We start from the raw sequence: 115,343 nt of genomic DNA, 5'->3' as shown, positions 1-115,343 counted from the left end.
ATCATTTCATCAGATACTTTATCGGGAGTCGTTGCTGTAGAAAGACCTATTCGCCTTGTTATCCTAAAAACATGCGTATCCACAGGAAAGGCGGGAATTTTAAATGCCTCTACCAATACGACAGAAGCAGTCTTTCTGCCGACGCCTGAAAGTGACATTAAATCTTCCATGTCCTTCGGTACTTCACCATTATGTCTTTCTTTAAGCTCTCTTAGCATTTTGTATATGTTTTTAGATTTACTTTTATAAAGACCGATTCTTTTTATTCTGTCTTCTATTTCTTCCTGTGTTAATTCTAAAAAACTGTCCAAATCAGGATATTGTTTGTACAAATCTTCAGTAACCTGATTAACGCTTTTATCTGTTGCTTGTGCGCTTAACATCGTAGAAACCAACAATTGAAATGGAGTTTCATAATCAAGTCCGCATTTTGCATGCGGGTATGCTTCTTTTAATAATTCATACACTTTATCTGCCTTAGTCATCACATAACCTCCATTATATGATTAATTATTTCAACTCTTTCATCATTATCTATAAAATCAATTATTTTAATTATCATTGATTCACATAACGCCTTTTTGTTTGAAACAACTGCAACACCAATAATGGACCTGTTCCACAAATCATTGTAGTCCACTTCTGCCGCAGATGCATTGAATCGTGCTTTAATTCTTTCTATTATACTTTTTATAACGTGTCTTTTTTCCTTCAAAGAATTTGCTTCATATATAATAAGTTCAATTTCACATGTTCCGACAATCATAATCTAAGCTCCATTAACTTCATATATTCTTGTTTAATTTTATCATCTTCATATTTAAGCTTGTTATTCAATACATCACGTGCATTTTCTTTTTTTAATTTTATCAGGGACCATGCAGCATATATTTTTATTAATTCAGAAGGGTTGTCTAATTCTTCCTTTACGGTATCATACATCGATAATAACTGCAAATTACCGATTGTAACAAGTCCGTTTCTTTTCCAAACATTTTTACCCCTCCAGCTGCCGGACAATGCTCCATACTTTTTTACAAAATCTTTATTGCTGATATGCATTAATTCCTTTAAATTTATTAAAAGGTCAGTATATTCATTTTTTGTTACTTTTTCTGAATTTAATCTGTTTTTTGGACATACAATCTGGCAAACATCACAGCCATAAATTTGATTGTACATATTCTTCCTATAATCAACAGGAATATAATTTTTCGTCTGTGTTAAATAAGATACACATTTTTTTGAATTTAAACCACCCTCTTTAAAGATTGCATTATTAGGGCAGCTTTTAATACATATATCGCATTCTCCGCAAATATCTGTGTTAATTGCTTTCGGGTTCTCAATATCCAAATCAGTCAGGAGATATCCAAGATTTATAAAAGAACCGTAGCTGTCATTTATCAGTAAAGTATTCTTACCGTAGCTTCCTAACTGAGCATTTTTACAAATTTCTTTGTCAATTAACGGTGATGTATCAACACATATAACATACTCAAAGCGTTTATACTTTTTAATTTCTTCAGCCAAATGATATAAAATACCGTTTAATTCTTTATGATAGTCTGTTCCGTATGAAGACACACTTAATAATCCCATATCCTTCGTTACAGGTTTTTTATAACCTAAAGCATAGGGTATACCTATTGCAATAATACTTTTACACTCAGGAAATACATTTCTTACATCTAATCTTTTGTTAATTTCCTTCTCTTCATATTCACTATTATATTCTTTATCTATTCTGTTAAGCAGCAAATCCTTTAAATATCCATAGTCCAACACCGATGTAAAGCCAATAATATCTATTCCCATGGAATTTGCTGTTTCAGTTATTTTTTGTTTCATATCTTTTTCTTTCTAATTAAAGTAGTTTTATATATTATACCATATACAAATAAAAATTAAAATACGCAGATGACCCAAATCTTTGATTTGGCGTCAGTCGCTTATGCTGTAAGTGCAATAAAAAGCCCCTTTCAGGTAATCCTGAAAGGGGCTTTTTATTATACAGTAGTCTTTACTGCTTCTGAACCTTTTAACAATGCTTCTTTATTAAGTGGTACTAAGTGAGATTTTTCTTCACCGAATACTTTAACAAATGCTTTAAGCACTGACTCTGTTTCTATCATTTTAGCTAATTCAAGATACGCACCAAGCATAACCATGTTAGCTACCTTGGCATTTCCTAATTCCATTGCTAATTCATTAGCATTTACATAGTATACATCTATGTCTGTTCTTGTTGGTTTCATGTCTATTAATGATTTGTTTATAATTAATTTTCCGCCGGGAACCAATTCCTTTTCAAATTTTGTCATTGAAGGCAGGTTCATAACTATAGCGGCAGTACCGTCCTTTGATATAAGTGGTGAACCAACTTCCTCATCAGATACAACCACTGCACAGTTAGCGGTACCTCCTCTCATTTCAGGACCATAAGAAGGCATCCAAGTTACATTTCTATTTTCAAGCATTCCTGCATATGCCAATAATTTACCGATAGCCATTATACCTTGACCACCGAATCCGGCCATTATTATTTTTTGCTCCATACTACTTACCCTCCTCAAAATTTCTGAAGTTTCCTAACGGATAATATGGAATCATATTATCTTTCAACCAATCCAACGCTTTAACAGGAGTTAATCCCCAGTTTGTAGGACATGTTGACAATACTTCAACTATTGCAAAGCCTTCTCCTTTAATTTGACATTCGAAAGCTCTTTTTATTGCTTTTTTGGCCTTTCTGATATTTGCTGGAGTATCTACGGATACTCTTTCTACAAATTTAGCTCCGTCTATAGTTGCCAACATTTCTGCTATTCTTATTGGTTTACCGCTTAGAGCTTCATCTCTTCCTAAAGGTGATGTAGTAGTTTTTTGTCCGACTAACGTTGTTGGAGCCATTTGTCCGCCTGTCATACCATATATAGCGTTATTAACGAAAATTGTCGTAATTTTTTCACCTCTGTGAGCTACATGTACTATTTCACCGGCACCGATTGATGCTAAGTCTCCGTCTCCTTGATACGAGAATACAACTTTGTCCGGATGAACTCTTTTAATACCTGTTGCTACAGCCGGAGCTCTACCGTGAGCAGCTTCCTGCATATCACAATTGAAATATTTATAAGCCAATACTGAACATCCAACAGGAGCAACTCCGATTGCATCGTCTAATACTCCTAATTCAACCAAAGATTCTGCAACTAATTTATGAATAACTCCATGAGTACATCCCGGGCAGTAGTGAAAAGGAACATCTGTTAAGCCCTTTGATTTTTCATATACCATTGTCATTATTTTGTACCTCCTGCTATTTTTTCAATATCCGCCAATATATTAGCCGGCGTAGGAACCATACCGCCTTGTGTTCCATTGAAATAAACAGGTAATCTTCCGGCAATAGCGATTTTAACGTCATCTATCATTTGTCCCGCACTCATTTCAACAGTAAGTATACCCTTAGCGTTATTTCCTATAGTTTTAAAAGCATCATTCGGAAATGGCCATAATGTTATTGGTCTTATTATTCCGACTTTTATACCTTTTGCTTCGGCTTGTTTCATAGCTGTTTTAACTATTCTTGATGTAGTACCGTATGCAACTAAAACAACTTCAGCTTCTTCCAAACCATAAGCTTCGTATAATACTTCATTTTCTTCCATTAATTTATATTTAGTTTCTAATCTTTTATTATGTGCCTGTAATTCTTCGGCTTGTAAGAATAATGAGTTAACGACATTAGGTTGTCTTTTTCCGCCTGTACCTACAGTTGCCCAATCTTTCTCAGGTAAATCAATTGGTGCCGGATCTTTAAATTCAACAGCTTCCATCATTTGTCCAATCATACCGTCTGCAACTATTAAAACAGGATTTCTGTAATAATCAGCTTTATCAAATCCCAACATAACTAAATCAACTATTTCCTGTATACTTGAAGGTGCATAGCAAAGTGTTCTGTAGTCACCGTTTCCGCCGCCTCTTGTTGATTGGAAATAATCTGCCTGTCCAGGTTGAATACTACCGAGTCCCGGACCCCCTCTCATCATATTAACTATAACACATGGAACTTCTGCTCCTGCAATATACGTAATACCTTCTTGTTTTAAAGAAAGTCCGGGGCTTGATGAAGCAGTCATTACTCTTGCTCCTGCTCCGCCTGCTCCATAAACCATATTTATTGCTGCTACTTCGCTTTCTGCCTGTAAAAATACTCCGCCAGCTTCAGGCAATGCTTTTGACATATATTCCGGAATTTCACTTGATGGAGTTATAGGATAACCAAAAAAATATTTGCAGCCGGCTTTTATAGCTGCAGCTCCAACAGCTTCATTACCTTTCATTAATACCTTAGACATATTTTAACCTCCAATATTATAATCTTTATTATAATCTTTCTACTGTAATTACAGAATCTGGACACATAATTGCACAGTTTCCGCATGCAATGCATTTTTCTTGATCAATTACATAAGCGGGACTGTATCCTTTGTTGTTTATTTTTTCTTTATTAAGCTTGATTATTTTTGTAGGACATACAGTCACACAAAGCTCACAACCCTTGCATGCATCATCAATAAATGTAACCTTACCTTTAGCCATTATAATACCTCCATTCTTAACTCATCCATTCTTCCCTCATATAAAGATTTATGGGGAATAATTTTTCTAAAATTTCTTTATTTGTTATTTGTAAAGCTGTATCTTTGATACAAGCTTCATACCTAATTGGAATATCAGTTTCCCAAGAAACCTTCTTGGTCAGTTCATGACCAAATTCAACATCTTCTACAGTTGTATCCTTCAATAAATGTGTATTATTTATTAAACCGGAAATTTTTAATTTAGATGTTGCTTCAATTAATTTCAAATATTTAAGAACGCCTTCAACCGTACTGGTTTCAGGTCTTCTGCCGTTAATTACGAAAAACATATCGTATTCAACATTTTTGATTTGTTCCGCATACCTTGCAAGCACTCTTGCACCTACAGGATCTCCTCCTACATCAAGAACCGATTTACTGTTCGGATTTAATATAACACCCATCATCTCAGCAGGAAGTGCCGGTATATCTACAGCCGTGTTTCTTATGCTGGAGTCATATACTTTAACACCTATACTTTCAAAAAATTCTCTTTTTTCTCTTGATCTGAAATAAGGATTCACTATATCTAAATCGGCAATATTTACATTATCAAATTGTTCTTTCATTTTTACTGCATAATTAACTGCAAATTCTGACTTACCGCTTCCATAGTGCCCTATAATTATTACTAACCTTTTATCATGCATATTAACCCTCCTTCCGAAGCCATATGCTATTTATATTGCTTTGCTGCTTCTTCCTTATTCAGAACTCTTAAGCCGCCCTGAGCCAATGCCAACAACTCATCTTCTCCGGGGTAAGCAATAACTTCAGCAATGAATTTAACTTTATTTTCTATCATTTTAACAAAATTATTATCATAAGCGATACCGCCCGTAACCAATATTGCATCAACTTCTCCGTCAAGAACTACTGCATATTCTCCGATTGCCTTTGCAATCTGATATGCCATTGCTTTGTATACCAATTTAGCTTTTTCATCTCCCGCTTCTGCTCTGTCACTTACTTCCTTAGCATTGTTAGTTCCTAAAAGTGCGCTTAAGCCGCCTTTGCCAACAATCATTTTTTTGATTTCAGGCTCAGTATATTGACCGCTAAAGCACGTTTTCACCAATTGATCAACCGGTAGCGATCCGGATCTTTCAGGAGAAAACGGACCTTCTCCGTTTAAAGCATTGTTTACATCAATTACTCTGCCCTTTTTATGAGCGCCTACGGAAATTCCGCCTCCTAAGTGAGCTACTACGAAATTCATATCTTCATATTTCTTGTTGAATTTTTCTGCTGCTGCTCTTCGTGCAACTGCCTTTTGATTTAAAGCATGCCATATGCTTAATCTTTCGAAATTCGGATGTCCGCTTATTCTTGCAACATCATCCATTTCATCAACGACAACAGGGTCAACTATAAATGCCGGGATATTTACTTCTTCTGCTATGGAACGGGCAATCAATCCACCTAAATTTGAAGCATGCTCGCCCATTTTACTTATTTTTAAATCTTCAGCCAATTTATCATTAACTAAATAGGTACCGCCTTCGATTGGCTTTAACAAGCCGCCTCTTCCTACAACAGCATCTAATGATTCAGCTGCAATATTATTTTCCTTCAATGCTTCTAAAATCAAATTTTTTCTGAATTCAAACTGATCTGCAACCTTAGCGTATACACCTAACTCTTCATTAGAATGTCTTAATGTTTTTTCAAATACTGATTTTTCATCTTCAAAAACGGCTATTTTTGTAGATGTTGAACCGGGATTAATAATTAATTGTTTCATTTTATTCTCCTTTAAATGATGAACATAATACTGACAATGCAATTGAATTTAATTTTGCTTTGTCTGAATCCGCTCTTGATGTTAATACAATCGGTGCCTTAGCTCCAAGAATAATTCCTGCATTTTCTGCATTAGCAAGATAAGTCAGTGCTTTATACAATACATTTCCTGCTTCTATATCCGGCATCAATAAGATATCCGCATCTCCGGCAGCTTCTCCCTTTATACCTTTAATTTCTGCAGCTTCTTTTGAAATAGCATTATCCAGTGCATAAGGTCCTTCAATTATGCATCCTGTAATTTTTCCATCCTTTTGCATCTGAACAAGTTCCTCGGCATCTAATGTTGCCGTCATTTTAGGATTGACTTTTTCCTTAGCGCAAATCACCGCAACTTTAGGCAGTTTTGCTCCTAATGCACGACTTAATGTCAAGGTGTTTTCAATAATCTGACGTTTTTCTTCAACACTTGGCGCAATACTCATTGCAGCATCTGTCACTATAAAAAATTTATGATAAGTATCAACTGAAAATACGGCTGCATGACTAAGTACATTTCCTGTTCTCAGACCTATTTCCTTGTCAAGAACAGCTTTTAATATTATAGAAGTATCAATTAACCCTTTCATAACTATATCTGCTTTACCGCTGCTTACTAATTCCACTGCTTTTCTACAAGCTTTATTTCCGTCCTTTTCATCTATTATGTCAATATTATTTAATTCTAAATCTACTGTTTTGGCTAACTCGGTTATTTTATCCGTATCGCCGACTAAAATAGGTTTACAAATATTTTCGTTTACCGCTTCCTTTATAGCCTTTAATACATCTTCATCCTGAGCATTGGCTACGGCTATTTTTTTCGGACCTATTGCATTAGCATAGTCCTGAGCATATTTTATAATTTCATTAAATTTTATCATAATTTCACCTCAACTTTTATAATAAGCAATAACTATGCCAACATAATATTTTTTATAAAAAAAGTCAAACCTTGTAAAATCGTAGGTTTGACTTTCTATTTATTAATTATTCATATAATCGTAATTCTTATTTGCAAATAAATGCGTGCAACATTTTGCACACATCCATATTATGCAATATTTTGCATTATTTTATACCATACTTCTCCATCTTATAATATAAAGATCTTAAAGAAATGCCTAAGACTTTCGCAGTATCAGTTTTGTTTTTATTTAACCTTACATAAATATCTTTTATGTAATCCGATTCAGCTTTATCTAATACATTGCTTAGTTTTATCATTGTTTCATTATCCGAAACAACATAATTTTTGACAGGTAACTTTTTATTCAAATATAATTGAGGCAGGTGCTCTGACTCAATTATTCTCTCATTTAAATTCATATTTATTATTGAACGGCCGGTAACATTTTCTAATTCTCTTACATTACCCGGCCATTGATAATTCATTAAAAGATTTAATGCCTCATCTGATATACCTACAATATTTCTTCCATATTCATCATTAAATTTAACGATAAAACTTTTAATTAAAAGTGGTATATCTTCTTTTCTTTCCCTCAGAGCAGGAAGTACAATCGGCAATATGTTTAATCTGTAGAATAAATCCTCTCTGAATTTTCCTTCTCTTACAAGTTTAGCTAAATCGGCATTTGTAGCAGCTATAACTCTTACATCAATATTGATGGTATAGTTGCCGCCAACCCTCATTATCTCTTTTTCCTGTAATACTCTAAGAAGTTTTGCCTGAGTATTCATGCTAATTTCAGATATTTCATCCAAAAATATAGTCCCTTTATCGGCTTCCTCGAAAAGACCCTTTTTACCTCCCTTTAAGGCACCTGTAAAAGATCCTTCTTCATAACCGAAAAGCTCACTTTCCAGCAATGAATCGGTTAAAGCGGCACAGTTAACTCGTACAAAGCTGTTGTTTCTCCTGCTGCTGAGTGCATGAATAGAATTAGCGAACAATTCTTTACCGGTTCCGCTTTCTCCTCTTAATAAAACTGTTGCAGGTACTTCTGCTGCCTTTTCTATCATTTTTTTTACTTCATTTATTGCGACAGATTCGCCTATTATATCTTCCGGTCTGTATTTATACGTTAACTCTCTTAACTTCTTTTCTGCTTTATTTAACTTATCTGTCAGATCCTTTATACCTGACATATCATGCAGAACAGCTACGCTGCCCTTCAAAATTCCGTTTACAATAATAGGGGCTGCCTGCGCTACAACTGTTTTTCCGCTTGGTTTTATTTTAAGCTTAGTGTTTCCGACAGGTTTTTTTGTACTAAGAACCTTCATATGCAAGCTTTCGCCTTCTTCGATATCATATAATGAATTTTTGCCTATGATATCATCATTTTTTATTCCTGTCAGCTTTTCATATGCAGGATTTACAAGAATATGCTCTCCATTTTCATTAACAACGCTTATTGCATCTTGCGTTGCAAGAAATACGGCTTCAAGCATCCCTTGATAATCCATGTTATTTATTTCAATATTTACCTTGTTCATTTTTTCTCCGATTACTCTTCGTCATTTTCCGTTGACCCAATAACTTCCACATTAAGCATTTCTTGATCTAAAGAAATACTGTCAACCTCTTTTTCCGTAGTACATACTATCAAAATATCGTGAAGACCAATCTCTTTACCTTCCATATCGGCAGTTATTGTCAATTCCTCTTTCTTTAATTGATTTACAATGCTTGAAGGTCCTGTTACGGTTACTGTTATTTCTGTTTGGGTATCTGATAACATAACCTCATAGCCTTCCTTAACGTTTATAAAATTAATTTCTGACGGTTCAAATACTAACTCTTTATCAACAGTCTTATCAACAGTGGCATTTACAACAGGTGTTGTTGTTAAATCCAATAATATCAACCCATCCGTATTTAAAATATCTCTTGATGAAAGTATATTCTTAGAAGCTCCCGTTATATCTAAATCTGCTAATTCCAGCTCGTTTATGGTATCCAAGATATCCTGTCTTGCTGCTATTTTAATCCTTTCAGGTTTTACCGTTACATCTACAAGCTGATATCCTTCCTCGGGAGTTCCAGTAACGTTTGGGGTTAAGCTTACATACTTAGTAGGATAGATAGGTACAATTACCTCAACATTTTCAACAGGTGCCGACATGAAAATCTCAGTATCGGTACCGTCATATATTCTTACAGGTACTGTCTTTACCACATTGTCTGTGGCATTAGCTATATTAACTGTTGCAACAGCCATATCAGCAGCGTTTACAACACTTCTCGGTCCGGTAATTTTAACTGATGAAGGATTGGAAAGAGATAATGCTTTATAATAATTTTCCGCTAGCATTCCTTCATACTGTATTGTAACATCCATAACCTTGGATATTACACCTTCAATATTACATGCTATCTGAGCAGGATATGTGCTCAATATTTCAACACCGCTCGGTCCAGTAATTTCAACCTTTGCATTTGTTATTCCTTCAGGAAATCCTAAAACATCAATGTAGGCAGAAAAATCGCCTCTCTTGAGTTTACTGACTTGATCCGGTGATCCCTCAACATTAACATTTATCGTCAGATTATCCTTATCGGAATTCATCATAATTAAATTTGAATTTTCCAAGGCGCTTAAATTTCTGATTGTTACAGGAACACTGTTTATTGTTTCCTTCATGGGAGGTTTAGTATCAATCATAATAATAGCCCATAAAACTACAGAAACCACCAGGCACGTTATTTGTATTATTATTTTATCGTTTTTTATCTTCATTTCTGTTTCTCCACTTTTCAATAATATTCACCTTGTCATTATCCGTATAAATACCTGACAATAAGGTTTCAAGCTCACTTATCTGAATATTTCTGTACAGTCTTCCTTCCATGGCATAAGAAATGTAGCCGGTTTCCTCTGAAACTATTAAAGCAATTGAATCCGATTTTTCAGTCATTCCGATTGCTGCCCTGTGTCTTGTCCCTATATCCTTGCTCAGCAAATTATTATCCGTTAAAGGTAAAAAGCATCCTGCAGCTCTTATATTGTAATCCTTGATAATTACTGCACCGTCATGCAGCGGGGTGTTGGGTATAAAAATATTGATTAACAGCCCGCTTGAAATATTGGCATTTAGCTTTGTACCACTTTCAACTATATCCGTCAGTCCGATTTTTTGTTCAAAAATCATCAGTGCCCCTATTTTTTGTCTTGCAAGTGAAGAAGTTGCTGACACAATTTCCTTTATAACCTGTTCTGATGTTTGAGAATTCTTTTCTATATTAGTAAGAGTAAATGATGTCCTGCCGATATACTCCAATGCTTTTCTTATTTCCGGCTGAAACACTACGACTAAAGCTATAATTCCCACCTGAAACGTATGGTTCAATATATATTGAACCATATACAGTTCGAATATTTGAGATATCGGAATTAAAGAAACCAATAAAACTATACCTTTTACAAGCTGCTTTGCTCTCATATCACGAATCAGCAGGTAACCGTGATACAAAACATAATAAACTATAGCTATATCAACTATACTGTTTAATCTAATATTAGCAAAAATTAATCTTAACTGTTCCATGCCACCACTTCCCCAATTATTTTATCGTTTTAATCAACCTGCATCTGAGCTGTCGTATCATTTAATGACCTTTGCATTCTTATTTTTGAATTGTCATCTACGTCCCTGCTCTCAATATATTCCATTATAGGATATACTACATGCTCTACTCCCCCGTCAGACGTGTTTCCTTTATATACCCAAAGAGGTATATATCTTATATTTTTAATGCTTATTTCTCCTGTCTCACCGTTCTTAACAATTTCTATATCAACAATTACACCATCTTCAGTATATTTTGAAATCTCTTTGGATATACCATACGGTGCCAAAGTTTCTTCTCTTTGATTAGATAAAAAGTTACCCATTGAATATGCAACATACTTGGTTTTACCGTCTATTTCATATAATTTAGCCGGTTGTATTACGTGAGGATGGCTCCCTAAAATTATATCCACTCCTTCATTCAACAGCATATCAGCAAGAATTTCCTGTTTTTGGTTCTGAACCCTTGCGTATTCATTACCCCAATGAAGATAAGCAATTATAACATCTGCCTTTTGCTCCTTGGCATAAGCGATATCTTCCTTCATTTTTGCTTCATCTATTATATTAATCATTACATCCAAATCCTGAGGTGATAAAACTGATTCAAGACCGTTAACCATTTCCGTATAGGACATAATCGCTATTTTTATACCCTTTACATCTTTTATAAGAACTCTTGTTTCGGGCTTTTCCTTATATGTACCTACAGTATCCATACCTCTTGCGTGAATTTGTTCAATAGTTCTTATAATTCCTGCTTTTCTCGTATCTAACGAGTGGTTGTTTGCGGTTGATAAAACGTCGAATCCGGCTTCTTTTATTGCATCTAACACCTCATCGGGAGCATTAAACAACGGATAACCCTGGTATGCATATACCGAATTACCTGCGGTAGTTCCTTCAAAATTAGCGATTGCTAAATCTGCATATTTAAAAATATTTTTAACAGCTTTAAAGCTGTTATGAAAATCATATGTGCCTGTATTAGGATTATAAGCGCCATCTATTTGAGACGGATGGAACATTATATCTCCCGTTGCCTTTATATTTATTTCAATATCAGGTTTTACCTGCGGTTCTGAGGTCGACGGTTTTTCATTCGGATTTGATGTTACTGCATCCGCCGGTTCACCGGGGTCGTTATTTTTGTCTTTATTTCCGCCTATTCCCTCAACAGCCATATATGCCGCTGCAATACCTAATATAATTACTAAACCTATAGATAATAATCTGATTCTTTTTTTTCTGCGTCTGATTTTTCTGTTCATGCGATACCTCATTTTCTTACTTCATATTTAATATTAACTTACTGTGAAAGATTTTGCAATAAATTAATTATTAAAAAACGCTTAAGAATAACCGATAATTTTTAATTTTTTCTTTGCTCCCGTTCATTTTCGCGGTGGTTTTATCAAGCATTTTTCATCATAACCTATTAAGTCATACCTGTTGTCTTTCTTCAACGCCTTCAACACTAAATCATAATTTTCTTTTTTATTGTATTGAAGAAGTGCCCTTTGCATTTTTCTTTCTTCCTTTTCTTTTGGAACATAAACATCTTCTCCGGTTAATGGATTAAATCCGGTATAATACATACATGTGGACATCGTTCCCGGTGTCGGATAAAAATCCTGAACCTGTTCGGGAATGTGCCCCATATCTCTTATATACTCGGCAAGTTCTATTGCATCTTTTAGACGTGAGCCGGGATGTGAAGAAATAAAATACGGCACTATATATTGTTCCTTATTTAATTTTTTACTCTTATCATAGAATTTTTTTACAAATTGATTGTATATTTTTATTGATGGTTTTCCCATAAGATTAAGTACAGATTCAGAAACATGTTCCGGAGCAGTTCTAAGCTGTCCGCTCACATGATGCTTGACAAGCTCTGTAATAAATTCATCACTACTATCATATATTGCATAATCATATCTTATGCCGGACCTGATAAAAACTTTTTTGATACCGCTTACATTTCTTATTTTTCTCAGAAGTTCCAAATAATCCTTATGATCAATCTGCAAATTTTTACATTTTTCAGGGGTCAGACATTCTCTGTCCTTACATACCCCATGCTTCTCCTGCTTATTGCATGCTCTTATCCGAAAATTCGCCGTAGGTCCTCCTACATCATGGATATAACCTTTAAATTCCTTATCTTTAGTCATTTTTTCAACTTCTTTTATGATTGATTCATGACTCCTGCCTTGAACTACCCTGCCTTGATGAAAATTCAAAGAGCAAAAATTACATCCTCCAAAACATCCACGAACACTTGTTACACTGAACTTAATTTCCTTTAATGCAGGTATTCCTCCGGAATTTTTATATATGGGATGATAATCCATCATATAATCCAAATCATAGATATCGTCAAGCTCCTGCATGTTAAGTGTATCCATCGGAGTATTTTGTACAACATATACCGTGTCATACTGCTCAACTAAGGTTTTTGCTGTTTTAGCATCAGTGTTTTCATATTGTATTTTAAAGCTTTTGCCATATTTTTTCTTAGATGAAACAACATCATCATAAGTTGGCAAAAAAATCGGCTCAAAAGGTCTTTCTTTATCCTTTGTTTTATAAACAGTTCCGTTTATATAGGTGATTTCTTCTATAGGTATGCCTGCATTTAAAGCCTCTGCAATTTCTATTATTGCTTTTTCTCCCATTCCGTAAACTAATAAATCGGCACCTGAATCTATCAAGACGGACCTTTTAACACTGTCGCTCCAATAGTCATAATGACTGAAACGCCTTAAACTTGCTTCAATACCGCCGATTATAACAGGAACATGCTTATAAGCTTCTCTTAACCTGTTAGAATAAACAGTAACTGCTCTGTCGGGTCTTAAATTTGCCTTTCCTCCGGGAGAATATGCATCCGTGCTTCTTTTTTTCTTGAAAGTGGTGTAATGATTTACCATAGAATCTATATTGCCTGAGTTAACCAAAAAACCAAGCTTTGGCTCACCTAATCTTTTGAAGGAATTTAAATCCTTCCAATCAGGTTGGGCGATAATACCAACCTTATATCCGTATCTTTCAAGTAATCTTGATATAACAGCTGCTCCAAAAGAAGAATGATCAACGTAAGCATCACCTGTAACAAATACAAAATCACATTGTTCCCATCCTCTTTTTTTCATATCATCTATGTTAATCGGTAAAAAATCCATTATTCCTCCATTATAAATTAGGGACATTTCTTCTATCCACAAAGACTTTCTCAGACATAAAGAGATGTGTCCCTTTTCCTCTGACGACATTCCTCCTATCCCACAGAGACTCACTCTGTGAAAAAGAGGTGTGTCGCCCTTCCTTTACAAGCGAAAGATACCCTAATCCTATTTATTATACATTAACACTCACTGCAAAACAATACATTAATATTATCGTCCAAAAATACAAAATAAACAGGAATAACCTGTTTATTTTGTATTTGTATTTTTCAATAAGACTATTGCTCGTCATTCTACGATTACTTCAACTTCATCACAGTTAGAAAGTCCTGCTGCGTTTCCTTCTTCCACATCTAAGTGCATATCCAAAGCATATGTATCATGAACCCTAATGAGTACATTATCAAATGTTAATCCTCTTGGTCCGCCTACCTTTACTTTAACTGTATCCTTATCCTTTAAGCCATATTTTTCAGCATCAGTAGTATGCATATGTATATGTCTTGCAGCTGCTATAACTCCTCTGTCTAATTCGACCTCTCCTTTTGGTCCCACTAATTTAACTCCCGGAGTTCCTTCAAGTTTTCCGGAATCTCTTACCGGAACATCTTTTAAACCAAGAGTGAATCCGTCAGAAAAAGATATTTCAACCTGAGACTCCTTACGAGCCGGTCCAAGAATTCTAACTCCCTTTATAGTTCTTTTAGGACCTACTAAATCAACCTTTTCCTCACATGCAAATTGTCCCGGCTGGCTTAAATCTTTCATTGGTGTCAATTCATGCCCTTCTCCGAATAATATGTCAATATGCTCCTTACTTAGGTGAACATGTTTGTTAGATAATCCAACAGTAACTTTAAAATTCATCTTATCCTCCGCATAATCATAATCTATAAAAATTATAATACACCGAGATTTTAATTTCAACTAATAAATTAATTTTTTAACGCTATATATTTTATCCAAACTAAGTAAGCTATATTTATAGTAGTTAATACAATGAAATAATAAGATATGTATCTTGATATATTATTTTCCGGCATAATCATTGAAGCTACATAAAAAAATACAGCAGAAAAAATATATATTACAATTTTTTTATTTTCAAATACATTCTTTTTAATATCTATATCTTTAGTCTTTTCTCTTTCTTCCTCATAAATTTTGTTATAAAAATAATCATTTACCGGAAGAATTTCATAATCCTCCATCATAGTAAACAAGCAGTCAAAATCTATAACTGTTATATTTAGCCTGTCTTTGAAGTCCTCAAGAAGCTCTTTCGCACCTTCACTTAATGATCCTGTAGTAATTAAATAACCTATTCTTATATTGTTTTGGCACATATAAGTTACTAAATTTCTTACATCTATACGTTCAAGCTCGATATTTTCATACAATCTGTATATTTTAATACAATTTATGAGACCTTCTTTTTCAGCTAAGTACGTATGCCTTCCTTTTTTAACAAAGTTTTTGCAGCCCTTTTTTTCAAACAAAAAACCAATCAAGAGCTCAAAATCGTTAATATTTATTTCTTCAAGTTTCTTTTTGAAATGTTCCTTTTTTCTCTTTAGTATCAATTGATTCTCGCCTTCATTTCTTTTTCTGTCCATATTCAATTTATTTATTAAAGTGAATATTAAAAATACTTCTCCTGATATTAAAAGAGATAAGCTTATATCATCTGAAATCAATAATATAGTTAAAAAAATTAATATACTTAGTAAAACTTTATATAAAATTAAATCAGATCTATAACTGAAATAATTTCTGGAACCAATTGATTCCTTTATGAAGATTTTTTTGAATTTTCTGTTATCAATCATAAAATCACCTCATAGAAATTATTACCAAATATCATAATTTTATACAAAAAAAGAAACCTTACGGTTTCAGATTATATACCATTTACTGCTTCTTCCAGCCTATCTAAATGCTTTATAGGAAAGTAAGCCAGCAGTTCTTTAAACTGTTCTACTGTTAATCCTTGTGTCGTAGTGTAAATTCTAATTTTTTCATCTAAACTTGCATTAATGAATTCTTCTTTTATTTCTTCAAAGTTTTTTTCCATGGTTCACCTCGTTTGTTTTATGATGGCGTTATGATACAAATCATTTCTGCTCTTTCGTCTGAAGGATTAAATAATTTGTGTGGTACATATGAGCTTATGTATACACTGTCACCTTCATCTAAAATTTCATTGTAATCGGAAAAAGTCACAATCAATTTACCTTTTACTATTATTACACATTTATCAGAATCTATTATAGAAAAATTATCATTATCCCATTTGCCTGAATTTAAAGCAAATTTATAAACTTTCAATTTTACTTTGTTATTTTCATTTTCAATAGGTAATAAATACTCTAATTCCATACCTTTTTCTGTTACATATAATACTTGTCTTTCTTCCTTTCGAGTTACAATCACACTGCTGCCGTCATCTAAAAAATAGTACGGGGAAACATTTAAAACCTTGCAGATTTTTCCTAATGCAGTTAAAGATGGCTCTATTAAATTTCTTTCAACCTGTGAAATATAGCTTGCTGTAAAACCTGTTTTTTCTGAAAGCTTCTCAATAGTCATATCATTAATTTTTCTTAATTTTCTAACCTTTCTGCCATCCATTGACACTTGTCTCCCTTCTATGAATAGTAAGAAAATATTACTCTAAAATGCTAAATTAGTCAATATAGTACAATGAATAAAAAAATCAAAATTGCCTTATTATATACATAAGAAATAATTTATTTAAGGAGTATTACAATGAACGGCATGGAAAAATACGGTTTAGACAGCAAAAACATCAATATATCAAACAACCAAACGATCGGCAGAATAATTTCAAGAAACCATAACACATATAAAGCTATTACCGAATCAGGAGAAATAAACGCAGAAATATCAGACAGTTTTAAATATAAGCTTGGAACAATGTCTGATTATCCGGTTGTCGGTGATTTTGTTATAATTGAAACACAAAAAGGATTTAATTATATATCTAAGATAATAAACCGAAAAAATCAGCTTGTTAGAAAAGGAGAATGGTACGCAAACTCAGATTATCTCATTGCTGCCAATATTGACACGATATTTATTTTAATGTCTTTAGATTCTCACATTGAAAAATTAAAAGCATATATTAGCATATCAAGCAATATAAATGTTGAAATAATTGTAATATTAAACAAATATGAATCTATACCGGAAAAAATACTTGATGAAGTCAAAGATATAACAAAAGGCATGAATGTTATAATTTCTTCAGATATATCAAAAGAAAAAGCTAAAATAAAAAGTTTTATGCACGAAGGTAAAACCACTGTGTTCCTCGGACCGGAACATGATAAAGCGAAAATGGTAAATAAACTATTTGATAATATTAATCTTGAAAACCAGCTAACCTTGCTCTCTGGTGGATGTATATTAATAAACACTCCGGAAATGCGTGAGCTTGGTATAGAAAGTTTTCACATAACCGAAAAATTTGCAGATATACGTTAATTCAGAATATACATTTTCCTCCTCCTATTTAAAAGGGTCTGCCTCAAAATAGAAAATAAAAATTTCTAAGAGAGGCAGCTCTTTTTTTTAGACCGCAGCCAAACAACTCACTCCGTTCCCGCTTTCAGCGCCTCGCTCATGGATATTTTCGCGAACTTCCTTCCGCACAGCCCCTTGGTTATCTCGTACACCGCAAAGATTAACACGAAGCTTATCAGGACATACAGCGGGTTCACAATCATGGGTATCATCATATTGATAATCTCTGCGACGTAGACATACAAGTAATTCCCGAAGACCAGCATAAACGGCAGTCCCAGCCAGAAGCCGATAAACACCGCCGGAGTAGAGCTGTTCAGAATCAGCTTCACTATCTCTTTCCCGCGATAGCCCAATACCTTGAGCAGAGAGATGGTGTTCCGGCTCTCGTCAATCGTCAGCGACGTCACCAGGAAGATAATAATGACCGCAATAAGTACGGCCAAGGTCGTTACAGACACAACGATCAGTGTCGTTGGCGCGGAGATGTCTTCAAATGCCTCGGGATCACGTGCATCCATCACGCCGGCAAGCAGGCTTTCGTCAAAATCTATCTCATGGCTGCTGAGCACGGTACGGTAGCTTCCGAGAGGTTGACCGGTCATGCGGTTAAACTCGTCAAATGGCATAAAAACATATTGCTCTCCATAGGCTTCTATTATCCCATCGATTGTCAGGCTGTATGATTTTCCGTCCAGCTTGTTTACAAAATGAATCGTGTCTCCTTCCTTGAGCTTCAGACGGCTGGCCAGGGGATAAGTGATATTTACCTGATCCCTGGACAGCTTAGTACCCCCTATGCCGTTCATCTTTATGCCAACGGAATCCGGCTCCATGCCTAACAGGTAAAATTCAACCGTTTCCCTGCCTTCGGGGTAGGCACGAAACGAATTGTACGGCTCCGCGCCTTCGGGAATAGCTTTATCCTGTAAATTCTGTACTTCCTTGAAGTTATATTCTATGGCATAATTGTATCTCTCCAACGCGCCTCTGTTCACCACCAGATCCATCGAGTAGTTGAAGTTAAAACCATACAGCAGTACCATCGACGCGGTGCTCACCCCCAGCACTAAGAACAACAGACGCGGTATGCTCCGCACTTGCTCGCGTATCTGAAATTTGGTATTGAAACTATACCGTTCCAGACGGAGTGCGCGTTCAATAAAATTCACCTTTGCTTTTTGCTCGTCACCTTTCATCAGCTCGACAGCGGTTTTTTTGAGTATCTTGCGTATAATAAGAAAACTTGACAGACCGATAAAAGCCACCGGTATCAGCACGGCAAGCGTTAAGTTTAATGGAGAGAAGGTAATGCTTTTATCAGGCAGGATGTAATAAACCAGCATAGAATCAACAACTGGTCTTACACACGGCAGTGCAAGCAGTGTGCCGGCAAGACCTCCCGCCGCGGACAGCAACACAGGGATCGCCATGTAGTGCCGGGTTATTTCACGGCGGCGGTAGCCCTGTGCGTACAGTGTGCCTATGACCACGCCGTCGGATCTGACCATGCGCAGAATCATCACGCCTACTATAAGACAGCTAAGCAGAAAAAAAGCTATCGATACAGGAAGGCTCATACTCTGTATACTGTTAATGTTCGACCAAGGCATACTGACGCGCTTGTTGTTTTTGGCGTCCAGCCATTCGGAAAGGCTGTACCCTTTTTCATTTAAAAGATCGTGCAGCTTCGCGTTTTGAGCGTTTATATTACCTCTGTCCGTAAAGCGCGCCCCATAGACCGTGACCGTCTCGTCTGCCGCCTCAGGGAACGATTCCAGATCATCGCCGGAAACAAGGCCAATGCCAAAACCGGCGGTCGGCAGCACATCATAAATGTTTTTGATTATAAAAACGTAATTCGGTAAAGCCATTGTGCCTGCTATATTGAATATCTTGCCGTTAAGCTCGATTTGCCCGCCAACATCCAGACCCTGCGTCTGCAAAAAAAAGGGGTCGAGTAAAATATCCCCCGGATTTTCAAGCCCTTGCCCTGATAATATCGCCGGGATATTGATTTTGGAAGCAGGCGTGAGCAGCCGCAGCTCGCTATTTCCGTCCGGCAGTTTGACGTCTAATTGCCGGTAAGCCTCAATAAGCTCGCCGGATTCGCTTTCCAGCGCCGGAATATCCTCAATGGTCTTGTCTGTGGAAAACGTCAGGTCTTCCTGCATGTTTGTTTCGGCAAATTCCACCACCAGTTTCTCCAGATTGCCGGCCACGCCTGTAGCCGCGATGAAATAGAAGCTCCCTATAAGAATTAAAATCACAATGCCGATATACTGCCCTTTGTTTTCCTTTATAATACGCCATACGCGTTTTCGCAGTGCCATTTACCATTCAATCCTTTCTGCCGGGATAAGTTCGGAATTATGCGTAACTTCCGCCACCTCGCCGCTTCTCAGCCTGAATACGGCGTGCGCCATACCGGCGATGGCGCTGTTGTGGGTGATCATCAAAATGGTGGTTCCGTATTTTTTGTTGACCTTCTGCAGAAGTTTCAAAATGCTGCGAGAGGTCTGAAAATCCAGCGCTCCGGTGGGCTCATCGCAAAGCAGGAGCTTTGGATTTTTGACGATGGCTCGTGCGATTGACACGCGCTGCTGTTCGCCGCCGGAGAGTTCCCGGGGGAAACGGTTCTTTTTGTCGGAAAGTCCGACAGCAGAAAGCACCTCATCTGTTTTAAGCGGGCTTTTACTGATGTTCGACACAACCTCGATGTTTTCGGCTACCGTGAGGTTCGGCACAAGGTTGTAGAACTGGAAGACGAAGCCCACGCTCTCCCGACGGTATTCAACCAGTTGATTATCATTTAAATCCGTAATACGCTCGCCGTCCACTTCGACTGCGCCGCCGTCAGCTCTGTCCACACCGCCTATAATGTTCATCAGCGTAGATTTACCTGAACCGGAGGGACCTAATATTACTCCGATTTGCCCTCTTTCCATTTCCAGGCCAACACCTTTGAGTACATTTGTAATAATTCCTGTGTTATAGCTTTTCGTAAGATTTGATACTGATAAAAACACATTTAACACTCCATTCCGTTTTTTATTAGTTCCAACATTTGATTAAGTTCATATTTTATAATCTTCTCTATGTCCGCAGTCATTTTTGCAGTAAAATCAATATAAATTCATTCAGAGCACCATAAAAGAAAGAGCCGATAACTGTAAGTAATCTCACATGTTATCGGCTCTGCATCTTAGCGTCTGGCTCTTTGATAATTGATATATTCAGTTGTTTTACATTGATTAGCGTTTCCTGTTTACACTTTGGACAAAATAGCGGGAAGTTTTCAAGCACTGTATCATCACGCATCTTGAGACGAGTTTTGTTGCCGCAGACCGGGCATAAAATCCACTCGTATTTACACACTATACCACTCCTTACTTGATGTTTTTGTTGCTGCTATCATTTTAATGCCTGCAAACATTAAGCTGCTTTCCGTTTGTACGCTCGCATCGCAAACAGATATGCGACTATCAGTATCCCCAAGCACCATGCAAGCGCAACCCAAATATCATTTCCGACAGGTTGCCCCGACAGGAGTGCGCGGATGGCTTCCACTATTGAGGTCACCGGTTGGTTTTCGGCAAAAACACGGACAACTGCCGGCATCGATTCTGTCGGTACAAAGGCCGAACTGATAAAAGGAAGGAAGATGAGCGGGTAGGAAAACGCACTTGCACCCTCCATTGTTTGTGCGGATAATCCGGCAATTGCCGCAATCCATGTCAAGGCCAGCGTAAACAGCGCGAGTATACCGGCCACAGCAAGCCATGAAAGTATTCCTGCCGACGAGCGAAAACCCATCATGAGCGCTACGAGAATGATTACGACAACCGAAATCGCATTGGATACTAGCGAGGTCAGCACATGCCCCCACAGCACGGTGGAACGTGCAATCGGCATAGAGTGAAATCGTTCGAAGATGCCTCTTTGCATATCCATAAACAGACGGTAAGCCGTATAGGCTATGCCGCTCGCGATCGCAATCAGCAGAATGCCGGGCAGCAGGTAATTCACATAGTTGTCAGTGCCGGTTTGAATCGCGCCGCCGAACACATAGACAAACAGCAGCATCATCGCAACCGGAGTGATGCAGACCGTGATGATCGTATCCATGCTGCGGAAAATATGGCGCATAGAACGTCCAAGCATGACGCCCATATCGCTGAAAAAGTGTTTCTTTACGTCTTCCATTTATTTTTCCTCCTTCTTGCCGATAATTGCGAGGAATATCTCTTCCAAGCTCGGCTGTTTTTCAACGTACTCTACTTTCGCAGGCGGGAACAGCTTTTTCAGTTCCGCAAGCGTACCGTTGGCAATAATCCTGCCCTCATGCAGAATGGCAATCCGGTCTGCAAGCTGCTCGGCTTCCTCCAGATACTGCGTGGTCAAAAATACCGTTGTGCCATTATTAGCAAGCTCTTTGACCGTATTCCAAACCTCGATGCGTCCTTCTGGGTCAAGTCCGGTGGTCGGCTCATCGAGAAAAATAATCTGCGGTTTTCCTATAAGGCTCATGGCAATGTCGAGTCTGCGGCGCATACCGCCCGAATAGGTGGAAACCCTGCGGTCGCCGGCGTCAGTCAGACCGAAGCGTTTAAGTAAATCGTCAGCCACTTGACGCGGATTGGCAAGGTGCCGCAGTTTTGTGATCATAATGAGATTTTCCCGCCCGGTCAATATCTCGTCCACGGCGGCAAACTGCCCTGTCAGGCTGATCGCCTGACGTACATGGTCGGGCTTTGACGCGACGTCAAATCCGTTTACGACGACGGTGCCTCCGTCCTGTTTAAGCAGCGTGGTGAGGATTTTAACAATCGTCGTCTTGCCCGCTCCGTTGGAGCCGAGCAGAGCGAAAATCTCACCTCGCTTCACTTCAAAATCGACGCCCTTTAGGACTTCTGTGTCCTTGAAAGACTTTCTCAGACCTTTCACTTCAATTGCTTTTTCTGTCATTTTAAATCCAGCCCCTTTCCGAATTTTTTCAGTATATCGCGGTTGAGCGCCTCACGCCAGTCTTCCGTATATGTTCTGGCGTTGCGCAGAAGCTCGTCGCAGAATGCGGCCACATCCTCGCCGGTAATCTCCAAAACATGCTTGCCTTCCGCCGCGCCCGCCTCGAACAGTTCTATAAGGTCATAATGGATCTTCATCATGTCATAGCCAGATCCCGCCGCGAACCTCCACATGTGTCCTTGGATTTTCTTAAATACGTATTGATAGTCTTTCGGCAGAGCTTCCACCCTATCCATCTGCTGCTTGTACTCACGCTTGCTCTCAATCATTTTTTTGATATTGAAGTAATTATCGAAAAATTCAGACATTTGATTGCTCCCCCTTTTACTTTGTTTTATCCGTAATCTTTTTCATGGTCTTTTTAACTTCCTGGTCAACAGATTCTTGATAGATATCAGCGTAAGTTTTTGAATCTTTGATTAGATCGTCGCAGAAAGCCGCTACGTCACTGCCCGTCACTTCGAGCACGCCTTTACCCAAGACCGCGCCCTCTTCAAAAAGATTGATGATACCCGAGAGCAAACCCGTCCCCTCGGTTAGCTCAACAGGACCGACCTTAAAGAGATATTTTTGAATTTCTTTATAAACAATCTGATAATCTTGCGGGAGCGCTTTGACACGCGCCATGTGCGCTCGCCACTCTTTTTTGCCCTCAATGATATCTTGTATTCTCATTTTATCCTCCTATTTACCTAATTTTTTAGCTATATTATTGTTGAGCTGCTCGCGCCACTTGTCGCGAAAAGACTTTGCACCTTCTTCGCCTGCAAGCGCTGAACAGAAGCCTTTGATATCGTCACCCAAAACCTCTTGGACACTCTGACCGTCCGCCGCCGTTTCTTCGAGCAGACCAAGCACACCGTCAAGAATTGGCATGAGATTACGACCGGTGAAATCCGAGTGCGGCCAAAGATTAGCATTAATTTTTTCCCATGCCGCTTGATAATCAGCCGGCAGCTTTTTGGCTCGCGATTCAAAAGCTTTCAATTCTTTAGTCATGTCGCTGCCTGTAATTTTTTCCCAAAAATTCATTATTTTTTCTCCTTTAACTCGTTAATTTTTGATGATACAAACTCCCATTTTTCCCAGAACTTTTGTAGTTCCTTGCGCCCCGCGTCGTTGAGTACGAAAAACTTGCGCGGCGGTCCCATATCGGATGGTTTTTTTTCTATGTCCACGAGTTTATTCTTCTCAAGCCGCACCAAAATGGTGTAGACAGTTCCTTCCACAACATCTGTGAAACCGAGAGCATTCAACCGCCGCGTGATTTCGTAGCCATAGGTTTCTCCGCGGTTTATAATTTCAAGGACACAGCCTTCAAGCACGCCTTTGAGCATTTCCGTTAGATTTTCCAACACAATCCTCCTCGCTATTCTGTATGACTTGTATTCAGTATTGCTTACTACTGCTATATAGTAACACATAATAGCTGACTTGTCAATAGTAATAAACGTAAATCCTGCAGTTATGTAAAACATAATACGGGATTTTTAGATTAAGCATTATCCTTATAGATTAAGTTTTATGGCACTGCTGCTTGTATACTGGCCATTTCATTGTTCTTACAAAATATCGCCATCAGAGATGGCGATATTGGTCCATAAAAATTTAAATAATATTTTTATTCTTTAATTCTATTATTGCATTTTTTACAGCTAATTTAATAACAAAATACAATATAACAATCGGTATACCTACTATAACCGGTAATAAAATCAATCCTATAAAGCTAACCCTTTCAGCCATAAATGAATCTCCTTTTAATTATAAAATTTCTTTTAAATATTGTTTTCTAAATCGTCGTCTTCATTAATCGGCTTCAGAAGTTCTTTTGCCACGTCAAGCATATCTGAAGGAACATAAATATCTATCCCGTACAAATTCACTCCTGTATATATTTCCATAATTTCACCTGTACCCTTTGATTTTTTTAATACAGGTATTCCGTATGATTTTAATTTTGCTATAATTATTTCCGCTTCTATACCGTTCAAATTAGAAAGAAGCAGTTCCTCACTATACATAATAATAACCTCCTTTGATAATATCACCTAAATTACAAATCTATATTATTATATCACCTACAGTTAATTATTGCCATAAAAAAACAGCTTAACCGTATCAATAACCTGATGTTTTAATGATTTTATCATTAACATGACACGACTTAGCCGTTCTATATAGGAGAAATTTAATGTGCATTAACTTCTTTTTGGATTTTAACCGCCTTTGTCACGGGCTTCCATATTGCTTGTGCAAGATAGAAATCAACCATACTGTGTACTACAGTTCCTGCTCCCACTAATAATACAACTGAAATAAAAAATCCTTTTGAGTAATATCCCGAACTCATATTGTTTCCAAAATAAAATACCGATACTATTGCTACTTCACATATTGCGTGTATTAATCCGATTATGAACGAATATAACTGCGAATGTTTAAATGAATTCAGTGTGTTAGGATACATCTTTAAAAATAATGAACCTAAAAATGCGAAAACTATATGAGATGCAGCTCTTAGTACTACTACTAACGGAAATCCTGCTATCAAGAAGCCGGCTGATGTACCAAGTGATACAAAAATAGCTGTTAAAGGAGATATAAACATAGCAATAAATATTGCTACATGACTTGCTAATGTAAATGACGCCGGCTCCATAGTTATTTTAATAGGCGAAATTATTGGAATCACTATTCCTATTGAACAAAGAAGTGCCGAAATTAACATTGAATTTAATTTACTGTTTCTTGCCATTTTTCTGTCCTTTCTTTACTTATTGTCTTGTCAAGTGTCTTGACATCTCTTTGTACAATTATAGTAAATAAAAAACAGATTGTCAACCGATAATTTCTATTCAAGAATTATTTGTTCATGTTTCAATGTTTCAATAATTCTTTTCTTTTCATTTTCACTATTGCATTTAATTTTATGAAGATGTATACCGCCTGTTAATTTCATCAATGGTTGGGCCTTATTGCTTTTAATCTTTTCCAAAAACATATCTGCCTCATATCTTGAAGATATTCGAAGTTCTCCTGATATTTCACCGTATACGGGATGTTCTACGGTTACATCAAATACAATTCCGCCGTTATCAACGATTGTATAAAGTTCTTTTGCCATATTTTCATTGTCATGCTGACATGCAATAGTAAAGCATATTTGATTTTCTTTATCAGAATCAAATATATACCCTCGAGGAGTAGCAGAAATCCTTAATCCTGCTGCTCGCATTAAAGCGATGTCTCCTACAATTACCTGCCGGCTTACGGAGAATTTCTTTGCTAAAGTCGTAGCGGTTATGGGTTCATTGCTTTTTTTTAATATTGATTCAATATTTTCCCTTCGTTTTTCTGAAGTCATACTATCTCCATATATTTTTAAATATAAAAATATCGGAGTGAAAGGATTTGAATTGTTAGTTTTGCCCTTCACCGATATGCATTATAATATTTAAAATTCGTTATATTATTTCTTTTAATTTATTTCTTAATTCTATTACTGAATATGTTTGACCGTTTTTTATTCTTAATGTATTTAAATTTACTGATTTATAAAGTTCGTTTATGAAGTTATCTCTTTCAATCCTTTTATCATGGCTTTTATCATCCAATTCAATAGCTATTAAAGGTTTTAATCTATTATTGCATATTAAAAAATCTACGTGTTTACTTTTAATTCTATTTAAATCACTTGTGAAATTTTTATTAGATTTAACATTTATGAAATCTGCAATTCTTACTTTAGGGCAAATTATAAAATTGCTATTTTGCAATGCTAAATTTAATACATTATAAAAATTAAATTCAGCTTCTGACAATATAGAATCTAACTTTATGAAATTATCATAACTTATATTTTTATCTGATTTATCGCTCTTTGATATTATTGCTATAATTGCAACTGCAAGCATAAAAATAACTATTATAAATACTATAATTATTATTAAATTTGTCAATTTTTCTTTCCGCCTTTAATTATTCTTAAATTTACCCTATATCCTTTAAATTCTTATTATTTTCTGTTTCCTGTTCTTTTATCAATTCTTTAATTTTATATTTTGCTACTATTTTGTATTCATCATTAAGTTGATTATATAATTCTTCAATTTCGCTATTGTTATTTTTTTCTATGTATTTGCCAGATATTAAATATATTGTTTCATCTATTCCAAAATATTTATAAAAGTTTTCTATTGTTTCACTTGTTGTATTTGCGCCATTTTTTTCAATATTTGAAACTTGGCTCTGTGCTAATTTTAATATATTTGACATTTCTTTTTGACTTATTTTGTACTTTAATCTTATTTCTCTTAATCTTTCATTCATGTTATTCCTTTCTGTAACATTTGTTACGAATATCATTTTATAGAAAAATATGCATTGACTTTATCTGTATATTGATATATAATCTATATATAGATATAAAGTATTTAATATCTGTTTTAAAAATCATTATATCAATACTTTAATCAAAAAACAATAAAAACCTCGGGAGGGTGAAAATGAAAAAAAGATTATATGTAACAATAAAAACAGGACAAGCTGAATTAAATTTATATTTAACGAACATACGTTATCGTTGTGAGGTAAAGTATACAATAAGTTTTGATTATTCAGAGGGTTATTCAGCAATGTGTATGAGTTCAAAAGATTTTTGGCATAAATTAAGATATAAATTTGAATCTGATTGCGTTAAATATTATGAATTAGATTTAAGATAAAAAAAGTTAATTCAGCCCTGCGGAATCTCTCCCAAGGGTTTCCAAGGGGCTTGAATATAAAAATCAAAGGGAGAGATAAAAAAATATGAATAAAAAAGAAATAGATTTCGAATATAATATGCTTCAAGGCAATATCAATCGCATGTTTTTAACAGATGATTATAAGGAACTTAATACAATGTATCTATTTGCTAAAAGAAGATTAGATGAAATTCATACGTATAATTACAACAGAATTGTATTTGATAAAGCTAATAAAAAGGGAGAGTGAAGAAATGCCACGAATATTTACAGATTTATCACAAGAAGTAAAAGAAGAATATCAAAATACATTAGCCTTAGACGCTAAAAATTTGTATGAAGATTGGAAAGTAGCTTTTGAGTTTTCAAACGGTCAACTACTTTCAATAATATTTGAATGAATTTAGGGGGGTATGGGGGCACACCCCCATAGAAAGCGGGTAGTTTGAAGGGGTTTCCCCTTCATTAAATAAGTTAAACCGTTCTATTTCAAGCGGTTAGCAAAAATAAAATTAGAAAAACCGTAAGAAAAACCTATACCGTAAATATAAAAACAATATTTCTCTGCGGTGATGTATTTCAGCAAAAAATTACCTTGTTACGCACCCTAAAAAGCCAAAGGGGGGTTTGGGGGTTCTCCCCCATTATAAACAGAACAGGAGTAAATAATATGTCAAATTGTGAAAATTATCGAAAAAACGGATGTTTAAAATGTCCTAAACGTAGTTATTGTTACAATAGCTTATTTTCAATCAATAAGAAAAATTGAACCAATTCTTTATACCATCTAATGGACAAGCGTAAAACTTAAATTAATGAAATTGTCTTAGGCGGTCATAGCCACGTAAATATACTTATTATAATAACCTGAAATACCGTTACAATATTCGTAAAATTGATAAGAAAATAAAGCTATAAGCTTTAAATAAAAAATTAAAAGGAGAAAAATAATGCATATTAAATTAAGCGGTCTATTAATAGACAAATACGAACAGGAAAATATTGATAAACAAACAAATCAGGTTAGAAAGTCTTTAAAGGTAGTTGTTTATCAAAAAGAATCACATCAAGCTATAACTGTTACTGTTGAGCCTGAAACATATGGAAAGCTTGAAGAAATGAAACAGATAACAATAAATTGTCAACTTGGTACATTTGTAAGTAATGGAAAGGCAATACAGTACTTTAAAGAAGTAGCTTAATAAAATGGAAGAGTTAATATTAATTGACTATACGAGTAGTTTAAATCAAATCATAGATATTATATCAAATCAACAATCGGTAATAGAAGAATTAAGTAATAATATAAATATATTCAATTTCTTGATTCTTAGTTCAATAGCTATAATATTAGGTCTTTTATTAGTAAAGGATTAAGATGTTACTATTGTACATATGGTTAATATTGATTTTATATAATATCTACTTAATGAAGAAAATGGGGCGATAAAATGGAATTACAATATATTGAAAACTTAATAGATTTTCTTACTCCTTTTATCGTTTCATATGTTTTAATCAATTTGTTCAAGTCATGGTTCAGGAGTATATAAATGTTTGAGATTTATGTATATGGTTTACTTGTAGGTTTATGCATTCAGTTGTTTAAAAATTTTTTTAAGTAGGTTTGTTATGAAAAAGAAAATATTAATTATAGCTTTGTTGTTTTTTATAATAATTCAATATCAATTTATAGCATATGGTTTAGATTTTCCAATTAAAATTACTATTCCTCAAGGAGTTGCTAATTATGTATATACATTTGATTATCCTGTTGATATAAAAACAGTAATAAATACTAACTCAAGTGTTACTTTAAATGATACAAATATTACATTTTATAATTCATCAGAACAAAAAATAGGAACTACAGTAATAAGAAATAACGTTAGACAAACTAAACGAGTTGTTGATTATAAAGATGTAACAAAGGTAATATTTAATGTACCTCAATCTTATGTGATAACAATAGAATTATTTGATTCTATAATTACAGAGTTAGAATTAAATGAGATATTCTTTAATACTTCAAAACAAGAAATCAAGTATATTTTTAATAAAAATTTTGATATTAATGAAGATGATATTTTATTTAAAGACAATAAAAACAATGACATTCCTTTTAATTTTTCAATTGTAGGTAAAGATTTAATTATAAAACCAAAGAATATATTATTAACTGGTGATTACAGTACAACCTTATTAAGTGTTACTGCTTATGATGATTATTTCGGATATCAGCAGTTAGAAAATTTGAATTTTACATTTACTATAGATGAACCATTAAAATTGATTGAATACAAATATAATGCTTTTGATTCAAAATTAGAATGTATTTTCAACAATAAAATAATTGCTAATATATCAGATATAAGCATTGTAAATAAATCAGGAGATAACCAACTGTTAGATTATCAAGTATTAGATAATAAGATTGTATTTAATACATCAAATTATTTAAGTGGTGATTATACACTAAAAATAAATAAGGTTACAAATTATAACGATTCAGAAGATATATTGTCAGATTTAGCAGATTATAAATTCAATATTTCAGGAATCAAATTAATATACAAGAATTTTGGTAATTTCATTTCATCAAGTTTGCAGAATTTAATATTAACTTTTGACAGAAAAATAGAATCAGCAAACATTATATTAAAAAATGAAACTGATGATTTGATAGTAAATACTAATTTAATAATATCAAACGATAAATTCATTATTGATTATGATCCATTTAAGCCCGGGACAAGCTACACATTAACAATAGAATCGTTAAATGCTGTAGACGGTAACGTGATAGAAAGTCCAATGATATTTGAATTTAAAACAATAAAATCAACAGGTGATGTCGGAACAGATATTATAATATCAGAGTTCTTAAATATATTTACTGAAGCACAAAACAGAGGTATTAAAATTGTTATTCTCGCCATTTTATTAGGAATTATATTTATAATTGCTAAATGGCTTTGGAATAAAACCAAAATGTGGTTAAAAAAATTATAAGAAAAGGAAGGAATAAAAAATGTCAGGATTAGCAGAAATTCAAGCTCCAATGGAAGGATTGTTCGCAACAGCGCAAACATCAGGTATTGCAATAGTAGTTGCTGCTATCGGAATAGGTGTTATATTCATAGTAGCTAAATGGTTGTGGGGCAAAACAAAACAATGGCTTAAGTCAGTATAATAGAAAGAGGGAATTAATTTCCCTTTTTTTATTAAAAAATGGGGTGATATTATTAAACGAATATTAATATTTATCATAATTATATCAAATGTACTAACAGTTAAAATATTTGCTTTAAGCATTGAAAGTACACAACATTCCCCCGGTGAGATAAAATTTGCCATTAATGGAGAATCACCATTTCAAATATATAAAAGTATTGATTATATAAACTATACTTTTATAAAGCAAATAGATGATAGATATTTTATTGATAGAGGTTTGCAGGCAGGAGAAACAATATATTATAAAATTATTGATTCAACAGGAGATGAATTAGTTGTAAAACAAACAGTGCCAATAACAAATTTAAATGTACTTCCTTTAACACTTGAACAGCTTGGTGATACATATATTCATGTAAATTGGAATAGTTTTATTCATTCGGTAGATATATATTTGAACGATTCATTATATGAAAGTAATATAACAGATAGTTCTATGACTATTACAAGCCTTAGACCAAATACAGAATATACTATATATTATATTGATTCATATGGTACACAATCAAATACAATACGATTTACTACATTAAATGAATTAAATACTGTTATGGCACGTCTTGATGATTTACTGCGAAAATTATTTGTAACAGATGATTATTACTATGATTCAAATAATGATGGTGTATCTGATGGCTTCCAACCGATAAAAAATAAATTTGATGAATTTACTGAAACATCACCTTTTCAATATCCAAAAGATATAAAAGATAGCATTATAGATACATCTGACAAGGTAATATCTTCAGATTTAGACGATTTGCCATTGATGGAAATAACTTATTTGCCGGGTTTTACTATTAATGTATTTGATTTCACAGGCTTAGAAAATATTATAGAAATTATTCGGTCTATATTGGTTGCAATATTGTATGTATCATTGTTTATCTATTTTGCAAAAAAATTAATACCTGCGTTGAGGGCTTAATTATGGTAATGAAATTTTTAACAGGAATTTTAACAGATTTTCTTGATATAGTGATTAATTTATTAAATGATCTGTTTGGCAGATTTGACATAAGTCCATTTACACAACACTTTGATTTTTTAGTACAAACTGCAGAAAAAGCAAACGTCATATTTCCAATTAAAGAGATATTAGAAGTATTAACAATATTAATGACATTTGCATTTTATAGCTTAGTATTTTGGGCTATACAAAAAATATATGAAATGGTGAGAGGTTAATATGATTTATTTAGTAATAACAGTTATATCGTTTATCATGGGCTTCAAGATAGGTAATTTATATCAAGTATTAAAAATCACATCAATTAGACATCAGATTAATAAAGAAAATATAGAAGAATCAATAAAAAAATCTTATGACAAAAAGATTGCAAATTATCAAAAGAAAATAGATGTATTAGAAGAAAAATTAATTGATTTAACATCAGAATATGGGGAGAGTGAAAATATATGATAGAAGCATTTACAGGATTGCCGGGTCAAGGAAAAACTTATAATATGGTAAGACGTTCATATATAGAACACAAAAAAGGTCGCAAGGTATATGCTAATTTCAAAACTACATTCGCAACCTATTACAAAGAACTATACGAAATATATGAAGTTAAAGACGCTTTAATATTAATGGATGAAGCAGGGATATATTTACCCGCACAAGCATGGCAAAAGATTCCCTTTGAGTTTATGAGAGCAATCAGGCAACACCGTCATAACGGTTTAGATTTATGGTACACAGCACAGGATATGCAAGATGTAAGTACCGCTTTAAGACGTGTAACACAGTTTGAACATAACTTTAATAAGATGGCTAAATTATGTATGTCAAGAACATTTAACCCCAAAACAAAAGAAAAATACGGTTTTGATATACATATATTAAATAAAAAAATATTTGAATTATATGATACAACCTTTGATGTAGAACTCGGAGAATATCTTAAAAATTCAAATAGCAATATATAGTTTTTCCATGCTTAAGCATGGGAAACTATATATTGCTGATTGAATAAAACTATGAATAAATTATCAAAAAGATTATAAAATCTTTTCCCCCCGTCCTTACTATCAGGGGGGGTCAGAAATTCAAAATAACATTTGGGAGATTATAAAAATGCAAATATCTAACATTGATAGTTTGTTTTTTTCTATAGATATTAATGACTATGAGAAAAACAATCAAGAATTAATTCAATTATTAGAGTTATACAAGCTTCAGGCTAAAGCCGATACACTCCAAGATACATACTTAGATTATAAAACATATAGATTTAAAATAATGCCTAATGGTCTTAGATTCCATTCTTTTATATTACATAATGAAATAATGTCTATTTCAATTTCAGCACATAGAAGTAACAATAAAAATAATTATCCTGTAGCGGTTCGTCTTAAGAGTTTGTTTTTATGGCAAAAAGGATATTTACAAGCTTATGAAGATAGCATAAATATTTTAAAGGATATATTCAAAGGTGAATTTATAGCTGAGAAAATTTCAAGGGCTGATATATGTTGTCATACTGATTCTTTACAATTAAATCTTGAGGATGTTAATAATTTTAGGGGTACATTTAAGAAAAATGAAATATTTATGACTAATCGAAAATTAAGCGGTTTGACATTTGGTACATTTTCAGAAAAAAATGTCATGCTTAGAATTTATAACAAATCACTTGAAATTAAGCAAAGCGGAAAGACTTGGTTTAATTCAATTTGGGAAACTCAAAAGATGGATATAGAGAAAGTATGGAACGTTGAGTTCCAAATAGGACGTAATTTTTTTAAAGAACATAATATAGAATCGGTTGCAGATTTTGCGGTAAAATCTCGTTCTATATGGGAATTGCTAACTGCTTCATACTGTAGCTATATAAATTTGGATAATGATAATATAAGCAGATGTACAGTAAAAACAGAATGGGAAGAAATAAGACAAGCCTATAATGGATACATAAAGCAAGACTTAATAAAACGTGACAAGCAAATGCGTTGTACTGCTGATGAATTACTTCCACTTTTAACGGGTGTTCTTATTTCATATGGTGCATGCAAATACAATTTTTCATTACAAGACGTTTTACAAGATTTTAATAATGATTTATCTGAATATTTGAAAACAAAAAAAGGCAATGCCGATATAAGCGAATTATTATTAAAAAGAAGTCAATATATACACTCTTAGGGGGTCAAAATGAAACTTAGTCAATTAAAAAATATGTTTATAATAGATAATGAAATTAAAGGAAACAGTAAAAAAACTATTGCACAATATACGAGGGTTTTAAGTTATTTCATAGAGTTTGCAGGTGATATTGATTCAAATTCCTTAACTGTTGATTTATTGAAATCGTATCAAAAAAATTTGCTTGAACGTGATTTTATAGGAAATTCATTTTATTCAGGTAAGGAAGGGCAAAAATTATCTCGAATTACTGTTAATACATATATGACACATTTAAGGACTTTTATTATATATCTCCATGATAACGGATATATTGAAACTAATTTATTTGAAAAGATAAAAATAGTTAAGAAGCCTAAGAAAATTAAAGAAATATTGTCAGAGTATCAAATCGAAAAAGTCTTAATGTCATTTACAAACTGTGAAATGTCACTTCGTAATCAATGTATATTTTTATCAATGGTTGATGCAGGTTTAAGATTATCTGAAATATGTAAGCTTGATGTACCGGATGTTATGTTTAATAGTAATATGATAAAAATAAATGAAGCTAAAGGCTTCAAAGATAGGTATGTACCTATGAGTTTAACATTAAAGAAGTCATTATATAAATATATTACTATGTATCGCGTACCTGATTCTATAGATAATCAAGCATTATTTTTAAGCAAGGATAAAATGCGTATGAGCGAAAAAGCTGTAACTATGGTTATTGTTAGATTACGTAAAAAAATGAAATTTGAAAAGTTTAACCCTCATATGCTTAGACATACATTCGCTACAAATTACATCATCAACGGTGGTGATATGTTTAACTTACAACTGATATTAGGACATGAAGATTTACAGACGGTTAGAAAATATGTACATTTGGCAAGATATTATCTACAAGGAGATTATACAAAAATTTCTACGTGTGATAGGTTATCAAAAAATAACTCAAAAATAAAAATATAAAGAGCCTGAAAATGGCTCTTTTTCACTGTTTTTATACTGAAATCGGAGTGAAAGGATTTGAACCTTCGGCCTCATGGTCCCGAACCATGCGCGATACCAAGCTTCGCTACACCCCGACAACAATATAATTATAGCACTTTTTAAATGTTTGTCAATAATTTTAGACGGCAAAATATGCAGCTTTAAATGCCGGGACATGAAGAAAAACAGGGGATTATAATTATAATCCCCTAAGTTATGTTGTAATTAAGTTCCGCAAAAAGTCCTATACGGGCAGGTTGTAGGCGGAGGAAGCTTTTTATATTCTTCATATTCATTATTATCCGAATATGGATCCGACAGAGCACTAAGCAGATTATTCATAACACTGTAATCTTCATTATTTATTGCTTCTTTTAGTGCATCCTCCACAAGGTAGTTGCGGGGTATAACTGACGGATTGGAGCTTCTCATAAGATTTTTTATTTCTTCTTTTGTTTTTTGCTGCTTTAACACTCTTGACTGCCACATATTATACCAATTCATAAATTCATAATTGCCACGCAGTACCGTGTCTTCTAATTTATTTTCTGTCAAAGCGTTAAAGGTATAAGTATAATCGGCTTCATATCTATGCATTAAACCAAGTAGATCATCTATAAGAGATACATCCTCCTGTTCTTCATTAAACAGCCCGATTTTTGACCTCATGCCTTCATAATAATTGTTAGTGAACAGCATATTAAATTTTGAAACAGCATCCTGAGCCATTTTAACAGCTGTTTCTTCATCATCGTGAAGTATAGGAATCAGTGCTTCGGCTAATCTCAAAAGATTCCATTCGCCTATTTCGGGTTGATTCTTATATGCGTATCTGCCCGCAGTATCTATTGAACTGAAAACAGTTTCGGGATTATAGGTATCCATAAATGCACATGGTCCATAGTCTATGGTTTCACCGCTTACAGCCATGTTGTCAGTATTCATAACACCGTGTATAAAACCAATCAATTGCCATTTTGAAATAAGTGATGCCTGTTTCTTTACTATTTCTTCTAATAGGAGTACATATTTATCTTTATCATTGCTAATGTATGGGAAATGCCTGTTTATTGTATAATCTGCCAATGATTTTAAATCTTCTGTGGTTCCCCAATTTGCTGCGTATTGAAATGTTCCGACTCTTATATGGCTTGAGGCAACCCGAGTTAATACAGCCCCTTTTAATACCGTTTCACGATAAACCGGCTCCCCTGTTTCAACAACTGATAGGGACCTTGTAGTTGGAATTTTTAAGAAATTCATTGCTTCGCTTATAATGTATTCTCTAAGCATTGGACCCAGCGCTGCTCTGCCGTCCCCTCGTCTTGAAAACGGTGTTTCACCTGATCCTTTTAATTGTATATCGAAACGCTCATTGTCCGGCGTGATTTGTTCACCCAACAAGATTGCTCTTCCATCACCTAACATTGTAAAATACGCAAACTGATGACCTGCATATGCTTGAGCAATCGGTATAGATCCTTCTAAAACAGAATTACCGGCAAGTGCAAAAACTCCATCTTGACTATTAAGTTCTTCTATGTTTAATCCTAATAATTTGGCTAAATCATTGTTTAATATTATCATATATGGTGAGCGAACAGGTGTGGGATAAACCTTTCTGTAAAAAATTTCAGGTAAGCGGGCATAGCTGTTATCTAAATTCCAACCTGTTTTAATCTTTAATTCTCTATTTGACATTTTGTCTCCTTTCCTTGATTGTAAGCAGATGACCCAAATTTTAATTTGGTGTCAGTCGCTTATGCTGTAAGTACAAAAATTAAAAAAGCAGTCACATTAGTTTCTGCTTTTTTATTAAAATTATTTACCTATTCCATTTTCGCGCGCATAATAAAACAAATATTGCTGTGCATACCCTGAAAGCTTCCCGAATTTGTTTTCAGCAAATTTTTGTATATCAGCATCTTTTGTGCTTTTGTCAACATAAAGTGTTTGCATCACTCTTCTTACCCACACATCTACAGGAAATGTATCAAATTGTTTCATAGAAAACAACAATATGCAATTAGCCACCTTGTCCCCTATTCCGTTATAAGTTTTTAAATAATTCAGCCCTTCATTGTAGGAAGTGTTTTTAATATTGTAAATAATGTCTTTTTCTTTTAAAAATCTTTGAGCGGCTTCTTTTATCCTCGGAGCTCTGAAGCCTGCCTTGCATTCTAAAATTTTATCAACCGGTGCTGCTGACAATTTTTCTGCCGTTGGGAAGCTAAAATAATCTTTGCCGTTATAGTTACATATATGATTACCGAAAGTTATGCTTAAATTTTCTATAACCTTTTTAATCATCGGGATTCGGTTATTTGCCGATATCATAAATGATATCATTGTTTCCCATTCATCTTGATTTAAGATTCTGATACCATAACCGAATTTAATAGCCGTATTCATTATTTCGTCTGTATTGACTATTTTTTTGATTTCAGTATAATCGGTATTGAAATCAAAATAATCTTTTATTATATCTTCGTAATCATCCATTGATATATTATTGAATATCACTGAAGATTCATTTTGTTTTACATTTATAACCTTATTTTTAACAACACCGATGTAAGAACCGTCTTCTTCTTTATTCCATCTGAATGCCTGTCCGCAATCAAAAATGTGAGTTATGTTAAAATTTTTTATATTCTCTATAATAATTTTATTATCTTTTTGTATTATATTCATATTCACCTCTAAAAATTTTCCATAAAACTTCCTTGCCCGTAGACTTTAGCTTTTTCAAAATATTCTTCTGCTTCATCATGTTTATTTTCAAACTCAAGAATTTTTCCCGTAAAATAACAACCAAAAGCAACTCTGTAATCATTTTTGGAAATATCAATCAAATCCTTAAAAAATTCTTTACACTCCAGCAAATTGTTGTTATAAAAATCTGATACTGCATATGTCAATTTTATTGTTACTCTGTTATAATCCTTTTTGCTGTATAAATCCAACGTTTCTCTTGCTTGTTCCATCACTTGGTTTGCCTTTTCAATCTCGCCGTTAAAATACATGGATAACACTAAATTATGATAATAAATAACCTGCCAATTCGACGGTATTTTTTTAACCTTGTTGACTAATATATCTATAGCTTCAGCAAATTTTCCTACATACAGTAATCCCGTTGTTTTTTGAATATAATTGATGGTTACTTCTCTGTCTGATTGAATTTTCAATAACAGTTTATCAATTTCATCAATATATTTTTCAGGACTCTTTTCTTTATATAAAAGCTTATTAAACAATTCTACCTGCTTTTCTAAGTTTTTTCTTCTATTAGCTGAATATATAAATAAAACAATTAATATACCTAATATGATATACATTATTTTTCTCCTTATTTGCTGACTTAATGTGAATATTGATTTAGTTTATATTTTAAAGCTTTAATTTAGCTAAGGCATCTGCTAAAGCTGTATTTAAATTTTCATCTTGTTTTCTATTTTGTTTCGACAGATATTTTGAAGCTTCCTTGTTAGATATTGATGATTTTTCACTTCCTTTTCTTTTGTTGAAAGCTGATAATTTTTCCCTAAAACCACATTTGCAAACAAATAATTTGCCTTCCCCTTCACCTTTAAGCTCTAACTTTTTATGACAATTCGGACATCTTGCATTTGTTATTTGAGAAATACCTTTTCTATAGCCGCACTCTCTGTTTTGGCATACAAGCATTGTACCTTTTTTACCGTTTACTTCAAGTAAGTAACTTCCGCATTCAGGGCATTTTGATTTTGTTTCATTGTCATGGATATATTTTTTGTCGCTTACTTTTATTTCTTTAATTATTGATTTTGTATAGTCAATCATATCATTTAGAAATTTAGTTTTGTCTAATTTCCCTTTTGCTATGTCATTTAACTGTTGCTCCCACTTTGCTGTAAGCGCAGGTGACTTTAAATCAACCGGAGCTAAATCCAATAATTGTTTCCCTTTAGATGTTATATAAATGTATTTTTCTTTTTTCTCTATAACAAAGCTGTTAAACAACTTGTCGATTATATCAGCTCTTGTTGCAACAGTACCGAGGCCTCCGGTTTCACCAATTGTTTTTTTCAAATTATTATCAGCATTTTTCATAAATTTAACGGGATTTTCCATGGCTGACAAAAGAGTTGCTTCAGTAAATCTTGCCGGAGGCTTAGTTTCACCTACTGTTTTCCTAATTGAAGAAATTTGTACTTCACTGCCCTTTTTCAGCTTATTTAATTCATTCACGGGATAATCATCAAGTATTTCTTCATCTTCATAATTACCATATACCTCTTTCCATCCCATGGATAAAGTAATTCTTCCTTTAGATGAAAATATTTCGTTATCTGCTTTTCCCGTTATAACTATTTTTTCAAATTCAAAAGGCTTAGATAGCACTGCTAAAAACCTTTTAACAACTAAATCATATATTTTTCTTTCTTTATCAGATAAATCCCCCAAGAAAACTGTTTGCTCCGTAGGGATTATTGCATGATGATCAGAAACTTTTAAGTTATTAACAAAGTTCTTATTGCTTTTAATAGGTTGTGAACTAATTTTAAATCCTATTTTTGCATAAGGCCCTACACTGCATGATTTAACTCTGTCCTTTAATGTATCAACTATGTCTTCAGTTAAGTATCTGGAATCAGTCCTCGGGTATGTTAACACTTTATGACGTTCATAAAGTTGTTGCATAACAGACAATGTTTCCTTTGCAGAATATCCGTACATATTGTTTGCGTCTCTTTGAAGCTCAGTTAAATCATATAACCGGGGAGCAGATGTTGAAGCTCTGTTTCTTGAAATATCAATAATTTCCAATTTTTTTGATTTCATGTTGTTTAATATGTTGTCACACTTTTCCATATTGAAAGTTCTGTTTTCATTATTTTTATCATACCATGTGAATTTAAAGCTGCCGGCTGATGCCTCAATGCCATAATATTCTGAAGGCTTAAAGCTTCTTATTTCATCTTCTAATGCTGCAATCATGGCTATTGTAGGTGTCTGTACTCTGCCACAGGAAAGCTGAGCATTGAATTTTGATGTCAATGCTCTTGTAGCATTAATTCCGACAATCCAATCTGCTTCTGATCGCGCTAAAGCTGATGCGTAGAGGTTATTGTAAGACATACCGTCTTTTAAACTATTAAAACCGTCCTTGATGGCTTTGTCAGTAACAGATGATATCCATAATCTTTTAATAGATTTTTTTACTTCTGCTTTTTCTATAATCCATCTGGCAACAAGTTCTCCTTCCCTGCCCGCATCTGTAGCTATTACAATTTCTGTCACATCTTTTCTTAACAGGAGGTTTTTAACAACTTCAAATTGCTTTCTTGTTTGTTTAATAACTTCTGTCTTCATTGATTTTGGTATTATAGGTAAATCCTCTAACACCCACTTACTGTATTTTTTATCATAGCTTTCAGGGTCAGCCAATGTAACAAGGTGTCCAAGTGCCCAGGTAACTATATATTCTTTACCTTCTACATATCCGTTTCCATTTTTATTGCATTTTAAAACTTTTCCTATATCCTTCCCAACTGAAGGTTTTTCCGCCAATACTAAAATCATTTTACTGTTCCTTTACTTTGTTTGTTATATTGTATCATATTATATAAAAATTTAAAACAAAAATTAGGCTGCTTAAAAGTCCCCCTGAACTTTTTCAACAGCCTGCCATCTTTATGCTTTATCGTAATATAGTAGGTTTGAATAAGTATTTAGTATTATTCCTCAAATTCTTCTTCATCTTCTCTTTTTCGGTTATTTTCGGTTTTAATATGTTCTAACTTTGTTACGGATACTTCATATGCAGTCTTTGTCTCATAGTTTTCGTTTTCATTTTTTTTCTGATACTTTCTGCTTTGAATCCTACCCCAAATCTTAATATGATCTCCCACTTCTAATTTTTCACAGTACCTTGCGTTTCTACCCCATGCAATACAAGGGATATAATCTGACTTATTATAGGATCTGTTTACGGCAATAAGCATGTCTGTGATTTCTCTGCCAAAAGGTGTTGTTCTGAATTTTGTTTCTTTGCATAAATATCCGTTAAGAAAAACTTCATTGGGGTGTCTTATAAGTTCCTCTAATTCATTATCTTCCGGTATTATAATATCTCTTACAAATACTCTCAGAAGCAATTTGTTGCTTGTGTCCTCATATCTATTATAAGATCTGAATTGACCATCAATAACTATATATTTCCCAATACTCATATCAATATCGTTTATTAATCTTTCGGATATTATTACAGGCAGCAGATCCCTGGCGTCGCTTAATCTTGGTACTTCCATAATAAATTCGTAAAACTTTTCTCCAAATACTTCATGACTAAAATCCAATTTACTGTTTATTTTACCAACAATCCTTATATAGTTTGACTGCATCTGTTTATCATTCATATTTATTTCTTCCCCCCATAATTTGTCTTATATATACCATGTTATTCAAGGGTTTTCATTATATTCATTATTTTTATTAAAAAATATACAAGCTTTTACCTTTAATTTTGTTGAAGTTTATTTTTTTATGTTATATAATAATTTGACATAATTTTGGAATAAATGTAGTAAATGAAAGGACGATAAAATGAAATTAGGTATAGTTGGGCTTCCGAATGTAGGAAAAAGTACATTGTTTAATGCTATAACTTCAGCAGGAGCTGAATCGGCAAATTATCCGTTTTGCACAATAGAACCAAATGTAGGAGTTGTGGAGGTTCCCGATAAGAGATTAGATTTTTTAACTAAAATGAGTAATTCAGGAAAAACAGTTCCTGCAGTAATAGAATTTTTTGATATTGCCGGCTTGGTAAAGGGTGCAAGCAAGGGAGAGGGTCTTGGTAATAAATTTTTATCACATATTAGAGAAGTTGAAGCGGTAGTACACGTTGTCCGATGCTTTGAAGATGAAAATGTCATACATGTAGAAAGCAGCGTAAATCCTAAAAGAGATATAGAAATTATCGAACTTGAACTTGTTCTTGCGGATTTGGAGGTAATGACCAAAAGATTAGAAAAATTAACTAAGATGGTTAAAAATGATAAATCCCTGCAATCTGAATTAGAATTAGTTCAAAAGCTTGTATATGCTTTAGAAAGCGAAAAACAGGCAAGATTTTTAGATTACACCGAAGAAGAATTAAAGCTTCTCAAAACATTCAATTTGATTACAGCAAAGCCGGTTTTATATGTTGCAAATGTTGATGAAGAATATATTACTGATCCAAGTTCAAACAAGTACGTGGATGAAGTTAAAAAACATGCTGCTCAGGATAATTCAGAGGTAATTGTAATTTGCGGAAAAATTGAAGAAGAAATATCAACCCTTGAAGATGATGAAAAAATCGAATTTCTGCATGAAATGGGACTTGAAGAATCGGGGCTTGATAAACTTATAAGGGTAAGCTATCATCTGTTGGGATTAATAAGCTTTTTTACAACCGGGCCTATGGAATCAAAGGCATGGACCATTGTAAAGGGTACAAAAGCTCCTCAGGCAGCAGGAAAAATACACTCTGATATTGAAAGAGGTTTCATCAGAGCCGAGGTTACAAGCTATAATGATGTTATTGAATGTGGTTCAATGCTTGCTGCAAAAGAAAAAGGACTTATGCGGCTTGAGGGTAAAGAATATGTAATGGAAGACGGAGATATAGTTCTGTTCAGATTCAATGTATAGCAAATAATTATATTTGAGTTTGTGTAGTAATATACATGAACTCTTTTTTTAACGTTTCTATTTACTGGTTTGTACTATTTTATCCTATTCTGTGTTATTTTTTAGGAGTTCGGTTGCACACTGTTACCTTTCTATTACATTATTAGAACTTTAAACGGAAAACGTTAGTTGTGCTGTCAAAAAAATTATCTCATATAAAAACACACAAAACGGCTGAAATTTTTGTGTGTTTTTGAAATCTGGAAAGAGATTATGTCATATCTCATTTGTATGATTTATAATTATTGTTTCATGTTATATTAATACCTTTACACATACATTTATTCAAAAATAAATTTCATATCAGGGAAGAAAAATGGATATCCCATAAGGTATGCATAGGATTCTCCGACTTTAGAAGCTGTTGCTGCCGGCCACTCAATATAAGTAGACCTGTAAGCTACCCTTTCCGCTAAATCCGAAATCCATGCTTCCGGGACTATTTCATCAACTATTTTATTCTGTATTACAGCATAATTTTCAAAACGTTCTTCTTTGTCAATTGTAGCCAAAGCATCTTCTATTTCTCTGTCTATCTCATCAGATATAGCCCAGTGACAATTTTCATATGTTCCGGCTGTTTTGCTATGAAAACCAGATTCTAACGTAGCTCCGGCATCATTGTATTGAGGAGCAGAATTTATAGAAACTAAATTCGGAGTAGTTTCAGGTCTGGACACTCTATCCTGTAAGGTAACCCAAGGTACTTTTTTTATTTCAACAGTTATTCCCACCTGTCTTGCAGCAGACTGAAAAGCCAAAGCGACTTTTTCGAGATCTGCAACATCTGAGTTTACTAAAAATTCTAAAGTGTAATCTCCGTAATTTTGAGCATATTTTGATTTAGACAGATATTCCTCAGCCTTTTCTATATTATAATTATATTGAGTTGTTTTCACATTGCCCGCAGTGTATGAAGATACCGGACCATAGTTTAGCTTTGATCCTACAAAAATATTATTAGCTATCATATTGTAATCAAACAGATGGCTCAGAGCTTTTCTGTAGTTAACGTCATCGGTAGGTGCAATTGTCGTATTATAAAATACATTTTGAACTAATCTGGTAGAATACACCACAAGATCAACTCCATCCAGCTTATCTAATGCCTCAAGACTTTCCTTGCTCTGCCACATATCACTGATCTCCAGCTGCCCGTTTGCCAGCATAGTGCGAACGGTTGCCGATTCAGTTCCATCAATCATTTTAAATGCATCCGGAGAATTTTCTTCCCATCCTTTATGCCAGTCATCGAATCTTGCGGCATAAAAGTAATCTTGCTGGACTAATTCCTTTGCCATATAGGGACCTGAACCTGCATCATTAGTTATTAAATAATCCTTTCCATAATCACCAAACTCACCGTAAGGTCCTTCCTGTTTATTGTTCATTACCATATCCTCATTTAAAATATACAATCTGCACAAAGAATCAACAAATGTACCAGAAGAGCTGTTCAAAATAAATTTTACGGTATAGTTATCAGTAGCCTCTACATCCTTTATAATATCACTATAAATGTAGGCAAATCCTTCGCCTATATCTAATAGCCTCCTGGCAGAAAATACCACATCAGAAGCTAACAATTCCGAGCCGTCATGAAATTTGACACCTTTTTTTAAATAAAATTTGTATTCCTTGCCGTCCTCACTTACATCCCACCTTTCGGCTAACCATGGAATGACACCTTCCTGGGTCGGAAAAACCAAAGTATCATACAGATTAACAAATGCAACAGCACTTGAATTGCTTATGCCTATTGCAGGGTCAATTACCGGTGTTCCCGAAACCGTGATCCTGATAACTTTTTCACCTCCAGAGCTGTTTTCCAAATTACCTTTGCTGCTGTTATTAGCTCCTGAACATCCTGTAAAGAGAGTCATAATAACTGACGCAATTAAAATAATTGATACTGATTTTTTCATTTTAAAGCTCCTTTCAAAAATTTAGTTTTAAATCAATTTGTTGCAAGCATTGCTACAACTGTTTCTGCAAAACTTCAGATATCATTTATACTCTAATATCTAATATTTTAATTTCTCATTTTTATTTTTAATGCAAATGGCATCTTACAAAATGACCCGCAGATATTTCTTTAATTTTCGGATCTTCCTGCATGCATATTTGCATTCTTGAACTGCACCTTGTATTAAAGCTACAGCCTTTCGGAATATTTACAGGTGAAGGTATCTCTCCTGTGGAAGCAATTTTTTTAGGTTTAAGAGCTTCCTCCTCGTCAGAAATAACAGGTATGGATGAAAGCAACATATTTGTATACGGGTGTAAGGGTGAAGAATAAAAAATTTCAGTCGGAGCTATCTCGCAGATTTTTCCCAGATACATAATTGCTACTCTGGTCGAAATATTGCGCATAACACCCATATCGTGGGTAATAAACATATATGTCAGCTTTCTTTGCCTGTGCAGCTTAATCAGCATATTAATTATCTTGGCCTGAATTGAAACATCCAGCGAAGATGTGGGTTCGTCAAGTATAATAAATTTGGGATCACAGCATAAAGCTCTGGCAATTGACACCAGTTGCTTTTCACCTCCGCCTATGTTATTCGGTGATTTATACATGAAGTCGGAGGGTAATTCAACCATATCCAATATCTCTAATATCTTATCTTCAATTTCATTTTTAGGAACTATTTTGTGAACCTTCAATGGTAAGCTTAATATTTGTCTCACATCCTGATATGGATTTAATGATGAACCCGGATCCTGAAAAACTATTTGAGCGTTTTTCCTGAAACATTTACTTCTCACCTTATCCTTGCTCCCAATCTTTTCTCCGTCAAAAACAATTTCTCCGGATGTTTGATGATACATGCCCATAAAGGTATACGCAATTGTACTCTTTCCTGAACCTGATTCTCCGACTAATCCCAGCACCTCTCCCGGCTCTATGGAAAAGCTTACACCGTCAACGGCACGTACAAAACTGTTTTTACCTATCGGAAAATGCATTTTTAAATCATTAATTTCAAGAAGCTTTTTATTGTTCATAAGATGCACCTCCCCTATACATATGACATGATACGAAGTGTCCGTCTTCTATTTCTACAGCCGAAGGCATTTCAGATTTGCAAATTTCTTCAGATTTTTTGCACCTCGGATAAAAACGACATCCGGGTACGGGATTATGGTAATCCGGAATATATCCGTATATACCCTCAGAAAGCCCCCCTCCCGAAAGCCGTGGTACACAATTTAACAATCCCTGAGTATAAGGGTGAAGTGGTTTTTTAAATAAGTCCTTAGTTTTGCAGGTCTCTACAATATTTCCGGCATACATTATATAAATTCTGTCTACCAGCTCACGGGCCACCCCCAAGGAATGGGTTATCATAATCAAAGAACAACTTTTATTATCAACCAAATCTCTCAATAACCTATGAACCTGATCCTGTATAGTTACATCCAGGGCTGTACCTGGCTCATCAGCAATTATCAGTTCTCTCGGTGTGACTAAAGACATAGCAATGCATATGCGCTGGCGCATTCCTCCTGAAAGCTGATGTGGATATGAATTCATTATGCGATCAGTGTCAGAAATCATTACATTACTAATGGCTGAACGGGCAATAGCTGTCATATCCTTTTTATTTTTTGCCACAGAATGGTTTGAATATTTGATTATATCCAACATCTGTTCTCCTATAGTAAAAACAGGATTCAGAGCTGCTGTAGGAGATTGTGAAATCATAGCGATCTTTTCCCTTCTTATACTCTGGATGTCTCTTTCCGGCAGTCTAAATATATCTTTTCCTCTATATAAAATTTCACCGCCTTCCGGTACATACGACACTTCCTCATCCAATACGCGCAGAATTGTTTTCATTGTGGTAGTCTTGCCACATCCGGATTCCCCAACCAGCCCGATTTTTTCGCCCTGATTTACATAAAGATTAACCCCGTTTACAACTTTTGAATATCCTCTGTAAGTCTTATACCATACATGAAGATTTTTTATATCTAATATTCTGCTGTCCGACATATTATTGCCTCCCTTTATCAAACATGTCACGGATGCCGTCGCCCAGGAAATTAAACCCAACAATCATAAAAGCAACCGCTAATGACGGATATATCGTCATCCACCATAAATCCGGCATATACTTTGTGCCGTCTGATATCATCTGTCCAAAAGCAGGTACCGGCGGCTGTTCTCCAAGCCCTACAAAGCTCAGGGAAGCTCCCTGTAAAATAACCCAGCCCACATCAAGAGCAATTTTCGTAAATACCGGTGACAAGCAATTCGGCAGAATTTCTTTAATCAGAATATGCAGCTTTGAAGCTCCTATAAGCTCAGCATTTTTCACAAAGTATTCGTTTCTTAGCGAAACAGCCATTCCATAGACGAGCCTGGTATACCATGGCCACCAGCTGATTGTTATCGCTATCATTGAATTAGTCATATTCGGCTCCATCAGAGACGCAACTGATAAAGCCAAAATCAGGGGAGGTACTGACAAGAAGATATCCGTTATACGCATAATAAGTGTGGAAAACCACTTACCGTTATAATATCCGGCTACCAGCCCTGTTAATACTCCGACGGGAACAGATATGCACAGCACTATTATAGACATCTTCAGGGCTCCCCTGAAGGAAAAAACAACTCTCGAAAAAATATCCCTTCCAAATATGTCAGTGCCGAACCAAAATGTTGAATTTGGTGCCAGACTTGCGTTTGCATAATCAACATATTCTCTCGAATGCCCCGGAAACGGAGTAATGTACTCGGCAAAAATCGCCATAAGTATGCAGACTGATACAATTATCAGACCTGTAATAGATAATTTGTTTCTGGAAAACTTATACCAATAAATTTTTATGTTTTCCATCATTTTCGGGGATAAAAAAGGTTTTTTAGCCGGAATGTTTATGCCATTTGCTCTATTGCTCAAATTTATTCGCCTCCTAATCTGATCCTTGGGTCAAGAAATGCAGAAATCAAATCAACCACAAAATTTACAATCAAAAATATTACGCCAATTATAACTATTACGGCAACAATAGAATTCAGATCCTTGCTAAGCATTGAATTTATACCATATCTGGAAAGTCCCGGCCAGTTGAAAATTTTTTCAACAAGGAAGGCATTACCAAACATTGCGGCAAAATCCAGACCTATAACTGTAACAACAGGTATGGATGATGGCTTAAGCAAATACTTACCCATTAATAGATTTTTTGGCAGCCCATAACTTTTTGATACCGTCACATATTCTTTGCTTGAATTATCTATAAGTGATGACCTGAGTATTCTCGCATCCTGAAAAATCGGACCTAAAGCCAAGGCTATCCCAGGCAGCAGCAAATGCAGCAGAGCATCAAATGCAATTGCCGGATTTCCTGTTAAAATTCCGTCTATTACATACATCCCCGTTATATGCTGCGGCGGATTAACCCCCGGGCTGAGACGTCCCAAAACAGGTATAACCTGCCATACAAATCCAAACAGCAATAGCAAAAGAACAGCCACTACAAAAGAAGGAAGAGCTATCCCAATGTAAGAAAAAACCCTTATCAGTCCGTCTGCAAGCTTGTCCTTGTGTTTAACAGAAATTACACCAAGTACAAAAGCAGAAAGTATCATTATCATGCCTGAGAATAATATCAGTTCCAGTGTAGCAGGCAAAAACTGTTCAATATCCATAACTACTGGACGTTTTGACACTAAAGATCTTCCGAAATCTCCCTGCAAAACGTTTTTAATCCATAGAATATATTGTGCCGGTAAGGGTTTATCAAGATTCATTTCTTGCCTTAATGCTTCAACCGCTTCACTGGTAGCCTTTGACCCAAGCGCCAGCCTGGCAGGATCTCCGGGAATTATCCGCGAAATTATAAATATTAACAATGACAGACCAAATATAACCAAAATACTTGTAAATAGTCTTTTTATAATATAACGACCCATATATACTACCTTTCTCTCTGATTTTTTTTAATTTAAAAGCAATATAATTTTCACACACATCCAACATATTGCTATATAAAAATTATTATTCCCATATCCCTTTTACATTGTACTGTTCTTCTATATTCCATTTTTTTATTTCTGCTATCGGCGGAGACTCAAAGCAGCATTTCTTACTATGAATCCAGTTGAATCTGTTTTTGAGTTCAGCCAGATATTCCGCATATTTAAGTGAAGCAGCCACAGCATCGATTACCGGAACTCCAAGATATCTCTGAAGCTTTTCATAAAATCCAAACTGTATAGTGCATCCAAGTACAATAACTTCCGCACCATCCTGCTCTATGGCTTCTCCAGCCTTCCTTTTCATTATTTCAAAGGTATTTTGTTCATTAGTGTGAAGTTCATTTACTCCTAATCCCAAAGATTTAAATGAAGCAAGTTTTTCTTTCATTCCATAAGATATCATCCTGTCTGTCATTTGAGGAATACATTTGTCCCTTGTTACAATCACAGAAAATTTATGACCCAGCATTGCGGCAATATATGAACTCGCCTGTGCAGGCGCAATTATTACCATTTTGTCAACTAATTCCTTCGCCTCAAAAAGTGCCAAATCATAAAAACAACCTATTATTGCAGCATCATAGCCATCTTTCTCAGCCTGCTTAATTATGTGGAGTATATCCGGTGTTACAAGTGCCTCATAATACATATACTCTAAGTGCTCCGGTCCTTTTTTAAGTGATATCACATCGACCAGATTCATAGGCTGTTTAATTTCTGCCAACACTCTATTAATTTTTTCATCATATATATTTGTTCCAATAGGATTAATCCATAGAATTTTTGACATGCAATTGTTCCTCCCTATACAACGTTTTCCATGCGTTGAAAAATACAAAACACCATCAGTCCACAGTACTTCTTTCTGCATTCACTAATCATTTAATTGATACAGCTTCTTAAAGTTTTCCGTGACTTTAACCAATTCATCAATCATACTGAAATCATCTTCAGGAAGTCCAGTATTTTTTACTACAACAAATTCTGATTCAGGCAATAATTTATGAAGCTCCCATGCTGCATATATAGGACATGCCAGATCATATCTGCCATTTATTATTACTGCGGGGATACCAAAAATTTTATGTATATTATCCAATGCGCTATTTTCTGCCTTAACAAACATATTATTTACAAAATAATGGCACTTTAACTTTGCTGCAGAAATTGCGTCATAGGAATCGTCAAATGAATTGACAGAATCGATTAAAAAGTTTAATTTCAATATATTTGACTCCCAAATATTCCAAGCGGATATAGCTTCAACTTGTTCTGAATCTTCTCCGTTTGTAAATATTTCATAATAGGCTTTTACTATATCATTTCTTTTATGTACGGGAATAGGTTTCAGATATTCCTGCCATTCCTCAGGATAAAACATTGATAACCCTTCTTGGTACAACCAATTTATTTCCTCCCTTCCCAAAAACCATACACTTCTTAATATCAGCCCTAAAACATGCTCGTGAAACTGTATGGCATAAATAAGAGATAAAGCAGCTCCCCAGCTTCCTCCAAAAACTACCCATTTATCTATTTTTAGGTGTTTTCTTATTTTTTCTATATCTTCAATAAGATTCATGGTATTATTATCTTTTATTTCGGCACGAGGTTCGCTTTTTCCTACCCCACGCTTATCAAATAAGATTATTCTGTAGTATTCAGGGTCAAGGAATCGTATGCTAATCGTGTTAATACCGACTCCAAAGCATTCATCCATAAGTAAAATGGGTTTTCCTTCAGGATTTCCAGACTCTTCATAATATACAGTATGCAAGTCAGATACATTTAAATAACCTCTTAGATATGGATCTGTCTCCGGAAACAAGTTAAATCTCTCACTCAATTATGCCAACTCCTTTACTCATTAGTTCAATCTGCTTCCAGCTAAATTAAGCGAAAGAGGCTATCTTACTTTAAGACAACCCCGCTTATCGTCTATTTGCCAAGTGCTCTCGCCATTTGCACTACTTCAGGAGTAGGTCCTACAACAACTCCTTTATCCAGCACCTGCACACCGTCAAGCCAAACACTGCAATTCAAGCAGATACCGTCTGAATGGCTGGCTCCCGGAATACCTTGTTCTCCCGGAATATCTGAAACCAACATGCCTCCAACATTGCCGAAGCCCCACTCCGTGCAGCCCCAAACGCGTTCATCTTCAACAATATAGCCTGATAGTTTTGCATATGGGGCAAAACCATAAGCAAGATGTGCCACCTTGAACATCTGAGGGTCATTGAACGATTTCAGCCATGCCTCAAATTCAACAGCATCTATGCCTCCCTCTATTTTTACTATTTCTCCTTTTTTAACAGTAAACTTTACTGGTCCTTTTACAGCACCTAACGGCGGAGAAAGTGTGCCGTCCACAATTATGGTACCATTTATGCTTTCAAAATTCGGAGCCCACGAAATTTGACCCGGAAACATTTCAATTTCGTTCTTCTCTACAATACCGTCAGCAACAAGGAACTCACGTCCCGGTTCGTTGTCAAATTCAATATCCATCCCTCTTTCTGATGTAACACGTATGTGTTTAGCATTCTTTGTACAATCGGCCATGGCTGTGATAAATTTATTCAAAAGGTTATTGTCAAGCTTAGAAATATTTCTAACCAGGACTTCCGGAGTAACTCCGTTTTGATTCATGTAGCGCGGTCTGTTATTGGGATCTTCAATAATTTTATCGTACACTGTGGAATAGAATATTAGCTTTGTATTAAATTCCACCCATGCATCACATGATTTAATACCTTGAATAAGCGGTTCCATAGGCATATCCTTATCTCCTGCTTTTCCTCCGGCCGGTGCAGCTATTTTAAAAATAACAGGTTTTGCTCCGAGAATAACAGCTGCCTGAGCAGTTGCTTCCACCGCTTCCATACTGGATTCAGTATCACATGTTATAGCGATACTTTCACCCTCTTGAAGCCGGAACATATCTCTCAATAATATGAGACAAGCATTTACTGTTTCAAATTCGTACATTTTTTATCCTCCTGATAATTATTGATAATTATGAATCTATTTATTTTACTGCCGCAATCAGCAGTATTTAACTATTGTCGACAAAAATATCTTAGTATCATTTATCACATTTGAAACTAACACATACTCGTTTGGCTGATGAGCCATTTCGTCCAATGTAGACCATACGACTGTCGGAATATTGTGTTTACGTAGTATTGCAGCACATGTACCGCCCCCTATTCCTCCCAAATAAGCACTCCTTCCTGTTTCAGAAATAGAAGAAACAAGTTTTTTGACAATCTCCGCGTCTGGATTAGTCGGCTCAGGTGCTTCAACCCTTGTTAAAAGCTCATATGAAGCTTTTATACCTTCATTAACTTCATCAAAGGATTCAATAATATCATCTATAGTTGAGAGAACCTGTGCAACATCATATTTTGGCAGGACTCTGAGATCCATTACAAACTGATCCATTCCTGGTAAAATATTAGGACTGTCAACATTTGCAAATTTTTGCGTCAGTTCAATTGTTGAATATGGAGGGTTAAACAATTCGTCTATGTAATTGTATTTTTCTTTTAAAGTATCTTCAAGCACGACACCGAGATGCATACCGGCCGAGCAAGCATTTACTCCCAATTGAGGCATAGACGCATGAGATTGTTTTCCTTTCACGGTAAATTTAATCCATAGCTGAGATTTTTCGGCAATTTCTACAAAGCAACCATCCGAACTGCCTCCATCAGGTACAACTGCTTCGTCACTCGGAGAAAAAATGTTTTCCTTAAATAAAGCATGAAGTCCATACCGGCTTCCTGTTTCTTCATCGCTGGCAAATATGAAACCTATATTACATTTAGCGATAATGCATTTTTGTTTCATAATTTTACATATGTACAGCATTTCTATCACAGCCTGACTGTTATCTTCTGTTCCAAGTCCATAAATTCTGTCACCATCATCATATGGCTTAAAAGGATCTGTATTCCATAAACTGATGTCTCCGTAATTGACCGTATCCACATGAGCAATAAACCAGAGTGTTTTTCTTGTGTCTTCGGAGCCTTTAAAAGACACCGTAATATTTCTTCTTATTCCTTGGGGCACCACCTCATCTTTGATTTCAAATACCTTGTATCCAATATTATAGCTTCTAAGTTTCTTTTCAATCCATTCAAATCTTTCAAATTCACCCTGTCCGCCCATTCTCGGGTTAATTGAAGGTATGCTGTTCATTTTAATAATGTCATCAATCATTTCCTGCCTGCAGGAATCTACAATATTATTTAATTCTTTTATATTTATAATAAAAACACCTCCAAGCTGAAGTTTTTTACATTATATTATTTATACACCCTCAACTCAATATTTGTAATGAATAACATGAATACTTTTTTTTATTCACAGCGCACAAAGAAAGTATCAGATGCATTCATATCAACACATTAAATAAAAACAGTTCTTTACAAAACTGATTTAATTGTTTGAAAAGAACTGTTTTTATAAATTCACTATAATTTTGAAAAATCTTTTTAATCTTCAATATTCAGCATCTCCAGAGGAATCAATAAATCCAGATTCCAAATATCTGTAGTAATATTAGTCGTATAAAACATATCCGGATTAATGGCTTTCAGGATTCTGTACTTTACAGTATTGGTATGTACGTCCAACAGTTCAGATACATTGTTTATACTTTTCAGTACAATAAAAAGCCTTAGGGTTTCTAAAAAGAGAGGATCCCTTTCATCACTGAGAAGCTGTGAATAATGCTTGCAAATTGAGCTTCTGTACGTATATGGGGTTGTTGTGAGCATATAAATTATTGATATTTCGCTAAATGTGAAAATACCTTTCAGGAAAAACAAGTCATTAATAAGTAAATTTATAGTATCAGTAAAAGTACCTATGCTGTTAAGATTAAATGCCAAATCACTGAAAACAAAGCATTCTGGCTTAGTAGCATCAATAATTCTGGAATATTCGCTATAAATATTGCCGCGATTCAAACTTTCAGAATTAATCAAACAGACTACATAATTTTTGTCTTCATTGATCCTGTATATGGCATATTTATTTTTCAATGGGGAGACAACCTTATGAATAGATTCCTTTCTTATGAAAAAAAAGTAATATCTATCATTGTTGTCTATATGTTTAGCAGGATATTTTCTTTGACTTTCTTCCTGCAATTTATCTATCTGAGCAACAATGAACGGAGCAATTCCATAATACATGTTTTCTTTTAAACCATCTACTTGGTCCTTATCTATAATAGTGGCAAAAACAGAATTTGTTCCGTAAAATGCAAGTATATACTGAAACTTGTCATAATATATGACTATCCCGGTATTATATGGGTAATTTCCGGATGATCTCACTATATTAATTTTACTGATAACCTTTTCTGTTACGTATTCACTACTCCTGAATTCAGAAAAATAAAAATTATTTTTAATCATAATGATTGTGGGCATTTGCAGCAATAATGCAAGTTCATCGGTCAATATTTTTATATCTTTATAATTATTGAATTTTTCTATGTAAAATAGCAGTTTTGAAAATTCTGAAGTACTGAATTTATTATCTATGTTTGAAATATCATAAAATTCTTTTATTATATCGCTCCATCTCACACTGCTGTCTATATATATAACAGGAAATGAATGCTCGTTTCCAAGTCGCAAAATTTCATCATCAATTAAGCCGTTTAAATTTGTTCCGGGCATTATTCCAATACCTGCGCATTTATTCAATATCATAGATTCCACAAGTTTTATTCTTGCTTCCTTATCATTTTTAGAATTCCAAAACGAAGTAAATATAAATTCGTTAGGCTCTAAAAATTTTTCTACTTCCGGATATGGTGTCTCTAAAATATCAATTCTTGTAATTTCTCTTGACATGCCTTTTCCGCCGGCTGCAAAATAGCTATTTGACATAGAGGGTAATTTGAATAAAGATTCAATTGTTTTTTTCATAATAATATTATTTACACTCTCCTTAAAATAAAATAGCAATAATAATGTGTATTTTTATAATAAACGGCAAACTATAGTTTATATTATATCATGCATACAAGTAAATTAAAAGATAATATAATATTTTTATTTTGACTAAACCTTTTGCACTAAAAAATAATTGTTTATTCACATTAAAACTATACATAAAAAATTTAAAATACACAAAATTGAATAAAAATAAATAAAAGAATGTAAACATAAAAAGCTGTAATATATAAATATAAAACATGAGATAAAAGATAAGAAGTAGAATATCAATATACATATTTGCCAAAATATAACGGTCGAAATACAGCTTGTGAAAAAACTTATAATAAGCTCAAAGAAAACGTTGACACTATTATTTTAATAGTATATAATAGTTGGTAATAATTAAATAATATCCGGTCAAAGCCATAATAGTGAAAACTTTATGCGCAGAGTAAGTCATCTACGTCATTTGGATATGATGGTCTTATGTGAGAAATTAGGTTGTCAGGGTGGATAGCCGTTGGTTATCCTTTTTGTTATGTAACTATATATTCAATATATGGGTAACCATTGTGGTTGCCCTTTTTTAATGCTGCAATTTTTTAATTTTCTTTGGGATAGCCACATATTGGCTGTCCTTTTTATATCGTTATTTTTCACATTAAGAATTATCTCAAATGAAAGGAGGTGACTGTAATGATAAAATTATTTATACTTCCTGTTGTTTTAATGGTAGTAGCTTACTTTACAGCACCATTGTTAGGACCTGAGGCAGAAGGAACTGCAACGTTCTTCTTAGTAGCCATAGGAGCAGGTATTGGTGTACTATTAAATCAATTTATATTCCCGAAAAAAAGCAAAACAAAAAACGATAATAAGTAAATCAAACAAAGACAGGGTGCGATTAGATTCATCAATAAGATGTCCCCGCAAGCTATAGAGCTTGCGGGGACATCTTAATTTAGTTATTATGAATATGCTTTAGCATTTTATAAAAATTTTTATCTCTTCTTTCCATGGCTGCCTCGCCCTTGCCGTCAGAATAATCATACCAGCCCTTTCCTGTTTTAACTCCCAAGTTATTGTTATCAATTAATTCCTGCTGTAATTTAGTTGGCTGTTTTGCATCACTTAATTCATCAAACAAATATGCAGAAATATAGTAAAATGTATCAAGTCCGCCTAAGTCTGATGTTTCAAACGGTCCTAAAACAGGATATCTGAATCCCGGTCCGAACTTCATTGCTTTATCTACATCTTCAACAGTTGCAATTCCCTCTTCAACAATTTTCAGTGCTTCTCTGTAAACCGCAAATTGAATTCTGTTTCCTATAAAGCCATTTACATCCTTTAATACCACTACTGATTTCTTTCCTATTTTTTCAACTAATTCTGTTAATAGCTGCACAGTTTCTTCTGTTGTTTCGGTGGATTTGATTAATTCTATCAAAGGAATAATATGTGGAGGATTCCACCAGTGCATTCCTATAAATCTTTTCTTGTTAGTCAGCTTACTGCACACATCATTTATGCTGAGTCCCGAAGTATTAGTCGCAAAAATACAATCCTCTCTTGCTATTTCCTCTACTTCCTTCCAGTAATCCTGTTTTATGTCCAGTTTCTCTATTATTGCCTCAATAATTATGTCAGCATCCCTGAATACACTTTTATCGGTTGTAAACGAAATGTTTTTCAATTCCTCATGTGCTTGTTTTTCCGTTAAAAGACCTTCACTTATTAAGGTTTTTTGGTTCAATAATATTATTCGTTTTGTATTTTCCAAATACTTCTCAGCAATATCAGTTACTATTATTTTAAAACCGTGTTGTGCAAGGATTTGAGCAATGCCGGAACCCATGGTTCCCCCGCCTGCTACACCTATGATTTTTATATTATTCATTTAAACTTCCATTTGTTTTAAATCTTCAGCTATTATCAATGTTGCCCCTGTTGCGGCTTGAACTTCATCAACTGAAAATTCAGGATTTATTTCTTTTAAAACAATACCTTTATCTGTTACTTCCATAACGCCCATTTCGGTTATTATTAAGTCAACTGCATTGACAGCCGTCAGAGGAAGTGTACAGTCCTTTAATATTTTGTGACTTCCTTTTGCCGTGTGGGTCATAGCAACGATAACCTTTTTAGCACCGGTAACAAGGTCCATTGCACCACCCATTCCGGGAACCATTTTGCCGGGTACCATCCAGTTTGCAAGGTTTCCCTTTTCATCAACTTCTAATGCTCCAAGAACTGTAGCATCTACATGACCGCCTCGTATAATCAAAAAGGATTCGGCACTGTCAAAGAACGCACCTCCCGGATTTATAGTTACATGAATTCCGCCTGCATTTACTAAATAGCAGTCTTCTTCTCCCTCCGCAGGCGCAGGTCCCATTCCTAAAAATCCATTTTCAGACTGTAAAGTTATTTCTATTCCTTCAGGTATATAGTTTGATACTAATGTAGGCAGACCAATTCCTAAATTTACAACATCACCGTCTTTTAATTCCTTTGCAACTCTTCTTGCTATTAATTGTTTGTCGTCCATTAATTATTACCTCCTACATTTACTATATAATCAACAAAAATTCCAGGAGTCATAACGTCATCCGCATCGATTTCGCCAACTTCAACTACTTCATCCGCCTCAACTATAACAACATCAGCGGCAGTTGCCATTAAAGGATTAAAGTTTCTTGTGGCTTTTGCATATCTCACATTACCTTTTTTATCCACTTTAGCTCCAACTATGATTGCTAAATCCGCTTTTAACGGCTTTTCTAACAAATAATCCTTACCATCAACATTTAATATATCCTTGCATTCCGCCACAACAGTTCCTAATCCCGTTGGAGTTAAAATACCGCCAAGTCCGGCTCCCGCAGCTCTAATTCTTTCTGCCAGCGTACCCTGAGGAACTAACTCCACCTGTATTTCTCCTGAATTCATTTGATTGCCGGTTTCCTTATTTGTACCTATATGTGAAGCAATCAATTTTCTAACTTGCTTGTTCACAATCAATTTGCCTATTCCTATTTCAGGAAATGAAGTATCATTTGCAATTAATGTAAGATTTTTTACACCCTTTTCAATTATTGCATCAACTATTTGAAACGGATTTCGGCATCCCAAGAAGCCACCGATCATAATAGTCATACCATCATGTACCATATCTGCTGCCTGTTCTACGGTAATTATTTTATTTTTCAATATAAACTCCTCCTGTCTCTTAATAATTAATTCAAGTTCCTCTGTCTGACGCCAATACAAAGCAGGCACATCCTTGAAACTACTCTATTATATACAAAGCAATTACTATGCCAATTTTATAATATTCTGCACAATCTCAAAAATCAGCATTTTTCAATAGTATTAGTTATCAATATAATATATATGCAAAATAAAATAACAAGAAAGTGTAGAAAATTTTATACACTTTCTTGTCAGTAAATTAATATTTTCCTAATTATGTTCATAATATGCGAAATTTATTAATGTAGAAATTTTTCTACATTAAAACTTGGTGTAGAAAATCTTCTACATTATATTTTTTATATCGATTCCGTAATTTGCAAGCTTTTTATATAATGCGGTTCTGTGTATACCTAATATTTTAGCAGCATCAGTTCTATTTCCCTTTGATTCCTTTAAAGCTGACATTATTGCTTTTATCTCTGTCTTTGCGATACTTTCCTTTAAATATTTGTTCTCCTTTTCAGTTTCATCGAAAATTAATTTTTCGCTGATATAATCCGGCAAATCCTGCAAAGTTATTAAATTGCCTGTTGAAATATTGGCTGCCCGTTCTAAAACATTTCTTAATTCTCTTACGTTTCCGGGCCAGTCATATAATTTCAAGGCTAATATCGCCTTTTCTGTAACCTTTTTTGAATTAAATCCGATATCCAATTGTTTGTTCAATATGTCTTCACACAGTGACTCTATATCATCATTTCGTTCTCTTAAAGCAGGAATTTTTATTTCTACAACATTCAACCTATAATATAAATCCTGTCTGAATTTATTCTGCTCAACCAGTTTGTTTAAATCTTCGTTTGTGCAGGCAATAACCTTTATATCAATTTTTATTGAGGTATTTCCGCCTATTCTTTCAAATTCTCTTTCTTCAAGAACTCTTAAAAGCTTTGCCTGCATACTGAGGGGCAGAGAGCTTATCTCATCAAGAAGCACCGTTCCTCCGTTTGCAAGCTCTAATTTTCCTATTTTACCTTCTTTTTTTGCACCGGTAAAAGCACCTGATTCATAACCAAATAATTCTGATTCTAAAAGCTCATGTGGTATTGCTGCGCAGTTTATTCTGATAAAAGGAGAGTTTTTTCTTATGCTTGCATAATGAATGGCATGAGCAAAATATTCCTTACCTGTACCGCTCTCACCTTCTATTAATATTGTAGAAGATGAATTAGCCGCTTTTAAAGCAATGTTTTTCAGCTCAATCATTTTCTGATTTTGTGTGATTATATCGTCAAATGTATAATTAGCACAATACATTTTGCCTAATTCTTTTTTATATATATTGACAGTATCCTCAAGTGTCTTTATTTTACTTGCTAATTCTTTAACCTCTTTGATATCCTTAAACAATACGGTTCCCACTGCACCGATTATCCTGCCGTTTTTAATTATAGGCGTCCTGCTTGCAATCATATCATGTCCCTGAATTCTTTGGATGTCATAAAGCTCTTTCTGTCCTGTCTTTACAACTATATGAAGTCGTGTGTTTTCTATTATTTCCTCCACCGGCTTACCCAAGACATCCTCTTCCTTGATGCCGAACAGCTGTTCATAATTCCATTTTACTATTTTCCCTTCACTGTCAACAAGTACGATTCCTTGATAAGCATTGTCAAAAATATCTTTCATGCTTCTGAGCCCTTCTCTAAGCTCTTCAATTTCTGATTCTGTTTCATCCTTTTTTATTTTTTCTTTAAACTCATCCATAGAATCCCCCTTTGTTTTTCAATACTGCTTAGAAATGACAATAAGAATCCCTATATTAATTGTCGTAATCGTCTAAGAAGCTGTGTTTTTCTTCTCCCTTCCTATAGCCGATTATAGTATCTAAGTTTACGCTGTGAATACTTCTGAAAATATTTGTATCTATATGTGGATTTGTCTGTCTTAATCTTTTAATCAACGCTTTCATCTCCTGTCTTTTAGAACCGATTCCGTCATCTCCAAGCACGCAATTTTCAGTCAGACGACAGGCACAACGTATAAAATCAAGCTCATTGTACCTCTTCCATGCGATAATGTCCTCTTCACGTACCTTGTACATAGGTCTTATAAGCTCCATACCTTCATGGTTTGTACTTTTCAGCTTCGGCATCATAGTTTTAATTTCAGCTGCATAAAGCATGCTCATAAGTACCGTTTCAATCACATCATCAAAATGGTGTCCCAATGATATTTTATTGCATCCCGATTCTTTGGCGTATCTATACAGGTATCCCCTTCTCATTCTGGCACACAGGTAACAAGGTGTTTCTTCCACATTTGCGACTATATCATATATCTGAGTGTTAAATATCTTAACAGGAACATTTAATACTTCTGCATTTTCTATAATCCTTTGCCTGTTTATTTCATTATAACCCGGGTCCATAACTATATATTCTGCTTCAAAATTTATTTCTGAATATTTTTGCAGCTGCTGCATGCATTTTGCCATCAGCATTGAGTCCTTTCCTCCCGAGATGCAAACTGCAATTCTATCTCCGTCTTTAATAAGCTCATATTCTTTTATAGCTGATATAAATCTTGACCATATAGATTTTCTGAATCTCTTTACAATACTTCTTTCTACTTCTTCAAACTTTTCCATGATTAACCTACTTTATAAAATTCGTGTAACATTCATCAAACTTTTCTAAAAATACCTCTATATCCTTTTCACCGGTTAAATGACTCAAGCTTATTCTCAAGGTTGAAAGTGCCCTTTTTCTGTCCTTTGTCAGTGCATATACAGGCCGTGAAACGGTATTAGGAGCACAGCATGCAGATTTTGTGGAGACAAAAATATCAAACTCCTCCAAAGCTGCTTTAAACTGCTCCGTATTTACCTTGCTAATGCTTATGTTCAATATATATGGAACTGAATATTCAGTGCTGTTTATTTTTACATTTTTATATTTATTAAGTTCATTTCTGACTTTCAAATTAATGCTTTTAACATAGTTGTATCTGTCTTCTAAGCTTTCATACGCCAAAGACAGTGCCTTTTCCGTGGCCGCAATCATATTTAAGCTCGGTGTACCGCTTCGGAATTCTGTAGTTGAAATACCGCCGTGAATGAGAGGTTCCAGCAATACATTTTCTTTTTTAATCAACACGCCGCATCCGTTTAATCCATAAAATTTATGAGGTGCGAAAGTTACTAAGTCTACATTTTCAAAAGATACGGGTATTTTACCTACCGCCTGTGTAGCGTCTACGTGAAAACAGCAATTGGGATAAGCCGCCGCTAAACGGGCTATTTCATTTATTGGTTGCGTAATTCCAACCTCTCCGTCAACGTAGCATATGGAAACCAAAATTGTATCTTTTCTTATTAAATCCTTTAAGCTTTGCAAATCAATTAATCCGTTATTATCTATATCTGCATAATCAACTTCGTATCCGTTATTTTTTAAATATTCGACTGCTCCGTTAACGGAAGAATGCTCTAAATAAGTTGTTATTATGTGCTTGCCGTATTTTTTATATTGTCCTGCAACTCCTTTTATTGCTAAGTTGTTTGATTCACTTGCTCCTGAAGTATAAATTATTTCATTTTCCTGTACATTTAACAGCTTTGCAATTTTAACCGTAGATTCTTTTAATCTCTCAGCCGCCAAAAAACCAAGCTTGTGTGATGAATTAGGGTTAGCAATAAAATTCTTTGAAACCTCACTGAAAATATTTATAACCTGCTCATCTGCAGGTGTATTTGCCGCATAATCTAAATAAATCATATTCCACCTCTTTAACTAACTTATTATATAAATATTATCAGTTTTTTACAAGGGGTATTTTAGCTTGGAATTATTCTTAGAGTTTATACTAAATTATTTTGAAAACATTCCCATAAATATATTGCATACAGTTATATTTTTTGCTATTCTTAGTGTGATATATTGTAATAAATTTACATATTACAAGGGGAAATTAATTTACAAGGAGGGATTTAGCAAAATGAGAAGAGCACATGAAGTAGACTACCAAATATTTGGCGATGATATTCAATTTGTAGAAATCAAATTGGATTACGGCGAAACAATTGTTGCCGAGCCGGGTGCCATGATGTACATGGATTCAAGCATTGAAATGGATACTGTATTTGGTGATGGTTCCGGTAAGGAATCAGGAAAAGGATTAAAGGGTATGTTAGCTACTGCCGGTAAAAGAGTATTGACGGGCGAAAATTTATTTACATCTACTTTTACCAACAAAGCTCCGGACAGTAAGGTGTTGGCTTTTGCAGCTCCTTATCCGGGAAAAATAATTCCCGTAGACCTGATGGATTTCGGAGGACAATTAGTTTGTCAGAGAGATTCGTATCTTTGTTCTGCCAAAGGAATAGAAATCAGCATCGCATTCCAAAAGAAAATAGGTGCAGGTTTATTCGGCGGTGAAGGTTTTATAATGCAAAGATTAGTGGGTGACGGTTTGGCATTTTTACATGCAGGCGGAACTATAATCAAGAAAGAACTTGCTCCAGGTGAAATGCTTAAATTAGATACAGGATGTTTAGTTGCTTTTACAAACGGAGTTGATTATGATGTTCAATTTGTAGGCAACGTAAAAAGTGCTTTGTTCGGAGGAGAAGGATTATTCCTTGCAACATTGAGAGGACCGGGAACTGTATGGTTACAATCACTTCCGTTCAGCAGAATGGCAGACAGAATTTTCTCTGCAAGCAAAAAAGCCGGCGGCGGCAGTAATAAAGGTGAAAGCAGCTTACTTGGCGGCATTGCACTGGGCAATTTGTTTGGAAACGATTAAAAGTTAATATCATTAACCTTAAAGGTTGTTGAAAAAGTTCGTCCTGCAAGGCGCCGGAAGCCGGGCAACCGCAGCGTATTCAGTAATACGTGAGGATTGACCGGCTGAACGGCAACGAAGCAGGCGGGCGTTTTCAGCAACCTTCTAATCTTCACAGTGAATTGCGTTAGTAGGGCAGCTGTCTTCCGATTCCCTTGCACAATCTTCATTTTCCGGAGCAACCGGATCTTGAATAACAACCGATATATTTTCATCATCGAATTCAAAAACTTCCGGACATAGCGATACACAAAGTCCACAGCTTATACACGCATCTCTGTCTACAATAGTTTTCATAAATAATCCTCCCGATTAAATAAATTATTTAAAATCATCATACCACAAAATTCATAAATGTCCATAATTAGTTATTTTAATTCTTTATGATGGATTGCATTTATTATGATTTGTTTTGCCTTTTCGTGGCCATATTTTGCTTTACCTTGTATTTCCGGAACCGGCAGCTGTTCATTTTTTGTGAAATGTTGTTTTTTATTGCTTTCAGTTCCATGTGGTTCTCTCGGATCAGGTCTTCTCATTCCCTTTTTAGCCATATAAATCACCTCTTGCTTATTGTGATTTATTTCGATTAATTTATTCAAAGTTTTATGTCATTATAAACCAATAATCTTAAATCATAACGATTTCGTCTCCTGCTTTAATCCATCCGGCCTTCAAAACCTTCGTAAAAATACCTTCTCTCGGCATTACACAATCACCGACTATATTTCTGATTGAGCATCCTAAATGGCATTCCTTTCCTATTTGAGTTACTTCCATTTCTGTTTCGCCGATTTTTAATTTTGTTCCTATTGGAAGTTCATAAAGAATAATTCCCTCTGTTGTCAGATTTTCTGCAAATACACCGTTACAGCTTCCCTCGATTTTCTCCATATCAAGCTTATCAATACTTTCCTGTCCTAACAAGCTTACCTGCCTATGCCATTTGCCTGCATGAGCATCTCCGACCAAACCGTGATCTGCTTCAAAATATCCCTTTTCTATAGGTTTTTTAGGAACTCCCTTTGTTTCGCTTATATTTACAGCTAATACTTTTGCCATATATTTTTCTCCGATAATTTATTTTCTTTCAAATAATCCCGTCTTACCACCTGATTTTTTAAGTAACATAACTTCTGATATTATCATTTCTTTATCTATTGCTTTACACATGTCATAAATTGTTAATCCTGCTGCGGTTACTGCAGTAAGTGCTTCCATTTCAACACCGGTTTGACCTGTACATTTGACTGTTGATATTATTTCAATTTTGTTTTCCTCAAAATTTAAATTGAAACTTATATCGCAGCCGGAAAGCATTATAGGATGGCACATTGGAATTATATCCGATGTTTTCTTCGCCGCCATAATTCCTGCAACCTGTGCAACGGACAAAACATCTCCTTTTTTTATGGTTCCTTCCTTTATTCTTTCCAATGTCTCTTTTTTCATATATACATTTCCGCAAGCCACGGCTTCCCTTATGGTTTCCTGTTTTTCGCTCACATCAACCATTCTTGCTCTGCCTTGTTCATTTATATGAGTTAATTCCATATTAACCTCCGATTTGAAACATCATTTTGTCTGTATCGCTTTTATTTTCTGTTTCTAAATGATGTTCCTGTGGTTTATTATAAACAGCATGCTTTATGACTTCTATTAGTTTTTGTTCATCATTTAAATATGGCTTTAAATTAATTTCCTCCAATGAATGAAGACAAGGCTTGATTGTTCCTGTTGATGTCAATCTTATTCTGTTGCAATCTGAACAAAATTTGCAGCTGACGGGACTTATAAGTCCAACCGAGCCTTTTGCCCCGGGGATTTTATATACCGATGCAACCTTGCTGTCATCCTTCACAGGCACTAATCTTGGAAATCTTTCCAAAACATCTTCTACCTTCATTTTACAAGCTTCATAATATTTAAGACCTTCTCCTATAGGCATCAGCTCAATAAACCTGACTTGAATAGGGTTGTTTAAAGTCATATTTATAAAATCTCCTATTTCGTCGTCATTGATGCCCTTCATAAGCACCACGTTAATTTTAACAGGAACCATCTCCAATTCTATGCATTTTTCTATTGATTTTAAAACCTTGCTGATGTCCCCTAACCTTGTAATTTTTTTGAATTTATCCGCATTTAAAGTGTCCAGGCTTATATTAACCCGTCTTAGTCCGGCTTTTTTCAAATCCTCAGCCATTTCATATAAAAGAATACCGTTTGTAGTTAACGAAATATCATTGATTGAGTCAATGGCTGCCGTATGTTGTATAAGCTTGTCTATACCCTTTAGCAAAAGGGGCTCACCTCCTGTGAACCTTACCTTTTTAATACCCAACGCAGCACATGCGGTAATTATCTTTTCAACCTCTTCAAAACGCAATATATCATTATGGCACTTTTTCTCAATACCATTTTCAGGCATACAATAAACACATCGCAAATTACATCTGTCTGTTAAAGAAACCCGTAGGTAGTCTATAGTTCTTCCTCTTTTGTCAAGCATTACATCAGCTCCTAAATTTTTATTATTGTACCTGTATTTGAATAGTCATATCCTCCAAGTTCATCAAGTTTATCTTTAAATTCCTCAGATTTTATTGTTTCTAAAAATTCCTTTACAATTTCAGAGTCCAAATATTCTTCCGGAATTGCCAGGTCATATTCCTCATTGCAAACAGGTATAAAATCAAGTCCCATCAAGCTTGCTGCCGAATAAACTCCAAGCCCTGCATCCGCATCGCCGGCTTCCACCGCCGCTGCAACTGCTAAATGGGTAAACTCTTCTCTGAAATATCCGTTTATTTTTTGCGACTCAATATTTAACTTATTCAAATTGTAGTCAAGGAGCAATCTTGTACCTGAGCCCCTTTGCCTGTTTACAAATTTTATACCATCCTTAAGCAAATCCTCAAACTTAGTTATATTTTTAGGGTTTCCTTTTTCAACTATAAATCCTTGAATCCTGTTGACACATTTCACTAAACATATTTTTCTATTCGGCACATATTTTTTTAAATATGATACGTTATATTCTCCTGTTTCCATATCCAATAAATGTGTGGGAGACATATGGGTTTCACCTGTTTTTAATGCCATTAATCCACCTGTGCTTCCTACATTGGAGGAAGAAAGAAAATATTTCTTATTTCTATTATGCATTATATCCGCCGCAATATCAATTATCGGATCGTGACTTCCAATACATACCAAAGTATTTTTTATTTTATCCTCGGAGCTTAACAGCTTAATCTTTACTTCAGTACCTGCTTCAATTCCTTCAAGCTGCTGGTTTATTTCCAAAACGCCGTCTGCATTTACCAATGACATGGTGGCTCCTGCTCCTCTCGTTAAAGGAGTAGCGACATATTTGCCACCTATAAATCCTAACTTTACTCTTACAAATTCATGGTATTTTAAAGATGACATGCACCGTTTCGTCAAGCTTGCACTTACAATTTTCCTTTCCTCTGTTTCAAGCCCCTGATAGCTGTAAATCAATTCTTTGACTATTTCCTCCATAACAAAGTATGCTGAAACAGGAAATCCCGGTATACCAATGATTGGTTTATTGTTTATTATACCCAGCATTACCGGCTTGCCCGGTTTTATAGCCACACCGTGTACTACTAATTCTCCCACTTCACTTATAACAGATGAGGTAAAGTCCTCCCTGCCCGCAGATGAGCCTGCATTAATCAGTACCACATCATTTTCTTCATTTGCTTTTAATACGGTATCCTTTATAAGCTGATAATCATCCTTGATTATTGAGTATCTGTTGGGAATTCCTCCCCACTCACTCACCTGAGCCGAAAAAGTTCTTGAATTAAAATCTATTATATCTCCAACCTTTAATTCAGCTCCGGGCTCAACCAGTTCCGTTCCTGTCGGGATAATTCCTGCAGTGGGTCTTTTAAATACTTCAACAGTATTTATACCCCCTGCAATTAAAGCGCCGATATCAACAGGTCTTATTTTATGCTTTGATGGAATTATAAGCTGATTTTCAACTATATCTTCGCCTAACGGTCTTATATTTTGCCATGGTACAGCGCTTTGATATATTTTTACATGATTATCATCATCCTTAATTAAATCCTCAACCATTATTACACAATCAAATTCCCTTGAAATCGGGTCGCCTGTGTCAACCACCATATAATCCTCTCCTTCTGTGAGAATTATGTGGTTTCTGTCTGATGCACCAAAGGTTTTTTCGCTTTTAACGGCTATTCCGTCCATTGCCGAGGAATTGTAGTGAGGTGATGAAACATAAGCAAATATGGGCTTCGTTGTTACTCTGCCCAGTGCATCCCACGTATTAATTATTTCTGTTTGTAAATTTAATTTCAATTTATCAAAATATATTTTTTTTGCCTCATCCAATTCATAATTCGAAAGATATACCTTTTGCATCTTTTCCTCCTAAAACTTAAATACTTTTACTGTTTGGGCTTCCTTTATACCTTCTTCGTTTCTTTCTATTTTAATAAAACCCCATGCCTTAGAAAACCCTGTTATCAGTCCGGATTTACCAAACACCGGTGCTGCAACCAACTCGCCTTTTTTTTCTTCTATTGTTACAGGCAGGAATTCTTCTCTTCCTTTTGCCTTATGGTAATTAAATTTAAACCTGCATTCTATAGGATATATAATTTCTTTATACTGTGTCAGTTTTTCTATATAATGCTTTACGATAACCTTAAAAATTACGGCACATGCAAGAGGATGACCTGGAAGTCCGAATATTATTTTATCACCGGATCTTCCTATTATTGTCGGCTTCCCCGGCTTTACGGAAATACCATGCACCATTAGCTCTCCATCCTTTAAGTACTTTATAACATTTACCGTATTATCCTTTTTCCCTACTGAGCTGCCGCCTGACATTAATACAATATCGCATTCTGTCACTGCTTTTTCAACAGTTTGTTTTAACAATTCATATTCATCCTTAACAACACCATAATTAACAGGTACGCAGCCGCTTTCTTCTGTTAATGAGTAAAGCAAAAATGTATTTATATCTCTTATTTGCCCCGGCTTGATACTTTCTGCGGGATGTACAACTTCGTCTCCGGTTGATATTATACCTATTTTAGGTTTTTTATATACTTCCACATCATAATATCCTAAGCTTGCAAGAACTCCTATTTCATAAGCTCTGAGTTTTGTACCCTTAGCTATGACTTTTTCATCTTCTTTAATGTCTTCGCCGATTTCTACTACATTTTCACCGGGCGATGTGGCTTTTGAGGTTAAAATCACCTCATCATCAAGCTTTTCAGTATATTCAATCATTATAACAGAATCTGCTCCCTTGGGAACTGCACCTCCCGTAGGAACATAGTAGCAATGACCCGGTATTTTAATTTCAGTCGAGGGTTCTTCTCCCATTAAAATTTCACCCTTTAAGTCAAGAACGGATTGAATTGATTCGCTTGCTCCAAAAACATCCCTCGAATTAACAGCATAGCCGTCTACCGTTGATCTTCTGAAATAGGGAACATTTTCTTTTGCAATTATATCATTAGCTAAAATTCTGCCTGTTGCATTAAGAAGTGTTACTTTTTCAGCTGTTAAGCTGTAGTTGAAATTATCTATAAGCTTTGTTGTATCTTTAACTGTTATAACATTAAATAAATCCATTTTCTGCTCCTATCTTGCACATTCTCCTGCGGTGCCCTTCAGTATTTCAATTCCGTGAGGCAGTGCAGGAAGTATAAAGCTCAAATTTTCAACTGCTCCTTTTGGACTGCCCGGAAGGTTTACTATCAATGTATTATCTCTTATGCCTGCAGTTGCTCTTGATAACATTGCTTTTGGCGTTATGGCAAGCGACAATTGTCTCATTGCTTCCGGTATACCGGGCGTTAGCCTTTTTATAACCTTCATAGTTGCTTCGGGAGTAACATCCCTTTTCGAAAATCCCGTTCCGCCGTTTGTAAGAATTAAATCAAGATTTAGTTCATCACACATATATATTAATTCTTCACATATTAAATCCATTTCATCAGGTATTATTTTATAATAATCCAATTTATATATGCTTTCATCTAAGCTGTCTTTTATAGCCGGACCCGTCCCGTCTATTCTTTCTCCCCTTGAACCTTTATCGCTTATGGTTAATATCCCGGTCCTTATCATAATTTCCTCCATTTATATAAAAGTTTACACTATATATTCAAAATTTGTTTTAATAGTTTATTCTTCGGATTGCCAAGCACATTATCCTTATCACCTATCTCCAAGATTTTACCCTTATCCATAAAAATTACATAATCTGCAATTCTCTTTGCCTGATAAACATCGTGAGTTACTACTATAACTGTTCTATTATTTTTTGATAAATTTTTTATAAGCTTTTCTGCCTTCATGGAGCTTTCTATATCCATGGCTGCTGTCGGCTCATCAAACATGGTAACTTCCGTTTCTAAAACGACTGTTCTTAAAAGAGCAATCTTGGCTCGTTCTCCTCCTGAAAGCCAGTGGGATTTTTTATTTAATAATTCTTCTACATTAAAATAATGCATGTATTTATTTAATCTGTTTTCAATTTCTTTATTATTTATTTTTTTATATTTTAATCCGCTTATAATATTTTCGTAGGACGTTTTTCTAAAAAGATATGGTTTTTGTAGCAATATAGTTATTGAATTATTAATCGAACTGTCTAACTTATTGCCATTATATAATATATTCCCGCTTGTAAGTGAATTTAAACCTGAAATACAACTTAACAGCGTACTTTTTCCGCTTCCGTTAGAGCCTAAAATAACATATATTCCTTCTTTTATGATTAAGCTGTCTATATCAAGGATACGGTTGTCACCATAATCTTTAATTGCATTTTCTATTGTTATAACCAAGATTATTCCCTCCTTTGCAGCCTGTATAAGACAGCATTTATAAAAAATGATATAAATAACAGCACTATACCTATAAAAACTGCTTCATTGAAATTGCCTTTTCCGGTTTCAAGAGCTATATACGTTGTCATAACTCTTGTTTTTGCTTTAATATTTCCGCCCACCATCATAACGGCACCAACCTCGGAAATAGCTCTGCCAAATCCGGCTGTAACAATTGATAACAACTGCATTCTGCATTCGCTTATTATCGCTTTCAGCGTATCATTTTTGCCTGCTCCTAATGACATGCAGGTAAGCTGTATTTCTTTTGCCGATTCTGAAATATTGGAAACCGTTAAGCCAAATATAATGGGAAAAACAAGAATGGATTGTGAAATAATCATTGCGGTGGGAGTAAATAACAGACCGAAGCTTCCCAACGGTCCCTTTCTTGACAATAACATATATACTAAAAGACCTATCAATACAGGTGGTAAACTCATGAGGGTATTAGCAACCCTCATGAGAGATTTTTTAAGCTTGAATTCATTTAGAGCCGTTAATACTGCTAAAGTCATCCCAAAAATTGACGCAATTAAAGTTGAGGTCAGCGATACCTTCAAAGATAACACAATAACCTGCAACATATCATTGTATTCAGTAAAAAATTCTTTAATAAATTCAAACATTATTTCACCTTTTTTAAATTATTTTACTTAGCATTTGGAATGAATAATGATTGACCATATTCTTCAACACCAAATTCACTGATTAAATTTTGTCCTTCTTCAGACAAAATCCAGTCTATAAATTCTTGAACTTCAGCTTCTTTAATAGGATATTTTTCCGGATTAACCATCATAACACCGTATTGATTATACATTTTATCGTTCTTTTCAGTTACGATTACTAAATCAAGCTCATCCATCATTGATAAATATGTAGCCCTGTCTGTTAATGTATAAGCCAATTTTTCATCTGCCATCTGTAAAACAGCTCCCATTCCTGTTCCTGCAGAAACATACCATTCTCCTTCAGGAGTGATATTTAATTCATTCCAGTAGGATTTTTCTTTTGTGTGAGTACCTGATTCGTCACCTCTTGATATGAATGCAGCTTGTTTTTCTGCGATTAAAGCAAATGCTTCTATAGGATCATTCGGTGCATCTGTCAACAGGTTAGCAGGATCTGATTCCGGTCCTACCAATATAAAATCATTATACATAACATCAAATCTTTCCTTAGCAAATCCATCTGCAATAAACTGTTCTTCCTGAGCTTTAGCATGTACTAAGACGCCGTCCGCATCACCGTTTTTAGCAAGCTCAAGAGCTGCTCCCGTACCCTTTGCAACTACTTCAACCTGTATGCCTGTTTTTTCTTTAAATATAGGCAATAAGAAATCCAATAAGCCGGAATCCTCTGTGCTTGTTGTAGTAGCCAATATTATGCTTCTTTCTTCTTTTGGTTCTTCTGATACAGGCTGCTCAATATTCGGTTCCTCATTTGGTTCTTCCTTCGGTTCCTCCGGTTTGTTGCATGCTGTCATCGAAAATACTAATACTAATGACAATATTAAAAGCAACAAATTTTTCATTTTTGTTTTCATAAAAAACTCCTTTCATATATATACGAAAAGAGATGCAAAAAAGCAATCTCCTTTCCAACGGGAGGTGTGACTGTTTCCGGTCAAACCCTAACGGTTTATAATTCATGGCTCAAGCTTTAGAATTATAAACTCGGAGAAATAAAATTTCATACTAACAATTCTATAATCATAGAAAAGGTTTGTCAATGAATTAAAATTTTGTCAATAAATTAAAATTTATACTTGACAACAACAAATTTTAATGTTATTATTACTTTGTAATCATTACAACTTAGAGATTGTTGTAACAGTAAACGAAAGGAGAATGCTATGATAGTGAATTTCGAAAGTTTAATAGATGAATTAAAAAGCAAAAAAATACGTCTCTCCCATCAAAGATTAAAAGTTTTAGAATATCTTACAACAAATTATAATCATCCCACAGCGGATCAAATATATAACGGACTTCATGATGAAGTTCCCACATTGTCTAAAACGACTGTTTACAACACTTTAAACTCATTGATTGATGCTAATTTGGTAAGAGCAATTAACATTGAGGACAACGAAGTTCGCTATGACATCAACACTCATGACCATGGTCATTTTAAATGTGAATCATGCAAAAACATATATGATTTTAATATAAATATTGATTCATTTGAAACCGACCAATTATATGGATTTGAGATAAATGACAAAAATGTATTTTTTAAGGGTACATGTAAATCATGCATCATCAATGGCAAAAAATAGTTCAGCATATAATTATTTATTATTAGGAGGATTTGAAAATGGAAGAAAAAACACTACAAAATTTAATGGATGGATTTGCAGGAGAATCACAGGCAAACAGAAAGTATTCAGCTTATGCTAAAAAAGCAGAAAAAGAAGGCAAAGTAAATGCGGCAAAGCTTTTTAAGGCAGCATCGGATGCAGAAGCACTGCATGCTCAAAAGCACTTAGAGGTTGCAGGCAAAATTAAATCAACACAGGAAAATCTTTTAGATGCAGTTGAAGGTGAAACATATGAATTTGAAAGCATGTATCCAGAATTCATAAAGGTTGCGGAAGCAGAAGGAAATAAAGCTGCTGTTAACTCATTTAAGCTTGCTATGGAAGCAGAAAAGGTTCATGCTAAATTATACAAGGAAGCTCTAAAAGATATTGATAACACAGAAGAAATTTTTTATTACCTATGCCCTGTTTGCGGAAACATCGAAACATTCGTTCCGGAAAGATGCAGTATTTGCGGAGTGTTAGGTTCTAAATTCATAAAATATTAGTAGAATGATGAAAAAAGCCCATCTGTTTCGTTACGATCAGGCGGGCTTTTTTCGGAGGAACTTGAAACAATTACTTATATCAGCATATCTAATCCATACTTTAAGTCACTTATAATATCATCTGCGTCTTCAAGACCGATTGACAATCTTACCAAACCCTCAGAGATACCTGATAAAGCTCTTTCCTCAGGAGTGTAAGGTGAATGTGTCATTGATGCAGGATGTTGAATCAATGTTTCCGTATCGCCTAAGCTTACTGCCAATGTGCAAAGATGCAATGAATTCATTAATTTTTTACCGGCTTCAAGTCCGCCCTTAACTTCAAATGCAATCATCGCTCCCGGTAAAGACATTTGTTTTTTAGCCAATTCGTATTGTGGAAAGCTTTTTAAGCCCGGATACTGGATGCTTTCAACCGCAGGATGTTTTTCTAAAAACTCAGCAACCTTTTGTGCATTGGCGCAGTGTTTTTCCATTCTAATTTCCAATGTCTTCATACCTCTGTTAATCAAGTATGCTTCAAAAGGTCCCAATACCGAACCGGTCATATCTTTAATTCCAACCAGTCTTACTATATCAATAAATTCCTTTTTACCTGCTGCAAAACCGGCAATAACATCACCGTGACCGTTCAAATATTTAGTAGCCGAATGAACTACTACATCGGCACCTAAATCTATCGGTCTTTGGATATAAGGAGTACAATATGTATTGTCAACCACTACTATACAATCCTCAATCTCATGAGCTATTTTTGATATTTCTTTTATATCTGCTATAAGCATATTTGGATTAGCAGGACTTTCTAAATATACTATCTTTGTATTTGGCTTCATTGCTTTTCTTACATTTTCAGGGTCTGATGTGTCAACGAAGGTTACTTCAACGTTAAACCTTGACATACCATGGCTTAAAAATGCAAATGTACATCCATACAATGTCTTTGCGGCAACTATATGATCGCCTGCTTTTACCTTTGCCCATACAACCGAAGTTATGGCTCCCATACCTGAGGACATTGAAACAGCTGCTTCCGCATTTTCTAAATTAGCCAATTTTTCTTCAACCTGAGTGCTTGTAGGATTTCCTAATCTTGTATAAATATATCCTTCTTCTTCTAAAGCAAATCTTTTTCCGCCTTGTTCGGCAGAATCAAATATAAATGTTGATGTCTGGTAAATCGGAGTAGCTAATGCACCATATTCATTTTTTACATAACCTGCATGTACTGCTCTTGTTGAAAATTTCATCTGATTTAATTTTTGCTTATCCATATAACCTCCATAATTTTCAAATATTATTTTTATCAATATCATACTTTTTCATTCTGTTAATCAATAAAGTATGAGTGACGTCTAATTCTTTCGCCGCATCCCTGATGCTTTTGTTATTTTTCAAGCTTTCAATAATTTTTCTTTTCTCTAAGCTTTCAATGCACTCCTTCAGCGATTTACCTTCAATGTTCTCTTCTGGCACAATATCATAATTAAGAATAATGTCCTTTGCAGCAATTTCATTGCCTACCGTAAGTGCTATGGCTCTTTCTAATACATTTTGAAATTCTCTTACATTACCCGGCCAGTTATAATTTATAAGCTTTCTCATTGCTTCCTTTTCTATTCCCGTTATATTTTTACGGTATCTTTTCGAATGCTTCTGTGCAAAATGCTCATATAACGCCGGTAAATCCTCTTTCCTGTCACGAAGGGGAGGAATATTAATATTAAATATATTGATTCTGAATAACAGCTCTAATCTGAATTCTTTATTTTTTACCATTTCGTCAATGTTTTGATTGGTTGCCGATATCAACCTTACGTCTACATTTACTTCCTTGGCGCTTCCAACTCTTCTTACTCTTTTTTCCTGCAACACTCTCAACAACTTTGCCTGCAAATGAGGTGGCATATCGCCTATTTCGTCCAAAAATACCGTTCCGCCTCCGGCGATTTCAAATATTCCGGGCTTTCCTTCCTTTCTGCCTCCGGTAAAGGTTCCTCCTTCATACCCGAACAGCTCGCTTTCTAATAACTGATCAGGTATGGCAGCACAATTTATTGCAATAAACGGTTTATTCTTTCTTTTGCTTTCATTATGTATGGCTCTTGCAAAAAGCTCCTTGCCGGTTCCGCTTTCACCTGTGATTAAGACAGGCGAATCAGATTCTGAATAAAGTTTTCCCGATTCAATTGTTTCAAGCATTTTATTGCTTTCGGCAATTATGTCGTTAAAGGTAATCGGATTGTCAAATCTATTGTAAATATTAGAATCAATTTCGTAAAATGAAATCAAATAGCTGCTCAATACCTTTTCCTTGTTAATAATAGGCTGTAAATTTGCTTCATAAAGCTGATTATTTATTTCTAAATTTTCTTTAATCAAGAACATATTATTGTTTTTTAATATTGTTATCAGTTTTTTAAAATCTATGAACTTATTAATATTAAGACCTGTTATATCCTTACCTTCAGTATTAAATATTTTATCTGCGGAGTAATCATTAAAATATTTTATATCGCCATTTCTGTTTAACAGAACCACGCCGTGAGGAATTACGTCCAGCACCTTTTTCATTTCAGTGTCTTTTTCTTCAAACGGAAACAAATCAATTTCTTCTAAAGAAGCCCATCCACTCAGTTCCTGAAGCTCTTTCTTGATTTTCTCCCAGACAGCATCTTCAACAGGCATTAATTTTATGTAGGCAACGTAAGCGTAAACCTCCATCCAAATCAGCCCGACGTCGTATTTATGTAATACGGACAATGCTTCGTAGGTTATGTGCGCCCTGTCCTCCACAGCAGTTAACTTAATCTTTTTAGTTTTCATAATAACTCCCATCTTTTTCTTTGCATTATTTGTGCCAACTTTAACAATCCCACAAACGTTATAAAATCAATCTTCTCTAAATAAGAACAGCAAGAGTATGGAATAAATTCATTCCATATTTTTAACGATTTGGAATGCTAATGATTTTCATGGTTTAAAACCATTCCTATTGGAATAACTTTAAACCACAAGAGTTGTTATTTCAAGAAATATTTATTACTTTTCTAAATAATAACAAACCCAAAGGGGACGGTTCTTTTTGGGTCACTACTATCATAACTCATTTGCAGCCTATTTGCGTCTGCTGTAAACAAAAGTAAATGTTGACAATCAATTGCATATACTATAAAATAACCGGAAATAGATAACTGTAAATTCTGTGAAGAGAATAGTAACTGTCATACATCTAACAGCGAGTGGGAACAGAGTGAGAGTCCTGCAAGAGAACCGACAGCGAAGAGGGACTCTGAGGGGACATCTGAGCAATGCAAGGATGGTACGTTAACTGCGTTAAAGTAATTGAGTGGACTTAGGTCAATTTGAGTGGTACCGCGGATTTCAACCCGTCTCATTATATGAGGCGGGTTTTATGATGGGAAATTTAATTAAATAAATCAAAATAAAATATGATAAGGATGATTGTATGGAAAAATTAATCAAAATATTAAGCAAGGAAGTAAGTGATGCTTTTGAAAAATGCGGATATGAAAACTCTCTCGGCAGCCTGACAGTATCAGACCGTCCCGATTTATGCCAGTTTCAATGCAACGGAGCTCTTTCAGCAGCTAAAATATATAAAAAATCCCCTTTACAAATTGCAAACGAGATTTTGAATGTACTGAAAGATAGCTGCAGCTTTAAGGACATTTCTTCCGCCGGTCCCGGCTTCATCAATTTAAACGTAAATAACAGTATGTTGGCTGATTATTTAAATATGATGAACAGAGATGAAAAGTGCGGATGCGACAAAGCCGGCAACCTTTTAACGATTGTAGTTGATTATGGCGGAGCTAATGTTGCAAAGCCTCTGCATGTTGGGCATATACGAGCCGCAGTCATCGGAGAAGCAATAAAAAGAATCTCAAGATTTTTGGGGCACAACGTTATAGGTGATGTTCACTTAGGAGATTGGGGACTACAGATAGGAATGGTTATAACCGAACTTAAGAGACGTATGCCCGGACTTCCCTACTTCGATGAAAATTATACCGGTGAATATCCTTCTGATGCACCGTTCACAATAAGCGAACTTGAAGAGATATATCCTGCAGCAAGTTCTTTCGCCAAGAATAACGTAGAGGCAATGGAAGAAGCAAGAAAGGCAACACTTGAGCTTCAAGCAGGGATGAAAGGCTATGTGGCACTTTGGAAGCATATTCTAAGTGTGTCCGTAAAGGATTTGAAAAAGGTATATGGTTCTTTAAATGTAGAATTTGATTTGTGGCTCGGAGAAAGTGATTGCGAGAAATACATTGATAAAATGGTTGAATATCTGAAGGAAAATAACTACACTTATGAGAGTCAGGGTGCATTGGTGGTGGACGTTGCTGAAGAAAAAGACTCCTGCAATATACCTCCGGTGATGATATTGAAATCAGACGGGTCGTCATTGTACAGTACTACAGACATTGCTACTATCTGGCAAAGGGTTGAGGACTATGACCCGGACATGATAATATATGTTGTTGATAAAAGGCAGGAGATGCATTTCGAACAGGTTTTCAGATGTGTTAAAAAAACAGGGATTGCAAGCGAAAAGCTGTCCTTGGAATTCATCGGATTCGGAACAATGAACGGAAAGGACGGCAAGCCTTTTAAAACAAGAGAAGGCGGAGTCATGAGACTTCAGGATTTAATCGAAACCATACAAAGCAGCGTGCTTGATAAGCTTGATGCAAGCAAGGGATTCAGTAAAGAAGAAATGAATGATGTTTCAAGAAAGGTCGGATTATCCGCATTGAAATACGGGGATTTATCCAATCAGATTACAAAGGATTATGTGTTTGACACAGAAAAATTTTCTTCATTTGAAGGAAATACCGGTCCATATATTTTATACACCATTGTAAGGATTAAATCCATTTTGAACAAAGCATGCTCGAAAGAAAAATACTGCGGCTCTGATTTGATACAAAAACCTTACAGTCAGTGTGAACTGGATTTGATGCTGAAGCTCTCAAAATTCAACGAAACCATAGAGTACAGCTTTTTAACGAAAGCTCCAAACAAGCTGTGCGAATATATGTATGATTTATCCAATACCTTCAATAAATTTTACCACAGCAACAGAATTATAAGCGAAGAAAATCAAGAAAAGAAAAGCTCTTGGCTGTGCCTCAGCAGCCTGACAAAAAAGGTTCTGGAAACTTCTGTTGACCTGCTTGGAATCGAGGTGCCCGACAGGATGTGATAAAGCTTTATAGGCATTCCGGGGACGGATCTTAAAAATCAATTTGTAAAATCCATACTCAAATACCCGTCCCCGTAATCCCTTATGGTTCTGCTATAAAATTTAGCCTTAATTTCCTCAGAGCTTAATCGACGACAGGAATTCTGGTTCCGTCTATAATTACAGCTGTAACTTCAGCAACATCAATAGGTGTTTCTGTGCTCCAATCTATGCTGAAGGTCTGTTTTTCGTGATTTCGACTTCCTCCTCCTTCTTCAAGCCGAATAATGCCGTTGCCGGTTTCAACTTCTGCTGACACGTTATGAGTGCTTAATTCCTCGTCTTCATAGCTGCCTATTATTTGCAAACCTAATGGGCTGAGTGAAATATGCTCAATTAGATAGTCTTCAACAGCAATGTTATCATTCCAAACAAGAATATTTTTGTCAGAGCCGTTTAAATTTAGGACTGCTCGCCAATTGCCTTCCACACCTGAAGAAACAAAGCCGTTAAAGTAAATGTTAAAATTCTCAGGAACAACAGGAAAAATAAATTCTTCATACTTATATGCTGCACCACTATAGTTGTTTTCTTCAAAGTTAAGAATATTATTGTTTTCATCCTCAAGCAAATCTATGCTGTAATCATATTGAATTGCTTCTCCTTCCGAAGTTAGGACAGCAAGCTCAACATCACTGCTTCCAAATTCCTTGTTCATAATTCTCCCTACCTGCACATGAAGCTTTCCGTCAATAACTCCAACGTTGGATATCCACTGATCCTCTTCTCCATGGGGCATGGCTGCCATATATCCCGGCTTAAGTGCCTTGGTATATATACCATAATCATTATCGGGCAGATTGCTTCCCCCCCAGACATTATCTTCCGTAATAGATATAACTTCAGCTGTATCAAGATTTTCAAGAGATAAGGAAATCGGCTCATCTACGTAGCTTGTTTTGCTGAAATAAATAAGGAAGCTGCCAAGCTCCAACGGGTCCGCCAATGGTGTGTCAGGGTCAGCTGTTATGATAAATTCATAATAAATTGTATTTGTATCCTCATTAAAATAAATTACTTCTTTTTTCCATGAGAGACTACCTGATATTATCTCCTTTTGTCCCGGTGTCTCCTGCTTTTGCGGGTTCATTTTTACACTGTAGCCATCACGGAAATCTGTTTGCTCTGTCAGCCTGTTTTGGCCGGTTACATCCTGAAGAGACAGATATACAATTGCCATGTTGTTATATTTCTGTGCTCCGATAATTTCCATGCGTATTCCCTTGTCTTCGCTATATATTCCAACAGGCTCAACAATTTCGCCGAAAGAAGGATTAAATTTTTCCATAAACCAATCGAATCCTCCCGAAACCGCTGCCGCCGCAGTAAAAACACAAACCGCCAACATTGCCACTGCCGCAGCAACGGACCTTCTCCAGCGCCTATGGTATGAATCAGAAAGGCTTATTTCCTCACGGATTCTGCTTTTAACCTCTTTTACAAGCTTGCTTGCATCCACATTAATTTGAGATATTTCGTCATATATAATTTGTTCTTTAGCGTCAAATTCGTTCATACTTAGTCTCCTTTCCATAATGACCGTCAGTCAGATATTTTGCCAATTTATTTTTTGCGCGCTGGTATTGCTTACGTAAAGCATCCGGAGAACTTCCCGTAAGCAGCGATAATTCATCATAGCTCTGCTCCTCCATAATTCGTCCATATATGAGAGCACGTTCCTTAGGTTTAAGCCTTTTTAAAGCACGGAGGGTTTCGTCACTAAGACCTATATCTTCAGTATGTAAAACAGCTTCACTGCGAATTTCACTAAAATAGAATAACTTGCATTTTTTAAGTTGATTCAGACTGCGGTTATATGTAATTTTATAAAGCCATGCAGAGATATTGCGGCCATCAAATGAACTCCGGTTTTGATAAGCAGAAATAAATACCTCCTGCACCACATTTTCGGCTTCATGGTAATCACACAAAATTGCTGATGCATATCGAAGCAGTTTTTCACCGTAGACTTTGATTATTTCTTCCAATTCATGTTCTCCACCGGCAGCAAATCTATGTCCAAGTTCTGTATTGCTCATAATTTTACTCCTTTCGTTGTTTATTAGCGACTGTACACTTATAACAACTTAAACAACTATTTTGTGACATATTATTCAAATTAATTATAATTTCATAGTAAATATTTGCATTTAATAAATGACATAGCTTGTCTTGCTTAATGTAAATGCCTTTCTTCTAAACAAGTATATCATATAGTTTAAGAAATCTCCAAAGGTCCGTCCCCTGAATTCCGTTTAAAAATAGTACTGTAAAATAAAAGTAAAGAAGTCATTATGCTGAACATATCAATGCATGGTGACTTCTTTACTTTTAGCTACTCTATCGGTTCTGGGGCTGAATCCCGTTTATATGGAAGTTCAACTCGTCTTTTTCTCTTAAAGATTCATATGTTGTGTAATGCTGCTTTATTTTATCAGAAAATAAATATGCTCCGTTTATGATTTTCTCATCGGTTCTTGCATATGGCAGATGAAGAGGTCCGGAATTATGCATATAGTTGAAGATAGAAAATGTTATATAAAATTCAACTTCATCGGGAATTTCATAACTGTAAAGCACATACCCACCCTGATCCTTCGAACCAAAAGGATAGCTCAGCGTACCTGATATAGGCGTGGTATAAGACGATCCAAACATAGTATTTTGTATAACCTCTTCGCATGCGAGGTTTGGAAAATCTGCCTCATATGAGATGCCGTCCTTGCTGTAAAACAAACCGCTGCTGACGATTTTCTTGTTATTTACCTCATTTTCTCCTGAAATCAAAATTCCATCCTGCCATACAGGACTTCCGCCTTTCCACGCAAAGTATTGCATGACATAAATCAGATTTTCAGGCATTTCAATGTAGATTGTAGTTACATCTAAATTATTTTTACCCGGTTCGTAGGTATAATTTATTGAAGTGTGATTTCCATATGTGGTACGGTGTTCAATTTCTTTTGGATCAAACATGAGAAGCTCACTGATTGATTCAATATTTACAACACCAATTAATTTTTCAACATCCTCTTCACTTAAGCGATTAAGAGCCTCAGTGGGAAATCCCGCATTGACAAGGCTATGCCTCATTGGAGTCATTTCCGGTAAGTAAAATTCTTGTGGTTTTAATCTTAAATGGTTGGAAAATATACTGCAGATTATGACAATCATAAGTGCAGTAACAAAATATACACGACCAAATGTTTCACTGTTAATTTTTACCGGTGCATTTGTCAGCACATAGCCCGTATCATCCAATTCATTGCCTATTCTGAACAATGACCGTATAATCAATATATAGAATATTACCATAGGTATGAAGAATAACCAGCTTTGGGACAGAGGTGACATCGCTATGAAAAATGATGCTGCTGTCCATGCTGCAATCCGGTAAAACGGACTATATTCCGGTGTCTTCTCCGCCTTTTTATATGCTTCATTCAAAGCCGCCTGAGAAATCACAAACATAATTATTTGGAAAATAAACATTACAGTTCCTATGGGAATTGTAATGTAATCCAACATGTGCAATGGTGTTGAAATCCATACAAGTCCTGCTAAGTGTAAAATCAATCTGAATATTGAAAATATATATACGGTTTTAAAATACCTGTTTTCATTCCTTAAGCTGCGAAATCCCAGAAAAATCAAAGCTGTACCGATTGTTGGCAAAATATATTGAAGATATAAAAAGTTCAGATGCAGTGTTGTAAAGGAGAATCCCCATGCAATTGAACCTATGGATTTGCTCCAAGGATTTGTTTTAAGAATTTCGTATTCAGGAGGATCAAGGTGACTGAGGCTGTCAATCATCTTGGCATCAAAATCAAGGTTGTTCTTATTCATTGTATCCCTCCTAATTTAGTTTGAAGTTTTTTGCGTATGCGATATAGCTTTCCCTCGACGGAACGATTTGTCATGCCAAGCTCTGCGGCAATTTGAGCGGTCTGCTGAAGATAATAGTATTTACGGTAGAAAATATGCTGTTCATCAACCGAAAGGAAGGATATGGCACGCTTCAGTTCTTCTGCCTGTTCACGGCGCAAAACATCATCTTCAGGTGAAGAGTGCACGGCATTTTCCTCGTTCAGCTCTTCATGTCCTGTATTTTTCCTGAGATAATTTAAAGCTGTATTTCGTGCTATAACGGTGAGCCATGTGGAAAATTTACTCTTTTGGACCGAATAGCTTTCTATTGAATTCCAAACCTTCATGCATATGTCACTTATGCACTCTTCCACATCATTTTTATTTTCTAAAATTCCTGACACTATATAGTGCATCAATCCCGAATATTTTTCATGTAAAAGCTTCATGCCTTCATCCGTCCGGGATTTAATAAGCTCTATAACCTTATCTGAATCATTTTTGTCGGAATCACTCATAGGCACACCTCCTTGACCGTCTAATATATTATACACGTTAATCTGTAGAATCCCACGGAATATTTTTATAATATATGTACAATGAGACTTTGGAGACGTAGAATTGAAACTAAAATGCGTCCCCAAAACGCATGGAAGAATTCTTTTAAAAAACTATTGATATTAATTGTTTTATGGTATATCATGTATAATAATATATTGCTGTGATGAGAAGCAGTAAATATTCATGGTCTTCAGAGAGAAAACTGATGGTGAAATGTTTTCGACCCGCTGTATGTTGAACCCGTCTCAGAGCTTTTGGGGGTAGCAACCCAAACGGTGGAACCGTTATTTGAAATGAGATGCTGCATTGCAGCAATTAGAGTGGGACCGTGGATAAATCCGCCTCTTTGTAAGAGGCGGATTTTATTTTTTGATATTATAAGGAGGACTTTATGAAAAAAGAAATAGGAATAATAGGAATAGGTAACGTAGGCTCTATGCTGCTACGCAAATTTACGGAGCTCAACATATTCAGAGAGGAAAATATTTGTGTGGCAAATCGCTCAGAGGAAAAATTAGAGAGCCTTTCAATAAAGTATCCGGACATAACCATCTGCAAAAGCAACATCGAGCTTACACAACAATGCAAAAACATATTGCTTTGTGTTGAGCCTTTGAATTTACCAGATGTATTGATGGAAATTCAGCCATATACCGATTCTGAAACATATCTGATGGTATCAACCTCCATGGTTGCCGTGGAGGATATACAAAAATTCCACAATGGGGGCATAACCATATTCATGCCAACACTGATATCAATGGTTAACGGCGGGGTGACACTTGCATATCACAACAGCAGAGCAGACAATAATCAAAAGGCATTCTTCCATAATTCCCTGAAGCAATTCAGCGAGGTGAAAATATTGGAAGAGTCTGATATCAATATATGCCAGAACATGACGGCAAGCTTTCCAGGCTTTTTTGCGGAAATAATGCTGGAATTCGTAAAGTCCGCATCTGCAAAAAGCCGAAGTGTATCTGATGAAGAGCTTGAGCACATGCTTTTAGTTTCCTTGCTTGGAGCATCAAGGCTGCTTTTGGAGAAAAATATGAGCTTTGAGGAAACCATAAACCGTGTATCAACCAAGGGTGGCATCACCTATGAGGGAGTGAAGGTATTTGAGAAAAGACTCCCTGATGTATTTTCTGAAGCATTGTGCGCATCCATGAGCCGTTATAAAGAAATAACAAGAATTACTTCTGCGGATATCGACAGGTTAAAGTCACAGAAGTAATACATAGACCCAGAGGGGACGACCGAGAGATGACGATTCTCCTTGGGTCATTCTCCCTTCTATGGTCCTTATTCCGTGCACCACTCCGGCAATGAGCCTTTTAAAAACATATTTGAACTGAAGTCCCTTCTCCTTCTTTGCTTGTTACGTCAATTGCTGCGAGATGAAGGTCTAATATGCTTTTTACAATCGTTAAGCCAATGCCGCTTCCTTCAATTTCATGCCTGCTTTTATCGCCTCTGTACAGCCTTTCAAATATATATGGCATGTCTTCATCATTGATACCTATGCCGTTATCTTTAATTTCGACTATTATTTTATTATCACCTTTACTTAAATTAATCTCAACTTTTCCGCCTTTATCTGTAAACTTGATAGCATTATCAATTAAATTTATAAATACTTGTTTTAATTTATCCTCATCACCGTTTATATAATATTTTTCATTTTCATAATTAAAATTAAATGCAATGTTTTTTTCTTTTGCTTCAGCGGAAAAACCCTTATGCATATTTTTTAATAATAAAAGTAAATCTATTGAATGAAAATTTAATTTCATGCTTTCATTTTCAAATTCCTTCAATTTGTCTAAATTGTTTAACAATTTACCAAATCTGATTACCTCATCATTTAAATGAGATAGTCTTTCGTTGGATACCGGAAATATCCCGTCAATCATTGCTTCTAAATTATTTTGAAGCACGTTCAAAGGTGTTCTTACTTCATGAGAAATATCCGAAACGAGGCGTTTTCTTAATGCATCTTGATTATCTAATTTTTCCGCTAACTCATTTATACTGTTTCTTAAATTCGCTATTTCTTCTATATTTGTTTTTATAGTAGATTTTTCTTTAAACTCACCCTTTGAAAGCTTAACAGACATATTTGAAACTTCTGTTATCGGTTGTGAAAACTGCTTTGAATAATACAAGCTGACAAAAATTATTATAAAAATCGTAAGAATTCCGCTTGTTATTATGCTTTTATTCACAGAGGACCTAAACAAAGCATCTTCATCCGTCATTAGCAAGGGTGCGTATTGCCCGATTTCAACATATCCTACAATAACATTTTCTGAATACAATTCAAATTTCTTTGTTAGATAAACACCCTGATCCTGCACCTTCATATCATGAAGATTAATTTTGTTACGTATATCCATCGGGTTCATGCCCCATACAGGTATATTGTCAATGTCATAAAGTGTTAAATTATAATTGCTCATATATGCCTCATGCAATATTTCTACTCCCGAGCTTTCATTCCATTGACCTTCATTTTTATAGAGTTCTTCTAATTGTGAAACTATTCTTTCATATCTTTTGTTTTGAACTGATACCATATAATCTTCAAATATATCGTTAATAGTAAAATTAACAAACAGCATTATAAGAAAAACAGCTATCATTGAGCAAGATATAATTAAGATGCTTAATCTCTTTCTTATAGTATGCATCAGTTTTCACCGCCGAATTTATATCCAAGCTTAGTTACGGTAATTATATACATAGGATTTTTGGTATCTCTTTCAATTTTTTTACGTATGTTCTTTATGTGGACGTCAATGGTTCTGTCATATCCGTCAAAATCAATGCCGAATACTCTGTCTATAAGCTGTTCTCTTGATAATACTTTTCCATTATTTATAATTAATGCGTATAAAATATTAAATTCGTTTGGAGTAAAAGCTATTTCCTTACCCTTTAATCTTACGGTTCGCTTTTCATAATTAATAGATAAATTACCGTCATCATAAATATTTTCTGACATCTTGTTTTTATTAAGGCGTCTGAATAGTGCATTTACTCTTGCGGTTAATTCTCTCGGGCTGAACGGTTTAACTAAGTATTCGTCTGCTCCTATATTCAAGCCGTCTATTTTCTCTGTCAATGAACCTTTTGCCGTAAGCATAAATATATGGACATCGGAGCATTGTCTTATAAGCTTGCACACTTCTTCTCCGCTGATATCGGGCAGCATCAAATCCAGTATAATCAAATCAATATCATTTTTTCTGTTGATTTCTATACCTTCAAGACCTCTGTCAGTCAAAAAAACATTGTATCCTTCTCTTTCAAGATATGCCTTCACTACCTCTGAAACTCTTTCATCATCTTCTATTAATAATATGTTTTTCATATTCTCCACCACTTTTTTGGACCTTCTATAAAAATAATATAGAGCATTGACCTGATATTGTCAACGCTCCTGTAGATGTATTTAAATTTAATGCTTTATTCTGCTATTAAATTGTTTCTTATATCCTCTAAATCAATATTATCAATGCTTTCTACAGCCTCTATTATGCCCAGCAGGGCATCCCCCTTTACGATACCGTATATACTTGTTTCGTCAGGGGTTATCTCAACCTGATTTATACCTTTAACTGCTTCAAAGGAAGTTATTTCTTCACCTGTATAACCATCAGCTACAACATATTTTCCCTCTGCATTATCAAATTCTGTGAAATCAAATGTTATAACGGTCGTACTGCCTTTTTCCACAACAGCTGCCAATGGCTGCAGTTCATAACCTATACCGTTAATTTTGAGAGTATTATTTTCTGACTTGCCTATAAGCATTTCCGTCGGTACTTTTGAGATATCATCGCCGTAAATACTTGGCGGATTGTAATAAGAACTGGCAGCACTCTCATCTATCGGCACGGCACAGCAGCTCGGTCCCGTAGACGGTGCAGGAAGCGACGGATCAGGTACTGATGTATCAATCGTATCAAGTTCATCAACCACTTTTATCACACCATTTATCATACCCATCCAGCAGCTGAATCTCATGTCGCTGTCTTGTGGGTTAAATTCCAATATATTTTCACCCTTATTTATTTTAATTTCTTTGCCGATTGAAGGTATTATTATAGCATTATTGCATGTGTTTATTTCCACACCGTCAATAATCCACTTTACGGGCATTCCTTTTTGTATATAAAAAGCATTAGGAGTAAAGCCCTTATTGCTGACAGTCATATTAATTATTTGTACACCATCCTGGATTACTGCCTTCGCCACATTGGGATTTTCTTTGTCGTTGCTAAAATCATCTTTATTCAGAGCCAATACGGCAGGATTTAAATTATATCCCAGCATTGACAAGCCTCTGTTTCCCATTATTATTCCAAGAACAATTATCATTACTCCGCTTAACTTCAATAATCTTTTAGTATATCCCTTGCTTAACAAACCGGATACTGCTCCGAAAGTAAGCATTAAAGGTACGGTTCCCAAGGCAAATATCATCATTGAAACCGCTCCTTTTACCGGGCTTCCCGTTCCCAAAGCAAATATCTGCATCGTCTGTAACGGTCCACATGGCATAAAGCCATTTAATAATCCAACTATAAACGGAGAGTTACTCTTGTTTTTAAATTTGCAAAAGGAATGTGGCAGCTTTATTTGAAGCTTCCTGAACAAACTGAATCCAAGCATATTCAATCCCATCACTATCATAAACAGAGCCGCAATAATTTGCACTGCTGCCTTTGACTTAAATGACAGAGAAAATATAGAACCTACCGCTCCTATTATTCCGCCAAGTATAGTGTATGATATTACTCTTCCGGTATTATAAAGTAATGCGGGTTTCATAGCTTGAAGCTTATTTTCGCTTTCGTTGTTAACTGTCTGAGAAAGCATTATACCTCCGCACATACCCACACAATGTATGGATGTCAGAAGCCCTGCAATAAACAACACAGCATAGGAAGCATTATTCAATTGTGATTCCATATCAAATCCTGCTGTATTAAATCCAAGAATTATAACAGCAGCAGCAATAATAACCATACCGAAAAATTTATAATCACTGTTTTGCTTTGTACTGTAACCCGCATCATTTATTGCCTTATTAATATTATTCAGTTTACACAAATCATCATCATATTCAATTTCCGCGAACTGACCGCTATAGCTTGCCTTTGCCGCTATAACTCCTTCAATTTTTAAAACAGCCCTTTCCACCCTTTTTTCACAAGAGCTGCAGGTCATATCATAAACCTTTATTCTTTCTTTTTTAATCATAATTCACCTGCTTTCTTGAACCGCTGCAGCAACCCATTTTATTACATCCTTTTCCTTTTTTTATTTTAAATAATTTCTGTGAAGAAATTATGTAGATATCTTTTTATTTTCTTCATAAAATCTACATATTTGTAAATTATAATGATATTAAGAAAAACAAACTTTTACAGGAAATCTCCTAATATAAGTTTAAAATAAGACCATCGTTTGCTGGACGATGGTCTTATTTATGCCCTAACCCCATTTGTACAAGCGACAGCGCAGTTCAAATGGCGGCAGGTCAAACGCACAGAATGCCAAACGTAGTGAGTAAACAAATTTGATGCATTCCCCTCCGCCCTATTGTATTTCTCAAAAAAGTATATATAATATTATTAGCTTGTACTATATTACTTATCTGGGGGCATACAATGGACTTTCTGATTTCAGTATTTATTTTTATGACATTTTTAATCTTCAGCTTAATAAAAAATATTTCAATACTTATACCATTAATTATAGGAATGCTTGCTTTTTCAATAACCGCCTTTAACAGAGGCTATACGTTTAAATCTATATATAAAATGATTTTAAAAGGAATGAAAAAAGCTTTATTGCTAATACCTATTTTTGCGTTAATAGGAATTATTACTGCTACCTGGAGAGCAAGCGGTACAATTCCTTTCTTTGTTTATTACGGAACTAAATTGATGAATCCTGATTATTTTATATTGTTTGCTTTTTTATTGTCATGTTTGGTTTCATTTGCTCTCGGTACAAGCTTTGGAACTGTTGGAACTATTGGAGTAGTATTAATTGTATTGGCTAAAGGCAGAGGTGTAAATGTAAGTATTGCAGCAGGTGCCATAATTTCGGGAGCATTTTTTGGTGACAGATGTTCACCTACTTCTTCAAGTGCTAATTTAGTCGCAGCCGTTACAGGCACAAATTTATATGACAATATAAAAAGAATGTTTATAACAGGAATTTTACCCTTTGTTGCTACTGTTATTATCTATTTTGTTTTATCAAAACAAAGCCCTATGAAGATAAATGAAAGCACATTATTAGACGAAATATCATTTTATTTTGATTTAAGCATTTTAACCGTATTTCCTGCCGTCATTATTTTTCTTCTTGCTTTCTTCAGAAAAAACGTAAAAACTTCAATGTTCTTTAGCATAATAGCCGCAATTTTTGTTTGTTTGTTCATTCAAAAAATGGATATCACCGAAATTATTAAAACTATGATTTTGGGTTTTAAATTAAACTCAGACAGAGAAATTGCTCAAATCATATCCGGTGGCGGCCTATTGTCAATGGTTAATGTTTTATTGATAGTGTTAATTGCATCTTCTTATTCTGGCATATTCGAAGAAACCGGAATGCTTAACGACATACAAGGTATCCTAAAAAAAATGAGCAATAAAATAGGCATTTATTTAACCACATTATTTATTAGCTTAGTAACCGGTGCATTTTTCTGTAATCAAACATTGCCTGTTTTATTAACATATCAATTAATGAACAAAATTTATATCGAAAAGGGATTAACTAAAAAGGATATTGCAATCGACATAGAAAACACAGCAATCATGACATCAGAGCTATTCCCGTGGAGTATTGCCATAGCTGTACCTCTTGCCACATTGTCGGCAACCCCTGCAAGCATCCCATATGCAGTATACCTCTATCTTGTTCCATTACTGAACATTTTCAAACCATCCCTATCGCAGTCCGGCAAGTAAAAACCGTCCCCGTTACCTTTATCACAGTTTTTTTACGTCGAATGTATCTTGCAGGAGTACCCAGTTTTGAGTAAAGGGATATCCTAATCCCCAATAGCTTAAACCTCTTAACCCGTATTCTTTTACGGTATCGAATTTTGCCTGGGCGCTTCTCGCATCCTCGAACCATACTTCGTGTGCATTGCCCTCTTCATCGGTATAACTGTAAAATGGTGATTGTGCCAAACTGTCATACTGTATTTGCACATTGTGAGCATAGGCTCTTTCCATAGCTTCCTCAACACTTATAGTTTCTGCTTCGTCTCCTTGAGCAAAAGGTATTTTCCAATCTCTTGCATATATTTGAAATCCCATCAATATTTTATCTCGCGGAATAACGTCTACCGCATAATCTAAAACCCTTCTTATTTCATTAATAGGTGAAATAGCTCTTGGCTGTCCGCCTCTCCATCCCCATTCATAGGTCATCAACACTACAAAATCAACAATTTCTCCATGTGCAGGATAATCGTGCGCTTCATATAAAAGTCCTATTTGTTCTGCACTTAGCTTTGGAGCTAATGATGTAGAAATAAAAAATCCTTCATTATGCAATCTTTCAGTAGCAGTTATCAAGAAATTATTATATGCTTCACGGTCCTCCGGCAACACATATTCAAAATCAACATTTAATCCCTGATAGCCCTTTTCTTTCATAACGTCAATTATATTATTTAAAAGAGTATCTATTATATCCGGATCATTTAATACCTTATTGGCTATATTTTCGCCTGCAACATTTACGGTAAAATTTACAATTGCCATCATAGGCACAGCTCCGTGAGCTAAAGCTTCCCCTATTAATGGTTCATCATCTATGGATACTAAGCTTCCGTCCTCGTTTATTAAATAGGCAAACGGGCTTAAATATGTTAATAAATCACCCACCTCGCTTACTACCGCTATTCCCTCCTGATCAAAAAAATATGAAAATCCGTTTACCTCAATTTCCGGTCTTTGTTTTTCCGGAATCCTGAGTATTTGTCCAATATATAAACTGTCAGGATTTAAAATCTGATTTTCCCACAATAAATCTTGAACCGAAACTCCAAGGCTCGCTGAAATCTTCCAGATTGTATCTCCCGGTCTTACCGTGTATGTATTTTGCTCTCTTGGAATTAAAAGTGATTGACCTACCAGCAATTGATCCGGATTTATTAATCCGTTCGCTTCCATTATAGATACTACGTCAGTTTTATAATAATCGGCTAACCTCCATAGAACGTCTCCTTCTTGTACCACATGTATTAACATAAACTCCTCCTATACCCATATTTAATACTAATATATTCAGAGCTTATCTATATCATGATAAGCAGATGACCCAAATTTTTAATTTGGTATCAATCGCTTATCCTGAACGTAGTGATAGGGTAAAAAAAATCGGGGTCTTGCCCCGATACAGGTTGATGACTTTTTCAGCAGCCTACATATTTCCTATATCTTTTCTATATTCCATTTTTTCAAATTTTATTCTTTCGATATTTTTATATACCTTTTCTCTTGCATTTTCTATAGTGTCATCAAGAGCTGTAACTGCTAAAACCCTTCCCCCGTCGGTTAAAATTTTTTCGTCTGAATTTTTAGTTCCTCCGTTAAAAACTATGATATCCTCATCTAATTGTTCCAATCCGGTTATTTCTTTGCCTGTCTCATATTTTTCAGGATAACCTCCTGAAGCAAGAACAACAGTTACACATTTCTCATCAGTCCATTGTAAATCTTCTTCCTTTAAGTCCCCGTCAATACACTTGAGCATTATTTCCGCTAAGTCAGATTTTAACCGCGGAAGTATTACCTCCGTTTCAGGATCCCCAAAGCGAGTATTATATTCCAGAACCTTAGCTTCTCCGTCTTTAATCATAAGCCCTATAAACAATACTCCTTTAAAATCAATATTTTCATTTTTAAAGCCGTTTAAAGTGGTTTTAAGGATGTTATCTTTTATAAATCTTTTTAACTCGTCAGTATAAACCGGATTTGGCGAAAAACAGCCCATTCCTCCGGTATTCAGCCCTTTGTCGTCATCTAAAGCTTTTTTATAATCCTTTGCACTTTCCATAGGTATCAATGTCTTGCCATCTGCAAAGCACAATAGAGAGCTTTCGATGCCATCAAGAAATTCTTCAATAACAACCGTATTTCCGGCTTCACCGAATTTCTTTTCAGTCATTATGTCATCTATAGCATTTTTTGCCTCTTCTAATGATTGGCATATTAACACACCCTTGCCGGCTGCAAGACCGTCTGCTTTTATAACTACAGGCACATTAAACTTGTTAAGATTTTCTTTTGCATCATGGGAATTCGTATAAACCTCGTATTTAGCTGTAGGAATGCCGTATTTTTTCATAAATTCCTTAGAATACGATTTACTGCCCTCTAATTTTGCTCCTTTTTTATCAGGTCCGAAAACCTTAATTCCTTTTTCCTTAAGAATGTCCGCAAGTCCCAATACTAAGGGAAGTTCAGGTCCTATAACTACTAAATCAATTTTATTGCTTACTGAGAATTCTGTAATTTTCTCTAAATCATCTGCTTTTATATCTATACAATTTACTGTTTGAGAAATACCTCCATTGCCGGGAGCGCAATATATTTCTTTAACCATTTTACTTTGTTTAAGCTTGTGACAGATTGCATGCTCTCTTGCACCGTTTCCTATAACTAAAATCTTCATAATTCACCTCTTAATGTTTAAAGTGTCTCATGCCCGTAAATAACATTGACATATTATTTTTGTTACACACTTCGATTGATAAATGGTCGTTAATAGAACCACCCGGCTGTATTACGGCAGTTATTCCCGCCTTATGTGCTTCCTCAACACAGTCAGGGAACGGGAAAAATGCATCGGATGCCAAGACAGCGCCCTTTAAGCTCTCAGCACCTAAGAATTCTGCTGCATGCTCTATTGCCTGTTTGCATGCCCATATACGGTTTACCTGTCCCGGAGCTACACCTATGGACTGTCCGTTTTTAACAATTACTATGGCATTTGATTTTGTGTGCTTTACAATTTTCCAAGCCATTAACAAATCTCTTTTTTCCTGTTCTGTCGACTCCTTTAAGGTTACTGTCTCGATTTCAGATTCATCCGGAAAAAGCTTGGAGTCGATCGTCTGGACAAGAATTCCGCCTGCAACCTTTTTAATATCGTAGGAATTCTCATCTGATTTCTCCGTAATATTTTCTATAAGCAGTAATCTTATATTCTTCTTGGATTTAAGTATTTTTAGTGCATTTTCTGAAAATGAAGGTGCTGCAACTATTTCTACAAAAATTTTATTAATTTCTTCTGCCGTTCTTTCATCAATTTCACGGTTAAATACAACTATACCGCCAAATATTGATGTAGGATCAGCATTGTATGCTTTTATATACGCATCATATATGTTATCTGCTGTTCCGACACCGCAAGGATTTGCATGCTTGCAAGCCACTGCGGTCGGTTCTTCAAACTCCTTCAGCAATTCAAGCGCACCGTTTGTATCATTGATATTGTTAAATGACATTTCTTTGCCGTGAAGCTTTACCGCAGATGTCAACAGACCCTTGCTATTCGAAATTTCTTTATAAAAGCTTGCCCTTTGATGAGGGTTTTCTCCATAACGCATATCGTGTAGCTTTTCAAATGTTAAAGTAATTGTTTGCGTCAAGCTTGAATCATTTCTTTCTTTCCTCATATATGCGGCAATTAATGCATCATAATGTGCCGTATGTTCAAAAACCTTTGAACACAAATAAAATTTGGTATCAAGAGATACTTCATTGTTTTCTTCTATTTCTTTTATAATCAAGTCATAGTCATCAGGATCTACTGCTACAGCAACGTCCTGATAATTTTTTGCTGCCGAGCGAAGCATGGCAGGACCGCCGATATCTATATTTTCTATAGTTTCCTGCCTGTCGGCATTTCTCAATACCGTTTGTTTAAAAGGATACAGGTTTACGATAACTAAATCTATAGTATCTATATTCAGCTCCGAAAGCTGCTTCATATGAACTTCATTTGAACGAATTGCCAATATCCCCGCATGTATATTGGGATGAAGAGTTTTTACCCTTCCATCCAAGCATTCAGGAAAACCTGTTACTTCTGGAACTCCTTTTATATTTATACCTGCATTTTTTAAAGTGGTATATGTACCGCCCGTAGAAACAATTTCAATTCCTAAGCTGCTAAGCCTTTGTGCAAATTCAACAATTCCTGTTTTGTCTGATACACTTATTAACGCCCTCATTTTTTTCTCCCTTATCTGATTACTACCCTTCTTCCTTCGGAATATAATCTGTCTTCACAATACATTTTAACTGCAAGCGGCAGCAAACGGTGTTCTAACACCAGCACCCTTTTTTGAAGTGTTTCCGCAGTATCACTGTCTGACACCTTTACTGCCTCCTGAAAAATAATTGGTCCGGTGTCTGCGCCTTCATCTACAAAATGAACCGTAGCACCGCTTATTCTTACCCCGTAATCTATTGCTGCCTGATGTACCTTGATGCCGTAATATCCCTTACCGCAAAATGAAGGTATCAACGAAGGGTGGATATTTATTATCTTATTTTTAAATTCTTCAACAAATTTGTGCGACAATATTTTTATATATCCAGCCAGAACCACTAAATCAATTTCATGACTTTTAAGCTCTGCTATAATTGCTTCATTAAAAAGCTCAAAGCTTTCATATTTTTTTTCATTGATGAAAACCGTATCGATATTGTACAGTCTTGCTCTTTCTAATCCGTAAGCTTCCTTTTTGTTAGAAATAACAACAGCTATTTCACCGTTTATATTTCCTTTGTTTATTTCATCAATCAATGACTGCAAATTAGTACCGGAACCGGAAATCAATATACCTATTTTTTTTACCGGCATATTTTTATTCCGCCTTCTCTTTTAACTGTCTTACCGATTATTACCGGTTTTTCACCTAAATTATTCAGGTAATCCATTACATCCTTTACCTTATCTTTATCTACAGTTAAAACCATTCCTATACCCATGTTAAATGTTGAATACATTTCCTCAATATCTATATTGCCTTTTTTTTGTATAAGCCTGAATATCGGCAATACATTAATATTCTCAGCTTCTATATCTGCTGTGATTCCTTTTGGAAACATTCGTGGTATATTTTCGTAAAAACCGCCGCCTGTAATATTTGACATCCCTTTTATTTCAAATTTACTTATTAAATCCAATATGAGCTTTGGATAAATTCTTGTAGGAACCATCAAGCTTTCTCCTAATGTACAACCTAATTCATCAATATATTCATTGACATCATAATTATTATGATCAAAAAATACCTTTCGTACCAGTGAATAACCGTTGCTGTGAATACCGCTTGAAGGAATTCCTATTAAAATATCTCCGTCTATTATTTTAGAACCGTCTATTATTTTCTTTTTATCGACTATGCCGACACAAAACCCTGCAATGTCATATTCTCCTTCACCGTAAAGACCGGGCATTTCCGCAGTTTCTCCTCCTATTAAAGCTGCTCCGGCCTTAATACATCCGTTTGCCACACCCTTTACTATGTCAGCTGTCTTTTCCGGCAATAATTTTCCGGTTGCAATATAATCTAAGAAAAACAACGGCTTAGCTCCCTGACAGATTACATCATTAACGCACATTGCCACCGCGTCCTCTCCGATGGTGTCATGCTTATCAGTTTTAAACGCAATCATTAGCTTCGTTCCAACTCCGTCTGTCCCGGAAACAAGGACCGGCTCCTCGTAAGCATCCTTATCAATTGCAAACATTCCTCCAAAGCCGCCTATATCCGAAACAACAGCATCAGTGTATGTTTTTTTTACATGATCCTTTATTAATCTTACCGTTTCATATCCGGCATGAATATCGACTCCGGAATCCTTGTAGGTTAATTTTTCAGGCATATTCTTTCTCCCTTACATGTTTTTGTTGGGTACTTCCATTGGATAATCACCGTTTAAGCAGGCAAGACAGTAGTTATTATCAGATGATGTCGATTTAATCAGGCCCTCTACACTTAAATAATGAATGCTGTCCGCATTTATGAATTCTTTAATTTCTTCTGTTGTTTTGTTTGCTCCTATAAGCTTTTTTCTGTCAGGAGTGTTGATACCGAAAAAGCAGGAATGAGTTACAGGCGGTGAAGCAATTCTCACATGAACTTCCCTTGCTCCTGCCTCTTTAACCATGCTTACTATTTGTTTTGTTGTTGTACCCCTGACTATGCTGTCATCAATTAAAACAACTGTTTTATCCTTTACAATTTCCTTTAAAACGCTCAGCTTAGTTTTTACTCCCTGTTCTCTGAGCTCCTGATTTGGCTCAATGAAGGTTCTTTTTGCATATCTGTTTTTTATCAATCCTAAACCAAAGGGTATTTTTAATTCTTCCGCATATCCTATGGCTGCAGGAGTTCCCGAATCCGGCACCGCAAACACCAGATCCGCTTTTACAGGGTCTTCCTTCGCTAAAATTCTTCCTGAATTATATCTTGTTTCATATACGTTAACTCCGTCTAAATTGCTGTCAGGTCTTGCAAAATAAATATGTTCAAATATACAAAGTTTTTTCTGGGCGTACCTGTCGCTTTTTATACTTTTAACTCCTTCAGCATTAATTACAACAATTTCTCCCGGCTCTATATCTCTTATAAATTCACCGCCCATAGCACTTATTGCACAGCTTTCCGAAGCAAGAAGATATCCGTCAGCTCTTTTGCCTAAGCAAAGAGGTCTTAATCCGAAATAATCTCTTACTCCTATTAATTCTTTTTCCGTCATAAACACAAATGCATAGGCGCCCTTAACTATTTCGGTGATATTTTTAATTGAGCTTACTATATCACCCTTGTTATACCTCGCCAACATATTTGCAACAACCTCAGAATCGGTTGATGTTTGAAATATTACACCGCTGTCTTCAAGTATGTTTCTCAGAGAGCCGGCATTTACCAAGTTACCGTTATGAGCTAAGCCGATGGAGCCCTCCTTATAGCGTACAACCAGAGGCTGCGCATTTTGCTTTTCACTGTCACCAGTTGTCGAATACCTTACGTGTCCTATTGCAATATCACCTTTAAATCTATTAACTACTTCCGGTGTTAAAACATCCGCTACCAATCCCATATCCTTATGAAATTCTATTCTTTTACCTGTATTAATCGCAATTCCCGCACTTTCCTGACCTCTGTGCTGAAGTGCAAACAGACCGAAATAAATTAACTGAGACGCAATATCCGGCTTGCTTGTATATATGCCAACGACTCCGCATTCCTCATGAAGCTTATCGTCATCCAAAATTTCGTAGTACATAATCTCTCCTTAAATGATAGCTGATTATTTATTGTTTATTCTTGCCAACACTTCCTGATAAACTTCTTCAACGTCTCCCAAATCTCTTCTGAATCTATCCTTGTCTAACTTTTTATTTGTTTCCGCATCCCATAATCTGCAAGTATCAGGAGAAATTTCATCAGCTAAAATTACCTGACCGTCATAAAGACCAAACTCAAGTTTAAAATCAATTAGCTTTATGTTAATTCCAAGGAAGAATTCTTTTAATATCTCATTTACCTTTAATGCGTAAGCTTTAACTGTACTAAGTTCTTCGTCTGTAGCAAAGCCCATCGCCTTTATATGATAGTCATTAATCATAGGATCGCCTAATTCATCGTTTTTATATGAGAATTCCAAGACTGTTTCCTTCATAATTACGCCTTCTTCAAGACCTAATCTTTTGGATAGTGAACCGGCAGCAACATTTCTTACTATTACTTCAAGAGGCAGAATTTTAACTGCTTTTACCAATGATTCATTATCGCTTAAAAGCTCAATGTGATGTGTGGGTATACTTTGTTCCTCCAATAAAGAAAACAAAGCGGCCGACATTTTGTTATTTACGACGCCTTTACCTACAATAGTACCTCTTTTCTCTCCGTTAAAAGCTGTTGCATCATCCTTGTATTCTACGATATATTTTTTCTCATCATCTGTTCTGTAAACTTTTTTTGCCTTTCCCTCATAAAGCATCTCTAACTTTTTCATATTAAACCTCCATTAATTTTTCTTGTAGTTTTTTATCTTTTTCCATAACCTTTTCTGCCATTTGTTTTTTATATGCATTAAATTTGATTCTTAATTCTTCATATTTAACAGACAATATTTGTATTGCAAGCAGTGCGGCATTTTCAGCACCGTTTATTGCCACTGTTGCAACCGGTACTCCGGGAGGCATCTGAACTATGGCAAGCAGTGCATCCATACCTTCCAGGTCCGATGATTTTATCGGAACACCTATTACAGGAAGGGAAGTACAGCCGGCCAATACTCCGGGCAGATGAGCTGCCTTTCCTGCCGCGGCAATTATTACTTCGTACCCGTTCACATCGGCATTTTGGGCAAAGCTTATTGCTTCATCAGGAGTTCTGTGAGCTGAAATTACTCTTACTTCTGTTTCAACTCCGAATTCCTTTAAAATTTTATAACCCTTCTCTACTACCGGGAAATCCGAATCACTTCCCATAATTATTGCTACCTTCATAATTCCTCCTATTTGAAATATTGAACTCCTGATTCAAAGATTAATTGATTCTTTTCACCGGGGATATTTTTATATAAATTGTTATCAATTCTTTCAGAGTGAGCCATTTTACCTAATACTCTTCCATCCGGACTTGTTATACCTTCGATTGCCTCTATGGAACCGTTAGGATTAAACAACCCTTCATAGGTTGGTTCATTATTTAAATCCACGTATTGAGTTGCTATCTGTCCGCTTATTATTAACTTTTTAATCCATTCTTCATTTGCTGCAAATCTTCCTTCTCCATGGGATACCGGCAGGTAATGGACATCTCCCGCATTACACTTATTTAACCAAGGTGATGTGTTATTAACTACTTTAGTCCTGACGAATGTGGATACATGCCTTCCTATTTTATTGTAGGTAAGAGTAGGATAATCCTCTTTTACTTCCACTATCTCTCCAAAAGGAACCAGACCAAGCTTTATCAGCGCCTGAAATCCGTTGCATATGCCTATTATTAATCCGTCTCTGTTATTTAATAAATCCATCACAGCTTCCTTTAAGAGCTCATTTCTAAAAACCGAAGCGATGAATTTACCGGAACCTTCCGGCTCATCTCCTGCACTGAAGCCGCCGGGAAATGCAATAATTTGTGATTTTTTTATACGCTTATTCATCTCTTTAATCGATTCTGAAACATTTAAAGAGCTTAAGTTGTTAAAAACGAAGACATCTGTTTCAGCTCCTGCCCTTTCGAAAGCTCTCTGCGTGTCGTATTCACAGTTTGTGCCCGGAAATACAGGTATAAACACCTTTGGCTTTGCCATACTGACAGCAGCTTTTTTACTGTTTCCTCCTAAGATACAGCTGCTGCATATTTTTCCTTCCGCATCCTTTTTAACCGGATAAATATTTTCGAATGTCTTCATCCAATTGTTTTTAATTTCATTTAATGAAATACCAAATCCTTCCGATAAAGAAATTTCTTTATCGGAAGATGTAGTTCCTATTTCTGTTCCCATGATGACTTCATCAGCTTCTAAAACAATATCGCCGTAGCTTGATGAGAACCATTGCTTTTTATCCATAATCAAATCGTAGCTTGCCTTAAATCCAATTTGGTTGCCAAGGGTCATTTTGCTTATGACCGCAGCCACTCCGCCATAGCCCACCGTATGTGCGCATAACACCTTTTTGTTCGATATTGCCTCATGAATCAGCTTATATTTATTTTTAATGTCTTCAAAGTCCGGCATTAAATTATCATCCTTCTTTATTCTTACCAACAAAACCTTGCTGCCTGCTTTTTTAAATTCGGGAGATACGATATTATTTACATCTGCTGCGGATACCGCAAAGCTTATCAGTGTAGGCGGTACATTCATATCCTTAAAGGTTCCCGACATACTGTCCTTTCCTCCTATGGCAGGAACATTCAATTCATGCTGTACCTTGTAAGCACCTAATAATGCGCTTAGTGCTTTACCCCATTTTTCCGGCTCCTTGTTCAGTTTTTCAAAGTACTCCTGAAATGTTAACCTTATATTTCTGTAGTCTGCACCCATAGCCACAGCTTTGGCTATAGAATGAATTACAGCATACATTGCTCCGTGATATTGATTCAATTCCGATAAAAAAGGATCGAAGCCATGTGTCATTATTGAGCATGTATTGGTAGATTTGTTAAGAACCGGTATTTTAGCAGCCATTCCCTCTGCAGGTGTAAGCTGAGTAAAGCCGCCGAAGGGCATCAGAACCGCTCCCGCTCCAACCGTTGAATCAAATCTTTCAACCATACCTTTTTGGCTTGCAACGTTTAAATCCCTTAGATTTTCAAGCCAAGCTTCTTTTAAATCATTGTTGTAAAAATACCTTTTAGCTTCTTTTTTTATAGGCTCCTTTACAAACGCGCTTACTCTTTGTTTAACGCCGTTTGTATCCAGGAAATTTCTGTCTATATCTAATATTAATTTACCTTTCCAGGTCATCTTTAATCTTCTGTCATCAGTGACCTCCGCTGCAATGGTTGCTTCTAAATTCTCTTCATGTGCATGCCTGATGAATTTTTCTGCGTCTTCTTTTGCAACAACAACTGCCATTCTTTCCTGAGATTCCGAAATAGTTAGCTCAGTTCCATCCAGGCCGTCGTATTTTTTAGGTACCATATCAAGATTTATATTTAAACCGTCAGCTAATTCTCCGATTGCAACCGAAACACCGCCCGCACCGAAGTCGTTACATTTTTTTATCAATAAGCTGACTTTTTCATTTCTGAATAATCTTTGGATTTTTCTTTCTGTAGGTGCATTGCCTTTTTGAACCTCAGAGCCGCATTTAATTATTGATTTTTCATCATGTTCTTTAGAAGAACCCGTAGCACCTCCCAATCCGTCTCTTCCCGTTCTTCCTCCGAGGAGTATAACAACGTCTCCCTTAACAGGTACTTCTCTTCTTACATTTTCTTTTTTTACTGCAGCTATAACCGCACCCACTTCCATTCTTTTTGTAACGTATCCGGGGTGATAGATTTCATTCACATAGCCGGTGGCAAGACCTATTTGGTTTCCGTAGGAACTATAACCGGCAGCTGCCTCAGTGGAAATTTTTCTCTGCGGAAGCTTACCTGGTATTGTATCTTCGATTTTTTGCCTTGGATCTCCGCTTCCGGTAATGCGCATAGCCTGATAGACGTAGGATCGCCCTGATAACGGATCTCTTATGGCTCCTCCTATACAGGTTGCGGCCCCTCCGAAAGGTTCGATTTCTGTCGGATGGTTATGAGTTTCATTTTTGAACATCAACAGCCACTCTTCATTTTTACCTTCAACATCAACATTGATTGTAATGCTGCAGGCGTTTATCTCATCAGAAATTTCCAAATCCTTTAAATCTCCTGATTTTCTTAATTCCTTTGCATTAATTGTTGCCAAATCCATTAGTGATATATCTTTTTGTTTATTTTCATAAACATATTTTCTTGAATTGAAATACTCATCAAGCGTTTTTTGTATTTCTTTATTAATTTTTCCTTTTTCAAATTCTATTTTTTCTATTTGGGTGTTAAAAGTTGTATGTCTGCAATGATCCGACCAATAGGTGTCAATAACTTTTATTTCTGTTATTGTAGGATTTCTTTTTTCTGTATCTTTAAAATATTTCCGGCAAAATAATAAATCTTCAAAACTCATAGCAAGACCCATATTTATGCGGAGCTCTTCTATTTCTTTTTCAGATTTATCTGTAAAATTACTTATATATTCAACATCTGAAGCTTCGGTATACTCCTCACAAAAGGATGATTTACCGTCTAAATCTGTTTCTCTTGAATCTACGGGATTGATGAAATATTTTTTAACCTTTATTATATCTTCTTTTGTCAATTTACCTTCAAGAATTATTATCTTTGCATATTTAACTTTTACTTCTTCCTTGCCGGTAATTATCTGAATGCATTGAGATGCAGAATCAGCTCTTTGGTCATACTGTCCCGGCAAAAATTCCACAGCGAACACATTATCAGATTCTCCAATATCTTCAAAATATACATTATCCTGATTTGGTTCGGAAAAAACTGTAGCAACTGCCTCGTAAAAATCCTGATTGCTTAAATTGGATACTAAGTATCTGTTTAATATACGAACATTTTTCAAATTATTCAATTGCAGGTTTTCTTTAAAGTCGTTGAACAAATTTATTGACTCGGTATTAAAACCTGTTTTCTTTTCCACAAATACTCTTTTAACATCAAAATTCATATTGACCTTCCTTTATTTTTATAGGTGCTTATTCTTTAACTAAATAATAACAAATATAAAATTGTATGTCAACGATTTTTAAGATAATTTTTAAATTAGTTTTAATTTAATTTCGCATATGTACGAACGTTGCATTAGTTCGCATATTGTTTGTTCGTAATGCTGCGACAGGCATAAAAAAAGACCCACAAAATGGGTCTAATTAGATCCTTCGCTATCACTCAGGATGACACAAATTAGTCATGTTTACTCTCTATATTCTTTTGCTGTTTCTTCTCCTCTCAGAACTCTCAAAGCTCCATAAGCAAGTGCTTCCATTTCATTTTCTCCTGCCATTATCTCAACAGAAGCTATATAGGATACTCTTTCTGTTATCCATGACGTAAGCATTTTAGAATGAGAAATGCCTCCGGTCAATATGACAGCATCAACTTTTCCGTTAACAACAGTTGCAAGTTCACCAATTCCTTTAGCAATCTGATAAGCCATTGCTTCATAAATAAGCTTAGCTTCCTCATTGCCTGCATTAATCATTCCTTCAACTTCTCTTGCATCAATTGTGTTTAAATATGCTCTTAAACCACCGTTTCCTCTCAGCTTTCTCTGCATGGTTTTTTTGTCATACTTACCTGAATAGCAAAGATTTATAAGCTCCCTGCAAGGAACTCTTCCTGCCCTTTCCGGCGAAAACGGTCCTTCATCATCAGAAATCAAATCAACGATTTTTCCGCCTGAATGTATGTTGACAGATATTCCGCCGCCTAAATGAGCTACAATAATATTTAATTCATCATATCTTTTACCTTTGCTTTTAGCATACTTTATAGCCATTGCCCTCGTATTCAAAACATGGCTTGAGCTTGTTCTCGGAATATCCGGCATCCCTGAAATTCTTGCTATGTCAGGCATTTCATCTGTCATAACCGAATCATAAATATATGAAGGTATTCCCACTTCTTTTGCTATACCGTAAGCAATAGGCGCAGCAAGATTTGATGCATGCTCCATAACAGGACGTCTTTCAACTCTGTCAATCATTAAATCATTAATATTATATGCTCCTGATTTAACCGGAGGAAGCATTCCTCCTCTTGCAACAACTGCCGATAATTCATTAACATCAAAATTCTTCTCTTTTAAGAAAGACATTACAACTTCTTTTCTCATCTGAAGCTGATCCTCTACATTGTCAAATGAGTCAATCAATTCCAAGGGATGATCCAATGTCTTTACGAATATTTCTTTTTCATCTTCGTACAAAGCAATTTTTGTCGAAGTTGAACCTGGATTTATAGCCAAAATTTTATAGCTCATAACTTCCTCACTTAATAGATTTTTACACTGCCTCCATTCCGACATTCAATGCTTTGATGTTTATTTCTACAAATTTATCTTTAACTAATTCCTTTATAATACTTTCCCAATCAATATCAGTTAAATTCATTGATTTTATCAAAGCTCCCAAAAGTACTACGTTCATTACCTTTGTATTGCCTAATTTTTCAGCAATTTCCGCAGCATTTATAACTTTGGTGTTTACTTTTTCTTTTATTGTTTCGATTACACCTTGCGGATAACCAATTTTTCCGGAAAGTATCGGTGCCGAAGGTATTTCATGTTCATTTATAACGGCTACTCCGTCAGGTTTTAAGAATTCCAGCCATCTTATTGATTCCATTGTTTCGAAAGAAACCAATATATCTGCATCTCCGATTCCTATAATAGGTGAATAAACCTTTTCGCCGTATCTGACCTGTGTTGAAACACTGCCGCCTCTTTGTGCCATTCCGTGAATTTCTGACATTTTAACATCATAACCTGCCTGTAAAAGACCTGTTGATAATATTTTACTTACAAGTATTGTTCCTTGACCACCAACACCAACTAATAGTATATTCTTAATCTTCATAATTAAACACCTACCTTACTGATAGCTTTTACAGGACAGACCTGCAGACACAATTCACAACCTACGCATTGAGCTTCATTTATATATGATTTTTTTATCTCATGTTGGAAATGAATTGCAGGACAACCTGTTCTTGCACATGCCTTACATCCGATACATATTTCCTGATCTACTTCACAAACACCTTGTATAGGTCCAAACTCAACTAAATCTTGTTCGGAATATTTTTTAAGAGCACAAGGATATCTTGAAATTATAACTGATGGTTCATTAAGTTCAAATGCCCAATCCATGGCTTCTTTCATATCTGCTCTATTTAACGGGTTAATTGTTCTGACATGTTCAATACCCAATGCTTTAACTATGGTTTCAATATCAGTTATTTTAGCTTCATCTCCCTGAAGAGTGAAGCCGGTTCCCGGATTTTCCTGGTGACCGGTCATAGCTGTTATTCTGTTGTCAAGTATACAAGTAATAGTGTTGCTTTTGTTATATACTACGTCTAACAAGCTTGTCATACCCGAATGGAAGAATGTTGAATCACCTATTGTAGCAACAAGACGTTTATTATCATTATTCTTATCGAATACTTTTTTAGCTCCGTGAGCCATACTTATGCTGGCACCCATACATACTACGGTATCCATTGCATTTAACGGTTCTGTTCCGCCCAATGTGTAGCATCCTATATCGCCTGTTATCATTACATTTTTTCTCTTTGATAATTCATAGTAGAATCCTCTGTGAGGGCAGCCTGCACACAACGTAGGAGGTCTTCCTACCGCTGTGTTCTTATCATAATCGATTGTAGGTTTTTGTGTTCCAAGCAATGATTTTTCAACTATATCAGGATTTAATTCCCAAGTGTTAGGAATTTTGTCCTTTCCAATGCAGTTGATTCCTGCCGCTTTAATTTGTTCTTCCATGAACGGCTCTAATTCTTCTACTACGTATAGTGTTTCAACCTCTTCTGCAAACTTTTTAATTTTTTCCATTGGAAGAGGAAATGAAAAACCGATTTTTAAATAAGAAGCTGAATCACCGAATACTTCCTTTGCATATTGGTACGCTACACCTGAAGATATGACGCCTATTTTTTTGTCATTCCATTCAATAAAGTTTAAATCTGTTTCATTAGAGAACTTTTCTAATTCTTTAAGTCTTTTCTCAACTACTAAATGTAATTGCTTTGCAACTGCAGGAGCAATAAAATACTTACTTGTATCTTTTTTATACGGCTTAATCGGTACTTCTGCTCTTTCACCGATTTCAACAACAGATTTACTGTGACATACTCTTGTTGTCATTCTTATCATTACTAATGTATCATATTTTTCACTTATTTCCATGGCTTTTATAACCATATCCTTGCATTCCTGACTATCTGCCGGTTCAACCATTGCAACCTTTGCCATTCTTGCATAATATCTGTTATCCTGTTCATTTTGTGATGAATGCATACCGGGATCGTCAGCGCTTATCAATACCATACCGCCATTTACACCTGTATATCCCAAAGTAAAAAATGGATCGGCAGCTACATTTAAACCAACGTGCTTCATAGCTGTTAAGCATCTTGCACCTGCATAGCATGCACCTATTGTTGATTCAACGGCAACTTTTTCATTCGGAGCCCATTCTGCAATTATTTCTTTATAAGGAGCTATGTTTTCGAGAATTTCAGTACTTGGAGTTCCCGGATATGCTGCAGCATAGTGAACACCGGCTTCGTATGCTCCCAATGCTATCGCTTCATTACCTGTCAATAACTTTTTCAATTTGTATCCTCCTTCAAATCATTTATAAATTACCTAATATAATCTTTAAGTTGTCCCATATTATTACAAAATCAGACATGCAAAAAGACATAATACCATAACAATATATATGCATTTTTTATGCCATAATTTATAATTTCATAATATTTTTGTTAAATCAGATAATTTCAACATTTTAAATGCATGCAAATTTATATAATTGATAAAAATAACAATTAATGGGTTAAAAGGTACTAACCATGTAACCCATTAACCCATTGATAGATAATTATACGCTTTTTTACCGAATTCAGTTATTACCGTACCGCTTCTTCCTTTATATATTTCTGCCATTTTATACTTTTCAAGATTAAGAAGTATGGTTCTTATTTCCTGTTCACTGATAAATACACCTTTGTTTTTTGCTATTTCACTAAGTGTCCGTCTTCCTAATCTTTGATTATTTTTAACGCCAATCATCAATTCTTCAAGAACAAAGATATATTTCTTTAAATTGTTGCCTGCCTGCTCAAGAAATTCATAAATTATATTTTGTTCCGACAAAATCAATTTATTGTCAAAAGTTTTCTCACTGTAATCTACTGGGATATCCTTCTCTTCCACTATCTTTATGCCGAGGTTTACCAAGTATTCAACACAGTTTCTCAACTCTCTGACATTGCCCTTCCAACTGTAGTTTAGCAGAAAATCTTTTGCTTTGTCAGTCAATACAAAATCGCTGTCAAAGGATTTTTTCAAATAACCTGCAAGACCCAATATATCTTCTTTTCTGTTTCGAAGCGGAGGAATTTTCAAGGGAAGAACATTTAATCTATAGTATAAGTCTTCCCTGAACTCAGCATTTTCAACCATTTCCTTTATATTTTTGTTCGTTGCCGCAATTATTCTTATGTCAACATCTATTATTCTGTCGCCTCCAAGCCGCACAACCTCTCTTTCCTGAAGAACTCTAAGAAGTTTAACCTGCAAGCTCATAGGCATTTCTGTTATTTCATCCAAAAATAATGTTCCTTTATGAGCAAGCTCGAACAGTCCGGGTTTACCACCCTTTCTTGCACCTGTAAAAGCACCCTCTTCATAACCAAACAGCTCGCTTTCCAATAAGCTTTCCGGAAAAGCACCGCAGTTTACGGGAACAAATTGAAATTCCTTTCTTAAAGAACTGTTGTGAATTGCTTGGGCGAACAACTCCTTACCTGTACCTGTTTCTCCGGTTATCAGTATTGAGGAGTTAGATTTAGACATACGCTTAGCTATATTTTTTGCTTCTGTAATTAACTCGCTTTCACCGAAAATGTCATCAAAATTATACTTTGCCGTATATCCCTTTCCTATAAGCTTTTTTCTAAGCATATATTCTTTTTTTTCTAAATCGGAATATCTTCTGATTATTGCAACTGCACCATACATCTTCCTTGAATGCAACAGGGGATTAACCGATACAACTACATCATAACCGTTAATTTTAATTATTTTTTCTTCTACCGGCTTTAGATTTTCTATTGTATAATCGAAAGGTATTTCCGGAAATAAATCAATTCCTTTTTTACTTAATACCTGCTTAGTATCCTTATTAACTATTTCCTTAGCATTTTCATTGTACAAAAATATATTGCCATCATTATTTATGCCTATGACGCCTGCATCCATATTCTGCATTAAAATATCAAGCTGACTTTCTCTCGAGTTGGTAAGACCTAAAATTTTCAGCAACCCAAAATTAGCTGTTCTTATTTCCTTATAGCTTCTCACAACATCCTGTCTGTCTAATAAGGAAAATAAGTCAAATTTCATACCGATATCTATAATCGAATTTATATCTAACAGGCTGTTGCCTATATTGATTATTTCCTTATTTGCTTTTGGAGTATATTCAGATTGACCTAAGACTATAAACCTATCAAAATCATCAACATTCGATGTCCAAAAAGAATTAAGCTCAATATGTCTTGCTCCCAACTGATAAATGATTGAGATTATTTGCTCTGCCATTTCAGGACTTTCGTCTATTAATACAATCTTAGAACCTTCCTTAAGCTTAAATATTGTATCCAATCCGGACTTGGATATGGTTCTGTGGGCAAATAAAAGATCTGTATCCTTATTTACCTTGCCCTTTATTTGTTTATACAGATGATATGAAGGAATTAATAATACATCTGCCTTTATTTCTGTTTCTCCATAGTTATCCAAATCCTCTAAGGTATATGTCTTTATAGCTATTTTATCATAAAATAAGCTTTTTATTTGATTGTAATAGCCGTCCACCGATTCTATGGTATAGCTCACTATTGCCAGTGATTTCATCTTAGGCTCTCTCCCAACTTTTATTCTCCCGAAAGCATAGTTAAATTAATAATATCATTTTCTAAATCTATAATAATATTATTGATTTTTTTGTACTGTTCAATATCCATATTTTTATCTACTTGATTTTTAGTTCTTTCTACCGCAACATCAAATACTGTTTTTAATCCTTCAATTTCTTCTATCAGTTTATTTATAAACTTTTCATTAATTCCCCGCGGTTTTAATATAAAGCTTGCTTCTTTTGCATCTGATGCAGCTTCTTCAACAACTACATTATTCTTGATATCATAAACAACATTGTATTCCGGTATAATACAATTTAATTTAAGCTGTTCCTTAACTTCCCTTACAAAGCTTTCCTTTGCGGATTGTTCTCCATGTACTATAAATACACTTTTCGGTTTTTCCTTGAATCCCTTAAGCCAGTTCAACAAACCCTCTTTATCGGCATGACCGGAAAATCCCTCTACGTTGTGTATTTCTGCATATACATTGATATTTTCTCCCAATACCTTTACATTTTTTTCTCCGTCTAACAATCTTCTGCCTAACGTTCCCTCTGCCTGATAACCGACAAATACTATACTGCATTCTTTTCTCCACAAATTATGCTTTAAATGGTGTTTTATTCTTCCGGCATCACACATGCCGCTGGCCGTAATTATTATTTTCGGTTCCATTGAAATATTGAGTTTTTTTGATTCTTCCGCATTTTGGGTGTAATGAAGATTTTCAAATTCCAAAGGATTGTCACCCTTCATTATATATTCTCTTGCTTCATTATCAAAAACATTGGCATTACGTTTGAAAACTTCAGTTGCCTTAACAGCCAGAGGACTGTCAATATAAACAGGTATTTTTTTTAATTCATTTTCTTTTGTACCTATTTCATTTAAGTGGCTGTCATAGTATTTGTTTAACTCATATATTATTTCTTGTGTCCTTCCTACTGCAAATGAAGGAATTATAACATTTCCTCCTCTTCTGGTCGTTCTGAGTATTATATCAATTAGCTCTTCGCTTCTTTGTTCTATACCAGCATGGACTCTTTCTCCATAGGTCGCTTCCATTATTACATAATCAGCTTTTTCTATTGTCGAAGGATCGTTTAACAGCGGTTTATCACGCATTCCTATGTCACCGGAATACACAAGCTTAACATTTTCGTTATTTTCGTTAAACCACATTTCAATTATTGATGAGCCTAAAATGTGTCCTGCATCGTTAAATCTCACAGAAAGCACATCATCTATCTCAATTATCTGATCGTATTGAACTGTTTTAAAATATTGATAGCTTTCCAATGCATCCTTTTGCGTATACATTGGTTCAACTAATTTTTTCCCTTGGCGCAGTGCTTTTTTATTTTTCCACTCAGCTTCCGTCTCTTGAATATGGGCTGAATCTAAAAGCATTATTTCGCACAAGTCGTAGGTTGACTTAGAGCAATAAATTGTTCCCTTAAACCCTTTTTTTACTAACAGCGGTATCCTTCCGCTGTGGTCTATATGACTGTGACTTAATAACAAATAATCAATATCACCGGGATTTACTTCAAACTCATCCATGTTGTAATCCTCATCCTTGCCTTGATACATACCGCAATCCAATAATATCTTTTTATTTTTGTATTGTATTAAATGGCTTGAACCGGTTACTCCTCTTACAGCACCTAAAAATCTGATATTCATATTGTCCTCCTTTAGTTTAGTAATATAATTATAAAACAAATATGGCTTTATGTCAAAACGTTATCAGTTGAAATCGGGGTTACGTGCAGTGTCGGAATATCGCGGGGGTAGAAAAACCCGCCTAAAAAAACTGGGTTAAGTCATAAAAAAAAAATGGTCTCTTGATTTAGAAACCATCTTTCAAAAAATCTTACTAACTTTCCATTTGTCTTGATAAAAATACACTTGCTGTCTTAACTAACTTCTCTTCAACTTCTGTCATCTTTACTGCTTTATCCTTTGATAAAAGCATTATTGCTCCTATCGGGTCACCATGAACTAATATTGGAGAAATTACCTGGCTAATGTAGTTATCAGGATTGAATTCATTGGCAGTAATTCTTATTGGTTTAGAATTACCGTTTGTTACATACATTTCTCTGCTTTCAATTATTTTTTCAAGCTCAGGGCTCAATCTTTTTTCAGCATAGTCCTTTTTAGAACTTCCCGATACTGCTATAACTCCGTCACGATCTGTTATAATTGCTGTATGTCTTGTTGTTTCAAACAAAGATTCAACATATTCTCCTGCAAATTCAGTTAATTCTCCTATAGGTGAATATTTTTTAAGTATTATTTCACCTTCTCTGTCTGTAAATATCTCTAAAGGGTCCCCTTCTCTAATTCTCAATGTACGTCTTATTTCCTTCGGGATAACCACCCTGCCTAAATCATCAATTCTTCTGACAATTCCAGTTGCTTTCATTATTAAGTTCCTCCAATGCATAATTTATATTTATATGACATTTCTTTTAATATTTTCTATTATTTGCACTTTAATAGATTTTATCCTTTTTAATTTACGGATATTATTGGAAATATCATAAACATTATATAGCATTATTTTACGAATAGCAACATCTTTTTACCATTTTTAACATCTTCTTGCTTTATTGTTATTTTATTACTATATCAGCATTATTTTTTAGATCATCTAACATTTCATTATATTTAAAATAAGTATAATACTGTGTAAGAGTTTGTCTTTCGGTTTCTAATGTCTTGCTTTCATCAGTCTTTTTATCGGTTAATTGTATAATATGATATCCGAATTCAGATTCAACCGGTTGACTTATATCACCTATTTCCATACTAAACGCCGCATCCGAAAACGGTTTAACCATTCTGATGCGTGAAAAATAACCTAAATCTCCTCCTGTTGACGCACTGCCGTCTATAGACAATTCCTTTGCAACATCTTCGAATTTATCACCTTTATTTATTCTGTCCAATACCGCTTTTGCTTCCTCCTCGGTATTTACTAAAATATGGCTCGCTCTGACTTCTTCCTTCATTTTGTACTCATCAAATATTTCTTGAAGTTCTTCGTCTGTAGGATTATTAAACTTATCCATCTCTATGGTTAAATAATGGTTTATATAAAATTCCTTTTCTATTTCACTTCTTAAAAATTCTTCGGTTAGTCCATTATCATTAAGGAATTTCTGGTAATCTTCTTCTGAATTATTTAATGCTTTAAAGTTTTCCATTTCATCATTTATTTGTTCTTCCGTAACCGAAATTCCGTTTTTTTGTGCTGCTTCGACCATTAATATATCCATTATTAATTTATCCAGCATATCTTCTTTTGTAACCGTAGGATTCATTTTTATATAAAATTCATAATTCATATCTAATTCTTCCTGAGTTATCGGTGTATCATTTACCGTTGCAACCACACCGTCTTCATTTATTGCTTGGTTTTTATCACATCCCGTAAAGGCTGCTACTAATGCGAGACAAATTGTTAAAGCAAGTAATTTTTTTAATTTAATCATTTTTTTCCTCCCTGACAGGATCTTTTAATCCCGTTTTATAATTATTTAATATTTCTAAGAATTTCTCAAGCTCCTCAAGAATTTTCAGCTGTTTCATCTGTTCTGAATAATCTAAGGTATCTAATTTATATTTAACAACAGGATCCTTTGATACGTCAAATTTTATTTTTGTATTGAAGTTTTCAATAAAAAATCCTATCATATCCTGACTCAAATCATTATTTGAACAAAACTCAAAATTTACCGTACCGTTTATCTGTGTAATAGATTTAATTCTGAGCTTCTTACTTAATGATTTTATATAAGAAATTTTGAGAAGATTATCAACCTGCTTCGGTGGATTTCCAAAACGGTCAATTATTTCTTCTGTTATATCGTATATGTCATCCTTATCGGATGTGGCAGCAATCTTTTTATATATTTCAATTTTTTGTTCTTCATTTTCAATATAGGCTGTCGGAATGTAGCCATCAACATTTAAATCCACTGAAGTTTCAATATCTTCATCTTCAACTATATTGCCTTGAATTTCTCTTACTGCCCTGTCTAAGAATTTAACATATAAGTCGTAACCTATGGCAAGCATATGTCCGTGCTGCTCTGCACCTAATATGTTTCCGCATCCCCTTATTTCCAAATCTCTCATTGCTATCTTAAAACCGGAACCGAATTCCGTAAATTCTTTTATTGCCTTTAATCTTTTATCTGCAACCTCTGAAAGCATTTTATCCTTTTCATAAGTAAGGTAAGCAAACGATACTCTGTTTGACCTGCCAATCCTTCCTCTGAGCTGATAAAGCTGTGAAAGCCCTAAATAATCCGCATTATCAATTATTAAGGTATTAACATTAGGAATATCCATTCCTGTTTCAATAATGGTTGTGCATACCAATATGTCGTATTCTTTCCTTACAAATTCCAACATTATATTTTCCAAGTGTCTTTCACTCATTTGTCCGTGTGCAACTGCAATTCTTGCATCGGGCACAAGCTTTTGAAGTCTGGCTGCAGCGCTGTCAATATCTATTACTCTGTTGTGAACATAATATATTTGTCCTCCCCTTGACATTTCCTTTTCAATGGCGTCCTTTAAAACGCCGTCATTGTACTCTATTACATAGGTTTGAACAGGCAACCTGTCACCAGGCGGCTCGGATATAACACTCATATCTCTTACACCAATCATAGACATGTGAAGCGTTCTTGGAATTGGTGTTGCAGAAAGAGTTAATACATCAATATTTGCCTTCAGTTGCTTAATCAGTTCCTTGTGTTTAACTCCAAATCTTTGTTCTTCATCTATAATTAAAAGGCCTAAATCCTTAAATTTTAAATCCTTTGATAAAAGCTTATGAGTCCCCACTACAACATCAACAAGACCTTTATTTAAATCATTAATTACTTTTGCCTGCTGATACGGTGTTCTGAACCTTGAAAGCATTTCTATCTTAACAGGATAACCTCTGAATCTGTCAACTAAATTTGTATAATGCTGCTGTGCCAAAATAGTAGTAGGAACAAGTATGGCCACCTGTTTTGAATCCATAACTGCTTTAAATGCAGCCCTCATTGCAACTTCAGTCTTACCGAAGCCGACATCACCGCACAGCAATCTGTCCATGCAGATTGACTTCTCCATATCCTTTTTTATTTCCTTTATGCAGCGAAGCTGATCATCTGTTTCCTGGAAGGGAAATTTATATTCAAATTCTTTTTGCCACTCAGTATCGGACGCATAAGCATATCCCTTAATTACTTTTCTTTGTGCATATAATTTTACTAATTCTGCTGCCATGTTTTCTATGGCATGCTTAGTGCGCTCCTTGGTTTTAACCCAATCAGCGCTGCCCATTTTATTAAGCTTAGGTTTTTCGGAATCTGTGCCAATATATTTTTGGATGAGCGACATTTGATCGACAGGAACATAAAGCTTATCCTCACCCTTGTATTTAATGCAAAGATAATCTTTTTTAATATTTTGAACATCTATTTTTTCTATTCCTACATACTGACCAATACCGTGGTGCTCGTGTACTACATAGTCACCTACCTTTAAATCGGTGAATATTTCAATTTTAGAGCCCTTGCGTTTTTTAGCTTTATGAGGTTTTTTAACAGCTGCGCCGAATACCTCGTTTTCAGTAAGTACTATTATTTTATTTTCATAATACTCGAAACCTTTTTTGAGATCTCCCGGTACTATAATCACTTGTCCGCTTTCAGCTACAATATTGGAGCTCTTAGACAAAGCAGTTACACAATCGTAATCGTTTAATATATTATGAAGCTTCGTGCATCCTTCATAATTTGAAAGTATAATAGCAATTTTATATCCTTTATATTTTAAACGGTTTAAATCCTTCGACAAATCCTCCATCTTTCCATAATATGAGGTCGGCTCTTTAAACAATAAAGAAACCGAATCATCTGTTTCAAAGATTTTATCCTTTCCGTTTATTGAAATAAATGTTTTTCCGTATATTTCTTTAATTAATTCCTGTTCTTTTATATAAACATTTTCTTGCTGTGTAAATATTTCGCCTCTTTCGAAAAGTTCACCGAATTTCAGGTGGAAGCTTTCTGATATATTTTTAAGCTCTTCAAAAATTCTTTCCGGTTCATCTAATATCAGTATGAAGTCATCAAAATAATCCAGGACATTGTCAAAGTCATCCTTTATGAAAGGTACCAACAAATCCGGATTCCCTATACTTAAACCGGCACTTAATCTGTCATTGTAGCCGTTATACAATATTTTTAATTTTTTTTCTGTATCTTTAAAGTTTTTTAAATTGCTGATTTTCTCTAATCTGTTTTGATAATCATTTTCTAAACCGTTTAAGACCTTTTTGATGTCTTCCTTCTGAAACAATATATCGCTGCATGGAATTATCTTCGTGTATGTTAAATTTTTAATTGAGCGCTGTGTCTTAATATCAACTGTTCTGAGCGAGTCAATTTCATCATCAAAAAATTCTATTCTGACGGGATTGGTTTCGGATGGAGAAAATATATCTATAATTCCGCCTCTTATGGAAAACTGTCCTACACCTTCTATTGCATCGACTCTTTCATAGCCTAATTTAACCAAACTGCTTCTAATATCTTCTAAATTATAATTTTTTCCGTATTTTAATTCTATTATAGATTTCTTAAATCTATCTTTAGCCATTACTCTGGTTATAATTGAATTAATTGAGGCAGTTACAATACTTTTCTTGGAATTAATAATATTGTATAAAACCTCGGACCTTTTATAATCGACATCCTTGCTTAAAGCATCAACGTTATACAATATAAATTCTTTTGGCTGCAATCTTCTGACATCTTCAGTATAAGCTTTTATATCCTGTTCATATTTTTTCGATTTCGCTTCGCTATTAGTTATAAGAAGTATTTTGTCAGTTGCCGTGTCTAATAAATTGCACACCAAATACGCCATGCTTTCATCAATTACACCTGATATAAGCTGGCGTTTGTTTTGCTTATAATTTTCAATTATTCTGTTGTACCTGTCAGTTTTTTGAAACTGTTCAAACAAAATTCTGTCCAACTATTATTCTCCTGTTACTCTTATGTTATATTTTTGCATTGCGCTGTCTACATCGTTCTCAATAATCTCTATGACAGCTTCTCCCGCCCTCAGAATTATCGGAGCGATTATATCCTTATCCGCTTGGCTAAACCTTTGAAGTACATAGTCAGCCAGGTCCATGTCAGGATTCCTTCCGATCCCTATTCTTATACGCGGAAAATTGCTTCCTACATGATGTGTTATGGATTTCATGCCGTTATGAGTTCCCGGACTGCCGTTTGGTCTTATTCTCAGTGCTCCCACCGGAATATCTATATCATCATAAACGACGATTAAATTTTCAACGGGTATCTTATAAAATTTTATTATTTCATCAATGGCTATTCCGCTTCGGTTCATATAAGTTACAGGCTTCATAAGCATAACTTTTTCTCCGTTTATGGTTGTCTCGCCATAAACGGAGTTAAACTTCAATTTATTTAAGCTAATATTATACTTTTCTGCCAAACAATCTATGGTTTCAAAACCCACGTTGTGCCTTGTGCCTGTATACTCTTTACCCGGATTGCCAAGTCCTGCAATTATATACATATTTACCTCTGTTAATATCTATTTTTGCCTAAGCCCTTTTTATTTACCTGACGTGCGCGGGCTATAGCTAAATCTCCTTCTTCTACATCTTCTGTAATAGTGGAGCCGCAAGCAATATAACCACCCTGTTGAACATTCACCGGTGCCACTAAATTAGAATTACTTCCAATAAAAGCACCGTCTCCTATAACAGTTTTATGCTTTTTCTTTCCGTCATAATTTACAAACACTACACCACATCCAATATTAACATCTTTTCCCACTTCCGCATCTCCTATGTAGCTTAAATGAGAAGATTTAGAATTATCGCCTATTATTGACTTTTTAACCTCTACAAAATCACCTATTTTGACATTTTTCCCTAAAACTGTT

Annotated in this window: 116 protein-coding genes, 1 tRNA gene, 1 riboswitch and 1 other annotated feature (2 of these 119 cut by a window edge); of the genes, 22 read left to right on the top strand and 95 right to left on the bottom strand. The window is 35.0% G+C overall.

The window, feature by feature from the left end; genetic code table 11:
• From nth to RT412_RS03340, 19 genes are all read right to left on the bottom strand, one after another.
• Positions 1-488 carry the 5' portion of an endonuclease III gene (gene nth, locus RT412_RS03430; protein ID WP_398438823.1) on the bottom strand. 154 nt of this gene lie to the left of the window's left edge, so the window shows 488 of its 642 coding nt (coding positions 1-488); its start codon is at positions 486-488; the stop codon falls past the left edge of the window.
• Positions 485-766: a DUF503 domain-containing protein gene (locus RT412_RS03425; RefSeq protein WP_313343520.1), complete on the bottom strand. Its 282-nt coding sequence runs from the start codon at positions 764-766 to the stop codon at positions 485-487. Before RT412_RS03425 ends, nth begins: the two co-directional genes overlap by 4 nt.
• Complete coding sequence (gene queG, locus RT412_RS03420; RefSeq protein ID WP_313343522.1) at positions 763-1,851, bottom strand: tRNA epoxyqueuosine(34) reductase QueG; 1,089 nt, start codon at positions 1,849-1,851, stop codon at positions 763-765. Before queG ends, RT412_RS03425 begins: the two co-directional genes overlap by 4 nt.
• Before the next feature lie 158 nt (positions 1,852-2,009).
• Positions 2,010-2,558 (bottom strand): 2-oxoacid:acceptor oxidoreductase family protein, encoded by a 549-nt coding sequence (locus RT412_RS03415; protein WP_313343525.1) that lies wholly within the window; start codon positions 2,556-2,558, stop codon positions 2,010-2,012.
• A gap of 1 nt (position 2,559) precedes the next feature.
• Positions 2,560-3,306 (bottom strand): thiamine pyrophosphate-dependent enzyme, encoded by a 747-nt coding sequence (locus tag RT412_RS03410; RefSeq protein ID WP_313343528.1) that lies wholly within the window; start codon positions 3,304-3,306, stop codon positions 2,560-2,562.
• Positions 3,306-4,367, bottom strand: a complete 1,062-nt coding sequence (locus RT412_RS03405) for a 3-methyl-2-oxobutanoate dehydrogenase subunit VorB (protein ID WP_313343531.1) — start codon at positions 4,365-4,367, stop codon at positions 3,306-3,308. Before RT412_RS03405 ends, RT412_RS03410 begins: the two co-directional genes overlap by 1 nt.
• 28 nt (positions 4,368-4,395) lie before the next feature.
• Positions 4,396-4,611, bottom strand: a complete 216-nt coding sequence (locus tag RT412_RS03400; RefSeq protein WP_313343534.1) for a 4Fe-4S binding protein — start codon at positions 4,609-4,611, stop codon at positions 4,396-4,398.
• Between the two features lie 16 nt (positions 4,612-4,627).
• The gene (locus tag RT412_RS03395) at positions 4,628-5,302 is read right to left on the bottom strand and encodes an ATP-binding protein (RefSeq protein WP_313343536.1); all 675 of its coding nucleotides are present in this window, start codon (positions 5,300-5,302) and stop codon (positions 4,628-4,630) included.
• Positions 5,303-5,328: 26 nt separating this feature from the next.
• Positions 5,329-6,396, bottom strand: a complete 1,068-nt coding sequence (gene buk / locus RT412_RS03390) for a butyrate kinase (RefSeq protein WP_313343539.1) — start codon at positions 6,394-6,396, stop codon at positions 5,329-5,331.
• A gap of 1 nt (position 6,397) precedes the next feature.
• The gene (locus RT412_RS03385) at positions 6,398-7,318 is read right to left on the bottom strand and encodes a phosphate butyryltransferase (RefSeq protein WP_313343542.1); all 921 of its coding nucleotides are present in this window, start codon (positions 7,316-7,318) and stop codon (positions 6,398-6,400) included.
• A gap of 187 nt (positions 7,319-7,505) precedes the next feature.
• Complete coding sequence (locus tag RT412_RS03380; RefSeq protein WP_313343545.1) at positions 7,506-8,897, bottom strand: sigma 54-interacting transcriptional regulator; 1,392 nt, start codon at positions 8,895-8,897, stop codon at positions 7,506-7,508.
• A gap of 11 nt (positions 8,898-8,908) precedes the next feature.
• Positions 8,909-10,141: a CdaR family protein gene (locus RT412_RS03375; protein WP_313343547.1), complete on the bottom strand. Its 1,233-nt coding sequence runs from the start codon at positions 10,139-10,141 to the stop codon at positions 8,909-8,911.
• Positions 10,122-10,949 (bottom strand): diadenylate cyclase CdaA, encoded by an 828-nt coding sequence (gene cdaA, locus RT412_RS03370; protein ID WP_313343550.1) that lies wholly within the window; start codon positions 10,947-10,949, stop codon positions 10,122-10,124. Before cdaA ends, RT412_RS03375 begins: the two co-directional genes overlap by 20 nt.
• A gap of 29 nt (positions 10,950-10,978) precedes the next feature.
• Positions 10,979-12,244: a CapA family protein gene (locus RT412_RS03365; protein ID WP_313343553.1), complete on the bottom strand. Its 1,266-nt coding sequence runs from the start codon at positions 12,242-12,244 to the stop codon at positions 10,979-10,981.
• 123 nt (positions 12,245-12,367) lie between these two features.
• A complete protein-coding gene (locus tag RT412_RS03360) occupies positions 12,368-14,161 on the bottom strand; it encodes a YgiQ family radical SAM protein (protein WP_313343557.1) in 1,794 nt (597 codons plus the stop codon).
• Positions 14,162-14,452: 291 nt separating this feature from the next.
• Positions 14,453-15,031 carry a phosphate propanoyltransferase gene (pduL, locus tag RT412_RS03355; RefSeq protein WP_313343560.1) on the bottom strand — a complete coding sequence of 193 codons (579 nt, stop codon included), beginning with the start codon at positions 15,029-15,031 and terminating at the stop codon, positions 14,453-14,455.
• 68 nt (positions 15,032-15,099) lie between these two features.
• Complete coding sequence (locus RT412_RS03350; RefSeq protein ID WP_313343562.1) at positions 15,100-15,993, bottom strand: restriction endonuclease; 894 nt, start codon at positions 15,991-15,993, stop codon at positions 15,100-15,102.
• A 71-nt stretch (positions 15,994-16,064) separates the two neighbouring features.
• The gene (locus RT412_RS03345) at positions 16,065-16,238 is read right to left on the bottom strand and encodes a hypothetical protein (RefSeq protein WP_313343564.1); all 174 of its coding nucleotides are present in this window, start codon (positions 16,236-16,238) and stop codon (positions 16,065-16,067) included.
• A gap of 17 nt (positions 16,239-16,255) precedes the next feature.
• Positions 16,256-16,795: an XRE family transcriptional regulator gene (locus RT412_RS03340; protein ID WP_313343566.1), complete on the bottom strand. Its 540-nt coding sequence runs from the start codon at positions 16,793-16,795 to the stop codon at positions 16,256-16,258.
• A gap of 138 nt (positions 16,796-16,933) precedes the next feature.
• Here RT412_RS03340 and rsgA point away from each other — a divergent pair, with 138 nt between their 5' ends.
• Positions 16,934-17,671, top strand: coding sequence for a GTPase RsgA (gene rsgA / locus RT412_RS03335; protein ID WP_313343569.1), 738 nt, complete (start codon positions 16,934-16,936; stop codon positions 17,669-17,671).
• Between the two features lie 107 nt (positions 17,672-17,778).
• Here the strand turns inward: rsgA and RT412_RS03330 are convergent, their stop codons facing one another.
• The 15 genes from RT412_RS03330 to RT412_RS03260 all read right to left on the bottom strand — a co-directional run bounded on the left by RT412_RS03330 (position 17,779) and on the right by RT412_RS03260 (position 27,070).
• The gene (locus RT412_RS03330) at positions 17,779-20,043 is read right to left on the bottom strand and encodes an ABC transporter permease (RefSeq protein ID WP_313343571.1); all 2,265 of its coding nucleotides are present in this window, start codon (positions 20,041-20,043) and stop codon (positions 17,779-17,781) included.
• Positions 20,044-20,739: an ABC transporter ATP-binding protein gene (locus RT412_RS03325; protein WP_313343573.1), complete on the bottom strand. Its 696-nt coding sequence runs from the start codon at positions 20,737-20,739 to the stop codon at positions 20,044-20,046.
• Between the two features lie 160 nt (positions 20,740-20,899).
• Complete coding sequence (locus tag RT412_RS03320; RefSeq protein WP_313343575.1) at positions 20,900-21,088, bottom strand: cysteine-rich KTR domain-containing protein; 189 nt, start codon at positions 21,086-21,088, stop codon at positions 20,900-20,902.
• A 57-nt stretch (positions 21,089-21,145) separates the two neighbouring features.
• Positions 21,146-21,916 carry an ABC transporter permease gene (locus tag RT412_RS03315; protein ID WP_313343577.1) on the bottom strand — a complete coding sequence of 257 codons (771 nt, stop codon included), beginning with the start codon at positions 21,914-21,916 and terminating at the stop codon, positions 21,146-21,148.
• On the bottom strand, positions 21,917-22,678 hold the full coding sequence (locus RT412_RS03310) for an ATP-binding cassette domain-containing protein (protein ID WP_313343579.1): 762 nt from the start codon (positions 22,676-22,678) through the stop codon (positions 21,917-21,919).
• Positions 22,675-23,046, bottom strand: coding sequence for a DUF1048 domain-containing protein (locus RT412_RS03305; RefSeq protein WP_313343581.1), 372 nt, complete (start codon positions 23,044-23,046; stop codon positions 22,675-22,677). Before RT412_RS03305 ends, RT412_RS03310 begins: the two co-directional genes overlap by 4 nt.
• 16 nt (positions 23,047-23,062) lie before the next feature.
• A complete protein-coding gene (locus RT412_RS03300) occupies positions 23,063-23,413 on the bottom strand; it encodes a DUF1048 domain-containing protein (protein ID WP_313343584.1) in 351 nt (116 codons plus the stop codon).
• A 9-nt stretch (positions 23,414-23,422) separates the two neighbouring features.
• Positions 23,423-23,770 (bottom strand): DUF1048 domain-containing protein, encoded by a 348-nt coding sequence (locus RT412_RS03295; protein ID WP_313343587.1) that lies wholly within the window; start codon positions 23,768-23,770, stop codon positions 23,423-23,425.
• Positions 23,770-24,096 carry a PadR family transcriptional regulator gene (locus RT412_RS03290; protein ID WP_287022376.1) on the bottom strand — a complete coding sequence of 109 codons (327 nt, stop codon included), beginning with the start codon at positions 24,094-24,096 and terminating at the stop codon, positions 23,770-23,772. The genes RT412_RS03295 and RT412_RS03290 overlap by 1 nt, the downstream gene beginning before the upstream one ends.
• 250 nt (positions 24,097-24,346) lie before the next feature.
• A complete protein-coding gene (locus tag RT412_RS03285) occupies positions 24,347-24,484 on the bottom strand; it encodes a hypothetical protein (RefSeq protein WP_313343590.1) in 138 nt (45 codons plus the stop codon).
• Between the two features lie 32 nt (positions 24,485-24,516).
• Positions 24,517-24,762, bottom strand: coding sequence for a putative signal transducing protein (locus tag RT412_RS03280; protein ID WP_313343592.1), 246 nt, complete (start codon positions 24,760-24,762; stop codon positions 24,517-24,519).
• A gap of 167 nt (positions 24,763-24,929) precedes the next feature.
• The gene (locus RT412_RS03275) at positions 24,930-25,496 is read right to left on the bottom strand and encodes a hypothetical protein (protein ID WP_313343595.1); all 567 of its coding nucleotides are present in this window, start codon (positions 25,494-25,496) and stop codon (positions 24,930-24,932) included.
• 96 nt (positions 25,497-25,592) lie between these two features.
• Complete coding sequence (locus RT412_RS03270) at positions 25,593-26,105, bottom strand: transcription repressor NadR (RefSeq protein ID WP_313343596.1); 513 nt, start codon at positions 26,103-26,105, stop codon at positions 25,593-25,595.
• Positions 26,106-26,205: 100 nt separating this feature from the next.
• Positions 26,206-26,700, bottom strand: coding sequence for a DUF2726 domain-containing protein (locus tag RT412_RS03265; protein WP_313343599.1), 495 nt, complete (start codon positions 26,698-26,700; stop codon positions 26,206-26,208).
• Between the two features lie 31 nt (positions 26,701-26,731).
• Complete coding sequence (locus RT412_RS03260; protein WP_313343602.1) at positions 26,732-27,070, bottom strand: helix-turn-helix transcriptional regulator; 339 nt, start codon at positions 27,068-27,070, stop codon at positions 26,732-26,734.
• A 176-nt stretch (positions 27,071-27,246) separates the two neighbouring features.
• Between RT412_RS03260 and RT412_RS03255 the strand changes: the two genes are divergently transcribed.
• From RT412_RS03255 to RT412_RS03195, 13 genes are all read left to right on the top strand, one after another.
• A complete protein-coding gene (locus RT412_RS03255; protein WP_313343604.1) occupies positions 27,247-27,465 on the top strand; it encodes a hypothetical protein in 219 nt (72 codons plus the stop codon).
• An 85-nt stretch (positions 27,466-27,550) separates the two neighbouring features.
• Positions 27,551-27,736: a hypothetical protein gene (locus RT412_RS03250; RefSeq protein ID WP_313343607.1), complete on the top strand. Its 186-nt coding sequence runs from the start codon at positions 27,551-27,553 to the stop codon at positions 27,734-27,736.
• Positions 27,737-27,740: 4 nt separating this feature from the next.
• A complete protein-coding gene (locus tag RT412_RS03245; protein WP_313343609.1) occupies positions 27,741-27,887 on the top strand; it encodes a hypothetical protein in 147 nt (48 codons plus the stop codon).
• Positions 27,888-28,436: 549 nt separating this feature from the next.
• The gene (locus RT412_RS03240) at positions 28,437-28,688 is read left to right on the top strand and encodes a hypothetical protein (RefSeq protein WP_313343611.1); all 252 of its coding nucleotides are present in this window, start codon (positions 28,437-28,439) and stop codon (positions 28,686-28,688) included.
• A gap of 4 nt (positions 28,689-28,692) precedes the next feature.
• Positions 28,693-28,863, top strand: a complete 171-nt coding sequence (locus RT412_RS03235) for a hypothetical protein (RefSeq protein WP_313343614.1) — start codon at positions 28,693-28,695, stop codon at positions 28,861-28,863.
• Between the two features lie 255 nt (positions 28,864-29,118).
• Positions 29,119-30,498: a hypothetical protein gene (locus tag RT412_RS03230; protein ID WP_313343617.1), complete on the top strand. Its 1,380-nt coding sequence runs from the start codon at positions 29,119-29,121 to the stop codon at positions 30,496-30,498.
• A gap of 19 nt (positions 30,499-30,517) precedes the next feature.
• Positions 30,518-30,679, top strand: a complete 162-nt coding sequence (locus tag RT412_RS03225) for a hypothetical protein (protein ID WP_313343620.1) — start codon at positions 30,518-30,520, stop codon at positions 30,677-30,679.
• Between the two features lie 261 nt (positions 30,680-30,940).
• Positions 30,941-31,651: a fibronectin type III domain-containing protein gene (locus tag RT412_RS03220; protein WP_313343623.1), complete on the top strand. Its 711-nt coding sequence runs from the start codon at positions 30,941-30,943 to the stop codon at positions 31,649-31,651.
• Positions 31,652-31,653: 2 nt separating this feature from the next.
• A complete protein-coding gene (locus RT412_RS03215) occupies positions 31,654-31,911 on the top strand; it encodes a hypothetical protein (RefSeq protein ID WP_313370794.1) in 258 nt (85 codons plus the stop codon).
• Between the two features lies 1 nt (position 31,912).
• Entirely contained in the window at positions 31,913-32,146 is a 234-nt protein-coding gene (locus RT412_RS03210) for a hypothetical protein (RefSeq protein WP_313343628.1), read from the top strand.
• On the top strand, positions 32,143-32,655 hold the full coding sequence (locus tag RT412_RS03205) for a zonular occludens toxin domain-containing protein (RefSeq protein ID WP_313343630.1): 513 nt from the start codon (positions 32,143-32,145) through the stop codon (positions 32,653-32,655). Before RT412_RS03210 ends, RT412_RS03205 begins: the two co-directional genes overlap by 4 nt.
• Positions 32,656-32,803: 148 nt before the next feature.
• Positions 32,804-33,871: a hypothetical protein gene (locus RT412_RS03200; protein WP_313343632.1), complete on the top strand. Its 1,068-nt coding sequence runs from the start codon at positions 32,804-32,806 to the stop codon at positions 33,869-33,871.
• A gap of 9 nt (positions 33,872-33,880) precedes the next feature.
• A complete protein-coding gene (locus RT412_RS03195) occupies positions 33,881-34,828 on the top strand; it encodes a tyrosine-type recombinase/integrase (protein WP_313343635.1) in 948 nt (315 codons plus the stop codon).
• A 42-nt stretch (positions 34,829-34,870) separates the two neighbouring features.
• Here RT412_RS03195 and RT412_RS03190 read toward each other — a convergent pair.
• The 6 genes from RT412_RS03190 to RT412_RS03165 form a co-directional block, all read right to left on the bottom strand.
• Positions 34,871-34,944 (bottom strand) — tRNA-Pro (locus RT412_RS03190).
• Between the two features lie 130 nt (positions 34,945-35,074).
• Complete coding sequence (locus RT412_RS03185; protein ID WP_313343638.1) at positions 35,075-36,550, bottom strand: protein adenylyltransferase SelO family protein; 1,476 nt, start codon at positions 36,548-36,550, stop codon at positions 35,075-35,077.
• Positions 36,551-36,670: 120 nt separating this feature from the next.
• Positions 36,671-37,543, bottom strand: coding sequence for a DNA glycosylase (locus tag RT412_RS03180; RefSeq protein WP_313343641.1), 873 nt, complete (start codon positions 37,541-37,543; stop codon positions 36,671-36,673).
• An 8-nt stretch (positions 37,544-37,551) separates the two neighbouring features.
• On the bottom strand, positions 37,552-38,190 hold the full coding sequence (locus RT412_RS03175; RefSeq protein WP_313343644.1) for a hypothetical protein: 639 nt from the start codon (positions 38,188-38,190) through the stop codon (positions 37,552-37,554).
• A gap of 52 nt (positions 38,191-38,242) precedes the next feature.
• Positions 38,243-40,417 (bottom strand): DNA topoisomerase III, encoded by a 2,175-nt coding sequence (locus tag RT412_RS03170; protein ID WP_313343647.1) that lies wholly within the window; start codon positions 40,415-40,417, stop codon positions 38,243-38,245.
• Positions 40,418-40,572: 155 nt separating this feature from the next.
• Positions 40,573-41,253, bottom strand: coding sequence for a single-stranded DNA-binding protein (locus tag RT412_RS03165; protein WP_313343650.1), 681 nt, complete (start codon positions 41,251-41,253; stop codon positions 40,573-40,575).
• A gap of 187 nt (positions 41,254-41,440) precedes the next feature.
• Here RT412_RS03165 and ychF point away from each other — a divergent pair, with 187 nt between their 5' ends.
• Entirely contained in the window at positions 41,441-42,532 is a 1,092-nt protein-coding gene (gene ychF / locus RT412_RS03160; RefSeq protein WP_313343653.1) for a redox-regulated ATPase YchF, read from the top strand.
• 320 nt (positions 42,533-42,852) lie between these two features.
• On the opposite strand, the gene RT412_RS03155 is transcribed toward ychF, so the two are convergent.
• The 10 genes from RT412_RS03155 to RT412_RS03110 all read right to left on the bottom strand — a co-directional run bounded on the left by RT412_RS03155 (position 42,853) and on the right by RT412_RS03110 (position 54,523).
• On the bottom strand, positions 42,853-44,496 hold the full coding sequence (locus tag RT412_RS03155; protein ID WP_313343655.1) for an ABC transporter substrate-binding protein: 1,644 nt from the start codon (positions 44,494-44,496) through the stop codon (positions 42,853-42,855).
• 127 nt (positions 44,497-44,623) lie between these two features.
• Entirely contained in the window at positions 44,624-45,583 is a 960-nt protein-coding gene (locus RT412_RS03150) for an ABC transporter ATP-binding protein (protein ID WP_313343658.1), read from the bottom strand.
• On the bottom strand, positions 45,573-46,574 hold the full coding sequence (locus RT412_RS03145) for an ABC transporter ATP-binding protein (protein WP_313343660.1): 1,002 nt from the start codon (positions 46,572-46,574) through the stop codon (positions 45,573-45,575). Before RT412_RS03145 ends, RT412_RS03150 begins: the two co-directional genes overlap by 11 nt.
• A gap of 1 nt (position 46,575) precedes the next feature.
• Positions 46,576-47,427, bottom strand: a complete 852-nt coding sequence (locus tag RT412_RS03140) for an ABC transporter permease (protein WP_398438905.1) — start codon at positions 47,425-47,427, stop codon at positions 46,576-46,578.
• A gap of 62 nt (positions 47,428-47,489) precedes the next feature.
• Positions 47,490-48,503 (bottom strand): ABC transporter permease, encoded by a 1,014-nt coding sequence (locus RT412_RS03135; protein WP_313343666.1) that lies wholly within the window; start codon positions 48,501-48,503, stop codon positions 47,490-47,492.
• Positions 48,504-48,588: 85 nt separating this feature from the next.
• Entirely contained in the window at positions 48,589-49,359 is a 771-nt protein-coding gene (locus tag RT412_RS03130; protein WP_313343668.1) for an aspartate/glutamate racemase family protein, read from the bottom strand.
• Positions 49,360-49,443: 84 nt separating this feature from the next.
• Positions 49,444-50,415, bottom strand: a complete 972-nt coding sequence (gene pip / locus RT412_RS03125) for a prolyl aminopeptidase (protein WP_313343671.1) — start codon at positions 50,413-50,415, stop codon at positions 49,444-49,446.
• A gap of 92 nt (positions 50,416-50,507) precedes the next feature.
• Positions 50,508-51,560, bottom strand: coding sequence for an aminopeptidase (locus RT412_RS03120; protein WP_313343673.1), 1,053 nt, complete (start codon positions 51,558-51,560; stop codon positions 50,508-50,510).
• A gap of 57 nt (positions 51,561-51,617) precedes the next feature.
• Positions 51,618-52,841: a M20 family metallo-hydrolase gene (locus RT412_RS03115; protein WP_313413105.1), complete on the bottom strand. Its 1,224-nt coding sequence runs from the start codon at positions 52,839-52,841 to the stop codon at positions 51,618-51,620.
• 233 nt (positions 52,842-53,074) lie between these two features.
• Positions 53,075-54,523: a PucR family transcriptional regulator ligand-binding domain-containing protein gene (locus RT412_RS03110; RefSeq protein WP_313343676.1), complete on the bottom strand. Its 1,449-nt coding sequence runs from the start codon at positions 54,521-54,523 to the stop codon at positions 53,075-53,077.
• 708 nt (positions 54,524-55,231) lie between these two features.
• Between RT412_RS03110 and RT412_RS03105 the strand changes: the two genes are divergently transcribed.
• Complete coding sequence (locus RT412_RS03105; RefSeq protein WP_313343679.1) at positions 55,232-55,417, top strand: hypothetical protein; 186 nt, start codon at positions 55,232-55,234, stop codon at positions 55,415-55,417.
• 79 nt (positions 55,418-55,496) lie between these two features.
• Here RT412_RS03105 and RT412_RS03100 read toward each other — a convergent pair whose 3' ends face one another.
• The 6 genes from RT412_RS03100 to RT412_RS03075 form a co-directional block, all read right to left on the bottom strand.
• Positions 55,497-56,435 carry a 3-hydroxyacyl-CoA dehydrogenase family protein gene (locus RT412_RS03100; protein WP_313343682.1) on the bottom strand — a complete coding sequence of 313 codons (939 nt, stop codon included), beginning with the start codon at positions 56,433-56,435 and terminating at the stop codon, positions 55,497-55,499.
• Complete coding sequence (locus RT412_RS03095; protein WP_313343685.1) at positions 56,436-57,086, bottom strand: 3-oxoacid CoA-transferase subunit B; 651 nt, start codon at positions 57,084-57,086, stop codon at positions 56,436-56,438.
• Positions 57,086-57,748 carry a 3-oxoacid CoA-transferase subunit A gene (locus RT412_RS03090; protein WP_313343688.1) on the bottom strand — a complete coding sequence of 221 codons (663 nt, stop codon included), beginning with the start codon at positions 57,746-57,748 and terminating at the stop codon, positions 57,086-57,088. Before RT412_RS03090 ends, RT412_RS03095 begins: the two co-directional genes overlap by 1 nt.
• Positions 57,749-58,075: 327 nt before the next feature.
• Positions 58,076-59,500 carry a sigma 54-interacting transcriptional regulator gene (locus RT412_RS03085; RefSeq protein WP_313343691.1) on the bottom strand — a complete coding sequence of 475 codons (1,425 nt, stop codon included), beginning with the start codon at positions 59,498-59,500 and terminating at the stop codon, positions 58,076-58,078.
• Between the two features lie 55 nt (positions 59,501-59,555).
• A complete protein-coding gene (locus RT412_RS03080; protein ID WP_313343694.1) occupies positions 59,556-60,383 on the bottom strand; it encodes an ATP-binding protein in 828 nt (275 codons plus the stop codon).
• A gap of 7 nt (positions 60,384-60,390) precedes the next feature.
• Entirely contained in the window at positions 60,391-61,512 is a 1,122-nt protein-coding gene (locus RT412_RS03075) for a cysteine desulfurase family protein (RefSeq protein ID WP_313343697.1), read from the bottom strand.
• 220 nt (positions 61,513-61,732) lie between these two features.
• Here RT412_RS03075 and RT412_RS03070 point away from each other — a divergent pair, with 220 nt between their 5' ends.
• Entirely contained in the window at positions 61,733-62,542 is an 810-nt protein-coding gene (locus RT412_RS03070; protein WP_313343699.1) for a TIGR00266 family protein, read from the top strand.
• Between the two features lie 144 nt (positions 62,543-62,686).
• Here the strand turns inward: RT412_RS03070 and RT412_RS03065 are convergent, their stop codons facing one another.
• The 11 genes from RT412_RS03065 to RT412_RS03015 all read right to left on the bottom strand — a co-directional run bounded on the left by RT412_RS03065 (position 62,687) and on the right by RT412_RS03015 (position 71,038).
• Complete coding sequence (locus tag RT412_RS03065) at positions 62,687-62,878, bottom strand: ferredoxin (RefSeq protein ID WP_313343702.1); 192 nt, start codon at positions 62,876-62,878, stop codon at positions 62,687-62,689.
• A 71-nt stretch (positions 62,879-62,949) separates the two neighbouring features.
• Entirely contained in the window at positions 62,950-63,135 is a 186-nt protein-coding gene (locus RT412_RS03060) for a hypothetical protein (protein ID WP_313343706.1), read from the bottom strand.
• Positions 63,136-63,211: 76 nt separating this feature from the next.
• Positions 63,212-63,643 carry an MOSC domain-containing protein gene (locus RT412_RS03055; RefSeq protein ID WP_313343709.1) on the bottom strand — a complete coding sequence of 144 codons (432 nt, stop codon included), beginning with the start codon at positions 63,641-63,643 and terminating at the stop codon, positions 63,212-63,214.
• Positions 63,644-63,661: 18 nt separating this feature from the next.
• Positions 63,662-64,135 (bottom strand): cyclic pyranopterin monophosphate synthase MoaC, encoded by a 474-nt coding sequence (gene moaC / locus RT412_RS03050; RefSeq protein WP_313343712.1) that lies wholly within the window; start codon positions 64,133-64,135, stop codon positions 63,662-63,664.
• A gap of 1 nt (position 64,136) precedes the next feature.
• Positions 64,137-65,093 carry a GTP 3',8-cyclase MoaA gene (moaA, locus tag RT412_RS03045; RefSeq protein WP_313343714.1) on the bottom strand — a complete coding sequence of 319 codons (957 nt, stop codon included), beginning with the start codon at positions 65,091-65,093 and terminating at the stop codon, positions 64,137-64,139.
• 11 nt (positions 65,094-65,104) lie between these two features.
• Complete coding sequence (locus RT412_RS03040) at positions 65,105-67,006, bottom strand: molybdopterin biosynthesis protein (protein WP_313343717.1); 1,902 nt, start codon at positions 67,004-67,006, stop codon at positions 65,105-65,107.
• A 9-nt stretch (positions 67,007-67,015) separates the two neighbouring features.
• Entirely contained in the window at positions 67,016-68,239 is a 1,224-nt protein-coding gene (gene glp / locus RT412_RS03035; RefSeq protein WP_313343719.1) for a gephyrin-like molybdotransferase Glp, read from the bottom strand.
• 9 nt (positions 68,240-68,248) lie between these two features.
• Positions 68,249-68,737: a MogA/MoaB family molybdenum cofactor biosynthesis protein gene (locus RT412_RS03030; protein WP_313343722.1), complete on the bottom strand. Its 489-nt coding sequence runs from the start codon at positions 68,735-68,737 to the stop codon at positions 68,249-68,251.
• A gap of 29 nt (positions 68,738-68,766) precedes the next feature.
• Positions 68,767-69,459, bottom strand: a complete 693-nt coding sequence (locus tag RT412_RS03025) for an ATP-binding cassette domain-containing protein (RefSeq protein WP_313343724.1) — start codon at positions 69,457-69,459, stop codon at positions 68,767-68,769.
• Between the two features lie 2 nt (positions 69,460-69,461).
• On the bottom strand, positions 69,462-70,130 hold the full coding sequence (locus RT412_RS03020) for an ABC transporter permease (RefSeq protein WP_313343727.1): 669 nt from the start codon (positions 70,128-70,130) through the stop codon (positions 69,462-69,464).
• A 23-nt stretch (positions 70,131-70,153) separates the two neighbouring features.
• Positions 70,154-71,038: a substrate-binding domain-containing protein gene (locus tag RT412_RS03015; protein ID WP_313343815.1), complete on the bottom strand. Its 885-nt coding sequence runs from the start codon at positions 71,036-71,038 to the stop codon at positions 70,154-70,156.
• Between the two features lie 43 nt (positions 71,039-71,081).
• Positions 71,082-71,198, bottom strand: a riboswitch (molybdenum cofactor riboswitch).
• A 161-nt stretch (positions 71,199-71,359) separates the two neighbouring features.
• Here RT412_RS03015 and RT412_RS03010 point away from each other — a divergent pair.
• Both RT412_RS03010 and RT412_RS03005 read left to right on the top strand, forming a co-directional pair.
• Positions 71,360-71,785: a Fur family transcriptional regulator gene (locus RT412_RS03010; RefSeq protein WP_313343729.1), complete on the top strand. Its 426-nt coding sequence runs from the start codon at positions 71,360-71,362 to the stop codon at positions 71,783-71,785.
• Between the two features lie 38 nt (positions 71,786-71,823).
• On the top strand, positions 71,824-72,315 hold the full coding sequence (locus RT412_RS03005) for a ferritin family protein (RefSeq protein ID WP_313343732.1): 492 nt from the start codon (positions 71,824-71,826) through the stop codon (positions 72,313-72,315).
• A gap of 74 nt (positions 72,316-72,389) precedes the next feature.
• On the opposite strand, the gene megL is transcribed toward RT412_RS03005, so the two are convergent.
• Together megL and RT412_RS02995 are read right to left on the bottom strand one after the other, a co-directional pair.
• A complete protein-coding gene (megL, locus tag RT412_RS03000; protein WP_313343735.1) occupies positions 72,390-73,589 on the bottom strand; it encodes a methionine gamma-lyase in 1,200 nt (399 codons plus the stop codon).
• Between the two features lie 16 nt (positions 73,590-73,605).
• The gene (locus RT412_RS02995) at positions 73,606-75,141 is read right to left on the bottom strand and encodes a sigma 54-interacting transcriptional regulator (RefSeq protein WP_313343738.1); all 1,536 of its coding nucleotides are present in this window, start codon (positions 75,139-75,141) and stop codon (positions 73,606-73,608) included.
• Between the two features lie 643 nt (positions 75,142-75,784).
• Here RT412_RS02995 and argS point away from each other — a divergent pair.
• Positions 75,785-77,551, top strand: a complete 1,767-nt coding sequence (gene argS, locus RT412_RS02990) for an arginine--tRNA ligase (protein WP_313343740.1) — start codon at positions 75,785-75,787, stop codon at positions 77,549-77,551.
• Positions 77,552-77,675: 124 nt separating this feature from the next.
• Here the strand turns inward: argS and RT412_RS02985 are convergent, their stop codons facing one another.
• The 4 genes from RT412_RS02985 to RT412_RS02970 all read right to left on the bottom strand — a co-directional run bounded on the left by RT412_RS02985 (position 77,676) and on the right by RT412_RS02970 (position 81,978).
• Complete coding sequence (locus tag RT412_RS02985; RefSeq protein WP_313343742.1) at positions 77,676-79,106, bottom strand: hypothetical protein; 1,431 nt, start codon at positions 79,104-79,106, stop codon at positions 77,676-77,678.
• Positions 79,093-79,629 carry an RNA polymerase sigma factor gene (locus RT412_RS02980; RefSeq protein ID WP_313343744.1) on the bottom strand — a complete coding sequence of 179 codons (537 nt, stop codon included), beginning with the start codon at positions 79,627-79,629 and terminating at the stop codon, positions 79,093-79,095. The genes RT412_RS02985 and RT412_RS02980 overlap by 14 nt, the downstream gene beginning before the upstream one ends.
• A 301-nt stretch (positions 79,630-79,930) precedes the next feature.
• On the bottom strand, positions 79,931-81,439 hold the full coding sequence (locus tag RT412_RS02975) for a hypothetical protein (protein WP_313343746.1): 1,509 nt from the start codon (positions 81,437-81,439) through the stop codon (positions 79,931-79,933).
• Positions 81,436-81,978 carry a sigma-70 family RNA polymerase sigma factor gene (locus RT412_RS02970; RefSeq protein WP_313343749.1) on the bottom strand — a complete coding sequence of 181 codons (543 nt, stop codon included), beginning with the start codon at positions 81,976-81,978 and terminating at the stop codon, positions 81,436-81,438. The genes RT412_RS02975 and RT412_RS02970 overlap by 4 nt, the downstream gene beginning before the upstream one ends.
• A 194-nt stretch (positions 81,979-82,172) precedes the next feature.
• Positions 82,173-82,370, top strand: a binding site (T-box leader).
• 42 nt (positions 82,371-82,412) lie between these two features.
• Between RT412_RS02970 and RT412_RS02965 the strand changes: the two genes are divergently transcribed.
• On the top strand, positions 82,413-83,258 hold the full coding sequence (locus tag RT412_RS02965) for a pyrroline-5-carboxylate reductase dimerization domain-containing protein (RefSeq protein ID WP_313343751.1): 846 nt from the start codon (positions 82,413-82,415) through the stop codon (positions 83,256-83,258).
• 100 nt (positions 83,259-83,358) lie between these two features.
• Here the strand turns inward: RT412_RS02965 and RT412_RS02960 are convergent, their stop codons facing one another.
• The 3 genes from RT412_RS02960 to RT412_RS02950 form a co-directional block, all read right to left on the bottom strand.
• Entirely contained in the window at positions 83,359-84,714 is a 1,356-nt protein-coding gene (locus RT412_RS02960) for a HAMP domain-containing sensor histidine kinase (RefSeq protein WP_313343754.1), read from the bottom strand.
• Positions 84,714-85,397 (bottom strand): response regulator transcription factor, encoded by a 684-nt coding sequence (locus RT412_RS02955; protein WP_313343757.1) that lies wholly within the window; start codon positions 85,395-85,397, stop codon positions 84,714-84,716. Before RT412_RS02955 ends, RT412_RS02960 begins: the two co-directional genes overlap by 1 nt.
• A gap of 95 nt (positions 85,398-85,492) precedes the next feature.
• The gene (locus RT412_RS02950) at positions 85,493-87,295 is read right to left on the bottom strand and encodes a sulfite exporter TauE/SafE family protein (RefSeq protein ID WP_313343818.1); all 1,803 of its coding nucleotides are present in this window, start codon (positions 87,293-87,295) and stop codon (positions 85,493-85,495) included.
• Between the two features lie 323 nt (positions 87,296-87,618).
• On the opposite strand from RT412_RS02950, the gene RT412_RS02945 reads away from it, so the two are divergent.
• The gene (locus RT412_RS02945; RefSeq protein WP_313413103.1) at positions 87,619-89,019 is read left to right on the top strand and encodes a Na+/H+ antiporter NhaC family protein; all 1,401 of its coding nucleotides are present in this window, start codon (positions 87,619-87,621) and stop codon (positions 89,017-89,019) included.
• 21 nt (positions 89,020-89,040) lie between these two features.
• Here the strand turns inward: RT412_RS02945 and RT412_RS02940 are convergent, their stop codons facing one another.
• The 19 genes from RT412_RS02940 to glmU form a co-directional block, all read right to left on the bottom strand.
• Positions 89,041-90,312 carry a LysM peptidoglycan-binding domain-containing protein gene (locus RT412_RS02940; RefSeq protein ID WP_313343760.1) on the bottom strand — a complete coding sequence of 424 codons (1,272 nt, stop codon included), beginning with the start codon at positions 90,310-90,312 and terminating at the stop codon, positions 89,041-89,043.
• A gap of 172 nt (positions 90,313-90,484) precedes the next feature.
• On the bottom strand, positions 90,485-91,738 hold the full coding sequence (gene purD / locus RT412_RS02935) for a phosphoribosylamine--glycine ligase (RefSeq protein ID WP_313343763.1): 1,254 nt from the start codon (positions 91,736-91,738) through the stop codon (positions 90,485-90,487).
• A gap of 10 nt (positions 91,739-91,748) precedes the next feature.
• The gene (gene purH / locus RT412_RS02930; protein ID WP_313343765.1) at positions 91,749-93,302 is read right to left on the bottom strand and encodes a bifunctional phosphoribosylaminoimidazolecarboxamide formyltransferase/IMP cyclohydrolase; all 1,554 of its coding nucleotides are present in this window, start codon (positions 93,300-93,302) and stop codon (positions 91,749-91,751) included.
• 11 nt (positions 93,303-93,313) lie between these two features.
• Complete coding sequence (gene purN, locus RT412_RS02925; protein WP_313343767.1) at positions 93,314-93,937, bottom strand: phosphoribosylglycinamide formyltransferase; 624 nt, start codon at positions 93,935-93,937, stop codon at positions 93,314-93,316.
• Positions 93,928-94,965, bottom strand: coding sequence for a phosphoribosylformylglycinamidine cyclo-ligase (gene purM, locus RT412_RS02920; RefSeq protein ID WP_313343770.1), 1,038 nt, complete (start codon positions 94,963-94,965; stop codon positions 93,928-93,930). The genes purN and purM overlap by 10 nt, the downstream gene beginning before the upstream one ends.
• 12 nt (positions 94,966-94,977) lie before the next feature.
• Positions 94,978-96,372 (bottom strand): amidophosphoribosyltransferase, encoded by a 1,395-nt coding sequence (gene purF, locus RT412_RS02915; RefSeq protein WP_313343773.1) that lies wholly within the window; start codon positions 96,370-96,372, stop codon positions 94,978-94,980.
• 24 nt (positions 96,373-96,396) lie between these two features.
• On the bottom strand, positions 96,397-97,104 hold the full coding sequence (gene purC / locus RT412_RS02910; RefSeq protein ID WP_313343774.1) for a phosphoribosylaminoimidazolesuccinocarboxamide synthase: 708 nt from the start codon (positions 97,102-97,104) through the stop codon (positions 96,397-96,399).
• A 1-nt stretch (position 97,105) separates the two neighbouring features.
• Positions 97,106-97,600: a 5-(carboxyamino)imidazole ribonucleotide mutase gene (gene purE / locus RT412_RS02905; RefSeq protein ID WP_313343777.1), complete on the bottom strand. Its 495-nt coding sequence runs from the start codon at positions 97,598-97,600 to the stop codon at positions 97,106-97,108.
• Positions 97,601-97,608: 8 nt separating this feature from the next.
• On the bottom strand, positions 97,609-101,340 hold the full coding sequence (locus RT412_RS02900; RefSeq protein WP_313343780.1) for a phosphoribosylformylglycinamidine synthase: 3,732 nt from the start codon (positions 101,338-101,340) through the stop codon (positions 97,609-97,611).
• 246 nt (positions 101,341-101,586) lie between these two features.
• Positions 101,587-102,654 (bottom strand): butyrate kinase, encoded by a 1,068-nt coding sequence (buk, locus tag RT412_RS02895; RefSeq protein ID WP_313343782.1) that lies wholly within the window; start codon positions 102,652-102,654, stop codon positions 101,587-101,589.
• A 22-nt stretch (positions 102,655-102,676) separates the two neighbouring features.
• Positions 102,677-103,249 carry an indolepyruvate oxidoreductase subunit beta gene (locus RT412_RS02890; RefSeq protein WP_313343785.1) on the bottom strand — a complete coding sequence of 191 codons (573 nt, stop codon included), beginning with the start codon at positions 103,247-103,249 and terminating at the stop codon, positions 102,677-102,679.
• A 2-nt stretch (positions 103,250-103,251) separates the two neighbouring features.
• Positions 103,252-105,027, bottom strand: a complete 1,776-nt coding sequence (iorA, locus tag RT412_RS02885) for an indolepyruvate ferredoxin oxidoreductase subunit alpha (protein WP_313343788.1) — start codon at positions 105,025-105,027, stop codon at positions 103,252-103,254.
• Positions 105,028-105,276: 249 nt separating this feature from the next.
• Entirely contained in the window at positions 105,277-107,334 is a 2,058-nt protein-coding gene (locus RT412_RS02880; RefSeq protein WP_313343791.1) for a sigma 54-interacting transcriptional regulator, read from the bottom strand.
• Between the two features lie 20 nt (positions 107,335-107,354).
• Positions 107,355-109,028, bottom strand: a complete 1,674-nt coding sequence (locus RT412_RS02875) for an MBL fold metallo-hydrolase (RefSeq protein ID WP_313343794.1) — start codon at positions 109,026-109,028, stop codon at positions 107,355-107,357.
• A 193-nt stretch (positions 109,029-109,221) separates the two neighbouring features.
• A complete protein-coding gene (gene spoVT / locus RT412_RS02870; RefSeq protein ID WP_313343797.1) occupies positions 109,222-109,773 on the bottom strand; it encodes a stage V sporulation protein T in 552 nt (183 codons plus the stop codon).
• 190 nt (positions 109,774-109,963) lie between these two features.
• Positions 109,964-110,845, bottom strand: a complete 882-nt coding sequence (locus RT412_RS02865; RefSeq protein ID WP_313343800.1) for a peptidylprolyl isomerase — start codon at positions 110,843-110,845, stop codon at positions 109,964-109,966.
• Complete coding sequence (gene mfd, locus RT412_RS02860; RefSeq protein ID WP_313413096.1) at positions 110,838-114,398, bottom strand: transcription-repair coupling factor; 3,561 nt, start codon at positions 114,396-114,398, stop codon at positions 110,838-110,840. Before mfd ends, RT412_RS02865 begins: the two co-directional genes overlap by 8 nt.
• A 3-nt stretch (positions 114,399-114,401) precedes the next feature.
• A complete protein-coding gene (gene pth / locus RT412_RS02855; RefSeq protein ID WP_313346384.1) occupies positions 114,402-114,971 on the bottom strand; it encodes an aminoacyl-tRNA hydrolase in 570 nt (189 codons plus the stop codon).
• An 11-nt stretch (positions 114,972-114,982) separates the two neighbouring features.
• On the bottom strand, positions 114,983-115,343 hold the final stretch of the coding sequence (gene glmU, locus RT412_RS02850) for a bifunctional UDP-N-acetylglucosamine diphosphorylase/glucosamine-1-phosphate N-acetyltransferase GlmU (RefSeq protein ID WP_313346387.1). The gene runs 1,010 nt beyond the window's last position; 361 of the gene's 1,371 nt are visible here — the last part of the coding sequence; the start codon falls outside the window, past its right edge — the gene reads right to left on this strand; it ends in the stop codon at positions 114,983-114,985.

It is taken from the genome of Sedimentibacter sp. (assembly GCF_032080165.1).
In the GTDB taxonomy this organism is placed as follows: Bacteria; Bacillota; Clostridia; order Tissierellales; family Sedimentibacteraceae; genus Sedimentibacter.
This window is presented reverse-complemented; position numbering and strand designations above follow the sequence as displayed.

Bases quoted from the DNA above. Each gene is read 5' to 3' on its own strand.
- RT412_RS03075 (WP_313343697.1), bottom strand. From the start codon at position 61,512: ATGATTTATTTAGATTATGCGGCAAATACACCTGCAGATGAGCAGGTT.
- RT412_RS02980 (WP_313343744.1), bottom strand. From the start codon at position 79,629: ATGAGCAATACAGAACTTGGACATAGATTTGCTGCCGGTGGAGAACAT.
- RT412_RS03275 (WP_313343595.1), bottom strand. From the start codon at position 25,496: ATGGCAAGAAACAGTAAATTAAATTCAATGTTAATTTCGGCACTTCTT.
- RT412_RS03030 (WP_313343722.1), bottom strand. From the start codon at position 68,737: ATGATAAGGACCGGGATATTAACCATAAGCGATAAAGGTTCAAGGGGA.
- RT412_RS02975 (WP_313343746.1), bottom strand. From the start codon at position 81,439: ATGAATAAGAACAACCTTGATTTTGATGCCAAGATGATTGACAGCCTC.
- argS (WP_313343740.1), top strand. From the start codon at position 75,785: ATGGAAAAATTAATCAAAATATTAAGCAAGGAAGTAAGTGATGCTTTT.
- RT412_RS03085 (WP_313343691.1), bottom strand. From the start codon at position 59,500: ATGGATGAGTTTAAAGAAAAAATAAAAAAGGATGAAACAGAATCAGAA.
- ychF (WP_313343653.1), top strand. From the start codon at position 41,441: ATGAAATTAGGTATAGTTGGGCTTCCGAATGTAGGAAAAAGTACATTG.
- spoVT (WP_313343797.1), bottom strand. From the start codon at position 109,773: ATGAAAGCAACTGGAATTGTCAGAAGAATTGATGATTTAGGCAGGGTG.
- RT412_RS03210 (WP_313343628.1), top strand. From the start codon at position 31,913: ATGATTTATTTAGTAATAACAGTTATATCGTTTATCATGGGCTTCAAG.
- RT412_RS02940 (WP_313343760.1), bottom strand. From the start codon at position 90,312: ATGTTAATACATGTGGTACAAGAAGGAGACGTTCTATGGAGGTTAGCC.
- RT412_RS03170 (WP_313343647.1), bottom strand. From the start codon at position 40,417: ATGATTTTAGTATTGGCGGAAAAACCTTCAGTTGGGAAGGATATAGGA.
- RT412_RS02970 (WP_313343749.1), bottom strand. From the start codon at position 81,978: ATGAGTGATTCCGACAAAAATGATTCAGATAAGGTTATAGAGCTTATT.
- RT412_RS03285 (WP_313343590.1), bottom strand. From the start codon at position 24,484: ATGGCTGAAAGGGTTAGCTTTATAGGATTGATTTTATTACCGGTTATA.
- RT412_RS03010 (WP_313343729.1), top strand. From the start codon at position 71,360: ATGATAGTGAATTTCGAAAGTTTAATAGATGAATTAAAAAGCAAAAAA.
- RT412_RS03395 (WP_313343536.1), bottom strand. From the start codon at position 5,302: ATGCATGATAAAAGGTTAGTAATAATTATAGGGCACTATGGAAGCGGT.
- RT412_RS03305 (WP_313343581.1), bottom strand. From the start codon at position 23,046: ATGTCTGAATTTTTCGATAATTACTTCAATATCAAAAAAATGATTGAG.
- purF (WP_313343773.1), bottom strand. From the start codon at position 96,372: ATGTACTACGAAATTTTGGATGACGATAAGCTTCATGAGGAATGCGGA.
- purD (WP_313343763.1), bottom strand. From the start codon at position 91,738: ATGAAGATTTTAGTTATAGGAAACGGTGCAAGAGAGCATGCAATCTGT.
- RT412_RS02900 (WP_313343780.1), bottom strand. From the start codon at position 101,340: ATGAATTTTGATGTTAAAAGAGTATTTGTGGAAAAGAAAACAGGTTTT.
- RT412_RS03225 (WP_313343620.1), top strand. From the start codon at position 30,518: ATGTCAGGATTAGCAGAAATTCAAGCTCCAATGGAAGGATTGTTCGCA.
- RT412_RS02995 (WP_313343738.1), bottom strand. From the start codon at position 75,141: ATGAAAACTAAAAAGATTAAGTTAACTGCTGTGGAGGACAGGGCGCAC.
- buk (WP_313343539.1), bottom strand. From the start codon at position 6,396: ATGAAACAATTAATTATTAATCCCGGTTCAACATCTACAAAAATAGCC.
- RT412_RS03100 (WP_313343682.1), bottom strand. From the start codon at position 56,435: ATGAATAATATAAAAATCATAGGTGTAGCAGGCGGGGGAACCATGGGT.
- RT412_RS03165 (WP_313343650.1), bottom strand. From the start codon at position 41,253: ATGAATGATAAACAGATGCAGTCAAACTATATAAGGATTGTTGGTAAA.
- RT412_RS03365 (WP_313343553.1), bottom strand. From the start codon at position 12,244: ATGAACAGAAAAATCAGACGCAGAAAAAAAAGAATCAGATTATTATCT.
- RT412_RS03425 (WP_313343520.1), bottom strand. From the start codon at position 766: ATGATTGTCGGAACATGTGAAATTGAACTTATTATATATGAAGCAAAT.
- RT412_RS03195 (WP_313343635.1), top strand. From the start codon at position 33,881: ATGAAACTTAGTCAATTAAAAAATATGTTTATAATAGATAATGAAATT.
- moaC (WP_313343712.1), bottom strand. From the start codon at position 64,135: ATGGAATTAACTCATATAAATGAACAAGGCAGAGCAAGAATGGTTGAT.
- RT412_RS02880 (WP_313343791.1), bottom strand. From the start codon at position 107,334: ATGAAATCACTGGCAATAGTGAGCTATACCATAGAATCGGTGGACGGC.
- RT412_RS03405 (WP_313343531.1), bottom strand. From the start codon at position 4,367: ATGTCTAAGGTATTAATGAAAGGTAATGAAGCTGTTGGAGCTGCAGCT.
- RT412_RS02955 (WP_313343757.1), bottom strand. From the start codon at position 85,397: ATGAAAAACATATTATTAATAGAAGATGATGAAAGAGTTTCAGAGGTA.
- RT412_RS03120 (WP_313343673.1), bottom strand. From the start codon at position 51,560: ATGTACGAATTTGAAACAGTAAATGCTTGTCTCATATTATTGAGAGAT.
- RT412_RS03230 (WP_313343617.1), top strand. From the start codon at position 29,119: ATGAAAAAGAAAATATTAATTATAGCTTTGTTGTTTTTTATAATAATT.
- cdaA (WP_313343550.1), bottom strand. From the start codon at position 10,949: ATGGAACAGTTAAGATTAATTTTTGCTAATATTAGATTAAACAGTATA.
- RT412_RS03410 (WP_313343528.1), bottom strand. From the start codon at position 3,306: ATGACAATGGTATATGAAAAATCAAAGGGCTTAACAGATGTTCCTTTT.
- pduL (WP_313343560.1), bottom strand. From the start codon at position 15,031: ATGAATTTTAAAGTTACTGTTGGATTATCTAACAAACATGTTCACCTA.
- RT412_RS03005 (WP_313343732.1), top strand. From the start codon at position 71,824: ATGGAAGAAAAAACACTACAAAATTTAATGGATGGATTTGCAGGAGAA.
- RT412_RS03300 (WP_313343584.1), bottom strand. From the start codon at position 23,413: ATGAGAATACAAGATATCATTGAGGGCAAAAAAGAGTGGCGAGCGCAC.
- RT412_RS03180 (WP_313343641.1), bottom strand. From the start codon at position 37,543: ATGAATATAATACAAAAAGATAATAAAATTATTATAGAGAATATAAAA.
- RT412_RS03130 (WP_313343668.1), bottom strand. From the start codon at position 49,359: ATGTCAAAAATTCTATGGATTAATCCTATTGGAACAAATATATATGAT.
- RT412_RS03205 (WP_313343630.1), top strand. From the start codon at position 32,143: ATGATAGAAGCATTTACAGGATTGCCGGGTCAAGGAAAAACTTATAAT.
- RT412_RS03070 (WP_313343699.1), top strand. From the start codon at position 61,733: ATGAGAAGAGCACATGAAGTAGACTACCAAATATTTGGCGATGATATT.
- RT412_RS03015 (WP_313343815.1), bottom strand. From the start codon at position 71,038: ATGAAAAATTTGTTGCTTTTAATATTGTCATTAGTATTAGTATTTTCG.
- RT412_RS02985 (WP_313343742.1), bottom strand. From the start codon at position 79,106: ATGAACGAATTTGACGCTAAAGAACAAATTATATATGACGAAATATCT.
- RT412_RS03385 (WP_313343542.1), bottom strand. From the start codon at position 7,318: ATGATAAAATTTAATGAAATTATAAAATATGCTCAGGACTATGCTAAT.
- purC (WP_313343774.1), bottom strand. From the start codon at position 97,104: ATGAAAAAGTTAGAGATGCTTTATGAGGGAAAGGCAAAAAAAGTTTAC.
- megL (WP_313343735.1), bottom strand. From the start codon at position 73,589: ATGGATAAGCAAAAATTAAATCAGATGAAATTTTCAACAAGAGCAGTA.
- RT412_RS03055 (WP_313343709.1), bottom strand. From the start codon at position 63,643: ATGGCAAAAGTATTAGCTGTAAATATAAGCGAAACAAAGGGAGTTCCT.
- RT412_RS03135 (WP_313343666.1), bottom strand. From the start codon at position 48,503: ATGGGTCGTTATATTATAAAAAGACTATTTACAAGTATTTTGGTTATA.
- purM (WP_313343770.1), bottom strand. From the start codon at position 94,965: ATGCCTGAAAAATTAACCTACAAGGATTCCGGAGTCGATATTCATGCC.
- RT412_RS03175 (WP_313343644.1), bottom strand. From the start codon at position 38,190: ATGTATATCATATTAGGTATATTAATTGTTTTATTTATATATTCAGCT.
- rsgA (WP_313343569.1), top strand. From the start codon at position 16,934: ATGAACGGCATGGAAAAATACGGTTTAGACAGCAAAAACATCAATATA.
- RT412_RS03150 (WP_313343658.1), bottom strand. From the start codon at position 45,583: ATGAACAATAAAAAGCTTCTTGAAATTAATGATTTAAAAATGCATTTT.
- RT412_RS03250 (WP_313343607.1), top strand. From the start codon at position 27,551: ATGAATAAAAAAGAAATAGATTTCGAATATAATATGCTTCAAGGCAAT.
- RT412_RS03310 (WP_313343579.1), bottom strand. From the start codon at position 22,678: ATGACAGAAAAAGCAATTGAAGTGAAAGGTCTGAGAAAGTCTTTCAAG.
- RT412_RS03295 (WP_313343587.1), bottom strand. From the start codon at position 23,770: ATGAATTTTTGGGAAAAAATTACAGGCAGCGACATGACTAAAGAATTG.
- RT412_RS02965 (WP_313343751.1), top strand. From the start codon at position 82,413: ATGAAAAAAGAAATAGGAATAATAGGAATAGGTAACGTAGGCTCTATG.
- purH (WP_313343765.1), bottom strand. From the start codon at position 93,302: ATGAGGGCGTTAATAAGTGTATCAGACAAAACAGGAATTGTTGAATTT.
- RT412_RS03400 (WP_313343534.1), bottom strand. From the start codon at position 4,611: ATGGCTAAAGGTAAGGTTACATTTATTGATGATGCATGCAAGGGTTGT.
- RT412_RS03155 (WP_313343655.1), bottom strand. From the start codon at position 44,496: ATGAAAAAATCAGTATCAATTATTTTAATTGCGTCAGTTATTATGACT.
- RT412_RS03360 (WP_313343557.1), bottom strand. From the start codon at position 14,161: ATGGATTTTTTACCGATTAACATAGATGATATGAAAAAAAGAGGATGG.
- RT412_RS03145 (WP_313343660.1), bottom strand. From the start codon at position 46,574: ATGTCGGACAGCAGAATATTAGATATAAAAAATCTTCATGTATGGTAT.
- RT412_RS03235 (WP_313343614.1), top strand. From the start codon at position 28,693: ATGGAAGAGTTAATATTAATTGACTATACGAGTAGTTTAAATCAAATC.
- RT412_RS03330 (WP_313343571.1), bottom strand. From the start codon at position 20,043: ATGGCACTGCGAAAACGCGTATGGCGTATTATAAAGGAAAACAAAGGG.
- RT412_RS03080 (WP_313343694.1), bottom strand. From the start codon at position 60,383: ATGGAAAAGTTTGAAGAAGTAGAAAGAAGTATTGTAAAGAGATTCAGA.
- RT412_RS02865 (WP_313343800.1), bottom strand. From the start codon at position 110,845: ATGATTAAATTAAAAAAATTACTTGCTTTAACAATTTGTCTCGCATTA.
- RT412_RS03240 (WP_313343611.1), top strand. From the start codon at position 28,437: ATGCATATTAAATTAAGCGGTCTATTAATAGACAAATACGAACAGGAA.
- purE (WP_313343777.1), bottom strand. From the start codon at position 97,600: ATGAAGGTAGCAATAATTATGGGAAGTGATTCGGATTTCCCGGTAGTA.
- RT412_RS03095 (WP_313343685.1), bottom strand. From the start codon at position 57,086: ATGGACGACAAACAATTAATAGCAAGAAGAGTTGCAAAGGAATTAAAA.
- RT412_RS03375 (WP_313343547.1), bottom strand. From the start codon at position 10,141: ATGAAGATAAAAAACGATAAAATAATAATACAAATAACGTGCCTGGTG.
- RT412_RS03065 (WP_313343702.1), bottom strand. From the start codon at position 62,878: ATGAAAACTATTGTAGACAGAGATGCGTGTATAAGCTGTGGACTTTGT.
- queG (WP_313343522.1), bottom strand. From the start codon at position 1,851: ATGAAACAAAAAATAACTGAAACAGCAAATTCCATGGGAATAGATATT.
- RT412_RS03140 (WP_398438905.1), bottom strand. From the start codon at position 47,427: ATGATGGAAAACATAAAAATTTATTGGTATAAGTTTTCCAGAAACAAA.
- RT412_RS03345 (WP_313343564.1), bottom strand. From the start codon at position 16,238: ATGGAAAAAAACTTTGAAGAAATAAAAGAAGAATTCATTAATGCAAGT.
- RT412_RS03245 (WP_313343609.1), top strand. From the start codon at position 27,741: ATGCCACGAATATTTACAGATTTATCACAAGAAGTAAAAGAAGAATAT.
- RT412_RS03415 (WP_313343525.1), bottom strand. From the start codon at position 2,558: ATGGAGCAAAAAATAATAATGGCCGGATTCGGTGGTCAAGGTATAATG.
- purN (WP_313343767.1), bottom strand. From the start codon at position 93,937: ATGCCGGTAAAAAAAATAGGTATATTGATTTCCGGTTCCGGTACTAAT.
- RT412_RS03340 (WP_313343566.1), bottom strand. From the start codon at position 16,795: ATGGATGGCAGAAAGGTTAGAAAATTAAGAAAAATTAATGATATGACT.
- RT412_RS03185 (WP_313343638.1), bottom strand. From the start codon at position 36,550: ATGTCAAATAGAGAATTAAAGATTAAAACAGGTTGGAATTTAGATAAC.
- RT412_RS03060 (WP_313343706.1), bottom strand. From the start codon at position 63,135: ATGGCTAAAAAGGGAATGAGAAGACCTGATCCGAGAGAACCACATGGA.
- RT412_RS03040 (WP_313343717.1), bottom strand. From the start codon at position 67,006: ATGCAAAAGGTATATCTTTCGAATTATGAATTGGATGAGGCAAAAAAA.
- RT412_RS03110 (WP_313343676.1), bottom strand. From the start codon at position 54,523: ATGAAAAAAACAATTGAATCTTTATTCAAATTACCCTCTATGTCAAAT.
- RT412_RS03105 (WP_313343679.1), top strand. From the start codon at position 55,232: ATGATAAAATTATTTATACTTCCTGTTGTTTTAATGGTAGTAGCTTAC.
- RT412_RS02890 (WP_313343785.1), bottom strand. From the start codon at position 103,249: ATGAAGATTAAGAATATACTATTAGTTGGTGTTGGTGGTCAAGGAACA.
- glp (WP_313343719.1), bottom strand. From the start codon at position 68,239: ATGGATTTATTTAATGTTATAACAGTTAAAGATACAACAAAGCTTATA.
- RT412_RS02875 (WP_313343794.1), bottom strand. From the start codon at position 109,028: ATGAATATCAGATTTTTAGGTGCTGTAAGAGGAGTAACCGGTTCAAGC.
- RT412_RS03380 (WP_313343545.1), bottom strand. From the start codon at position 8,897: ATGAACAAGGTAAATATTGAAATAAATAACATGGATTATCAAGGGATG.
- buk (WP_313343782.1), bottom strand. From the start codon at position 102,654: ATGAGCTATAAAATTTTGGCTATAAATCCAGGTTCAACTTCGACAAAA.
- RT412_RS03315 (WP_313343577.1), bottom strand. From the start codon at position 21,916: ATGGAAGACGTAAAGAAACACTTTTTCAGCGATATGGGCGTCATGCTT.
- RT412_RS03255 (WP_313343604.1), top strand. From the start codon at position 27,247: ATGAAAAAAAGATTATATGTAACAATAAAAACAGGACAAGCTGAATTA.
- RT412_RS03350 (WP_313343562.1), bottom strand. From the start codon at position 15,993: ATGATTGATAACAGAAAATTCAAAAAAATCTTCATAAAGGAATCAATT.
- pth (WP_313346384.1), bottom strand. From the start codon at position 114,971: ATGTATATAATTGCAGGACTTGGCAATCCGGGTAAAGAGTATACAGGC.
- RT412_RS03200 (WP_313343632.1), top strand. From the start codon at position 32,804: ATGCAAATATCTAACATTGATAGTTTGTTTTTTTCTATAGATATTAAT.
- RT412_RS03215 (WP_313370794.1), top strand. From the start codon at position 31,654: ATGGTAATGAAATTTTTAACAGGAATTTTAACAGATTTTCTTGATATA.
- RT412_RS02960 (WP_313343754.1), bottom strand. From the start codon at position 84,714: ATGCATACTATAAGAAAGAGATTAAGCATCTTAATTATATCTTGCTCA.
- moaA (WP_313343714.1), bottom strand. From the start codon at position 65,093: ATGCTTGACAAAAGAGGAAGAACTATAGACTACCTACGGGTTTCTTTA.
- RT412_RS03280 (WP_313343592.1), bottom strand. From the start codon at position 24,762: ATGTATAGTGAGGAACTGCTTCTTTCTAATTTGAACGGTATAGAAGCG.
- RT412_RS03020 (WP_313343727.1), bottom strand. From the start codon at position 70,130: ATGTTTGAATTTATTAAAGAATTTTTTACTGAATACAATGATATGTTG.
- RT412_RS03270 (WP_313343596.1), bottom strand. From the start codon at position 26,105: ATGACTTCAGAAAAACGAAGGGAAAATATTGAATCAATATTAAAAAAA.
- RT412_RS03260 (WP_313343602.1), bottom strand. From the start codon at position 27,070: ATGAATGAAAGATTAAGAGAAATAAGATTAAAGTACAAAATAAGTCAA.